Annotated in this window: 112 protein-coding genes and 3 pseudogenes (2 of these 115 only partly in view); 59 read left to right on the top strand and 56 right to left on the bottom strand. The window is 60.8% G+C overall.

The genetic code is table 11. The features are described from left to right. From AC1DUP_RS15845 to AC1DUP_RS15830, 4 genes and pseudogenes are all read left to right on the top strand, one after another. A protein-coding gene (locus AC1DUP_RS15845) for a glutathione S-transferase family protein (protein ID WP_477833121.1) crosses the window boundary here: on the top strand, positions 1 to 524 show its 3' portion. Its footprint begins 133 nt before the window's first position; the window shows 524 of its 657 coding nt (coding positions 134-657); the start codon falls outside the window, past its left edge; it ends in the stop codon at positions 522 to 524. Positions 525 to 648: 124 nt separating this feature from the next. Then, on the top strand, positions 649 to 1,383 hold the full coding sequence (locus AC1DUP_RS15840) for a phosphotransferase enzyme family protein (protein ID WP_477833120.1): 735 nt from the start codon (positions 649 to 651) through the stop codon (positions 1,381 to 1,383). A gap of 259 nt (positions 1,384 to 1,642) precedes the next feature. Then, positions 1,643 to 2,323 (top strand): LssY C-terminal domain-containing protein, encoded by a 681-nt coding sequence (locus tag AC1DUP_RS15835; protein ID WP_477833119.1) that lies wholly within the window; start codon positions 1,643 to 1,645, stop codon positions 2,321 to 2,323. Continuing rightward, positions 2,324 to 2,494: pseudogene (locus AC1DUP_RS15830) on the top strand (sodium/glutamate symporter); the annotation flags it as partial. It lies immediately after the preceding gene. A gap of 32 nt (positions 2,495 to 2,526) precedes the next feature. Here the strand turns inward: AC1DUP_RS15830 and AC1DUP_RS15825 are convergent. Then, positions 2,527 to 2,922, bottom strand: coding sequence for a nuclear transport factor 2 family protein (locus AC1DUP_RS15825; protein WP_477833118.1), 396 nt, complete (start codon positions 2,920 to 2,922; stop codon positions 2,527 to 2,529). 111 nt (positions 2,923 to 3,033) lie between these two features. Between AC1DUP_RS15825 and AC1DUP_RS15820 the strand changes: the two genes are divergently transcribed. Beyond that, positions 3,034 to 4,014, top strand: coding sequence for a LysR family transcriptional regulator (locus tag AC1DUP_RS15820; RefSeq protein ID WP_477833117.1), 981 nt, complete (start codon positions 3,034 to 3,036; stop codon positions 4,012 to 4,014). Positions 4,015 to 4,276: 262 nt separating this feature from the next. Here the strand turns inward: AC1DUP_RS15820 and AC1DUP_RS15815 are convergent, their stop codons facing one another. Beyond that, on the bottom strand, positions 4,277 to 5,230 hold the full coding sequence (locus AC1DUP_RS15815; RefSeq protein ID WP_477833116.1) for a LysR family transcriptional regulator: 954 nt from the start codon (positions 5,228 to 5,230) through the stop codon (positions 4,277 to 4,279). Between the two features lie 157 nt (positions 5,231 to 5,387). Here AC1DUP_RS15815 and AC1DUP_RS15810 point away from each other — a divergent pair, with 157 nt between their 5' ends. Beyond that, complete coding sequence (locus tag AC1DUP_RS15810; protein WP_477833115.1) at positions 5,388 to 6,041, top strand: hydrolase; 654 nt, start codon at positions 5,388 to 5,390, stop codon at positions 6,039 to 6,041. 145 nt (positions 6,042 to 6,186) lie between these two features. Here AC1DUP_RS15810 and AC1DUP_RS15805 read toward each other — a convergent pair whose 3' ends face one another. Next, positions 6,187 to 6,672, bottom strand: a complete 486-nt coding sequence (locus AC1DUP_RS15805) for a winged helix-turn-helix transcriptional regulator (protein WP_477833114.1) — start codon at positions 6,670 to 6,672, stop codon at positions 6,187 to 6,189. Positions 6,673 to 6,781: 109 nt separating this feature from the next. Between AC1DUP_RS15805 and AC1DUP_RS15800 the strand changes: the two genes are divergently transcribed. Next, on the top strand, positions 6,782 to 7,504 hold the full coding sequence (locus AC1DUP_RS15800) for a hypothetical protein (RefSeq protein ID WP_477833113.1): 723 nt from the start codon (positions 6,782 to 6,784) through the stop codon (positions 7,502 to 7,504). 30 nt (positions 7,505 to 7,534) lie between these two features. Here the strand turns inward: AC1DUP_RS15800 and AC1DUP_RS15795 are convergent, their stop codons facing one another. Beyond that, on the bottom strand, positions 7,535 to 8,035 hold the full coding sequence (locus AC1DUP_RS15795; protein WP_477833112.1) for a GFA family protein: 501 nt from the start codon (positions 8,033 to 8,035) through the stop codon (positions 7,535 to 7,537). Between the two features lie 167 nt (positions 8,036 to 8,202). Further along, on the bottom strand, positions 8,203 to 8,469 hold the full coding sequence (locus AC1DUP_RS15790; RefSeq protein WP_113311385.1) for a DUF2277 domain-containing protein: 267 nt from the start codon (positions 8,467 to 8,469) through the stop codon (positions 8,203 to 8,205). 91 nt (positions 8,470 to 8,560) lie between these two features. On the opposite strand from AC1DUP_RS15790, the gene AC1DUP_RS15785 reads away from it, so the two are divergent. The 3 genes from AC1DUP_RS15785 to AC1DUP_RS15775 all read left to right on the top strand — a co-directional run bounded on the left by AC1DUP_RS15785 (position 8,561) and on the right by AC1DUP_RS15775 (position 10,892). Further along, positions 8,561 to 8,692 (top strand): hypothetical protein, encoded by a 132-nt coding sequence (locus AC1DUP_RS15785; RefSeq protein ID WP_477833111.1) that lies wholly within the window; start codon positions 8,561 to 8,563, stop codon positions 8,690 to 8,692. A gap of 15 nt (positions 8,693 to 8,707) precedes the next feature. After that, the gene (locus tag AC1DUP_RS15780) at positions 8,708 to 8,947 is read left to right on the top strand and encodes a DUF2934 domain-containing protein (protein ID WP_477833110.1); all 240 of its coding nucleotides are present in this window, start codon (positions 8,708 to 8,710) and stop codon (positions 8,945 to 8,947) included. A gap of 184 nt (positions 8,948 to 9,131) precedes the next feature. Continuing rightward, positions 9,132 to 10,892: an adenylate/guanylate cyclase domain-containing protein gene (locus tag AC1DUP_RS15775; protein WP_113301955.1), complete on the top strand. Its 1,761-nt coding sequence runs from the start codon at positions 9,132 to 9,134 to the stop codon at positions 10,890 to 10,892. Between the two features lie 76 nt (positions 10,893 to 10,968). On the opposite strand, the gene AC1DUP_RS15770 is transcribed toward AC1DUP_RS15775, so the two are convergent. From AC1DUP_RS15770 to AC1DUP_RS15760, 3 genes are all read right to left on the bottom strand, one after another. Beyond that, positions 10,969 to 11,373 carry a PAS domain-containing protein gene (locus AC1DUP_RS15770; protein ID WP_113311388.1) on the bottom strand — a complete coding sequence of 135 codons (405 nt, stop codon included), beginning with the start codon at positions 11,371 to 11,373 and terminating at the stop codon, positions 10,969 to 10,971. A gap of 117 nt (positions 11,374 to 11,490) precedes the next feature. Next, positions 11,491 to 12,018 (bottom strand): DUF4142 domain-containing protein, encoded by a 528-nt coding sequence (locus AC1DUP_RS15765; protein WP_113301957.1) that lies wholly within the window; start codon positions 12,016 to 12,018, stop codon positions 11,491 to 11,493. 90 nt (positions 12,019 to 12,108) lie between these two features. Beyond that, complete coding sequence (locus tag AC1DUP_RS15760) at positions 12,109 to 12,693, bottom strand: glutathione binding-like protein (RefSeq protein ID WP_477833109.1); 585 nt, start codon at positions 12,691 to 12,693, stop codon at positions 12,109 to 12,111. Positions 12,694 to 12,807: 114 nt separating this feature from the next. On the opposite strand from AC1DUP_RS15760, the gene AC1DUP_RS15755 reads away from it, so the two are divergent. Both AC1DUP_RS15755 and AC1DUP_RS15750 read left to right on the top strand, forming a co-directional pair. Further along, the gene (locus AC1DUP_RS15755) at positions 12,808 to 13,176 is read left to right on the top strand and encodes a winged helix-turn-helix transcriptional regulator (protein ID WP_113311390.1); all 369 of its coding nucleotides are present in this window, start codon (positions 12,808 to 12,810) and stop codon (positions 13,174 to 13,176) included. A 97-nt stretch (positions 13,177 to 13,273) separates the two neighbouring features. Then, positions 13,274 to 14,158, top strand: coding sequence for an AraC family transcriptional regulator (locus tag AC1DUP_RS15750; RefSeq protein WP_477833108.1), 885 nt, complete (start codon positions 13,274 to 13,276; stop codon positions 14,156 to 14,158). 62 nt (positions 14,159 to 14,220) lie between these two features. Here the strand turns inward: AC1DUP_RS15750 and AC1DUP_RS15745 are convergent, their stop codons facing one another. Next, positions 14,221 to 15,423: an MFS transporter gene (locus tag AC1DUP_RS15745; RefSeq protein WP_477833107.1), complete on the bottom strand. Its 1,203-nt coding sequence runs from the start codon at positions 15,421 to 15,423 to the stop codon at positions 14,221 to 14,223. A 198-nt stretch (positions 15,424 to 15,621) separates the two neighbouring features. On the opposite strand from AC1DUP_RS15745, the gene AC1DUP_RS15740 reads away from it, so the two are divergent. Then, positions 15,622 to 15,813, top strand: coding sequence for a DUF6494 family protein (locus AC1DUP_RS15740; protein WP_477833106.1), 192 nt, complete (start codon positions 15,622 to 15,624; stop codon positions 15,811 to 15,813). A 158-nt stretch (positions 15,814 to 15,971) separates the two neighbouring features. Here the strand turns inward: AC1DUP_RS15740 and AC1DUP_RS15735 are convergent, their stop codons facing one another. Further along, entirely contained in the window at positions 15,972 to 16,472 is a 501-nt protein-coding gene (locus tag AC1DUP_RS15735; protein WP_477833105.1) for a BA14K family protein, read from the bottom strand. A 55-nt stretch (positions 16,473 to 16,527) separates the two neighbouring features. Between AC1DUP_RS15735 and AC1DUP_RS15730 the strand changes: the two genes are divergently transcribed. Next, positions 16,528 to 16,656, top strand: a complete 129-nt coding sequence (locus AC1DUP_RS15730; protein WP_477833104.1) for a hypothetical protein — start codon at positions 16,528 to 16,530, stop codon at positions 16,654 to 16,656. A gap of 136 nt (positions 16,657 to 16,792) precedes the next feature. Then, positions 16,793 to 17,854, top strand: coding sequence for a class I SAM-dependent methyltransferase (locus AC1DUP_RS15725; protein WP_477833240.1), 1,062 nt, complete (start codon positions 16,793 to 16,795; stop codon positions 17,852 to 17,854). A gap of 603 nt (positions 17,855 to 18,457) precedes the next feature. On the opposite strand, the gene AC1DUP_RS15720 is transcribed toward AC1DUP_RS15725, so the two are convergent. The 4 genes from AC1DUP_RS15720 to AC1DUP_RS15705 all read right to left on the bottom strand — a co-directional run bounded on the left by AC1DUP_RS15720 (position 18,458) and on the right by AC1DUP_RS15705 (position 19,609). After that, positions 18,458 to 18,664: a hypothetical protein gene (locus tag AC1DUP_RS15720; protein ID WP_113302128.1), complete on the bottom strand. Its 207-nt coding sequence runs from the start codon at positions 18,662 to 18,664 to the stop codon at positions 18,458 to 18,460. Positions 18,665 to 18,703: 39 nt separating this feature from the next. After that, positions 18,704 to 18,952 (bottom strand): 30S ribosomal protein S21, encoded by a 249-nt coding sequence (gene rpsU / locus AC1DUP_RS15715; protein WP_007819039.1) that lies wholly within the window; start codon positions 18,950 to 18,952, stop codon positions 18,704 to 18,706. A gap of 28 nt (positions 18,953 to 18,980) precedes the next feature. Continuing rightward, a complete protein-coding gene (locus AC1DUP_RS15710) occupies positions 18,981 to 19,271 on the bottom strand; it encodes a cold-shock protein (protein WP_113302127.1) in 291 nt (96 codons plus the stop codon). Positions 19,272 to 19,399: 128 nt separating this feature from the next. Next, a complete protein-coding gene (locus tag AC1DUP_RS15705; RefSeq protein ID WP_007819041.1) occupies positions 19,400 to 19,609 on the bottom strand; it encodes a cold-shock protein in 210 nt (69 codons plus the stop codon). Between the two features lie 528 nt (positions 19,610 to 20,137). Here AC1DUP_RS15705 and AC1DUP_RS15700 point away from each other — a divergent pair. Continuing rightward, on the top strand, positions 20,138 to 20,647 hold the full coding sequence (locus AC1DUP_RS15700; RefSeq protein ID WP_115034739.1) for a GNAT family N-acetyltransferase: 510 nt from the start codon (positions 20,138 to 20,140) through the stop codon (positions 20,645 to 20,647). 35 nt (positions 20,648 to 20,682) lie between these two features. Here the strand turns inward: AC1DUP_RS15700 and AC1DUP_RS15695 are convergent, their stop codons facing one another. Beyond that, a complete protein-coding gene (locus tag AC1DUP_RS15695) occupies positions 20,683 to 21,255 on the bottom strand; it encodes a PH domain-containing protein (RefSeq protein ID WP_115034738.1) in 573 nt (190 codons plus the stop codon). 361 nt (positions 21,256 to 21,616) lie between these two features. On the opposite strand from AC1DUP_RS15695, the gene AC1DUP_RS15690 reads away from it, so the two are divergent. Next, positions 21,617 to 22,075 (top strand): hypothetical protein, encoded by a 459-nt coding sequence (locus AC1DUP_RS15690; RefSeq protein ID WP_115036454.1) that lies wholly within the window; start codon positions 21,617 to 21,619, stop codon positions 22,073 to 22,075. Positions 22,076 to 22,269: 194 nt separating this feature from the next. Continuing rightward, positions 22,270 to 22,644, top strand: coding sequence for a hypothetical protein (locus AC1DUP_RS15685; RefSeq protein ID WP_477833103.1), 375 nt, complete (start codon positions 22,270 to 22,272; stop codon positions 22,642 to 22,644). Between the two features lie 14 nt (positions 22,645 to 22,658). On the opposite strand, the gene AC1DUP_RS15680 is transcribed toward AC1DUP_RS15685, so the two are convergent. Then, positions 22,659 to 23,198 carry a GrpB family protein gene (locus AC1DUP_RS15680; protein ID WP_477833102.1) on the bottom strand — a complete coding sequence of 180 codons (540 nt, stop codon included), beginning with the start codon at positions 23,196 to 23,198 and terminating at the stop codon, positions 22,659 to 22,661. Between the two features lie 841 nt (positions 23,199 to 24,039). Between AC1DUP_RS15680 and AC1DUP_RS15675 the strand changes: the two genes are divergently transcribed. Next, a complete protein-coding gene (locus AC1DUP_RS15675; protein WP_477833101.1) occupies positions 24,040 to 25,932 on the top strand; it encodes a TPR end-of-group domain-containing protein in 1,893 nt (630 codons plus the stop codon). 107 nt (positions 25,933 to 26,039) lie between these two features. Next, complete coding sequence (locus tag AC1DUP_RS15670; RefSeq protein WP_477833100.1) at positions 26,040 to 26,843, top strand: phosphodiester glycosidase family protein; 804 nt, start codon at positions 26,040 to 26,042, stop codon at positions 26,841 to 26,843. A 27-nt stretch (positions 26,844 to 26,870) separates the two neighbouring features. On the opposite strand, the gene AC1DUP_RS15665 is transcribed toward AC1DUP_RS15670, so the two are convergent. Continuing rightward, the gene (locus AC1DUP_RS15665) at positions 26,871 to 27,419 is read right to left on the bottom strand and encodes an isochorismatase family protein (RefSeq protein WP_113309131.1); all 549 of its coding nucleotides are present in this window, start codon (positions 27,417 to 27,419) and stop codon (positions 26,871 to 26,873) included. Positions 27,420 to 27,970: 551 nt separating this feature from the next. On the opposite strand from AC1DUP_RS15665, the gene AC1DUP_RS15660 reads away from it, so the two are divergent. Continuing rightward, positions 27,971 to 28,456 carry a RidA family protein gene (locus tag AC1DUP_RS15660; RefSeq protein WP_477833099.1) on the top strand — a complete coding sequence of 162 codons (486 nt, stop codon included), beginning with the start codon at positions 27,971 to 27,973 and terminating at the stop codon, positions 28,454 to 28,456. On the opposite strand, the gene AC1DUP_RS15655 is transcribed toward AC1DUP_RS15660, so the two are convergent. Further along, positions 28,443 to 29,444 carry a cupin domain-containing protein gene (locus tag AC1DUP_RS15655; protein ID WP_477833098.1) on the bottom strand — a complete coding sequence of 334 codons (1,002 nt, stop codon included), beginning with the start codon at positions 29,442 to 29,444 and terminating at the stop codon, positions 28,443 to 28,445. The genes AC1DUP_RS15660 and AC1DUP_RS15655 overlap by 14 nt on opposite strands. 215 nt (positions 29,445 to 29,659) lie before the next feature. Between AC1DUP_RS15655 and AC1DUP_RS15650 the strand changes: the two genes are divergently transcribed. Both AC1DUP_RS15650 and AC1DUP_RS15645 read left to right on the top strand, forming a co-directional pair. Then, on the top strand, positions 29,660 to 30,430 hold the full coding sequence (locus AC1DUP_RS15650; RefSeq protein WP_113510305.1) for an alpha/beta hydrolase: 771 nt from the start codon (positions 29,660 to 29,662) through the stop codon (positions 30,428 to 30,430). A 274-nt stretch (positions 30,431 to 30,704) separates the two neighbouring features. Beyond that, positions 30,705 to 32,303: a GMC oxidoreductase gene (locus AC1DUP_RS15645; RefSeq protein ID WP_477833097.1), complete on the top strand. Its 1,599-nt coding sequence runs from the start codon at positions 30,705 to 30,707 to the stop codon at positions 32,301 to 32,303. 46 nt (positions 32,304 to 32,349) lie between these two features. Here AC1DUP_RS15645 and AC1DUP_RS15640 read toward each other — a convergent pair whose 3' ends face one another. Together AC1DUP_RS15640 and AC1DUP_RS15635 are read right to left on the bottom strand one after the other, a co-directional pair. After that, entirely contained in the window at positions 32,350 to 32,874 is a 525-nt protein-coding gene (locus AC1DUP_RS15640; RefSeq protein ID WP_477833096.1) for a phosphotransferase-like protein, read from the bottom strand. A gap of 30 nt (positions 32,875 to 32,904) precedes the next feature. Then, a complete protein-coding gene (locus AC1DUP_RS15635; RefSeq protein WP_477833095.1) occupies positions 32,905 to 33,507 on the bottom strand; it encodes a TetR/AcrR family transcriptional regulator in 603 nt (200 codons plus the stop codon). Between the two features lie 122 nt (positions 33,508 to 33,629). On the opposite strand from AC1DUP_RS15635, the gene AC1DUP_RS15630 reads away from it, so the two are divergent. The 3 genes from AC1DUP_RS15630 (at position 33,630) to AC1DUP_RS15620 (ending at position 34,921) form a co-directional block, all read left to right on the top strand. Further along, complete coding sequence (locus AC1DUP_RS15630; RefSeq protein WP_477833094.1) at positions 33,630 to 34,010, top strand: DUF4267 domain-containing protein; 381 nt, start codon at positions 33,630 to 33,632, stop codon at positions 34,008 to 34,010. A 1-nt stretch (position 34,011) separates the two neighbouring features. Further along, entirely contained in the window at positions 34,012 to 34,332 is a 321-nt protein-coding gene (locus AC1DUP_RS15625) for a DoxX family protein (protein ID WP_477833093.1), read from the top strand. Positions 34,333 to 34,543: 211 nt separating this feature from the next. Next, positions 34,544 to 34,921, top strand: a complete 378-nt coding sequence (locus tag AC1DUP_RS15620) for a hypothetical protein (protein ID WP_477833092.1) — start codon at positions 34,544 to 34,546, stop codon at positions 34,919 to 34,921. Between the two features lie 21 nt (positions 34,922 to 34,942). On the opposite strand, the gene AC1DUP_RS15615 is transcribed toward AC1DUP_RS15620, so the two are convergent. Beyond that, positions 34,943 to 35,860, bottom strand: a complete 918-nt coding sequence (locus AC1DUP_RS15615; protein WP_113302111.1) for a DUF1003 domain-containing protein — start codon at positions 35,858 to 35,860, stop codon at positions 34,943 to 34,945. A 129-nt stretch (positions 35,861 to 35,989) separates the two neighbouring features. Between AC1DUP_RS15615 and AC1DUP_RS15610 the strand changes: the two genes are divergently transcribed. From AC1DUP_RS15610 to AC1DUP_RS15590, 5 genes are all read left to right on the top strand, one after another. Further along, the gene (locus tag AC1DUP_RS15610; RefSeq protein ID WP_477833091.1) at positions 35,990 to 36,229 is read left to right on the top strand and encodes a DUF4267 domain-containing protein; all 240 of its coding nucleotides are present in this window, start codon (positions 35,990 to 35,992) and stop codon (positions 36,227 to 36,229) included. A gap of 335 nt (positions 36,230 to 36,564) precedes the next feature. Continuing rightward, positions 36,565 to 38,271 carry an adenylate/guanylate cyclase domain-containing protein gene (locus AC1DUP_RS15605; protein ID WP_477833090.1) on the top strand — a complete coding sequence of 569 codons (1,707 nt, stop codon included), beginning with the start codon at positions 36,565 to 36,567 and terminating at the stop codon, positions 38,269 to 38,271. Next, positions 38,210 to 38,476 carry a hypothetical protein gene (locus tag AC1DUP_RS15600; RefSeq protein ID WP_477833089.1) on the top strand — a complete coding sequence of 89 codons (267 nt, stop codon included), beginning with the start codon at positions 38,210 to 38,212 and terminating at the stop codon, positions 38,474 to 38,476. Before AC1DUP_RS15605 ends, AC1DUP_RS15600 begins: the two co-directional genes overlap by 62 nt. 618 nt (positions 38,477 to 39,094) lie before the next feature. After that, positions 39,095 to 39,424 (top strand): hypothetical protein, encoded by a 330-nt coding sequence (locus AC1DUP_RS15595; RefSeq protein WP_477833088.1) that lies wholly within the window; start codon positions 39,095 to 39,097, stop codon positions 39,422 to 39,424. A gap of 13 nt (positions 39,425 to 39,437) precedes the next feature. Beyond that, positions 39,438 to 40,910: a caspase family protein gene (locus AC1DUP_RS15590; RefSeq protein WP_477833087.1), complete on the top strand. Its 1,473-nt coding sequence runs from the start codon at positions 39,438 to 39,440 to the stop codon at positions 40,908 to 40,910. Between the two features lie 36 nt (positions 40,911 to 40,946). Here the strand turns inward: AC1DUP_RS15590 and AC1DUP_RS15585 are convergent. After that, positions 40,947 to 41,260, bottom strand: a pseudogene (locus AC1DUP_RS15585) (beta-barrel domain-containing protein); the annotation flags it as partial. A 136-nt stretch (positions 41,261 to 41,396) separates the two neighbouring features. Between AC1DUP_RS15585 and AC1DUP_RS15580 the strand changes: the two are divergent. Both AC1DUP_RS15580 and AC1DUP_RS15575 read left to right on the top strand, forming a co-directional pair. After that, a complete protein-coding gene (locus tag AC1DUP_RS15580; protein ID WP_477833086.1) occupies positions 41,397 to 41,852 on the top strand; it encodes a GNAT family N-acetyltransferase in 456 nt (151 codons plus the stop codon). Between the two features lie 237 nt (positions 41,853 to 42,089). Continuing rightward, positions 42,090 to 43,199, top strand: a complete 1,110-nt coding sequence (locus AC1DUP_RS15575) for a sulfite oxidase (protein WP_477833085.1) — start codon at positions 42,090 to 42,092, stop codon at positions 43,197 to 43,199. A 167-nt stretch (positions 43,200 to 43,366) separates the two neighbouring features. Here the strand turns inward: AC1DUP_RS15575 and AC1DUP_RS15570 are convergent, their stop codons facing one another. The 3 genes and pseudogenes from AC1DUP_RS15570 to AC1DUP_RS15560 all read right to left on the bottom strand — a co-directional run bounded on the left by AC1DUP_RS15570 (position 43,367) and on the right by AC1DUP_RS15560 (position 46,450). Then, on the bottom strand, positions 43,367 to 44,803 hold the full coding sequence (locus tag AC1DUP_RS15570) for a DUF5939 domain-containing protein (RefSeq protein WP_477833084.1): 1,437 nt from the start codon (positions 44,801 to 44,803) through the stop codon (positions 43,367 to 43,369). 557 nt (positions 44,804 to 45,360) lie between these two features. After that, positions 45,361 to 46,193, bottom strand: a pseudogene (locus AC1DUP_RS15565) (3-oxoadipate:acetyl-CoA acetyltransferase). Between the two features lie 50 nt (positions 46,194 to 46,243). Next, positions 46,244 to 46,450, bottom strand: coding sequence for a hypothetical protein (locus AC1DUP_RS15560; protein ID WP_477833083.1), 207 nt, complete (start codon positions 46,448 to 46,450; stop codon positions 46,244 to 46,246). Positions 46,451 to 46,698: 248 nt separating this feature from the next. On the opposite strand from AC1DUP_RS15560, the gene AC1DUP_RS15555 reads away from it, so the two are divergent. From AC1DUP_RS15555 to AC1DUP_RS15535, 5 genes are read left to right on the top strand one after another with little or no spacing between them, the layout of a single operon-like run. Beyond that, on the top strand, positions 46,699 to 49,800 hold the full coding sequence (locus tag AC1DUP_RS15555) for an AAA family ATPase (protein ID WP_113302104.1): 3,102 nt from the start codon (positions 46,699 to 46,701) through the stop codon (positions 49,798 to 49,800). A gap of 13 nt (positions 49,801 to 49,813) precedes the next feature. Next, the gene (locus AC1DUP_RS15550) at positions 49,814 to 51,016 is read left to right on the top strand and encodes a YcaO-like family protein (protein ID WP_113309152.1); all 1,203 of its coding nucleotides are present in this window, start codon (positions 49,814 to 49,816) and stop codon (positions 51,014 to 51,016) included. Positions 51,017 to 51,026: 10 nt separating this feature from the next. After that, complete coding sequence (locus AC1DUP_RS15545) at positions 51,027 to 51,782, top strand: TfuA-like protein (RefSeq protein ID WP_477833082.1); 756 nt, start codon at positions 51,027 to 51,029, stop codon at positions 51,780 to 51,782. Positions 51,783 to 51,829: 47 nt separating this feature from the next. Further along, positions 51,830 to 53,011 (top strand): gluzincin family metallopeptidase, encoded by a 1,182-nt coding sequence (locus tag AC1DUP_RS15540; RefSeq protein ID WP_477833081.1) that lies wholly within the window; start codon positions 51,830 to 51,832, stop codon positions 53,009 to 53,011. 25 nt (positions 53,012 to 53,036) lie between these two features. Continuing rightward, positions 53,037 to 53,714, top strand: coding sequence for a hypothetical protein (locus AC1DUP_RS15535; protein WP_113309148.1), 678 nt, complete (start codon positions 53,037 to 53,039; stop codon positions 53,712 to 53,714). Positions 53,715 to 53,783: 69 nt separating this feature from the next. Here the strand turns inward: AC1DUP_RS15535 and AC1DUP_RS15530 are convergent, their stop codons facing one another. From AC1DUP_RS15530 to AC1DUP_RS15505, 6 genes are all read right to left on the bottom strand, one after another. After that, positions 53,784 to 54,083, bottom strand: coding sequence for a helix-turn-helix domain-containing protein (locus AC1DUP_RS15530; RefSeq protein WP_245503764.1), 300 nt, complete (start codon positions 54,081 to 54,083; stop codon positions 53,784 to 53,786). 524 nt (positions 54,084 to 54,607) lie between these two features. Then, positions 54,608 to 56,053, bottom strand: coding sequence for an HlyD family type I secretion periplasmic adaptor subunit (locus tag AC1DUP_RS15525; protein WP_113301935.1), 1,446 nt, complete (start codon positions 56,051 to 56,053; stop codon positions 54,608 to 54,610). After that, positions 56,050 to 58,194 carry a peptidase domain-containing ABC transporter gene (locus tag AC1DUP_RS15520; protein ID WP_113312261.1) on the bottom strand — a complete coding sequence of 715 codons (2,145 nt, stop codon included), beginning with the start codon at positions 58,192 to 58,194 and terminating at the stop codon, positions 56,050 to 56,052. Before AC1DUP_RS15520 ends, AC1DUP_RS15525 begins: the two co-directional genes overlap by 4 nt. A gap of 44 nt (positions 58,195 to 58,238) precedes the next feature. Next, positions 58,239 to 58,547: a hypothetical protein gene (locus AC1DUP_RS15515; RefSeq protein ID WP_113301933.1), complete on the bottom strand. Its 309-nt coding sequence runs from the start codon at positions 58,545 to 58,547 to the stop codon at positions 58,239 to 58,241. Positions 58,548 to 58,614: 67 nt separating this feature from the next. Further along, positions 58,615 to 59,847 carry a GTP-binding protein gene (locus AC1DUP_RS15510; protein WP_477833080.1) on the bottom strand — a complete coding sequence of 411 codons (1,233 nt, stop codon included), beginning with the start codon at positions 59,845 to 59,847 and terminating at the stop codon, positions 58,615 to 58,617. A gap of 22 nt (positions 59,848 to 59,869) precedes the next feature. Next, positions 59,870 to 65,143: a DUF4082 domain-containing protein gene (locus tag AC1DUP_RS15505; RefSeq protein WP_477833079.1), complete on the bottom strand. Its 5,274-nt coding sequence runs from the start codon at positions 65,141 to 65,143 to the stop codon at positions 59,870 to 59,872. A 1,115-nt stretch (positions 65,144 to 66,258) separates the two neighbouring features. Between AC1DUP_RS15505 and AC1DUP_RS15500 the strand changes: the two genes are divergently transcribed. Then, on the top strand, positions 66,259 to 66,480 hold the full coding sequence (locus AC1DUP_RS15500) for a hypothetical protein (RefSeq protein ID WP_477833078.1): 222 nt from the start codon (positions 66,259 to 66,261) through the stop codon (positions 66,478 to 66,480). Between the two features lie 164 nt (positions 66,481 to 66,644). Here AC1DUP_RS15500 and AC1DUP_RS15495 read toward each other — a convergent pair whose 3' ends face one another. Both AC1DUP_RS15495 and AC1DUP_RS15490 read right to left on the bottom strand, forming a co-directional pair. After that, positions 66,645 to 67,175: a dihydrofolate reductase family protein gene (locus AC1DUP_RS15495; protein ID WP_113510319.1), complete on the bottom strand. Its 531-nt coding sequence runs from the start codon at positions 67,173 to 67,175 to the stop codon at positions 66,645 to 66,647. A gap of 253 nt (positions 67,176 to 67,428) precedes the next feature. Continuing rightward, positions 67,429 to 67,659, bottom strand: a complete 231-nt coding sequence (locus AC1DUP_RS15490; protein WP_113301929.1) for a hypothetical protein — start codon at positions 67,657 to 67,659, stop codon at positions 67,429 to 67,431. A 328-nt stretch (positions 67,660 to 67,987) separates the two neighbouring features. Between AC1DUP_RS15490 and AC1DUP_RS15485 the strand changes: the two genes are divergently transcribed. Then, positions 67,988 to 68,461, top strand: a complete 474-nt coding sequence (locus AC1DUP_RS15485) for an NUDIX domain-containing protein (protein ID WP_477833077.1) — start codon at positions 67,988 to 67,990, stop codon at positions 68,459 to 68,461. Between the two features lie 62 nt (positions 68,462 to 68,523). Here AC1DUP_RS15485 and AC1DUP_RS15480 read toward each other — a convergent pair whose 3' ends face one another. Both AC1DUP_RS15480 and AC1DUP_RS15475 read right to left on the bottom strand, forming a co-directional pair. Next, complete coding sequence (locus AC1DUP_RS15480; RefSeq protein ID WP_113510321.1) at positions 68,524 to 69,492, bottom strand: MBL fold metallo-hydrolase; 969 nt, start codon at positions 69,490 to 69,492, stop codon at positions 68,524 to 68,526. Between the two features lie 395 nt (positions 69,493 to 69,887). Further along, complete coding sequence (locus AC1DUP_RS15475) at positions 69,888 to 70,268, bottom strand: winged helix-turn-helix transcriptional regulator (RefSeq protein WP_115034717.1); 381 nt, start codon at positions 70,266 to 70,268, stop codon at positions 69,888 to 69,890. 155 nt (positions 70,269 to 70,423) lie between these two features. Between AC1DUP_RS15475 and AC1DUP_RS15470 the strand changes: the two genes are divergently transcribed. Together AC1DUP_RS15470 and AC1DUP_RS15465 are read left to right on the top strand one after the other, a co-directional pair. Beyond that, complete coding sequence (locus AC1DUP_RS15470) at positions 70,424 to 70,816, top strand: DoxX family protein (RefSeq protein ID WP_115034716.1); 393 nt, start codon at positions 70,424 to 70,426, stop codon at positions 70,814 to 70,816. A 35-nt stretch (positions 70,817 to 70,851) separates the two neighbouring features. Further along, positions 70,852 to 71,598 (top strand): SDR family oxidoreductase, encoded by a 747-nt coding sequence (locus AC1DUP_RS15465; protein ID WP_115034715.1) that lies wholly within the window; start codon positions 70,852 to 70,854, stop codon positions 71,596 to 71,598. A 39-nt stretch (positions 71,599 to 71,637) separates the two neighbouring features. On the opposite strand, the gene AC1DUP_RS15460 is transcribed toward AC1DUP_RS15465, so the two are convergent. From AC1DUP_RS15460 to AC1DUP_RS15445, 4 genes are all read right to left on the bottom strand, one after another. Further along, positions 71,638 to 72,162 carry a hypothetical protein gene (locus AC1DUP_RS15460; protein ID WP_115034714.1) on the bottom strand — a complete coding sequence of 175 codons (525 nt, stop codon included), beginning with the start codon at positions 72,160 to 72,162 and terminating at the stop codon, positions 71,638 to 71,640. 100 nt (positions 72,163 to 72,262) lie between these two features. Further along, complete coding sequence (locus AC1DUP_RS15455; protein WP_115034713.1) at positions 72,263 to 73,366, bottom strand: FRG domain-containing protein; 1,104 nt, start codon at positions 73,364 to 73,366, stop codon at positions 72,263 to 72,265. Positions 73,367 to 73,553: 187 nt separating this feature from the next. Then, positions 73,554 to 74,135, bottom strand: coding sequence for a dienelactone hydrolase family protein (locus AC1DUP_RS15450; protein ID WP_113301922.1), 582 nt, complete (start codon positions 74,133 to 74,135; stop codon positions 73,554 to 73,556). Between the two features lie 138 nt (positions 74,136 to 74,273). After that, a complete protein-coding gene (locus AC1DUP_RS15445) occupies positions 74,274 to 75,407 on the bottom strand; it encodes an FAD-dependent oxidoreductase (RefSeq protein ID WP_115034712.1) in 1,134 nt (377 codons plus the stop codon). An 83-nt stretch (positions 75,408 to 75,490) separates the two neighbouring features. Between AC1DUP_RS15445 and AC1DUP_RS15440 the strand changes: the two genes are divergently transcribed. Further along, positions 75,491 to 76,195: a TetR/AcrR family transcriptional regulator gene (locus AC1DUP_RS15440; protein ID WP_115036451.1), complete on the top strand. Its 705-nt coding sequence runs from the start codon at positions 75,491 to 75,493 to the stop codon at positions 76,193 to 76,195. A 74-nt stretch (positions 76,196 to 76,269) separates the two neighbouring features. Here AC1DUP_RS15440 and AC1DUP_RS15435 read toward each other — a convergent pair whose 3' ends face one another. The 3 genes from AC1DUP_RS15435 to AC1DUP_RS15425 all read right to left on the bottom strand — a co-directional run bounded on the left by AC1DUP_RS15435 (position 76,270) and on the right by AC1DUP_RS15425 (position 81,362). Then, on the bottom strand, positions 76,270 to 79,824 hold the full coding sequence (locus AC1DUP_RS15435; protein ID WP_477833076.1) for a type 2 periplasmic-binding domain-containing protein: 3,555 nt from the start codon (positions 79,822 to 79,824) through the stop codon (positions 76,270 to 76,272). Positions 79,825 to 80,579: 755 nt separating this feature from the next. Next, positions 80,580 to 80,831, bottom strand: coding sequence for a KTSC domain-containing protein (locus AC1DUP_RS15430; RefSeq protein ID WP_113301916.1), 252 nt, complete (start codon positions 80,829 to 80,831; stop codon positions 80,580 to 80,582). A gap of 42 nt (positions 80,832 to 80,873) precedes the next feature. After that, positions 80,874 to 81,362, bottom strand: coding sequence for a hypothetical protein (locus tag AC1DUP_RS15425; RefSeq protein WP_477833075.1), 489 nt, complete (start codon positions 81,360 to 81,362; stop codon positions 80,874 to 80,876). Between the two features lie 306 nt (positions 81,363 to 81,668). On the opposite strand from AC1DUP_RS15425, the gene AC1DUP_RS15420 reads away from it, so the two are divergent. From AC1DUP_RS15420 to AC1DUP_RS15400, 5 genes are all read left to right on the top strand, one after another. Further along, positions 81,669 to 82,226, top strand: a complete 558-nt coding sequence (locus tag AC1DUP_RS15420) for a terminase small subunit (protein ID WP_477833074.1) — start codon at positions 81,669 to 81,671, stop codon at positions 82,224 to 82,226. Positions 82,227 to 82,232: 6 nt separating this feature from the next. After that, positions 82,233 to 83,717 (top strand): terminase, encoded by a 1,485-nt coding sequence (locus AC1DUP_RS15415; RefSeq protein WP_477833239.1) that lies wholly within the window; start codon positions 82,233 to 82,235, stop codon positions 83,715 to 83,717. Between the two features lie 312 nt (positions 83,718 to 84,029). Further along, the gene (locus tag AC1DUP_RS15410; RefSeq protein ID WP_477833073.1) at positions 84,030 to 85,424 is read left to right on the top strand and encodes an HD domain-containing protein; all 1,395 of its coding nucleotides are present in this window, start codon (positions 84,030 to 84,032) and stop codon (positions 85,422 to 85,424) included. Further along, positions 85,411 to 85,914, top strand: a complete 504-nt coding sequence (locus AC1DUP_RS15405; RefSeq protein WP_477833072.1) for a hypothetical protein — start codon at positions 85,411 to 85,413, stop codon at positions 85,912 to 85,914. The genes AC1DUP_RS15410 and AC1DUP_RS15405 overlap by 14 nt, the downstream gene beginning before the upstream one ends. A gap of 470 nt (positions 85,915 to 86,384) precedes the next feature. Next, a complete protein-coding gene (locus AC1DUP_RS15400) occupies positions 86,385 to 86,699 on the top strand; it encodes a hypothetical protein (protein WP_477833071.1) in 315 nt (104 codons plus the stop codon). A 112-nt stretch (positions 86,700 to 86,811) separates the two neighbouring features. On the opposite strand, the gene AC1DUP_RS15395 is transcribed toward AC1DUP_RS15400, so the two are convergent. Continuing rightward, complete coding sequence (locus tag AC1DUP_RS15395; RefSeq protein ID WP_477833070.1) at positions 86,812 to 87,339, bottom strand: RBBP9/YdeN family alpha/beta hydrolase; 528 nt, start codon at positions 87,337 to 87,339, stop codon at positions 86,812 to 86,814. Positions 87,340 to 87,444: 105 nt separating this feature from the next. On the opposite strand from AC1DUP_RS15395, the gene AC1DUP_RS15390 reads away from it, so the two are divergent. Further along, positions 87,445 to 87,921, top strand: a complete 477-nt coding sequence (locus AC1DUP_RS15390; protein ID WP_113311900.1) for an Lrp/AsnC family transcriptional regulator — start codon at positions 87,445 to 87,447, stop codon at positions 87,919 to 87,921. Between the two features lie 543 nt (positions 87,922 to 88,464). Here AC1DUP_RS15390 and AC1DUP_RS15385 read toward each other — a convergent pair. Continuing rightward, complete coding sequence (locus tag AC1DUP_RS15385) at positions 88,465 to 90,042, bottom strand: hypothetical protein (protein ID WP_477833069.1); 1,578 nt, start codon at positions 90,040 to 90,042, stop codon at positions 88,465 to 88,467. 190 nt (positions 90,043 to 90,232) lie between these two features. Here AC1DUP_RS15385 and AC1DUP_RS15380 point away from each other — a divergent pair, with 190 nt between their 5' ends. The 3 genes from AC1DUP_RS15380 (at position 90,233) to AC1DUP_RS15370 (ending at position 92,507) form a co-directional block, all read left to right on the top strand. After that, positions 90,233 to 90,808 (top strand): transglutaminase-like cysteine peptidase, encoded by a 576-nt coding sequence (locus AC1DUP_RS15380; RefSeq protein WP_113311942.1) that lies wholly within the window; start codon positions 90,233 to 90,235, stop codon positions 90,806 to 90,808. 297 nt (positions 90,809 to 91,105) lie between these two features. Next, complete coding sequence (locus AC1DUP_RS15375; protein ID WP_113302093.1) at positions 91,106 to 91,729, top strand: outer membrane protein; 624 nt, start codon at positions 91,106 to 91,108, stop codon at positions 91,727 to 91,729. 313 nt (positions 91,730 to 92,042) lie between these two features. Beyond that, positions 92,043 to 92,507: a DUF3597 domain-containing protein gene (locus tag AC1DUP_RS15370; protein ID WP_113311943.1), complete on the top strand. Its 465-nt coding sequence runs from the start codon at positions 92,043 to 92,045 to the stop codon at positions 92,505 to 92,507. 120 nt (positions 92,508 to 92,627) lie between these two features. On the opposite strand, the gene AC1DUP_RS15365 is transcribed toward AC1DUP_RS15370, so the two are convergent. The 4 genes from AC1DUP_RS15365 to AC1DUP_RS15350 form a co-directional block, all read right to left on the bottom strand. Then, the gene (locus AC1DUP_RS15365) at positions 92,628 to 92,924 is read right to left on the bottom strand and encodes a YkgJ family cysteine cluster protein (protein ID WP_113302091.1); all 297 of its coding nucleotides are present in this window, start codon (positions 92,922 to 92,924) and stop codon (positions 92,628 to 92,630) included. A 107-nt stretch (positions 92,925 to 93,031) separates the two neighbouring features. After that, positions 93,032 to 97,282: a P-loop NTPase fold protein gene (locus AC1DUP_RS15360; protein ID WP_477833068.1), complete on the bottom strand. Its 4,251-nt coding sequence runs from the start codon at positions 97,280 to 97,282 to the stop codon at positions 93,032 to 93,034. 83 nt (positions 97,283 to 97,365) lie between these two features. Then, a complete protein-coding gene (locus AC1DUP_RS15355; RefSeq protein ID WP_162748658.1) occupies positions 97,366 to 97,608 on the bottom strand; it encodes a hypothetical protein in 243 nt (80 codons plus the stop codon). 2 nt (positions 97,609 to 97,610) lie between these two features. Further along, the gene (locus AC1DUP_RS15350; RefSeq protein WP_113312179.1) at positions 97,611 to 98,054 is read right to left on the bottom strand and encodes a hypothetical protein; all 444 of its coding nucleotides are present in this window, start codon (positions 98,052 to 98,054) and stop codon (positions 97,611 to 97,613) included. 231 nt (positions 98,055 to 98,285) lie between these two features. On the opposite strand from AC1DUP_RS15350, the gene AC1DUP_RS15345 reads away from it, so the two are divergent. After that, on the top strand, positions 98,286 to 98,489 hold the full coding sequence (locus AC1DUP_RS15345; protein WP_113312180.1) for a hypothetical protein: 204 nt from the start codon (positions 98,286 to 98,288) through the stop codon (positions 98,487 to 98,489). A gap of 13 nt (positions 98,490 to 98,502) precedes the next feature. Here AC1DUP_RS15345 and AC1DUP_RS15340 read toward each other — a convergent pair whose 3' ends face one another. Both AC1DUP_RS15340 and AC1DUP_RS15335 read right to left on the bottom strand, forming a co-directional pair. After that, positions 98,503 to 98,802 carry a hypothetical protein gene (locus tag AC1DUP_RS15340; RefSeq protein WP_113312181.1) on the bottom strand — a complete coding sequence of 100 codons (300 nt, stop codon included), beginning with the start codon at positions 98,800 to 98,802 and terminating at the stop codon, positions 98,503 to 98,505. Positions 98,803 to 98,929: 127 nt separating this feature from the next. Further along, positions 98,930 to 99,070 carry a hypothetical protein gene (locus AC1DUP_RS15335; protein WP_162748659.1) on the bottom strand — a complete coding sequence of 47 codons (141 nt, stop codon included), beginning with the start codon at positions 99,068 to 99,070 and terminating at the stop codon, positions 98,930 to 98,932. Between the two features lie 588 nt (positions 99,071 to 99,658). Between AC1DUP_RS15335 and AC1DUP_RS15330 the strand changes: the two genes are divergently transcribed. Both AC1DUP_RS15330 and AC1DUP_RS15325 read left to right on the top strand, forming a co-directional pair. Next, on the top strand, positions 99,659 to 99,922 hold the full coding sequence (locus AC1DUP_RS15330) for a hypothetical protein (RefSeq protein ID WP_113302086.1): 264 nt from the start codon (positions 99,659 to 99,661) through the stop codon (positions 99,920 to 99,922). 130 nt (positions 99,923 to 100,052) lie between these two features. Next, entirely contained in the window at positions 100,053 to 100,571 is a 519-nt protein-coding gene (locus tag AC1DUP_RS15325; protein WP_477833067.1) for a hypothetical protein, read from the top strand. 61 nt (positions 100,572 to 100,632) lie between these two features. Here AC1DUP_RS15325 and AC1DUP_RS15320 read toward each other — a convergent pair whose 3' ends face one another. The 4 genes from AC1DUP_RS15320 to AC1DUP_RS15305 form a co-directional block, all read right to left on the bottom strand. Then, a complete protein-coding gene (locus AC1DUP_RS15320) occupies positions 100,633 to 100,851 on the bottom strand; it encodes a hypothetical protein (RefSeq protein WP_113302084.1) in 219 nt (72 codons plus the stop codon). After that, positions 100,848 to 101,600 (bottom strand): COG4280 domain-containing protein, encoded by a 753-nt coding sequence (locus tag AC1DUP_RS15315; RefSeq protein WP_113302083.1) that lies wholly within the window; start codon positions 101,598 to 101,600, stop codon positions 100,848 to 100,850. The genes AC1DUP_RS15320 and AC1DUP_RS15315 overlap by 4 nt, the downstream gene beginning before the upstream one ends. Positions 101,601 to 101,915: 315 nt before the next feature. After that, a complete protein-coding gene (locus AC1DUP_RS15310) occupies positions 101,916 to 102,722 on the bottom strand; it encodes a COG4705 family protein (protein WP_113302082.1) in 807 nt (268 codons plus the stop codon). A gap of 24 nt (positions 102,723 to 102,746) precedes the next feature. Further along, positions 102,747 to 103,025, bottom strand: a complete 279-nt coding sequence (locus AC1DUP_RS15305) for a hypothetical protein (RefSeq protein WP_113302081.1) — start codon at positions 103,023 to 103,025, stop codon at positions 102,747 to 102,749. 283 nt (positions 103,026 to 103,308) lie between these two features. Between AC1DUP_RS15305 and AC1DUP_RS15300 the strand changes: the two genes are divergently transcribed. The 3 genes from AC1DUP_RS15300 (at position 103,309) to AC1DUP_RS15290 (ending at position 106,114) form a co-directional block, all read left to right on the top strand. Beyond that, positions 103,309 to 103,986, top strand: a complete 678-nt coding sequence (locus tag AC1DUP_RS15300; RefSeq protein WP_113312185.1) for a response regulator transcription factor — start codon at positions 103,309 to 103,311, stop codon at positions 103,984 to 103,986. Positions 103,987 to 104,142: 156 nt separating this feature from the next. Beyond that, a complete protein-coding gene (locus tag AC1DUP_RS15295) occupies positions 104,143 to 105,534 on the top strand; it encodes a HAMP domain-containing sensor histidine kinase (protein WP_477833066.1) in 1,392 nt (463 codons plus the stop codon). 22 nt (positions 105,535 to 105,556) lie between these two features. Next, positions 105,557 to 106,114 carry a dual specificity protein phosphatase family protein gene (locus AC1DUP_RS15290; protein WP_113302079.1) on the top strand — a complete coding sequence of 186 codons (558 nt, stop codon included), beginning with the start codon at positions 105,557 to 105,559 and terminating at the stop codon, positions 106,112 to 106,114. Positions 106,115 to 106,311: 197 nt separating this feature from the next. Here AC1DUP_RS15290 and AC1DUP_RS15285 read toward each other — a convergent pair whose 3' ends face one another. Continuing rightward, the gene (locus tag AC1DUP_RS15285) at positions 106,312 to 106,692 is read right to left on the bottom strand and encodes a pentapeptide repeat-containing protein (RefSeq protein ID WP_113312186.1); all 381 of its coding nucleotides are present in this window, start codon (positions 106,690 to 106,692) and stop codon (positions 106,312 to 106,314) included. 612 nt (positions 106,693 to 107,304) lie between these two features. After that, positions 107,305 to 108,012 carry a phosphatase PAP2 family protein gene (locus AC1DUP_RS15280; RefSeq protein WP_113312187.1) on the bottom strand — a complete coding sequence of 236 codons (708 nt, stop codon included), beginning with the start codon at positions 108,010 to 108,012 and terminating at the stop codon, positions 107,305 to 107,307. Between the two features lie 311 nt (positions 108,013 to 108,323). Here AC1DUP_RS15280 and AC1DUP_RS15275 point away from each other — a divergent pair, with 311 nt between their 5' ends. Further along, positions 108,324 to 108,376 carry the 5' end (the start) of a hypothetical protein gene (locus AC1DUP_RS15275; protein WP_113312188.1) on the top strand. It continues 472 nt past the right edge of the window, so the window shows 53 of its 525 coding nt (coding positions 1-53); it begins with the start codon at positions 108,324 to 108,326; its stop codon lies off the right edge, out of view.

The raw sequence follows: 108,376 nt of genomic DNA, 5'->3' as shown, positions 1-108,376 counted from the left end.
TGAAAGAGCCCGCCCATCGTGCGCTTCAGCCTTTCGGGCAGATTCCGACCTATGAGGACGGCGATCTCACCCTCTTCGAATCCGGCGCGATCATTCTGCATATCGCCGAACGCCATCCGGGCCTGCTGCCTGATGATGCCAACGCCCGCGCCCGCGCCATCGCCTGGATCTTCGCCGCCGTCTCCACGATGGAACCTGTCATCGTCGACCGCGAAACCGCCAGATATGAAGAGGGCAAGGAGAGCTGGTACGACGAACGCCTGGCCTATGTCGAAAAACGCATCCGCAAACGGCTCGGCGAACTTTCCGCCCGGCTTGGCGATGCCGACTGGCTGGACGGGAAATTCAGCGCCGGCGACCTGCAGATGATCTCGGTGCTGCTGAGATTGCAAAGCTCGGCCCTGCTGGAGGAATATCCCGATCTCTGCGCCTACATCTCGCGCGGGCAAGCGCGCCCCGCATATAAGCGGGCGTTCGAGGCGCAGAAGGCGGTGTTCCTGGCCATATCCGCAGGCGGGCAATAGGTCTTGATAGGGCCAGTGGGCGACGAAAGCCTTGACCACTTTGCGCCACCATGGAACGTCGTGGCGTCGTAAACTTTCTCTATTTCTTCCGTCAATTCGATCATGGCCGCCAGGGATATCGCCAATGGGATGGGAAGCACTCAGGCAATGGAGTGAAGATGCTGTTCGCATCGAACCACTGACGGGTGGAGTTGCCAATGACGTGTGGAGCGTTCGCCTCCATGGGCAGATCGCAGTCGGTCGTCTCGGCTCCAGAACCGACGCTGATCTCGCATGGGAAACCGAGCTGCTTCAACACCTCGACCGTGAAGGCATGACCGTTCCAGTGCCGATCCCGACGGCTGACGGCCGGCTGTTCGTGGATGGTCTGGTGGTGATGAAATACATGGAGGGCGGACCGCCCGAGACGCAGTCCGACTGGCGTCGCGTGGCCGACACGCTCCGCGAGCTGCATCGGTTGACGCAGGGCTGGCCGCAGCGCCCGGGCTGGCGGTCGTCGACCGACCTCCTGCATGCCGAAACCGGAACGAGGATCAACCTTTCCGCGATGCCGCCCGAGGGCGTTATTCGATGTCGAGCAGCGTGGGCGCGGCTGATCGGGCGCCGGACATGCGTTGTCCACGGCAACCCGAACAGCCCTGGCAACGTCCGCATGACTGCGGATCGTGTCGCATTGATCGACTGGGACGAGTCACACGTCGACGTCCCCGACCTTGACCTGGTACTGCCCGGCAACGCCGCCGATCTCGATGACGGCGCGCATGACATAGCCGCGCAGGCATCGGCCGCATGGGAAGCCGCCGTCTGCTGGCAGGACGAGTACGCAGTCAGGCGGCTTGCCGAAGTTCGACCGGTCTGAGCAGTTTTGGCGGATCGATGGGTCGCAAGCGTGCTTTCGAGGCACGGAAGGCAGTGTTCCTGGCTGTGTCGGCTGGCGGGCAATCGTCTGATTGAGGCCGAAAGCCGGCGAAAGCCTTGGCCGCTTTGCGTCACAAGTGGTTGTGGCAATTGCTGCCGAAGCCAACTGCAAATTATGGATGTTGCCGCCGCATGTTCGGCGTATGATCCTCCCTGGCAATCTGGGGGGATTTCCAATGCGTCATCGCACGAAAATCCGCATGGCGACGAGCACCGTGGCTGCGCTGCTGTTTACATATTTGCTGCTTGCCTATTTCGTCATTCCCGAAATCTGGATTTTTCACGATGCTGACCGCGTTGCCAAAGTTGGCAACATGGTCACGACCACCGAGCAGGGTATTCCCGGCGACCCGATCAATGTCGGTCTTGTCGGTTCGAAGGAAGAGGTCATCCGGGCGTTTGCGGCTGCCGGATGGGATCCTGCCGATAAGATTACCTTGCGCACGTCGATCGATATCGGGCTGAGCGTGGTGCTTGATCGGCCTGATCTTGATGCGCCGGTCAGCCCACTGCTTTTTGAGGGCAGAAAACAGGATCTGGCATTCGAAAAGCCCGTGGGCAAAAGCGCCGACGAACGCAACCATGTTCGTTTTTGGCTGACCGAACAAACCGGCCCGAATGACCGCCCGCACTGGCTAGGCTCGGCAAGTTTTGATCGGGGCGTCGGCTTCAGCCACGATACCGGTCAAATCACGCATCATATCGGCCCTGATGTCGACGCAGAGCGAGACCTTGTCATCAGCGATCTTCTCAAGGCCGGACAACTTTTGTCGAGCTATGAGATCGATGGCATCGGAGCGACCAAAGACGGGCGCAACGGAGGCGGCGATCCCTATTTCACCGACGGAGAGGCTCTCGTCGGCGTGCTTCGAAACCAGTAGCACATCAGCCTGTTGCGCACATTGTTGGTAACAAATGTTGCCATTCTCATCGGCTACGCCCTGCACGAGATCATCCTTGAAGCCGGGATCAATCTTCCGCTGTTCGTCGTCTGCCTGCTGGTCGCCATCGTGATGACGAACAGCGTTCCGTTCCTGGCTCCGAGATTGCCGTGATGTGAGGAGATCGCAATGATCAGCCCCTTTCAGGCCAGGATCTCGGCTGCGAACACCTTCTGGACGATCTGCCAGCGCCCGTTGAGGTAAAAGCACGACAGCAGGTCGGTCACCTCGCGGGGCGGGATCCGCAGGCGGAGCTTGAGCAGCGCCATGTCACTGTTAATGGCGATTGAGAGGATCTGGTCGGCGCGCGCACTGCCGGCATCCTGCGGTGAGGTCAGGCTCCGGACCGCATCAAGCCAGGCGGCAACAGGCGTAACCACCACGCTGTTGCCATCGCCACGCCTGGTGACCAAGGCCGCGGGGTCGAAGATGGTCGCGAACGTGTCGGCGTCCATCGCGTAGGCGGCATCGAAGTAGGTTTTCGTTAAGGCGACCAATTCATCTATGTTTCCCGTCGGGGGCGTGTTCTGCAACGTCATGGTGGTTCCCTTCAACTCTAGTGTCCAGCTGAGTATAAGGATGGGGGCGGCAACGTTTAGTCCGCGCGCACTAATCAGCCTTATAAGCTGGGCTAAGCAATCGAGGCGATCATGAAACCTTCCCTTCCGTCTGCCGGAGACTTCAACCAGCTCCGCGCCTTCGTGGCCGTTGCCGGTTCGCTGAACTTCAGCCGGGCGGCCGAGAACCTCGGTGTGTCATCCTCTGCGCTCAGCCAGATGGTCCGAGGGCTTGAGGAGCGGGTCGGGGTCAGCTTATTCAACCGCACCACCCGCAGCGTCTCCCTGACCGAGGCGGGGGCCAAGCTGTTCGAACGGGTACAGCCCGCCGTGGAAGAACTGGCGGAGGCGCTGGGCGAGACCCGCGAGCGCCGCGCCCGTCCCGTCGGGACCGTGCGGTTGCACTGCTTCCGGGCGGCCGCGGACCTCTACCTGACGCCGATCCTCCGTGACTTCAGCGACGCCTATCCGCAGGTCGTGCTAGACATCACGCTCGACGACGCCGTCGTGAACATCGTGGCCGAAGGCTATGACGTTGCCATCCGCCTCGGGGAGGTGATCGACAAGGACCTCATTGCGGTGAAACTCGGCCCGGACCTACGACAGACCGTGGTCGCCTCGCCCGACTATCTCGCCCGGTACGGGAAGCCGGCTCATCCGCGCGACCTTCTCGCCCATCGCTGTATCGGCTGGCGATGGCCGGGGCAGAAGACGCCATACAAATGGGAGTTCATGGAAAACGGCAAGTGGTTCGAAGTCGCAATCGACGGCCCATTGATCTCCAACATGAAGGACTTCGGGGTGCAGGCGGCCGTCGACGGAGTCGGTGTTGCATTTGCCAGCCAGCAGCTGATCGCCCCCCACATCGCGGAGGGCCGCCTTGTCGCGCTGCTCGAGACCTGGTCCGCCCCCTTCCCCGGCTATTACCTCTGCTATCCGGCGCAACGGCAGATGGCGCCGCCGCTTCGCGCCGTGATCGACGCCATCCGCGGCGGCCCGCGCGAGAGTGACAGCGTCAAGGCAGCGGCGGCGATCGGCGCGGCTGTTCCTCGAGGTCTACGTCTGCAACAGTAACGCAGGGCATCAACAAGAGTTTTCCGAAACCTCACCGGGACAGACGACCTTCAGCACGAAGGTTGCAGGTATCCCTGTTGCAAGACGCAGAGCATGGCGCTTGGCCTACCCTCATGGCAGCCACGCTCCCGAATGCTCGCCCAGGCGGCTATTACGCCCCGAGCAAGATATTCGAGCTGCACGGCAATCCCAAGGAAACAACGACCGCGCCTCATGCCGATGATCCGCCTGCAGCGCGCGCTGTTTGACGACCTGGAACGTATTACCGGCGTCCACTACGATCTCTGACAGATCCCGCATGAAAAAGATCCTCTCCCCTCTGCGCACTGCCGACGCCCAAGGGCGGTGGAGCCTCCACGAAACAATCGATCAGCATGTCCGTGAGGACGCGTATCTTCCTTGCGGGATGCTGCCCCGCCGGGCGGATGAGGTAGATGCCCGCCGGCGGTGGCGGATAGCGTGTCATGACCGGAACCAGCGCGCCGGAAGCGATATACTCATCGGTTACGCCATCGGGGATCCAGGCTATGCCGACCCCCGCCAGTGCGGCGGCGGCAAGGGCGAGCGCGTTGTCGGCCTTGAAGCGTCCCCGCGGATGAACCGTGATGATCTCGTCTCCGTCGAGGAATTGCCAGGCCTCCGTTCCCTGCATGAGGGCCTCATGGCCGGCGAGTTCCTCCGGCGTCTCGGGGGCGCCATGCCTCCTGATATAATCAGGGCTGGCGACCAGCTTCCCGTAGAGCGGACCGATGCGTCTTGCGACCATGTTGGAATCCTGAAGAAAGCCGACCCGGATCGCGCAATCGAAGCCCTCCGCGATGAGATCGACGAAGCGATCGCTGTAGGACGTATGGATGTGCAGTTCGGGATGGCGTTGCGCCATCTGCGCAAGCACGTGCGCGAAGTGGCTGGGGCCGAAAGCATGCGGCACGGCAACACGCAGGCGGCCGCGCAGGTCACCGGAAGGCAGGATCGTTTCTTTCGCCACGTCGATCTCGGCACAGACCCTGGCTGCATGGTCTCGAAAGGTGATCCCCGCTTCCGTCAGAGCCGCGCCGCGGGTCGTTCTTGCAAGAAGCTGGACGCCGAGTTCCGCTTCGAGCCGAATGAGCCGCCGGCTGACCATCGATTTGGAAATGCCGAGCCGCCGTGCGGCGGGCGAAACTCCCCCGGCACCGGCAACTTCAACGAATGTCCTGAGATCTTCGATTTCCACGTCAGCGTTCCCCATTTTGCGACACAGCTTGGCATCAAAGCAGGCTACCGTAACAAAAACGGGAATGACAGTGTCCGCTTCGCAGGCGGCGCCGCTGTCAGCGCATGTCTGCCGGTAAACCGAACTCACACATAAAACGGCAGCAGAGGATATATTCATGACCTTTCGTAACGGCCTTGCCTCGCTTCTTCGCCCCGATGATTCCGTACTCGTTCTGATCGACCACCAGCCCTACCAGCTCGCCAACCTGAACAGCCACGATCCGCACATGGCGGTCAACAACTCTGCGGCACTGGCAAAGGCCGCCAGGGCTTTCGGCGTGCCGACCATCCTGACCAGCGTGGTGGCTGCGCGCGGCGGCCTCATCTTCCCGCAAATCACTGACGTGTTCCCCGGCCAGGAGGTGATCGACCGGACGTTCATCAACACCTGGGAAGACAGGAAGGTGGTGGATGCGGTCAAGGCAACGGGCCGCAAGCAGCTGATCATTGCCGGCCTGTGGACCGAGATCTGCGTCGCGATGCCGGTGATCCAGGCTCTCGGCGAAGGCTGGGACGTGACCGTCATCACCGATGCGTCGGGCGGCACTTCGGTCGAGGCGCATGAGGTCGCGATCCAGCGCATGATCGCAGCCGGTGCGAACATGATGACGTGGCTGGCGCTGGCAGCTGAATGGCAGCGTGACTGGGCCCGGCTGGAGACGGCCGGCGCCATCACCGAGGTGATCAAGGAGCACGCTGCCGGCAGCGGCATCGCATATCTCTGGGAACAGCAGCTCCTCAACACGCCGGTACCGGCCAACGCAGGCTGATGTCACCGGGGATGACGAGACGTTGGATGAAGCGATACGAAAACGTTCGTCGCTAATCTCGACTTGTCATCCCCCTTCAGTTGGACGGGGCGCCTCGCAATTCGGTCAGCCCCGGAGACCAAGGTTTAATCAACGATCCCGGGGATCAACGATCCCGGGGATCAACGATCCCGGGGGTCAGCGCCCCCCTGGCTTCAATGCGAAACTCTTCGGGGTCCAGGATTCGACCATCCCGGGCTGCAAGCTGGAGCTTCGGCAATGGCTGCCGGTTCAAACTGTCCACGACCGCGTAGTTCAGCTCCCCCTCCGCAAAGCAGTTCTCTTCCCCCCATTGCCAGAGCGCGACAAGGACCACGCTCAGCTGGCGCCCTTTCGGCGTCAGAAGGTAGAGATGGCTCAGTGCGGAGTCAGGGTCCGGCTCCACCGTGAAGATGCCCTCCTCCACGAGCTTTCGCAGGCGAGCCGACAAGATGTTCTTTGCCAGCCCGAGGCTCTTCTGAAACTCCGAAAATCGTCGACGCCCCTTGAAAGCCTCCCGGACGATGAGGAGCGACCACCAATCTCCGACGGCTTGCAGAGAACGAGCGATCCCGCACTGGGCGTCCCCCATGTCAGTTCGCTTGCCCTTCATTTTTCCGCTCCCATCCAAATTATGGTTGCAAAGTTAAACCATATGGAGGTAGATGTCGACAGGTTTCAAAGTTAAACCTTTATGATCACACGAACCGGAGGGCCTTGGAATGACAGACCTATTGGATCTCGCAATTGAAGCTCATGGAGGCTGGGAACGCTGGCAGCAGATCGAGCAACTGCATGCGCACATCAAGGTTGGTGGCGCGATCTGGCATGTGAAGGGCTGGCCGGATGTCTATGCCGATATCCACACCTCGGTTTCCACCCGGCGTCCGCACACCGAATTCACTCCCTTCCTGGAGGAAGGACAGCATTGCGTTTGGGAGCCGGAACGAACGGCGATCGTCGCCGACAGCGGCGAAGTCATTGAGCAGCGCGTCGCACCGCGTTCGTTTTTTGAAGGACACACGATCCCCACGCCCTGGGACCGACAGCACCTGATCTACTTCACCGGCTATGCGATGTGGACCTATCTGACCACACCCTTCCTCTTCAAGCTTCCCGGCTTCATGACGGAAGAGGTCGAGCCGTGGCAGGAAGAGGATGAAATCTGGCGCCGGCTGAAGGTAACATTCCCGCCGACCGTTCCAAGCCATTCCACCGTGCAGACCTTCTATTTCAATTCGGACGGTCTGTTGCGACGCCATGACTATAGCGCCGAGATCATGGGCGGCACCAGGAGCGCCAACTATGCAAGCGACCACCAGGATTTCGCTGGTTTGATAATCCCGACGAAGCGCAGGGTTTACGCAACTGATGCGGACAACCGGCCCCTCCTCGATCGGGTCGCCGTCTCGATTGATCTGCTCGACATCGGCATCAAGCCGTAGCCCACCCACTGGCCGCCGCCGGAACAGGACTCAGCCATCCCGCCCCCTCACCGGCCATGAGGCGGTGTCGTGATCGGGGTGCTGGTTGCTGCTCTCCTTGATCGCCGCGGCCCAGTCGGCGCCGTTGCTTTCAGTCGCGCCGGTATTTTCCATGTCCGTGATCGTATCGAACCATGCCACCATGTTCTCGGTGCAGGTATTGGCAAGCGGCGAGAAGGCTTTCGGATCGTCAAGCGAACCGATCATCAGGTTGGTGCGACCGTTTTCGAGGTGGTGGAAAAACAATGGCGTGCCGCAATTGGCGCAGAAGCCGCGCTCGACAAGCTCCGAACTCTTCCAGACATCAGGCTTGCCGCGTGTCCAGGTGAGTGCATCATCGGGCGCGGCGACAAGCGCGGCAAAGATGTTGCCCGAGGCTTTCTGGCACATGCGGCAATGGCAGAGATGCGAATTGTCGAGCATGGCGGTTGCGTGGTAGCGCACGGCACCGCACTGGCAGCCGCCGCTCACTTCCATCTCGATGCGTTTCATCTTTTCTCCTTCAAGAGGCAGGGTGGGCTTCATCTCTTCCAGGTTTTCGTCTTTTGATCGTCCAGCGCAGCCGGTTTCTCCAGCCACACCTGCCGGCCTGCCAGCGGCGCCTCGCGCCAGCAATTCCATTCCGAGGGAAGGATGCCTCGATAGTTGCTGGACGCTTCCTAGGCGAAGCGGGTCGCGGATCGTGCCCGCGCCTTTGCGGCGACTTCGTCGCGGTCGCGTGGCGGTTGGGAAGTCTCCAGTGAATCCAGCAATTCATGGGCGCATCGCGCAATCGACAGGACGGCGCTCTCGAACGCGGCCTCGTTGCGTTTCGATGGTTTGTTGGTTCCGCTCAGCTTGCGCACGAACTGAAGCGCCGCATCATGGATTTCTTCGTCCGTCGCTGGCGGATCGAAATTGAACAGGGGTTTGATATTTCGGCACATGCCTTGCTTCCCTTTATCGTCTCTGCACCAGCGCCGTGGCGTAGGCGTTAAGCTAGTCGCATAAGCGCCAATTGCAACGGACCGGGCGCGCGTGGCCCGCCTCGCGAATGACGGTAAAGGGTCGACACCCGTCATGACCGAGGGAACGCCGATTGCCGTCATCGTTCACGAGATCGACAACGACGGAACTGCCGTCACGATCGGCCGTTATGCTGCCTCGTAAACACGGAGGAATGCCATGGACGACCTGCAGCAGAGACGTGAGCGCGCCTATCGGATCTGGGTGGAAGAAGGCCGGCCGGAGGGCCGCCATCTCGATCATTGGCGGCGCGCCGGCGAAGAAACCGATGTCGGCGAGGAAGAGGCGGCTGAAACGACCGAGGCCAACGAGAAGGCCAATGACGATTTCAATCGCGACGGCGGCGAGCCCGGATCGGCAGCCGATATCCGCCCTCCGTCAATATCGAGCGCGGACTGACCGCGAAGGCGCTCAAGAGCATCGGCCCGAAAACCGGGATCAATCGGGGTCGGCCAGTCGTGCTTTAGAAAAGCCTCCCCAAGGCTTGCCATCGTATCGCCAGCGTTGCCAATCCCCGGACATCCGGGCCCGTGAATGTGCTACATTGGATCGTCGCGTGCTTCTGTTGCGGGAGGGATCGAGAATGCAGCGCAAGCTGGCCACGATCATGGTCGGGGATTTCGTCGGCTCCACCACCGCGATGGAATCGGATGAGGAAGGCGCGATTGCCCGGATCGACACTGTGCTCGAGACCGTTCGCATGGTCGTCCAGCGCCATGACGGCCGGGTCTTCGGCACGGCGGGTGACGCCCTGCTCGCCGAATTCGCCAGTCCCGTCAATGCGCTCAGGTCCGCCATCGAGGCGCGCGCCGAGATTGCCGCCCTTCCTGGAGCGAGCGGCGGCGACATGCGGTTCGGCCTCCATCTCGCCGATGTCGTCGTCGTCGGCTCGGACCTGCGCGGCGACGGGGTGAATATTGCCGCGCGCATCGAGGCGTCTGCGCCCCCCGGCGCAATCGAGGTTTCCGGGCTGCTTTACGACCAGGTCCGGCGGATCTCGCCCTGCGGATTCGAAGATATCGGCGAACGGCAACTGAAGGGAATCCTGGAGCCGATCCGGATCTACCGCGTCACCGAACTGGTGGACCGTCACGTCTTTCAGTTCGCTCCGACGCGATCCGCTCCCAATGCCAGCCAATCGCCCCGGACCAACTCGATCACTGTGGCGCGGTTCGACGTAGCGCCCGGCGCTGTTGCCGATCAATGTTTCCTGGCGGAGGGCATTACCGACGACCTGACGCTCGAACTCAGCCGCCTGAGGGGGTTGTTCGTCAGTTCGCGCTCGGCGGCAACCGCGCTGACGACGAAAGATCCCGTCGAGATCGGCCGCCTTCTCGGCGTCGGCTACGTCATCAGCGGCTCGATCCGGCAGGCGGGCGACGACCTCAGGGTCAACATCGCGCTGACCGAGACCGGAGAGGGTCTCGTCATCTGGTCGGATCGTATCAAGCGTCCGTTTCGCGAATTGCTCGATGTGCTGGACGAGATCATCGCTCGCGTTGCAGCAACCGTGTCCGGACGGATCGAGCAGTCGGAACTTGCAGCAGCGCGGCTGAAGCGCCCGGAGAACATGACGGCCTATGAGTATTACCTGCGCGGTGTGGACCATCACCGCCTGGTTGGCGTGTCGGATATTCACGTGCACGAAGCCATGGCCTGGTTCGAGCGGTCGATGGCCGCCGACCCCGGTTTCGGCCGTCCTTTCGCAATGCATGTCTGCTCATGGAGCAACCTGCCAAGCTTTGACATGCACAAGGCCGAACAGCAGGTGGCACATGCGCTCGCCCTCGACCCGTCCGACCCGGAAGCCCATCGCATCATGGGCGCGATCAAGATGAAATCGGGCGACTTCGTTTCGGCGCGTTACCATCACATTCGTGCCCACGAACTCGCGCCGAACGACGCCTATATTCTCGGCCGCAGCGCGGCGTTCTATGTCTATGCGGGAGAGCCTGAGCGCGCGCTGGAAATGCTTGACCGCGCCGAGACGCTCGATCCCTTCCTGCCGGTCTGGATCACCGAAGAGCGGGTGGCGGCCCTCTATGCGTTGAGCCGTTTCGAAGACATGATACGCGTCGCCCTGACGCTGCCCTTCCAGACGAGGCGCAAGTCGCTCTACCAGATTGCCGCGAACATGGCCTGCGGCGACGCCGGAAGGGCTGAATTCCTGGTCCGGCAGGCGCTTTCCCTCGATCCCACCCTGTCGGCGGTCTATATCCGCATGCAGGAAACCTATGAAGACGAGTCGGTCACGGAAACCCTGGTCATGCGCAATTGCGATGCCGGCCTGCCGCTGACGCCGCGCAAGCCCGCAGCCCGGAAGAAATCACTCTTGCTGAGATGATGATCGCGAGAAGCATCCGCACGTCGATTTGAAGAGTTGGAGCGTCCTTCATGCGTCCGAATGGACACACGGCGCTTCAATGCGTCCGCAATCCCTCCTCCTCGGGCTCGGCCATCGGCACGACGATGCCGGAATAGAGCACGGGCGATCCGCTGTGGTCACGAAAGGCCCGGCCGAATGCCGCAACCATCCGGTACCGCCCGTCCTTGCCCTGGACGCGATAGGTGTTCTGTTGCGCGATATCGGCAACGATGACATCAGAGATCTTCTTTGCCAGGTCCGGACGGTCATCGGGATGGACGCGTGCCAGATAGTCTTCCAGCGGCAGGCCATGCACCGTGGCGTCGGGGTCGAGGCCGAAAAGCACGGCCACCGCGCTGTCTGCGAAGACGAGGTTCCTGACGATATCCCAGGTATAGATCCCCGCATCGCAGGCTACTTCATCGAACATATCGAACGAGTGAACGTTTTGCCCAGTCATTGCCTGCATGTTCCCGTCATTTATTTTAGTTAAGACTAATGACTTGCAGGAGAACGTCAAGGCGGGAACTTCCGCCCGCTTATGCAGGCTTGCCATTCCCGCCTCCTCGGCCATTCTTTACTTGTTCAAATCCTTTGCCATCTGCAGGTGATGCTCAAGCGCCGGGCGCGTGTTGGCGGCCCAGGCCTTCAGGTCCGCATTGTCGCCTTCGTCGCCATAGCGCTTGAAGAGATCGACCGCATCCTCATGGGCATCTTCCTGGTCGGAATGATATTGCTTGGTGAAATCCTCGCCCTGCAGGCCTTTGAGCTTGTCGAGCATGGATTGCTGCCCCGATGTCATCGCCTGCGGGATCTTCGCGCTCACCTTGCCGCTGGAAACCAGCGCCTTCAGTTCCTGGGTCGTCTTCTGGTGATCCTTGACCATCTGTTCTGCGAAGGCCTTGGTCGATGCATCGGAGCGCGCGATCGCAAGCTTGCTGGATTCGATCTCGAACATGTCGGATGTCGCCGCTTCCGCCACGAAATCCTCCGTCTTCGGCGCAACGCCGAGCACGGAATTGACACCGGTTTTTTCCGCCGCCGTCTGAGCGAGGACGGGAGATGCGATCAGCACGGCAAGGCCGGCGATGAGGAAAGGCTTCATGATTGTTCTCCTGGTTTGGGGGCGCCGTCAGGCCAACAATTCAGGCGGGCAAAAGTTCCTCCCGTCCGCCGGTCCCGGTAATTTCCGCGATCAGCCGAGTCCCTCCTCGGCAAGCGCCCTGATCACGGAGGGCAGCGCCCGCATGTGGTCGAAAGATCTGGCGAGCGCCTCCGGCAGCTCGACGCCGCTCCTCGGTGCGACCATCAGGACCCAGAACAGGTAGCAGTCGGCAATCGTCATCTCGTCGCTGACAAGGAATGTCTTGTCGCCCATCTGGTCGGCAAGGATGGCGAAGGCCTGCGCCAGCTTTCCACGGGCGCGCTCCTTCTCTGGCTCCGGGAAATCCCTGAAGAAGGGCTGGTAGCGCGAATGGATCTCCGACGACATGAAGGCAAGCGCCTCGAGCACCCGCCATCGAAGAATGCCATCCCCAGGCAGAAGCTTGCCGCTCTTCTCGGCGATATAGTTCAGGATGACCTGGTTCTCAGTCAGGACCGTTCCGTCTTCCAGTTCGAGCGTCGGAATATAACCCTTAGGATTGATCGGCAGGAAATCGCGGCCATCCCCGGTCCTCTTGCCATGATCGATGCTGATCAGCCGGTAGGAAAGCCCGGTTTCGATGAGCGCGATGTGATCGGCAAGGCTGCAGGCGCCCGGATAATAGATGAGGTTCATGGTGGTCTCCTGGTGCTGACCCATCTCCGGGGAGACAAGGTCTCGATTGTTGACCACAGCCACTTATGGGACCTAAAATCGTCCGTCAAAAGCATATCTTTGGGAGCAGGTCAGATGGATGTGACTGCCAGGCCGACAGCGGCCGACTGCAAGGGTGTCAGCGAAATCCTGAGCCGCGTCGGCGACAAATGGACCATCCAGGTCGTCGTCGTGCTCCGGCGGGGAGCACTGCGGTTCAACGGGCTCAAACGGCAGGTGGGCGGGATTTCGCAGCAGATGCTGACGCGGACGCTCAAGACCCTGGAACGCGACGGCATGATTGCAAGAACCGTTCACCCCAGCACGCCGCCGCAGGTCGAATATACGCTGACGCCGCTCGGGCATTCGCTCTCGGAAACGGTGCGCCACCTCGCCGACTGGGCGGCTGAAAACAGGGGAAATATCGAGGACAACCGCCTGCGCTACGACACGGATCACGCATAAGACGATCCGCGTCGTCCGGGCGCTAAAACCGCAAGATCGGTCGAGCGCGTCATGTCTGCCTGCGTTTAGTTGGTGCTGCCACGGAGAATACGGAACGATGAAGGCAGCGCTTCGAAACTACCATGCCCGGATGCAGCGGGTGCTGGATCACATAGACCGGCATCTGGACGACGATCTGGACCTGGACGCGCTGAGCAGCATCGCGGCCTTCTCGAAGTTTCACTTTCACCGGCAGTTCTCGGCGACCTTCGGCTTGTCGGTGCATCGCTATGTCCAGCTTGCCCGGTTGAAGCGCGCTTCACACCGGCTGGCCGCCAAGGGCGACCAGAGCGTCACCGACATAGCAATGGATGCCGGCTACGGTGCACCGGATGCCTTCGCCCGCGCCTTCAGGCAACGGTTCGGGCAATCGCCTTCGTCGTTCCGGAAATCGCCCGACTGGGTTCCGTGGCTTGCGGCCTTCAGGCCTCTCGAAAACGCAAGGAGCAAGCTCATGCAGATAATCTATGAAGAAAACGACGTGACGATCCGCGATGTGCCCGCCACGCCGGTGGCGATCCTGGAGCATCGGGGCGACCGGGCAACACTTGGCACCACCATCGAGCGCTTCATCGCCTGGCGCAAGGCCGCCGGCCTCTCACCCGAGACCAGCCCGACCTTCAACATCTTCCGGTCTCCGAGGACACCTGCGGTTCCCTCCGATTACAGCATGGACCTTTGCGTCGGGACGGACAGGCCGATCGATGCCGATGATGGGGTGATGAAATCAGGCGTGATCCCGGGCGGACGCTGCGCGGTCATCCGCGTCGTCAATGATACCCACAATCTGGAGCCCGCAGCACTCTACCTCTACCGCGACTGGCTGCCGGCCAGCGGCGAGGAAGCGCGCGATTTCCCGATCTATTGCCAGCGGCATTTTTCCTTCTTCCCTGATGTGCCGGTCCATGAGGTCGTCGTGGATCTTTTTCTGCCGCTGAAATAGCGCTGCGACGGCGGCCTGTCCCTACCGTCGCCGGGAAAGGGACAGGCCGCCATCCACCGGCCTTATGGGTTCACGACGGCTTCGCTGACCGGACGACGGCCCCTGAGCAAAAGCAGGACGAGGATGGCGGTGCAGGAGCAGAGCAGGCAGAGGCTCAGCACCGCCCTGCTCCCGAGATTGGTCATCAGAGAAATCAGCACCGGCGGAGAGATTGCCGAGATCCAGTTCAATGGCAGGGCGATCCGCGAAAGCGCCTTTGCAAACTCGCCCTTGTCATAGAAGACAAGCGGAATGGTCGACCTTGCGACGGCAAGCGCCCCGCTGCTGATGCCATAGAGGAGCAGGAAAACGGCGATGGCCGCCGGCGAGCCCTGAGCGCCGAAGAGAATGACCAGCGATCCGCACAGGATTGCCGATGAGGCGACCCCTATCGTTACGCCGTCCCACCGTTTTTCCGTGACGATATTGAGCCCCCGGGCACAGATCTGCACGATGCCGAGCGCCGAGCCGTAGCCAAGTGCCTGCGCCGGGCTCAGGCCCTCGGCCTTCAGGAGTTCGATCAGAATGGAACTGAAACCGAAGGTGATGAAGGCATTGAGCGCGATGGCAGCGACGATCAGATAGAACGTCCGGTCATAGGATCGTCCCGAACCCCTGGATGTCGTCGCCTTGGTAACGGCTGCGGCTTTGCTCCTTGCCGGCAGGCCGAAGATGTAGAGCGGCAGGCAGACCGTGATCATGACGACGGCATAGACTTCGCACGCGCCGCGCCATCCGATTTCTCCCGACAGGAACGACGTGAGAGGCCAGAAAACCGTGCCGAACAGGCCGGAGACCAGCGCCAGGCTCGCAATCGCTCGCGCCGCATTGCGGCCGGCGATCTCGTTGAGAAGGATGTGTGCCGGCGTGGTGAGACTGGCGCTTCCAGCCGCGCCGAGTACCAGCCAGCCGAGGAAATAAGTGACGGGCGAATGCGACAATGACACGAGCGCCAGGCCGAAGGCCGACATGATCGTTCCGCCGATCATGACCGGACGCGCCCCGATGCTGGTAAAAAGGCGCGAGAGGAACGGCGCGCAGGCACCCATCGTCACATAGAAAACGGTGGTTCCCGCAAACACCGTCGATATGTCGATGTTGAGATCCGCTGCCATGTCCCGGCTGACGACCGCCGGGAAACTGACCGCGCCCCACCCTATCAACTGGGCAACCGAGAGCACGACCAAGGGCAACAATAGACGCGTCTCTGGTCCGGGCCTGTCCATGAATCTATTCCTGATTTGCAATTGCAAATCACTAGCAAGTATGCTGCATCAGTTTTATGACAGCGGGCTTCCCCTGCGGTAACGGGTATCGGGTCGATCTCCCGGCTCGGGTTGAATATCGGCGCCGTACGCCCCATTCAGCTTCCCTGACTGCTCGCCTTCCCTTACAATCCCCTTCCGGATGCAGGGGATTTCACCATGAGTGAAGACGCTTTCAACATGTCGATCCGCAAGTTCCTGAAGGAAGTCGGCGTGACCTCGCAGCGCAAGATCGAGGAGACGGTGCGCGACGGACATATCGGCGGCAAGAAGCTGAAGGTCCGCATGACGCTGACGGCCGAAGGCACCGGCCTCAACCACGTGGTGGACGGCGAAATCGATCTTCCTTAAGCAGGCCAAGTGATCAGGCGGCGCTTCCGACGCAACCAAAGCAGCGCGGCGGTGCCTGCGTCAACCGCTTTGCAGCGCCGCTTGTCCTGGCGGACGCACCAGGGTCGCCAGCGCACCGGCCTGGTTTCCCCTGGCGCAATGACCCCTCTTGCGGGCCATCAATAATAGGGCGAGACGCAAGCCTGTCGCGGACCGTAATAGGGCTGGAACGTGTCGTCGTAAGCCCTGTAGGACCGGTAACGCGCAAAGCACCAGCGCGTATGTGCATTGCCGCCATAATAGGCCCGGCGGTAAGTGCGTGGCGCATAATAGCGTGGCGCATAATATCGCGGAGCGTAATAAGTCGAGCCGTAGTAGCCCCGGTCGTAGTAGCCCTGATCGTAATAACCAGAACCATAATATCTGGGCTGCGCCAGCATTCCGCCGATGATTGCGCCTGCGGCCAGGCCGCCGAGCGCCAAACCCCAACCGTCACCACCATGGTGGCGATAGTATCCGCCGCGATAGCCGCCGTAATAACCGCCGTAACCACGGTAGCGCACGGGCTGGGCCTGAAGCGCCTCGACTTCGGGGGCGACAATGGTGGGAAATGCAACGGCCGGCGGCGCGCTCGTCAGCGCCGCGACCACCGACAGGGCAACGATTGCTAGCCTCTTCATGGCTTCACCTTTCCGTCTAAATGGCAGCCGATCATTATAGCGCGGAAAAGACGGCGTGGCACTTAATTTCCCGGCCGGCGATGGTGTTCCCGGAGGGGTCAACCTTGGCCGCCATTTCTCCCGCCGCGGTCGATCTGCCCTGCGCGGCTTGCCGCAACTCTTCCACCTGCGACCGCTGGCCTGACCCGTCTGCCCTCACCCGCTCCCCTAACCCGAATGCAGCATTGACTGTCTGCCGCTCCGGCATAGATTCATCGGCGGGTCGATCTATCGGGCTGGGGCTGGCGCATCTTGAGGAGGGTGTCATGCAGAAAACCGATATGCAGCAACCTGACATGCAGAAAGTCGATGCACTCGTCGGTCGCCTGGTGGGCGATCTCGGGGCCGGCGTATCAGGCGTTCTCGTCGTGCTCGGCGATCATCTCGGCCTGTTCAAGGCGATGATGGACGGGCGGGCGCGATCCTCGATGGAGCTTGCGGAAACGACGAGCCTCACCGAGCGCAATGTGCGCGAATGGCTGGCCGCCATGGCGGCTGCCGACTACATCACCTATCACGAAGCCTCGAACAAATTCGCCATGACGCCGGAGCAGGCGCTGGTTTTCGCCAATGAGGACAGCCCCGCCTTCTTCGGCGGCGCCTTCGAGATCGTGCAATCCATGTGGATGGACGAGCCGAAGGTGGAGGAAGCCTTCCGCACGGGGCGCGGTCTTGGCTGGCATGAACACAGCACCTGCCTTTTCCGCGGCACGGAGCGCTTCTTCCGGCCGGGCTATAACAGCCATCTCGTGACGGAATGGATCCCGGCGCTGAAGGGCATGAAGGAAAAGCTGGAACGCGGGGCGGAAGTCGCCGATGTCGGCTGCGGCCACGGCGCCTCGACGATCCTGATGGCCCAGGCCTTCCCGAAATCGCATTTCCACGGCTTCGATTATCACGGTCCGTCGATCGACCGGGCAAAGCGCGCCGCAAAGGAGGCGGGTGTCGCCGACCGGGTGACCTTCAGCAAGGCATCGGCCAAGGATTTTCCGGCCGGCGACTATGATCTGGTGGCCATGTTCGACTGCCTGCACGACATGGGCGACCCTGTCGGGGCTGGCCGCCATATCCGCGAGACGATGAAAAAGGACGGCACCTGGATGATCGTCGAACCCTTCGCCCATGACGGGCTGAAGGACAATCTCAACCCCGTCGGCCGCGTCTATTACGGCGCCTCGACGATGATCTGCACGCCCGCCTCCATGGCCCAGGAGGTCGGCCTCGGGCTTGGCGCGCAGGCAGGCGAGATGAAACTGCGCAAGGTGGCGCTCGATGCGGGATATCACCACTTCCGCCGCTCGAGTGAAACGCCGTTCAACATGATCTTCGAGGTGCGGGCCTGAGTCGGTTTGGGTGAGGTGTGGAGACGCAGCCGATTGCTGCGAAAAACCCCTCCCCAACCCCTCCCCACAAGGGGGAGGGACTAACCTAAGGCACTGCCTCGCCCTCCCCGAAACGTCGAAGATTTAGAAAGCGGGCGCGGCACGTTAAGCCCCTCCCCCTTGTGGGGAGGGGTTTGGGGCGGGGTCTTTTTGCAGCCCCTGACAGCGAGTATGTTGAGGCCTCGGCAGATCGGTCATTTGCAGTTTTGGCAAATCGGGATGGGCTTCGTGTGACAAATTTGTCCCGAGAAAGCCCTGCCGGACATCTCCCCTACAAGGGGGAGATCGACAAGTGGCGTGACCTTCAAGTCACTTTGTCGTCACGCCAAGTTGCAACGTTGATTGCTTGGGGAAGTCGGTACGCCCAGCCAATCTCCCTCCTTGTGGGGGAGATGTCCGGCAGGACAGAGGGGGTGGCCACACGGCACAACGCAAAAGTGGCGGAGCTCAGAGCGGCTTATACCGCGACAGGCCAACGGCCAAACACAAAAAGCGGCGCCCAAAGAGCACCGCTTCAAAATCATCAATCACACGAAGCCACAGCAAGGCGAGGCCAAAAGGCCTCTATCCCTTTTTCGGCGCCCTGGTCTTCTTTACCGGCGCCTCGGGGGCGGGCTGGGCGAGCCTCAGCGCGCGCAGCTTTTCCGTCTTCTTCTGTCGGGCGACAGCTTCGCTTTCGAGGATGTCCCTGGCGACAGACGTCGTCTGCTCGGCCTTCGCCTGCGGCGAAAGCTTTTCGGGCTTGAAGAACGTGTCTTTCGTCTCGGTCATGTTTCCTCCTTCTCGATGGATTCGGAAACCGGGAAAACGTCAGCGACCGCCGCGGGCGGGCATCACCTTCTTCTTCGGTGCCGGGAGCAGGCCTTCGCGCTGCGCCTGCTTGCGGGCGAGCTTGCGAGCGCGGCGGATGGCTTCGCCCTTTTCGCGGGCGCGCTTTTCCGACGGCTTTTCATAGGCGCTGCGTTCCTTCATTTCGCGGAACACACCTTCGCGCTGCAGCTTCTTCTTCAGAACGCGCAGTGCCTGATCGACATTGTTGTCTCGGACGAGTACCTGCAAGTTTTCTCCTTAATCAGCGTTGCTGCTGTTATTTCCTGATGCGGATCGAATTCGAATTGATCCAGCTCGATTTCGAACTCTCGGTAGCCGCTCGCGCTTCGGAAGGCAAGGGCGGTGAATGCGATGCGAGCACGTCTATATCATCCTGACGGATGCTGCGCTCGAAATTCTCGTTCTGGAACCGGACGCGATAATGGACGAAGCCTTGCGCGGCCGGCATGACGGACAGAATGTTGCCGGAGCCCGAGGGCTGGACACTGCCGAGAACGCCATGCTTGAGCATGATGGTATCACCAGGTCGATAACGACGGTTTACCATATCGTTCTCCACATGAAATCAAAATAAAAGGCCGGGACTGCTCCCGACCTTCCCCGGCCAGTTCCTGGCCTCAGTCATCGCCTTTGCGCGCCAGTACATCCGTGGTCGCGCAAAGTCGTGACAATTTCTTAGGCAGCGCGGAGGTTGTCGGCAGAGCTCTTGCCCGAACGACGGTCCTGCACGATGTCATAGGTGACCTTCTGTCCGTCTGCGAGCGAGCGCAAGCCTGCGCGTTCAACTGCAGAAATATGGACGAAAACGTCGGTGCCGCCGTTATCCGGCTGGATAAAACCGAAACCCTTGGTGGCGTTGAACCACTTGACTGTACCTGTATTCATAACGATCTCCTTTCAAAGCAACCGTTGAAGTTCCCCGCGATACCCTGCGGGATTGGGTCGATTATTTGGAAGGAAATCTGACGAGAGCGCAAGGCTCTTCAACGACGTCACAAGCAATGGTCGATTTGCGTAATATACGGTCAATTTTAAATTTGGCAACAGAAATCAACGGAAAGGCTTAAAATCGCCGACAAGTTCCGCCCGTAAACGGCTGATTTGGCGTCAGAATACCATTTGCGCGGGCGGCTGCCGGTAGCCTCGCTGAAAGGCTGAAAGCCGCGCCGCTGTGTGGTGGCTCACGCCCTCTGTCCTGCCCGACAACTCCCCCAAAGGGAGGCAGATTCGCAAGTCGCGGAAACCGGCCGCTCATATCCGGATAAACTGCGTGCTCAGCCCGCAGACTTCATCACCCGCTGAGGATATGGCCTTGGGGCCTGCCTGGATGTAATAGGAATCCCAGCCCCCGAGGCGCCGGTATCGATACGGCGCTTTCGATCGAGGCGAATCGAAAGCCCACTGGAACCACATATGGCGACGAAGCCGGTTGAACATGCAGTAAAGATCCGCCCTGCCACATCGGGCGACATGGAAATTCTCGGCGGCTTCGGCGCCCTGCTCGTCGCGCTGCATCACGAACTGGACGCCAGGCGCTTCATCGAGGCGGCAAAAAGCACGCCGGCGCGATACGGGCAGTTCCTCGAAAGCCAGCTCGCGCGACCGGAGGTGATCGTGATCGTCGCCGAAGAGGACGGCGCGCTGCTCGGCTATGCCTATGCGGTCTCGGAAGGCTTCGACTATATGTCCCTTCGCGGGCCGGCAGGCGTCATCCACGATCTCTTCGTCGATCCGGCGCGCCGCCGCGAAGGCGTCGGCAAAATGCTCCTGGAAGCGGCGATGGCCGGACTGCAATCCCTCGGCGCCGAACGCTTCGTGCTCTCCACCGCCTACCGCAACGACATCGCCCGCAGCCTGTTCGCCGCCATGGGATTCCGCCCGACGATGGTCGAGATGACGCGCGAAGCGGATGAGGCCGGCTAAAGGGGCCGCAGACAGGCAGTTTCACTGGTTGTCCGCTATGATGCGGAGGTTCGCCTCGCCGCAGCCGCCCCAAGCCGCAGCTTCTCGATCTCCGCAGCGGCCTCACCGACGTTGTGCACACCCAGAAATGCCAGCTTTACGACCTTGTCGTCATCGACAGTTTCCCGGCGGAACGTGATCGATCCGGCACCATCAGCTCCCTGCGTGAGCTCCACGGCATTGATGGCCGAGGGAGCGATCGTCGTCACCTGTTTGCGCCTGAGGTCTTTGACGATCAACAGCCTGTGGTCAGTGACCGCATAAACCGTGCGACGCGTCACCAGTACCGCCCGAATTCCATGTAGAACGCTCAGAAGACCAAATCCGAAGAACAAGAGGCCGAAAAACACACCCATAGGACCCTTGGGTGCATCCGACAGCATGTAATCATTGAGAGAGGGGAATAAAAATCCCGTGCCGACGCCGGCAGTCAATAGTCCCACCCAGAATTGCCCCTGCTCGATGGCTGCAGTTGCCCGCATATTGGGCCGCCCTTTCCAAAGGATGATCTCCCCTGGGCGAAGCTCTTTCCTGAGCGCGCCATCTGCATCCCAAAATCTGGAAGCCATTTGCCTGTGCCCTGCTCCTAGCGGCCGAGAGCTTCAATTTCGCGCTTCCTTAAAAGCCCGCTTCAGCAGAGGTCCGGAGTGGCAACAAATCCATTCGCGACATCCCTCTTGCGTGTCGCTATTGGTTATCCGACTCTGGCATAGAGTCAATTCTGAATTGAAGAATAGTGTCCGCCCGAACATCCGGAAATTCGCCGCAGCGAAGCAGGACAAGCGGTTGTTGCCGCTAGGGATAGCCCTGCTCCACAACGTCTTCAGAAGGATCAGGCGACGGCCTGTTCTGCCATCGACCCGCCACTTTCTGCAATCATGCCTAGAAGCGGCCGGGGTGGATGGTGCTGTCTTTCAAATGGGGATTTCGATGAAGTCATGTCATGTCGCAGCCGCAATTCTTGCATCGCTTTTCCTGGGGCTCACAGCCTCGCAGGCCGCCGCCTGCAGCTGCAAGGAAAGGTCCGAAAAGGAGAAATTTTCCAGCGCCGACCTCGTGGTGAAAGGCCGCATGAAGCTCGTGACCTACGGCGTCCCGATGCCGGTTTCGCAGGGCGATGAGCCGCCACCCCGGATGACGCGCGGCGATTTCGAGGTCGACAAGGTCCTGAAGGGCAAGCTCAAAGACAAGACCCTGCCTATCTATACCGGCACCGGCATGGGCGATTGCGGCCGGCTCGACGCTTTCCTGGGCGCCGCCGTCTATTACGAATCCGATAAATTCGCCGTCTGGGAATTTGGTCTGTCGAAGATCGAACATGGCGGGCAGACCGTCTATTTCACTTCGATCTGTGAGTACATCAAGGCCCCAAACCAGAAGGAAGAGTGAGCCCTCGGCTCTCGCCGGTATCCGGCTACCGGACCCCCTGTGCCCTATATGCGCCATCGCGAATAAAATTGTGCAGTGCGGCTCTCCTGGCTTGCCCTTGTCTTCGGTTGACGGTTTTTGGGAACTTCCGGCTGCAGGGAGGATTCATAGGATGAAGCACCCCTCGCCCCTTCCCCGCATGGCAGGAGTGGACCATGGCAAAGGCAACTGAGTTCAAGACCATCAGGGCGCTCGCCATCGCGCTTTGCGCCGCCCTGCTTTTCAGCGGCGCCGCCAAGTGGCCGACCTTGCCGAGCTCGGGCTTTCTGATCGGCCGGGGCGCAGCACCCGAAGATGTCGACAACGGAACCGCGATCTTTGCTGCCGGACAGGATGACCTCAGCTATGGAAAGCCGATCAATATCGAAATCCCGCAATACGGCTATTTCCGGCAGGATGATAAATACGTCATCATCCTGCAGGCCGAGAAATATGACGGGAAAAGCATCATCGGCGCTGAGACATTCGATGGCGAGAAGGTTGTCGGCCTGATCGACGAGTTCGAACTGCTGGGCGTTCACGCCCGGTAACCTCCTGCGCTTCCCTATGCATCCGGCTGCGGCGGCGTCCAGCCGGTCTCGGCCGCCCAGCGGTCCGCCCGGCGTATCACCGCCCAGAGATAATCGGCCTTCCCCAGCGTATAGGCCTGCCGATCGTCGCCATGGGCAGCGGCAAGCGTGAGCTTGAGCGCGATATAGGCCGGATGTTCCGCCGCGTGAGCGCGCATGTAATCGCGAAAAAGCAGCGCCCATTGCTCATGCCAGCTGCCGGAGCGCCTGATATGGATATGCGTACGCTCCTGACCGGGACTTTCGCGGAAATAGCGTTTGGCGAGATCCGGATTATCCTGCCGCCAGACATAGCCGATTGCATTGAGCGGCGTGAGCAGTCGCTCGAAGGGCTCGAAACCGGCGACCGAAATCTGCATGTCGATGATGGGCTTGGCGGCCATGCCTTCTATGGCGGTGGAGCCGATATGATCGATCCGCAGCGCAGCGTCTCCGAGCGCCCGGCGGATATCGGAAGCTTTCGACCGGAATTTTTCAGCAGAGAACGGCGACCAATCGACAATCTCGATCGTCATGGCTGATGTCTCGCCTGTTGCGGAAGCGGATATCCGGCTCGGGGCTTCCAGCCCGAACTGAGAGGCGCAGGATAGGCGATTTCGGCTTTTGCGCAATGACGGGTGCGCCGCCGGCATCGGCATTCAGACGGCGGCCGGGGTGGCGCGCAAAAAAAGAGGCTCGTCGGGAGAGACGGCCTCGAAGTTGCGTCAATTTGGCCCAGCTCCACAGGGCCGACCTCACCCTAGTCGTTAGCCTGATAACCGCCACCCCCAATCGGGTGATATTTGACGGGATTGAGAAGATTTTCGGGAAAAGTCAGGGGATTCAAGGAGGCTTCCGTAACGTGAGCCTCGGCGGTGGCGCCGTTCCGCCGCAACCGTCATTTCCTTGTCCTTGCGGCAGCTCGAGGGATACTCATTGGGTGAAGGTGATGAAGCATGCGCCGTGTGGCACCCCCCTCTGCCCTGCCGGGCATCTCCCCCACAAGGAGGGAGATCGGCCGGGGGCACTGGTTTCCCCAAACAATGGGCGTCCGGCACGGTAGACCGTCAGTGATGTGCGAAGGTCAAGCCATTTGCCGATCTCCACCCTTGTGGGGGAGATGTCCGGCAGGACAGAGGGGGGTGTCACACGGCAAGCCCTCACCCGTCATTTCCCTGTCCTCAGCCACGGCAGCAGACCGATCAGGGCCGGCAACTTCGCGGGCTCGCCCGGCAGGAAGCCCCGATTGCGCCCAAAGCGGGCGCCCGACGGCTCACCTGCGGCGTCTGTTTTCCCGACATGATTGCGCCGGATTCTAAGCGCTACGATCAAGCATTGCGGTCACAGCGAGCGGTCAACAGGATTTGGGGGCTTCCAATGCAACGCAGGTTGTCGGCTATCCTCTCGGCTGACATCGTCGGCTACTCACGTTTGATGGAGATCGATGATATCAGCACGCTGAGCCGCCTCAAGGCGCTGCAGCATGACCTGGTCGACCCCTGCATTGCCACTCACAACGGACGGATCGTCAAGCTGATGGGCGATGGGATGCTGGTGGAGTTCGCCAGCGCCGTCGATGCCGTAAGATGCGCAACCGAGGTTCAGCGCAGGATGGCCGGGGCCGAACCCCGGGAGGCCCAGGACCGTCGTCTCGTCTATCGCATCGGGATCAATCTCGGCTACATCATCGTCGATGGCGAGGACATTCATGGTGATGGGGTCAATGTCGCGGCGCGCCTGCAATCTCTTGCCGATCCCGGCGCAGTCGCGATCGCCGGCATCGTGCGCGAGCACATCGACAGCACGCTGGGGATCGACTTCGAGGATTTCGGCCAGCATTCCGTGAAGAACCTCGAGCGGCCGGTGCAAGTCCATATGGCGCGCTTCAGGCACCGGCAGGATTCATCGCCGACGCGGCCCGAAGCGGTGGCGACCGCCACTGAGCGCGAAGTGGCGTCGATCGCGGTGCTGCCGTTCACCAACATGAGCGGGGATCCGGAGCAGGAATATTTCAGTGACGGCATCACCGAAGACATCATCACCGATCTTGCGAAAGTGTCAGCGCTCAGCGTCGTCGCCCGCAATTCGAGCTTCATCTACAAAGGCCGCTCCGTGGACGTGAAGCAGGTGGGCCGCGAACTCGGCGTGCGCTACGTGCTGGAAGGCAGCGTGCGCAAGGCCGAAACCAGAGTGCGCATTGCCGCCCAGCTCATCAATGGAACGGATGGTCGGCACGTATGGGCGGAGCGGTACGACCGCGACCTTGAGGATATCTTCGCGCTGCAGGACGAGATCTCCAAACACATTGTTGACGCGCTCAAGGTGCGGATTCTCGCAAGGGAGCTCGAGATCATCACCAGGCGGGGAACCGACGATCCGCAGGCCTATCAAATTTATCTGATGGGACGATCATTCTTCAACCGCGGACACGAATGGAAGAACATACAGGCAGCCCGGTCTCTGTTCGCGAAGGCCATCGACATCGATCCGCTCTATGCGCGGGCCTATGCCGGATTGGCCGACTGCGATTCCTATCTCCTGCTCGCCAACGATCCGACTGCGACATACGACAACGTCATAGACAATGCCGACCGGGCCCTGCGGCTCGATCCCGATCTCGCCGACGCCCATGCATCGCGGGGCATCGCAATGTTTACCAAGGGCCTGCGCGCCGAGGCGGAAACCGAATTCGAGCGCGCTCTGGAACGAGATCCGACCTCCTACGAGGCAAACTTCTTCTATGCGCGCAATTGCCACGCGCAGGGCCAGTTCGAAAGGGCGCGCGGCCTGTACGAGCGCACCATCGCCCTGAAGCCGGATGACTACCGCGCCTGGGACCAGTTGCGAGCGGTCCATGTCTCCCTTGGACACCATCAGGAGGCGATACAGTCCGCGCAGGAATGCCTCCGGCTGATGGAAGGAGAGATCGCCGCACATCCCGACGAGCCGATCCTTCTGTGCTACGGCGGCTGTCTGCTGGCGGATCTGGGCGAGATGGAGCGTGGAGCGTCCTGGGCATCCCGCGCCGCCGCAATCGCCGGTGACGATCTCAGGGTGCTCTATAATCTCGCTTGCTGCTACGCGAAGCTCGGCATGCCCCTGGAGGCCATCGCCTGCCTTGAACGGCAGGCGTCGGGATCGCCGACCTATCTTGCGTCGGTCACAGCCTGGATGAAAACGGACAGCGACCTGGACCCCCTGCGAAACCACCCGCACTACCAGGCTCTCGCCGACCGGCTGGACGCTCAGCTCGCGGCAGGGAAGGCTTGATATCCAAGCAGTCAGAGCTGCCGCAAAACGTCAATCTGATCCTCGCCCTCGCCTTCTTGCGCCCTCATGGCTACAAGTCACCAGCAATGACGCCATCAGGAGATTCCATGCCTCGCGCCATGTTCGCCTTCATCCTGTTTCTTGCCGGCACCCTCACCGCTGGAGCACAGGCCCCGGATGCGGCCGGGTCATCCACTCCTGATCAGCCCTGTACGCGCGAGACCTTCGAAGGCACCGCCTATATCGTCTGCGGCGTCGATCCGGCAAAGGCCGATCTTCGCCTGTTCTGGAAGGATGCCGCGGGCAAGCCCTATCGCAGCTTTTCAGGTGTCGCCGACGCCGTCACCAGCCAGGGACATCGGCTCGTCTTTGCCATGAATGCCGGCATGTACCGCGAGGATTTTTCGCCGATGGGGCTTTATGTCGAGGATGGCATGGCGCTGGTGCCGGCCAACAGCGATGCGCCGCCGAAAACATCCGGCCCGGTGCCGAACTTCTACAAGAAGCCGAACGGCATCTTCTATCTAGATGAGACCGGCCCGCATATCCTGCCCACCGAGGACTTCCTGAAGCAGAAGCGCAAGGTGCGGCTCGCCACCCAATCCGGCCCGATGCTGGTCATCGACAACGGGATCAACCCGATCTTCATACCAGGCTCGACCGACCGTACGCGCCGCAATGGCGTGGGCATCTGCGCAGATGGCACGCTGCGCTTCGTCATCAGCGAGGACAGGGTGAATTTCCATGATTTCGCCCGGCTCTTCCGCGACGACCTCAAATGCCCCGATGCGCTCTTCCTCGATGGCGGTCGCGGCACCGGGCTTTACAATCCGGTCCTTGGCCGCAACGACACGTCCTGGCATGGCGGCTACGGGCCGATCCTCGGGCTGGTGGGGGAGAAAGAGGACTAGTCTCGCGACCCGGCATGCGCATCGCCGTCAGGCAGGCTGCATGGCCATCAACTGCCGCGTGTCGACGATCTCGGCGAAATCGGATTCCAGATGTGCCATCGTCACGTCGAAGATGGTGCGGGCCGACAGATCGGCGGATGGCAGGTCGAAGCCGAGCACGGCGTCGCTGACGACGCTCATCTTGAAGCCAAGGTCGCTGCCGGCGCGCACGGTGGTATTGACGCAGAAGCCGGCGACCGCGCCTGTCACCACCAGATCCGTTATGCCGACTTCGCGCAGATAACCTTCCAGCTCGGTGGAGGCAAAGGCCGACGACGTGGATTTGATGAAGACCGGTTCGTTCTCCCGCGCTTCCGCGCAGGACATAGGCCGGTATCCCGGCGCATTTTCATTCAGCGGCGAGTTCTCGTCGGCATCGCGATGGCGGATATGGATGACGGGCTTGCGGGCGGCGCGAAAGGCGGCGGCAAGGGCTGCGATCTTCTCTGCTGCCTCGCCATTCACACGCCCGCGCCCGGCATCGAGCCGCTCCTGCATGACCATCTGCATATCGATGATGAGGAGTGCAGTCGTCATGGTCCGGGTTCTTCTCCGCGCTTGAAGGGCTCTTGGCAAATCCTAGCATTTGCCGCTGGCCAAGTCGCTTGCAAAACAGGGCAACAGGCCCGACGGGTCATCACTTCTGCGCCAGTAGCATCACTTCTGCGCCAGCAGCATCATTTCTGCCCGCATTGCATGGGCTGGATGGTTGCGCGAACTGCGGGCGTTGACTGGTTCGTCAATGTCCGCGCTGGTCCGGCCATGAAATCCGCCAAGGGAAGTCGCCATGTACATGAGATATGCCACCGACCAGCGGGTCACCAAACCTCTTTTCGTTGCGGCGGCATTTTGGGCAGGGTCGGATGGGACCTCGAGTGTACGAATTCACGACGCAAACAACTGTGGAGGACCTCCAGTTTCCAGAGGGCGCGATCGTCTTCGGGGACCCTGTATTTCCTCGACTAGGGGCAGCCGAGTGCGCTGCTGCTGTCGGGCGACAGCATCTGACTTGCCTAGCATCAGCGGATGCGGCGCCACTGACCGCGTCTCGTTGGAACTTACAAAACAATGACAGGAGTCAATCACCAATGTCGCATATCGAAAGCCAGCTACAACGGTTTGGACTAGAACTTCCGGCGCCGATCCTGCTTCCGCCTGAGGTGAAACTTTCCTTCCCCTGGGTCCGCATTTCAGGGTCAAAGGCTTATATTTCCGGACACGGGCCGCTCAATTCAGACGGGTCGATAGCCCGACCGCTCGGAAAGGTGGGGAAAGATCTGTCGTTGGAAGAAGGCTACCATGCCGCTCGCCTGACCGCGCTGGCAATGTTAGCCAGCCTGAAAGTTGCGTTGGGTGATCTGGACCGGGTGGACAGCTGGCTTCGCGTCTTTGGCATGGTGAATACAGATTCCTCCTTCAACTCGTATCCACTCGTTATCAATGGCTTCAGCGACCTTATCGCAGAGGTTTACGGCAGCGAACGCGGATCCCACGCCCGCTCCGCGATAGGCGTGGCAGGCCTGCCGTTTGATCTTCCCGTCGAGATTGAAGCTGAGGTTCTTATACGGCCTTAGCGACGGCCTGGACGTCAGCCTGGTCAAGATCAGTCAGCGGCTTCTGATCAGGAAATTCCCCTGGCCTTGGGCGGCCGTCAGCGCGCCGGGTTGCTCGATAACGGCCGGGTGACAGGCCGTGGTGCCGATGGAACAACTTCGAGAACGCCGCGGCGGTTTCGTAGCCGACGCGGCTTGCGATCCGGGCAATCCCCTCATCGCTTGATTCCAGTAGAAACGCAGCCTCCGACATCCGGCGCGCGATCAGATAGCGCTGCATGGACTGGCCGACGAGCCTGGTGAAGCGAGCAGAAAACACCGAGCGGCCGAGCCCCACGCGGTGTGCGAGGTCGCGAAGTGTCCAGGGCAGATCCGGTCGGTCGTGGATCAACTCGAGCGCCCGTCCAATATACGGGTCCGCCATCGCCCCAAGCCATCCCCCTTCTCCTGGCCCGAGAGATTTGATCCAGCTTCGCAACACCTCGACGAAGAGCACCTCTGTCATTCGCGAGAGCGCGACGCGTTGGCCGGGACGTTCAAGCGCCGACTCGCTCACCATGCGTCGCAGGATAGCCTCGAGCCAATCACCGTCCATCGTCGGCTTCAGGAGGAGTACGGGCGGAAGCAGTTCCATCAAGCTACCGCGCGAGGGCCACGATAGAATGAAATTGCCACAGATCATCGTCGAGAGCGGCTGCGCGCTCCCTCCATGGCGCACGACGCCAAGACGTGCGGATCGATCGAGGTCGATAATCGGGAGCGGCTTCGTCCGGCTATCCGAGTAAATCAAATGGGGTTCGCCGCGTGTGATGACGACAAGATCGCCCTCCTCCATGCAGAGCTCTTCCCCGTGTTCGAGCGCGAGGGTGGCTGAGCCACGACTGAGATAATGGAACAGCGCGTAGGGGCGCTCCGGCAAGGCCAGGTTCCAGGGATGACCGAGCTCGAAGTGAAAGAGCAGGGTTCCGCTAAGGCGAACGCGATCGAGCACTTCGGCGAGCATGTCCATGCCCCTGATGGTAGTCCGCCGCACGGTCGGACACAATATCCGGACGATCGGGGCCTAACGTCCGAGAACCCTTCGTATTATTTCGTGTCGAGGTGAGCCAACAGGGTCACCCAGCAAGCAATCTGGCAAACTGCCGCAACACGAAGCGCGACTTTATCCAAGCGCCTGCCCTTTCCTTGGGGTCGGGGTTGTCGGCATCCCAACAGGAGCAAGCAATGCGAATTAAACTACTCTTAGCCGCCACCGTTCTCTTCGCCGGGGCAGCGTTTGCCGCACCCGCCCGATCGGCTGATCTACCCAAGGGGGCGGCGCACAACATCGTGCTCGTCCATGGCGCTTTCGTCGACCAGACAAGCTGGAAGCCCGTTGCCGATATCCTCACGAAGAAGGGCTATAACGTAACGCTGGTCGAAAATCCCCTCACCTCCCTCGCTGCGGATGTCGATGCCACCAGGCAGGCGCTGGCAAAGCAGGATGGCAAGACCGTCCTCGTTGGCCACTCCTGGGGCGGCGTGGTCATCACGCAAGCCGGTGACGATGCCAAGGTCTCCGCGCTCGTCTACGTCTCCGCCTTCGCGCCTGATGTTGGAGAATCTCTGGCGGCCCTGGCCAAGAACGGCCCGACAACCGAAGGCACCAATGCAATTCATCCCGACGACAAGGGCAACCTCTATATCGATCCCAAGGTGTTTCCCACGGCAGTCGCGGCGGACCTTCCGCTGAAGATCGCCGAATCCCTGGCAAACTCGCAGCTTCCGCTGAACCACACAGCCTACGAGGCTCCGGTCGATATCGCAGCCTGGCACGACAAGCCGACGTTCTATGTGATCAGCACGAAGGACAGGGTAATCGCGCCGGAGACCCAGAAATTGTTCGCGGCCAGGATCAAGGCCAAGACCACAGAGGTGGCTGGCAGCCATGCCTCCCTCGTCGTCCATGCGGAGGAAGTCGCCGCGGTCATTGAAAAGGCCGCGCTCACGAACTGACGATACTGCTCCCCGGTGCCACCGTGCCGGGAGTACCTTTCCCCCCGCTGAAAACACGCAGGGCAAGGTTGGAACATGGGTCAACTCTCGGCGCAAATGCCGGGTCGACGTGATGCGGTGCAGCGCAGCCGATGGCTCCGCACCGCATCAGGAAGGGCGCGCCCGCCCCCAGGCAGAGCCCACGACAACCAAAGGATGAGTCCCCGCAAGAATACATTATACCCGTTCGTGAAATCCGGCTATGATCCCGCCACCATAGCCGAGGGGTGGTGAAATGATTTCGTCGCTTCAAAACCTGCTTGCGGGGCGCGTCGACGTGTGCGTCGTCGGTTCCGGGCCTGTCGGCCTGGCGCTGGGCATCGCGCTTGCCCGATCCGGGCTTTCGGTCGCGCTTCTGGAATCCGGCGGCAGGAACATCTCGGCAAAGACGAACCGGCTGGCGGCGGCGGCCTCCATCAGCACCGACCACCATGCCGAAGCGAGCCTGACGATCCGCCGCGCGATCGGCGGCACCTCGAAAGCCTGGGGCGGCCGCTGCGTGGAGTTCGACGACAGCGATTTCGATGGCAGGCCGTCGCGCGGCGATGCGCGCTGGCCGATCGGGCACGACGCCTTCAGGGCCTATTATGACGATGCCCGCGCCTTTCTGGGCGCCGAGCTGCCAGCCGTCGAAATGCCTGACATGGACGGCGATTTCGAACCCTCGATCGAGAGCTGGGCCCGCGAGCCCGATATGGCCAAAGCGCATGGGGCGCTGATCGAAAGCCTGCCGAACCTGCACCTCGTCACCCGGGCAACGGTGATCGGCCTCGATGTCGATCGCGAAGGCGCCCGCACGAAACGGCTCATGGTGTGGCATCGCGGCAAGCTGCATTCCGTCGGGGCGACGGTCTTCGTGCTGGCCTGCGGCGGGCGCGAAAATGCCCGGCTGCTGCTGGCAGCGCAGGAAATCGCGCCGCGGCTTTTCGGCGGTGTCGATGGCCCACTCGGGCGCTATTACATGGGGCATCTGGCCGGCGAACTCGCCCGCATCCGCTTCACCGATCGCAGCTTCATGGAAAAGATGTTCTTCCGGCGAAACGGCACCGGCGCCTGGTTCCGCTCGCGGCTGATGCCCGGCGTCAGGCTGCAGCAGGAACATGACCTTCTGAACAGCGTCTTCTGGCTGCGCAGCCCGCCGCTGGAAGAGGTCTATGCGACGGCGGGCGCACGTGCGGCGCTGAACATGTTGAGGGCGATCACCGGCAGGCGCAAGATGCGCCGGCTGTCCTTCAAGGCGCGGGTATCCGATACCGCCTCGCTTTCCGATCTCGTCGCAAACCCCGTGCAGAGCTTCAACGCCGCCCTGCAGCTGACGACGGCAGCGCTGAAATCCGAGCGCCAGCCGAACTTCTTCGTCAAAAACGGCGAGCATCTCTACTGGCTCGCCTATCACGGCGAACAGCGGCCGGTCGCTTCCAACCGCGTGCGACTGAGCGCCCAGACGGACGAGACGGGCCTGAAGCGGCTGGCGATCGATTTCACCTTCGCCAGCGAAGACCTGACCTCCCTCATCAAAACCCATCACGTGCTCGCCGAATGGATCGGCGGCCGCGACATCGGCAGCTTCGAATGGCTCTGCCCGCCGGAAGACCTGGAAGAGGCCGTCCGCCGCCAGGCGCTCGACGGCTACCACCAGATCGGCCTCACCAGAATGGGCGCCTCGCCCCGATCAAGCGTGGTCGACGGCAACTGCCGCTGCCACGATCTCGAAAACCTCTATGTCGCCGGCAGCTCGGTCTTTCCGGTGTCCGGACAGGCCAACCCGACATTGCCGGCGGTGGCGCTGGCACTGCGACTGGCGGATCATCTGAAGGGGGAATTGCGGGGCTAGGCGAAAGGGGTGAGCGGTACACGACGCGGACAGCTCATGACCTATATTATGAGGCAGAGGCCGACCGCCTGCGCCACGCGTCCAATATTGCGGAAACAACCGCATCCTGAGGCTCGCTGGTGTCCACTTCGATATCATACTCGCAGTAGCCATGGGTTTTGAGGTGGTACGCCGCTTCCCCGATGGAGCGATTTCCGCGGTCCCGTTCGCGTCGCTCGATCTCCTCGATCGGGGCATGCACGCCAACCCAGAAAGTGTCCAGGTGCGCAAGGAGCTGTCGCAACTGCAGCCACCAGCTTGCTTCCTCGACGATGTGTTCGACGAGCAGATCATTGCCAGCTTCGGCAAAACCAACGATCGAGCGATGGAAGCCATTGAAGAACCTGGCTCGTTCATCGTGCGCGCCAAAATCCCGATTTCTACGCTTTATCGTCCGAAAACCCGCATCGGCAAGTTGATCCGAGGCATAGTAGCAAAAGGGCTCCGGAAGAGCCGTCCGCAAAGCTTTTGCCAAGGTGGATTTTCCAGCACTCGATGTGCCGTTCAAAAAGATGATGCGACCGTTCTGCATCGTTTAGGCTTCTCACACTCAAGGCAAAAATCAAGAGTTTGCACCACGGCTCGGCGGTTTCCTTCCTGCATCCACGATCGCCCGGACGACAAGCGCGATGCGTTCGTCACGCATGCCGGGCCGAATGCGGCCCGACCGTTCGAGCTCGGCAAGTCCGTGAAGGGCTGCCCAGAAGGTTTCGGTCACGATCTCCGCATCGGCGCAGAACGGAGATACCACTGCCGCCAGCACCTCGAAACCGGCCCGAAGTTCCGCTCGCGTGTCGGCTTGCGCGAACCGCAATTGGGTCGGGAGGATAAACATGGCCTCATAGAGCGACGGGCGGCTGTGCGCGAAGGCAAAATAGGCCACGGCAACATCCATGAGGGCATCTCGTTGGCTGCTCGCCCCGCCCGCGGCACTCAGAAGAACGGCCGTGAGCTCCCTGAAGCCCTCGACTGCGACTGCCGCTACGATCGCGTCCCTGTTCTCGAAATGTGAATAGAGGACTGGCTGGCTATATTCGATCTCCTTGGCCAGACGGCGGATCGTGACGGCATCCCATCCCTCGCTCTCTGCGATGGCGCGCGCTGCCGCGACGATACGATCTTCGCGATCGGCGCGTTCCCGGCTTTTTCGCTCTGCGATACCCATTCCCGACCTCCCCTGCACGGACACGTGAACATCAGGACCATATCACGGCTTGAAAATCTAGCAACGCTAGCATAAATAACTAGCATCGCTAGATTAACTTAACTCGCTAGAAGGATGGCATGATGGACTGGCTTCTGAATGGGATCGCACTGCTCGTGGCCCTCGCAATCATCGCGATCGGCACCGGTTATATCGCGAACCCGACGACAATGACGCGCAGCTTCGGCCTGCCGCATCCGGCAGACGACCCTAACACCGTCCCGTGGCTTCGCCTCAAGGGCGTCCGTGACATCGCGGCGGGTCTGCTCGTGCTCGCCTTCATGCTGTGGAGTACTGAGCGTGAGCTCGGCCTCGTCCTGCTGGTCGCGGCGATCATCCCTGTCGGCGACATGCTGGTTATTCTCGCCGCTAAAGGATCCGCGAAAAGCGCCTTCGGCATCCACGGCCTGACGGCAGCCATCATGGCGCTCGCCGCCATCCCGATGATGACAGGGGCGCACTGAGATGGTCCACACTCTCTCCCTCTGGCTCCTTGGGGCAGCATTCCTCGGCGCGGGCATCGTCAACGCGATCGGCGCGGCGGGAACGCGAGACGATTTCGTCAAATGGGGCTATCCGCGCTGGTGGGGCATCCTGACCGGCGCCCTCGAGATATCGACCGCCGCCCTGCTCGCGTTTCCCGTCAGCCGCATTCTTGGCCTGGCGCTTGCGGCGGTCGTCATCGCAGCCGCGATTTTGACCGTTCTGCGCCACCGCGACTATCAGCATCTTCCGCCGCTGAGCGTCTTCGTGACCCTGATTGCTCTTGCCACGATCTCATCCTGAGCACCGTGAGCATATACCCTGACGGGATTCACAAGGTTGCACAATTCAGGATAGCGCAACATCTGTTAGAACATTTTCCGGGCATCGATGTTCTTTCATACCATAATCAGCAATGGCTAATTGTTGTTATCGACACCTGGAGTGCATCATTTCCCCGGCAGGTTGGAAAGACGCAATCGAAGATCATCGACATCAAGGTGGAGGAAAGAACATGAAACGCATCGCAGCTTTCGCAGTGATCCTTGTTTTCGGCGCATTCCCCGCAATCGCCGCGACCGCGATGACAGGCAAGGAACTGACGGCCCTGTTGTCAAATGGCAAGGAACTCACCTTGGGCGGACCGAAGGAAGGGTATAGCGGCAGCCTGTCGATATCGAAGGACGGAACCGCCAAGGGTCAGGTTAAGCTCGAAAACGGCGACGTGATCCCGATCGAAGGCAAATGGCACATTGCCGGCAACAAGTTTTGCCGAACCTGGAAGGCCGGCCGAGACGCCGGAAAGCAGATCTGCGAGACCTGGAACAAGACCGGCCCGAACTCCGTGCGCGTCATGAGCGGCAAGCGCGATCTCGGCCTCAATTCATGGTGATCGCCGAACCGGTTGGATCGGCTATTCCCCCTTTTCGTCGGTCTCGTCTGCCCCGGGCTTGGTGCTGAAGAGGCTCTTGAGCGCGTTGGTCTTGGATTTCTGCGCCTTGCTCAACTTCAGCGCCCGATTGGCGGCCTTGGCCTGTTCCAGCATCATTTCGATCTGGATCTGCTGGATCTCGGTCAGCCGTTCCCACTGCCGGTTCAACAGGTGATCCACCTTCTCATGCAGGTGGCGGATTTCCAGCTCGGCCTTGAGATTGACCTTGTAGTCGTTGAGCGCCCGCAACCGGTCCTTTGCTTCCTGGCGGCGCTGGCTCATCATGATGATCGGCGCCTGCAGGGCGGCAATGGTCGAAAGGATAAGGTTCAGCAGGATGAAGGGATAGACGTCGAAGGCAGCCTTCTCGCCAAGCAACAGGTTGATCCCCATCCAGACGGCGAGGAAGAAGCAGAAGGATATGATGAAGGTCCAGCTTCCGCCGAAGGTCGCGACGACATCGGCGACACGATCGCCGAGCGAACGGTGCTCCTCGTAATCCTCTTCGATGTTTTCGGCGAGCGTGTCATGCGTCTTCAGGCTCTCGACGACCTCGTCCTCGAGGTTGGAGAGCTCGCCGCGTTCGTCGCGCAGCAATTCGGCAATGTACTGGCCGCGATAGTCATCGACCATCTTGCGGCTGATATAGTCGTCCGAGCGGATGCCGGGGTGTTTCTGCCGCACGAAATCTGCGAGCGCGGGACGCAAATCGTCAAAATGGAAGGCGTCCTTCTTCTTCAGTGTGTGGCCGGTGATCGCGTCCACCAGCTTGACGGACTTTGCCTTCGCCTGCGCCAGGCTCTTGGAATAGTCGTCCATCTCGACGGTGGCGGCCTCCCCGTGCCCGGCATCGAAGTCGACGATTTCTCCCGTTAAATCCAGGGGCTTCTCTTCTGCCATCTGCTGATCCTCGCTGCCGATTTTTCGCCCGTCTAGCCATCAATTCCAACAGGATTGTGACATGGATTTCATTGTAAATTGAGGGGGCTGACTGGTGCGGCGGAATGCCGCCTCGCGCCGCAAAAGGGCATGCTCCGCCTCAAGGGCGTCCGCGACATCGCGGCGGGATTGCTCGTGCTTGCCTTCACGCGTTGGTGCACGCAGCGCGAGACCGGCCTCGTCCTGCTGGTCGTGGCGATCATCCCCGTCGGCGACATGCTGGTCATTCTCGCAGGCAAAGGCTCCGCAAAAAGCGCCTTCGGTATGCACAGCCTGACGGCAGCCGTCATGGCGCTCGCCGCTATCGCCATGATGACAGGCGCGCGCTGAGATGGTCCGCACTCTCTCCGGCTGACCGATACCAGCGCAGACTGGGCACGGGAACAGGGGAGCCAGCTAATGGGCATGCTTTCAGGAGGAAGGGCTGGCACGAGGGATGTCAGAGGGATCCAGCGCACCCAAGTCCTTGAGAGCGGGAGGGGCCGCGAGTGGATGATCCGCATTGGATACTCATTTCCCTGTCGTCCACCTCGACGCCGTCGGTCACAAGGAACGATGACGGCTCGATGGAGGTGGAGATCGCCTGGACATTACCTCTTGCCACTTGTTGACTCACCGGCGGTTGAACAATAACTTGCTAATTCGGTCGTTAGGCTTGTCCTCACATGACGGATCAATCTCTTCAGCGTCGCCTTGCCGCCATCGTCGTTGCCGATGTGGTGGGATATTCACGCCTGATGGAGGCAGATGAAGTCGCAACGCTGGCGAACCTCAGGGAACTCCGTTCCGGCATTATCGAGCCGGCTGTGATGCGTCACAATGGTCGCATCTTCAAGGTCGTGGGCGACGGCTTCCTGATCGAATTCGGGAGCGCCGTGGACGCGGTCGCAGCAGCGTTGGAAATGCAACGGGCCACCACTGCTGTTAAGGCTTCCGGAGACCGGCGCCTGCTTTTGCGTGTCGGCGTCAATCTGGGAGATGTCATTGACGACGGTTCAGACGTCCTCGGCGACGGGGTCAATGTCGCGGCGCGCCTCGAGACGCAGGCCGCGCCGGGAGGTATCTGCATTTCAGCCAGCGTTCACGGCGAGATCCTCGGCAAGATCAAAGACCGGTTCTTCGATGCAGGCGAACGCTACCTGAAGAACCTGACCCGCCCGGTCCACGTGTGGCATTGGCCGGATGCGCTGCAGAGCATATTGCCGCTGCCGGAAAATCCCTCGATCGCTGTATTGCCGTTCACGAATATGAGTGGGGATGAAGCGGACGCGCCTTTCGTCGACGGCTTGACCGAAGACCTGATCACCGACCTTTCCCGTACGGCTGGCCTGTTCGTCATCGCGCGCAATTCCGTCAACGGCTACAAGGGCAAGGCGGTCAACGTAAAGCTGGTCGCCCAGGAACTCGGCGTCCGCTACGTCCTGGAGGGGAGCGCCAGACGCGCAATGGGCCGTGTCCGCATCAATGCCCAATTGGTCGACACGCTTGCCGGCCAGCACTTGTGGGCCGAGAGGTTTGACCGGACGGTGGAAGATGTTTTCGAATTACAGGATGAAGTTAACGCCAAGATTGTTGAAGCCCTCGTCGGCCGGCTGACCATCCCGACGCCGCGCAATCGGCCGAAGAACTTTGAAGCCTACGATCTGTGTGTGCGCGCCCGCCTCCTGACGGAAGAGTCGCCGCAAACCGAGCGTGAGGCCTATATGCTGCTCCAACGCGCGGTCAAGCTCGAGCCATCCTATGCCGAGGCGCTCGGTCTGCTCGCCTATAACCGTTGGCTTGCCTGGACTCATTTCGGCGAGCCCGAAGATCCCAACCGCCAGATGGCGGTGACATCAGCGCAGAAGGCGGTCGACCTGGATCCCAACGACGCCGGCTGCCGTTACGTTCTGGGGACCATTCTGGCTTATGAGCGGCGATGGGAGGAATCGGAGGCCGCCTTCGCCAGGGCCCTGGAGCTGGACCCCAACCACGCCGACACCTGGGCCGCCATGTCGGACTTGTCCGTGCTGGACGGCAGGGTTGCCGACGGACTGGCGCAGATCGAAAAAGCTCTGCGGCTCAATCCCTACCCAGCCTGTTGGTATCTTTGTCATCTTGGGCAGGCGCAATACGCCGCGCGCGACTATGAGGCGGCAACCGCTACGCTTCGCAGGAAAGAAACGTATCGCACCAACTCACGCAAATTCCTGGCTGCCACGCTTGCGCAATTGGGCCACCGTGAAGAGGCGCGGCGAGAAGCAGAATTGTTCCTGATCGCCCACCCCCATTTCACCATCGGCCATTGGCTCAGCTCCCAGCCACTGCGCGATGCATCTGTACGAGACCACTTTGTCGACGGTTTTAGAAAGGCAGGCCTGCCGGAAGTGTGACAGCGAAACAATCGCACTCGTCAGGGACGGCGACCAAATCACCATCGGTGCCCATCGGCAACTGCTGCAGGTCGACGTTTCGGATGAAGAGATCGCGAGACGCCGAAGCCTTTGGAGCGAGCCTCAGCCGCGCTACAGGCACGGCATCCCCGCCAAGTTCGCAGCCTTGGTCCGACCGGCGAACGAGGGAGCCGTGACGGGCTGAGGTCCGCTTCGACCGTAAAGTGGTCGCCGGGCACGAACCCCCGACCGGTGGCATGTGCTGATCCTCGTTCGCAATTTTTCGCCCGTCTAGCCGTCAATCGAACAGGATTGCGACATGGATTTCGCCGTAGTTTGAGGGGGCTGATGGTCGCTCCGGCCGAGTTCGAAAAGACCTAGCGCAGCCCACTTTCTAAAGACATTTAGAGGATGTTTTTTGCCATATTCGTTTTAGATTCCTCGGCACCCACCGGAATAGCGATGAGCGCCGCCAGCGTCTGGCCGGAATGTACCACCTCGCCGGCTCCATCTCAGCAAGTGAATCAGCCACCGTGCATACACACGGTGACCTTCGTGCCAGTGCGAAGATACGGTAACGACAGAGGTGAAGGCGCATCCCTCGCCAGCTTATCACAGTTTCCGGATAGTACGCCAGCTAGCTGAAAGTGCTTTCTCTATCTACGCCATGACTGCATTCGCGACTCGCGAGATAATCTATTACATAAATATATTTGGCGACATCACCTTCGACGCGCAATTTTATTGACAAATAACTGTTGCGGCGACAGCGTAGGTCCGCGGTAGCAAATCTTCAACGCACACCAGTAAAGTGAGGGAACTTATGTCCGTCGAGATTTCTTTCCCGAATGTGAACAATAAAAAAGCTCGCAGGCTCGCCGTAGATCTCCAAACACACTTAAAACACCAATTGTCACGTAACGACCAAACGGCGGAATTTGATTTCAAACGCTCTGATCCGTCGTCGATGGACCTAGGCACCATTCTGACCATTGTTCTTGGCGCTGAAGCGATCGTCGTTCTTGCAAATGCCGTTCGGGATTGGATTCAGCTAAACAATGGTGTCGAAATAAATGTGAATGGGGTCGTTATTAAGGATCTGAAGAGCGAGCATGTGGCCGAGGCGATAGAAGCCATCATGCGCGACTCCTGACTGGACCGGTGCTATGGGGGATGAAGTCAAAGGAAGCGAAATCCTCGCTATTCTTATGGGTGCCACTGCTTGGCCAAAGGCACAGAAACTCAATGTTGATGAAGCTAAATTTAATATCAACCCCTTCAATGCATCGAAGGCTTTCGTGCTCGAATATCTGTCATCCGAGCGCGGGCTCCGCCTACCATCAGAAAATATACGCGATCTTTTTGATTCCGAATCCTCGCCATATGAATTGAAAAAAAATGTCGAAGAATTTCTTCAGGAGCGAAAATCTAAACTGAAGACAATAACAGATGTCATATTTTATTATGTCGGTCACGGCGATTACTTCGAAAACTCAGGTTACTATATCGCAACGCGCCATCTCGACACAAACGACATCAATAACACCGGCTTCGATATCTCCAATATTACATCAGCATTATTGGACAAAGCAGGCTCAAGCCGGCACATCTTAATCATCGACGCCTGCTACGCCGCCGGCGCGCAAATCGCCTATCGTCAAGACATTACCAATACCGCCGAAGTTATCAACAAAATCACAAAAAAGCATAAGCCCCGGCTAGGGACAGCACTGTTTTGCGCTGCTGGACCACGCGCCTTTGCAAAAACACTGCCAGGTCAAGAATTTACGATGTTCACCGGAGCCTTTGCAAAAGCCATTCGGCAAAGAGACGACCAGACGGATAATCTCATTAGCCTTCGCGAACTCGGCGAGGAAATGCAGGCGATCATACGAGATGAATACGGGAGTGGCGGAGTCCTGCCGGAGATACACACACCGATTGCCGATGACGGCGACATCGCCACAGTTCAATTATTCCCTCGGTTTCGCGATCTCGCAGTTGGCGCGAGTATCGAACAGCTTGCTGCAACTGTGGACACAGTGCACAGCAAGGTTGAGGAGATATCGCAAACGCTCAACGATCAGGCGTCGGCGATATCAACTCTGAAGGAGCGGATTCGCCTGCTCGAGAGCAAAATCCAGTTACCGGACGCGTCCGCGCGCGCGCGCCTCCGCAAACGCCCAAAAGATGAGTGGACCCCTGTACGACGCGAAATGATCACGAGATATTTCGAAGCAAAACGAAACTCCACGATCGCAATATGTTCATCTTTATATTTATATTTTCCACAGATATTACTAAGTTTTAAATTCTTTCAGGAATATAAAATTATACATAATTTAAGTTTAATACAGTCAATGCTTTCAGTATTATTCAGTTTGGTAATTTTTATAAATTTTATTAATAATTACAGGCATGGATTATCATATTTCTATGGGGGAATTGATACGGATGAGGAAGAGCCAGATTATAATATCTACCATGTGGCAAAATATGAAAGATACACGCGAATATCAGGAATAATATTTATTTACAAAAAAATAATATTATCATTTGTGTTTATTATTACGTACGCCGCCGTCTTTGGAATTAAAGATATATTAATGAACGCTGCGTCTTTTTGGATTATACGTTAGGATCGCGGTTCAATTACTCAGATAAGGCGCTCAAAATATCATGCGCGCCTTGAAGAAGGGCGCGGTTGGTTGCTGGTGGCGTTCGGGTCCTGCTGCTGGCCGGGCAGGAACGTGTCCTGGCTGATCGTGCGCACTTCGCCCGAGGCCGTGCCGTATTTCTGGAAGGGATAGGCGTCGAGCTTGACGCGGGCTTCCTTGCCGACGGCGATGCGGCCGATGTCGCGGGTGTTGATCGAGACTTCGGCTTCGAGCGGCACGTTGATCGGCACCAGCGTCACGACCGGCTCGGCCTCGCGCACGACGGAGCCCACCGAGCGCTGGGCGTATTCGAACTTCGGTGCCCCGAGGGCCGTTGCCAGCCAGGACCTGAGTGCGGATCTGTCACTTTGGGGTCAGGTTACAACGCTGCTTACTCAAACCCAAAAGCGGACGAACAGCCGCAACGATCGACTAGACAACAGCCGTCCTTTCACGCATTCTCGCGCGATGATTGCAATCCTAGAGACCCTCTCGGCCGAGCCAACTGCAGATGAGCTTGACCACCTCCTTAAACCGCTGATGGAATTCAATAGCCACCACACCGCGACCATAGCGGAATGGCCTCATCTTGGTATAGTTTTGAGGCAACAGGAGACTGCAGAGATCGTCGGCGGCCTATATGCGTTCGATGAACTCAATTGGTTATTCGTCAAGTATTTAGTTGTGCCTGAGGCACTCCGAGGAAAGGGTCTTGGCCGTCAATTAATGGCAGAAGCGGAGCGCATTGCCCGCGAACGGGGATACCTGGGCATCTTCCTGGACACCTACGACTTTCAAGCAAAACCCTTCTACCTGAAGCTTGGTTATGAGCAGTTTGGGGAACTCGAAGGGGACGACCGAACGCCCCGACGGTTTTTCCTAAGAAAGGTGCTTTCTACGGAAAACCGGAGACTGGGGACCTAACGCTTTGCCAACAGTCGGAACATGGCCACTTCTGGCGTAAAGCGGTCAAGACCGCCGTCGGCCCCTTTGCTGCCGTTCGAGGTCGATCCGAGGAACGTGCGGTATGTGCTAGAATGCGGCCCGAAGGCGGCCCGAAGGCTGAATGGGACAGGCGCGCCGCGAGGGGCGGTGTGATCGTACCGGAATTCGCGCGACCGAGAGCCGACGTTGTGCTCTTCAAAGGGGAAGACGAGGAAGATGCCGACACCACAGCAACCCGGTCTGATAGTTCGACAGAAATCCCCTGAGAATATCGAGTTTCCGTTTGCGTCGCTCTCCGATTGGCTGATCCCAACCGAACTGTTCTTCGTGCGAAACCACTTCCCGTCGCCGGACCTCGATGCGCGAGACTGGAGATTGCGCGTTGGCGGGGCGGTGGAGCGGCCTATCGAACTTGACCTCGACAGCATCAAGGCGATGCGGAGCACGACTTTGACCGCGGTCGTCGAGTGCGCAGGCAACGGGCGCGTCTACTATGAGCCGCCGAGGGAAGGGTTGCAGTGGCAGAACGGAGCCGTCGGCAATGCCGCGTGGACAGGTGTTCTTCTGCGCGACATTTTGGAAATGGCAGGCGTCAAGCGAACCGCATGTGAGGTTCTGCTCACAGGCGCCGACAGCGGCGTCGTCGACTCGAACAAGAAAACGGCTTCTCCCGGCCCCATCGCGTTTGCGCGCAGTTTGCCACTTGAGAAGGCCATCGCCGACAGCACGATCCTTGCCTATTCGATGAATGACAAGCCGTTGACGCGCGATCACGGCTACCCGCTACGCGCGGTCGTGGGCGGCTGGTTCGGCATGGCCTGGGTCAAGTGGATCACGCATATCACGGTTGTGGAAAAACCGTTCCTTGGCTACTGGCAGGCGCGCGACTATTTCCGTTGGGAGCGCAGCCTCGGGGAACCCACGCTGGTCCCCCTTGCGCAGATGGAGGTCAAAGCGCAGATCGCGCGTCCCGTACAGGGGGCACGTCTCATCGCCGGCCAACCGTACCGGATTTTCGGAGCCGCCTGGAGCGGAGAGGCTCCTGTCCGGCAGGTGCAGGTCTGCACCGGAGATGGCAGGGGCTGGCGCGAGGCAAGGCTCCTCGAAACAGAACGTCCCTTTGCATGGCGCTTGTGGGAGTACATCTGGACCCCTGAAGAAGTGGGGCCATATACACTGCGATGTCGCGCGATCGATGGGGCGGGGTGCGTGCAGCCCGACCACCAGCGTTTCGACTGCGAGAGCTACGTGGCCAATTGGATCATTCCGGTGGAGGTTACCGTCGTTCCCGAGCCGAAGACGTACGAAGAGGAATTCGTGATCTAATCACCCGCCTGGGGCGGAATGGCGGCTTTTGGCGCAACTGCGACCCCACCAAGCCAGAACATCACCGGGCACCGCATCACCAATGGCGTTTGCTCGCCTCAAGTCGTCGCAACGGCGTTGATTGCGGTCGTGCAAACTTACTTTGTGAGCCAAGCAGTCATCTCGCCTTAGGCGGCTGCCCCCACCCGAAAAACCGGCAAATCATGTTGCACACCTCGAAGATGCGCAGTTCTCGGCTCGACCGCAAAAGCCGCCAGTCCGTCGCGAACCCCAATCGCTTCGTAAACATCCTGACTGACGAAAATCTCGTCAGCGTCGGCAAGGTCTTGGACGCGCGCAGCAATGTTCACAGTCTGGCCGAAATAGTCGAGGCGCTCGTTCAGCGTAACAGCAATTGCCGCGCCTTTGTGGACGCCGATTTTGAGGATCAGAGCGTTATCTGGCTGCCGCTTGTTGAACGAGGCGATTTCGCTGCGCATATCGAGCGCCGCCCGCACGGCATCGGCAGGCCGCAGGAACGCCGCCATCACCGCATCGCCGATTGTCTTGATGATCGCGCCGTTGTGGCGAACTGTTACGTCCTGCAGCCGGTCAAAATGCTGTTGCACAAGTGCAAAGGCATTCAGGTCTCCGATCCGGTCATAGAGCGCAGTCGAGCCCTTCAGGTCGGTGAATAGGAGAGCGATGTCCTTGACGCTGAGCCCTTCGTGGCTGCGGATCACCTCGGAGCGGAAAAGGTCGCGGAACGTCTGGGTCGTGAGCAGCCTCTTTCCTGAGAGGAACGGCGCGAAGTGGAGCGGCGGCGGCCTATCGACGCCGGGCGGCAATTGAAGGATTCCGAACTCGATGCGTTTGTCCGCGACATTGGACATCTCGAAAATCACCTTGCCGGCCGCGATTGTGCCTGCATCCGGCGTGCTGGACTCGAGGTCAAGACGGATTGCAACGCGCTGTTCGCCAGTCGGGAGTGTGGGATCGACAATGAATGTGATACCAGCGTCGCTGTCGGAGCTGCTGCCATGTAATACGCCAGCTTCTGCGATTATCTCAAAAACGGTCGTCTCGCCCGGCTCGATATAGGCTAATCCGCGGCTCAGCATCTCCCTCAGGTGGACAAAAGGCGTTCCGTCAGGGATCAAGCCCTCATTCGTCGAGCTATAGCGGAAAAGATAATCTTCCACCGTCAGCGTCTGCGGATCGTGATAGGCGATGCGGCGAATGGCGGGGTTCACGGTGAACGTTATCGCGATCATGTCGTCGAGAGCCGCCACGAAATCCAGATGGCAGTGGGTGCACCGGCAGCGACTGCCGAGATTCTTGAGAGCCCGGAAGCTATCGATGACACAGGAGCAGACCGGACAGATCAGAATCCACGTCATGTCGAAGAGACCCAGCGCGGTGGCGTGCAGGAAGAGAGCAATCGTTTCCTCCTCGTTGAGGCTCTTGTCGGTGGCAAATTTGATCGGATTGATGCGGAAGAGCTCGGCGTCGCTTGCCGAACGGATGTTGCCCTCGAGCTTGGATACGATCCGCGCACTCCAGCTCCGGGCAGATTCTAGCGCCGTTAGCTTCTCTTCGAGGTTCTTCTCGTCGATCGATGCCATGGCGGCCTCCTCCCCGGACTGCCGTATTGTCAACCGAACGAGTCAGATGATCGTCCAACATCAGCGGTTTCACAAGTTGGCAGCATTCTAGGTTTACCATAGTAAAAGGCTTCATTGTAGTGGCAAGCCCCCAGGGTCCCAAGACGTGAGGAGTTGGTGCCGACGAGCCTTTCCGCCGCATCCTCCTGGCGGAAGCGGTCCTGAACAAGATTAGCGTCCGATTTCGCGCTTTCGCCGAAGGGTCGGCCACCGCCACTATTTCTCGACTGTCAATTCCGTCCGATCTGGGGCCGATATCGGCGCATCGCCGACCGGCTTTATTGGGGCCGTCTTCGGACTGTCCGCTTCGGGAGCGTAGAAAATGAAAGCGGTCACGCAACCGTCATGCGCTGAATCGGTCCAAAACAGACTCTATGCCAGTCTGACCGAACGAACATTTTTTCAACCTTCGCGACCGACTGGCCATTGCGCGTGTTGGTGATCCGCTAGCATGGCACCGAAGATTTCCGGGATCGATGCTCAGTGCCGCAGATCTGTTTCCCCGATTTTTCCTGCTTTCAGCCGGGCGGCGGCAGGCCAAGCAACGCCCGCGCCTCCGCAGCGGTCGCCGCGCGGCGACCGTACTTTTCGATTGTTTCGACGCATTGCCTGACCAGCGCCGCGTTCGAGGGCGCCAACGCATCCCTGCCGATGCGGATGTTATCCTCAAGGCCTGTGCGGCAGTGTCCACCCAATTCGGCGCACCAATTGTTCAGCGTCACTTGGTGCCGGCCGATCCCAGCAGCGCACCAGGTCGCATCTGGCATGAGCCTCTTGGTAGTCTTTACCATGAACTCGAACGCCTCGCGGTCGACCGGCATGGCGTTCTTCACTCCCATCACGAACTGGACGTGAAGCGGCCCTTTGAGGCGCCCGTCCTTGACCATGCTCGCAGCTTGGAAGATGTGACTGAGATCGAACGCTTCGATTTCGGGTTTTACGCTGTGCTTACGCATCTCCGAAGCCAGCCAGTCGACGAGGTCGGGACTGTTCTCGTAGACGCGGGTTGGGAAGTTGTTTGAGCCGACTGCCAGCGAGGCCATGTCCGGCCGCAGCGGCAACATGCCGCCGCGCTCCGGGCCGGCGCCCGAGCGTCCGCCGGTCGAGAACTGAACAATCAGGCCGGGACAGTGCTTGTGCAATCCCTCAAGCAGCGAAGCGAACTTCTCGGGGTCGGAGGTCGCCGACCCGTCAGAATTACGGACGTGGCAATGGGCGATGCTCGCTCCTGCTTCAAAAGCCTCTTGGGTGGACTCGATCTGCTCAGGAACCGTGATCGGCACAGCCGGTTGTTGGTCTTTTGCGGCAGCGAACCGGTGATCGCAACGCAGACTACGCAAGGCTCTTTCATATCCATTTTCCTCGCCGGGCGAGGAGCGATGTCGCGCTACGCCGCTTCCCTCAGGGCTTGGGTTCCGCTCCCTCGCAGGCGCGGTCGAGGTCGGATTCCTTCACACCGAGGTCGCGCAGTGCTGTGGGGACGCCAAGTCTGACTGCCAACCGGTGCAGCCCGATCGGCGCGTCGTACGCACCGATCGCCGCCGCGATCCGTGCCATGGCCTCGGGTGCCGCTGGGCTGTTGTAGGCAAGCGCATGGTGAAGTCGCAAAGAGTCACTGCTTGTCTGCGTCAGAAACAGATTTTCATTCTGGGAAGAGGGGTTCGACTCCCCTAGGCCGTGCCACTCTCTTTGAAATCGTTGCGTAATTTCGACGTGCGGGTCTGCCCCGCCGCACGGCATTTCGAGCCGCGTACAATCCGATCTCCTTTCAACTTTTGGCTACCGACACATCGTGTCGGCCTGTGTTATAGTCGCTCTGTCAGGTGCAGGATTTGGCAGACACGCAAGGGGCGGCGATGGCGAGCGAAAGTCCTATCAACTCACCGAAGCACCCACGAAAATCGCCGGGCGGGGGCGCGCGGCCGGCGGAGCATGGCAGCGAGCGGCGCCTCATCACGGCGCTCTGCTACGATCTTGTCGGATCGACAAATCTTTTCCATCAACTCGATATCGAGGACTTCCAGGAGCTGATTTCCGCCTTTCAGCAGGCGGTGCGGTCGGCGATCGTCGCGCGTTCCGGCGTGATGCGGGTCGAGGCCGGTGACGGCGGTGTTGCCCTTTTCCCGACGGAACTTGGCTCGCGCGATGCCGCGTCACTGGCGATTCGCGCTGGCTTCGACGTTATCGAGGCCTGCCGGCGCGTCGGCCGCGAGGCGCGGCGCAGCGACATGCATGTCCGCGTCGGCATCGCCACCTCCATCGCGCTGGTCCAGGAACCGCGCGAGGAAGTCCCTTCGCAGGTGCCGGTGACGGGGGCGGCGCTCGCCATGGCGACGCGGCTGGAAGCGCTCGCGGCCCCTGACAGCATTCTCGTCTCGGAGGAAACGAAGACCCTCGCTGGACGCGCCTACGCCTTCATCTTCGAGGGCAGCCGGTCGCTAAAGGGATTTGCCGAGCCCGAAAGGGTTTGGCGCGCGCTCGAACATCGTACCGAAGTCACCCGCTTCTACGCCTTCGGACGGCTTGGCGGTTCCTTCATCGGCCGTGCCGCCGAGCTTGAGACAATTGGCCGTTGCTGGCGAGAGGTCTTGGCCGGGAAAGGCCAGATCCTGGCGATCGAAGGCGACGCCGGCATCGGCAAATCACGGCTTTTGCGGGAGATCCGCAAGCTTACCCGCAAGGAGCGATCGAGGACCTTCCTGTTTCAGTGCGCGCTCGGCGGCGCGCGCTCCACGCTTCACCCACTCATGCATGGCTTTCCCGGCACGGCGTCCAAGGCGGCTGGCCCCTCACGCCTGACGGCGACAACTGTCGCCGCCGCGTTCGCGCACCACGGCATAGAAGAGCCAGACGTCGCCGAACTGTTTTCGTATCTGCTCGGCGCTGCGGGCCGAAACGAGTCCCTCTCCGGCAGCGATCCCAAGGCAATCCGCGACAGGGCGCGGCGGGCGACCATCCATGCGCTGGAGACCGTCGGCGCCCGCGGTCCGCTGATCATGGCGGTCGAGGATATTCACTGGATCGATCCGACGTCGCAGGACCTCCTTGGGGAAATCGCCCGCACGGTTTCACGGCTTCCCATCCTTCTCGTCGTCACCTTGCGCCCCGGCGCCGCGATGGATTGGGCCGGCGGTGCCGACGTGGTGCACTTGTCGTTGAAACCCCTCAATCGCGACGAGACGAAGCAGGCGATCGAAGCGAGTTGGCCGGCACACAAGCGCACGGCGCTTCCGGAACTTCTGGAGGCGACGGAGCGGATTTCCGGCGGCGTTCCGCTGTTCATCGAGGAGATCTGCCAGTGGATCACGGAGATCGCGCCTGCGGATGCGGCGAATATTCCTGAGGCAATCGCGCATGACGGCGAGGCCAAGGTCTCTCACACGCACGCGCTTGCCTTCGAAGGGATTCTCGACGAACGGCTCGCGCGCCTCGGACCGGCGCGGGACGTGGCGCGAGCCGCGGCGATCGCCGGCGGCCGTACCACGCTGCCGCTGCTTCACGCGCTTTTGCCGGATCTCGCCAGGCGGTCGCTGGCGAGTGCGGCGGATGTGCTGTGCGAGACCGGCTTTCTGACGCGTGGCCGAACCGGCGGAACCGTGATCTACCGCTTCCGACACGCCCTGATCCAGGAAACGATCTACGAAGCACTGCTGCGCAAGCAACGGCAGGTTCTGCACCGGCGGCTGTTCGACGCCGTCAGCGACGACCGTGGGCTGGCGGAATGGATCGACACCGGCGGGCTCGCCGACCAGGCGGAACGCGCCGGGCTCACGGAGGAGGCAATTCGGCTGTTCATCGCCGCCGGCTCCGAGAGTGCCGGCCGCTCGGCGATGATCGAGGCGCGCCACCATCTGGAGCACGCGCTGGCCCTTTGCGCCGAGATGGACGAAAGCGAGGCGGTCGACGCCTTGCGGCTTTCCGCCTTCACCAGGCTCGGCCCGATCCTCACTGGCCTTGTCGGCGCCAATTCTCCGCCCGCCCGCAAGCTGTACGAAGACGGCGTCGCCATCGCCCGCCGCCAGCCGAAGGAAGACCAGCCAAAGTGGTTTCCGATCTATTGGGGCTGGTGGCTGACCGGGCCTGACTTTCTCGTCATGCACGACCGCGCACTCGAAGTGCAGATGATGATGCTTGGCACCGAAGATCGCGAAATCGCCCTGCAGGTCAAGCATTGCATCTGGGCGATCGACTTCAATCTCGGCTGGCACAGGGAGACGCAGGAGGCGATCACGGCGGGGCTTGCGCTCTACGACGAGCGATCGGCCGAAACCGCGCGAACGCTCTATGGCGGCCACGACGCCAAGGTCTGCGGCCTCGGACAACTCGCTCTGTCGCTCTGGCTGACGGGACAGGGCTCGGCCTCGGACACAGCACTTGCGGACATGGTCGGCCTGGTCGAGCGCATCGGCCATGTTCCGAGTACCGCCCATTCGCTCGACACCGAGGCGGTCTCGGCCTTCTACCGCGACGATTTCGAGCGGCTGGCGGATGTTTCGAGCCGGATGCAGCTCTTTGCCCAGCAAAATGAGATGCAGTCGCTCGCTGGCATGTCGCTGCTTTTCGGCGGCTGGGCCAAAGCCCACAGCGACGACCTCCTCGCCGGCCATGAGATGTTCGGCGAGGGATTGGCGCTGCTCAAGGATCTCGGCGCCGTCGCCGACCTGCCGATCTATCTCTACATGCACGCGACCCTGCTCGGCCTTGCCGGCAAGTACGAGCAGGCCATCGACGTCGTCACCGACGCCATCCGGCAGGCCAAGGAAACCGGCCATGCCTACTGGCTCGCCGAACTCTACCGCTGCCGGGCCGTGCTGCGCGCTCGGGGAAACGTGAAAACCAATCTTGTCGCCGCCGAACTGCTGACCGCCGTGACCATCGCCGAAAGCCAGGGTGCGATGGCTCTGCTGCAAAGGGCGAGCCGCTCAACCCGGGAGCTGGGCGTTGTTATCGGACGCTGACACGGCCGAAGGCCTGACCCCTGCCCCGCCGGCGATCGACGGACGGATTGCCGACTTTCGCGACGAGCTTGCCGCCGGCTTGAGGCAACCGCTCGATACGCCGGCCGACCCCGGCGCCGCCGAGGCATGTTTTCGCAGGCTACTCCCTTTCAGCCGCCGGGCCGGCATCACCCGTCTCGCCGACCTGACCGGGCTCGACCGTCTCGGTCTGCCGGTGGCGCAGGCCATCCAGCCGGCCGCGCTTTCCGAGGTGACCTCGCTTGGCCGCGGCCTCACCCTGATGGAGGCGGCGGTCGGGGCGATCATGGAGGGTCTCGAGCGTTTCTTCGCCGAGCGCATTCCCTCCTCGGACTGCTTTCTTGCGACCGCCGACGAGCTTCGGATCGACGCGGCCCTGCTCGAAAACCTGCTGCTTCCCCACGCCGGCACCGCATGGCGATCGCTGCCAATTCCCTGGACCTTGGCTGTCGATGTCGCGAGCGGAGCGCCGCAGCCGGTGCCGCTCGAACTTGTTCACACCTGCTATACCGATCCCGAGCCACAGGGCGACGGATTGTTCATCCGCACCACCACCGGCCTTGCCTGCCACAGCACGGCGCGCGATGCCTTCGCGCATGGACTGTTCGAATGCATCGAACGCGACGCGATCGCGCGGGCCTTCGCCACCCACGGCTTTTTCGATCGTTGCCGCATAGCGACATCGCACATCGGGCCGAAGGTCGAGCATATTCTTTCAGTCACCCGGACGCAGGGCATCGCTTTCGCGCTTTGGCACGCCCCCTCGCCCACCGACCTACCGGTGATCTGGTGCCAGGCGATCGAGGCCGGCGCGGCTGAGCCTACCCTGGCGTTGCCGACGGAGGGCCATTCGGCGGGCTTTACCGTCGAGACAGCGGCGGCGAGCGCGATGCTGGAGGCATTGTCGGCGCGCGCCGGGGCGATTTCCGGCGCGCGCGACGACCAGACGCGCGAACACTATCGGAAGAGCACCGATCCGCTCGTCGCGGACGCCCGCCGCCTGATCCTCGAAGCCACGGCTGCGGGCACGGCAGCGTCGCCCTTCGCCCCAACATGCCTGCGCGACGTCGTCGACCGGGTTGCCGCCTGCGGGCTTGGACCTGTTCTCGCCGTACCGGTCGGAGCGGACGCCGAAGCAGGCGTGGCCTGCGTGCGAACCATTCTTGCGGGTGCGCGGCCGTTTTCAATTTTGCGTTGAGGGGTTGCCGATGACGAATGCCGGCAAGGAAGGTCCAATTCTGGTATTTCTCGGCCCCACGCTGCGTCTCGAAGAGGCGCAGGCGGTGCTCGACGCGATCTATCTCCAGCCCGTATCCCAGGGAGACGTCATACTCGCCGCCCATGCCTTCCGCCCACGTGCGATGGTGCTGATCGACGGACAGTTCGAGGACCGCCCCGCCGTCCGCCACAAGGAAATTCTCTGGGCGATGGCAAAAGGCATCGTCATGATCGGCGCGGCCAGCATGGGAGCCTTGCGGGCGGCCGAGCTTGAGCGATACGGCATGATCGGCGTCGGCCTGATCTATAGGTGGTACCGGCGCTGGCCGTTGACGGCGGAGGATGCGGTCGCCGTGCAGTCAGGGCCCGCCGAACTCGGCTTTCTGCCGCTCACGGACGCACTTGTCGACCTTCAACGGACGTTCTCGACGCTTGCCCGCCGAAATATGATGACATCGGCTGAGCGCGACCAGCTCATCGCATTGGCGCGCGGGACGAACTTTCGCGATCGCTCGCTCGCAGCCCTATTGCGGGCTGGGGGATTTTCCAGTGACCGTATTTCGGCATTGCGGAAAGAAATGACCGGGCAAAAGCGCCAGGACGCCCTCCTTACGTTACGTAAGGCGCCTTCCCTAACAGTAGAGCGGCAGGGCCGCGATGTTGATCGCGCCTGGGTCGCGACCAATACTTTCATGAGAGATTTGGAAGCCTCGCATATTGACATCGACTTGATACGAAATTACTAATTAAACGTGTGGTTGCTCAATCCTTCTTCTTCGAAAGCGATTGTGCCATGGAATCGTATCCGAACAATGTGACGGAACGCGTGGACCCACGCATCGGAACACGATTCTGGATTTTCCCCCAGCCTCCCTTCATCCCCGGCTACGAAGAGCCCGATCGCGTCTGGCTCTCGATCCTGCCCGACGAGATTCGTGACGGACCGAGCGACCAGTGGGTGTACGTGGTCGATCCGTTGATCGAAAAACAGCCCTATGGTCCTGACGATCTGCCGCCGTTCGAAGGCGAGCGGCGACCGGCGGCACGATCTGGCCCGGATCGTAACTTCGACAATATGGACCCGAAATCGCGGGCCTACCTCGGCGTCCACGTCTATGCCTGCGTACATTTCGTGCTCGACATCTGGCACAGCTATCTCGGTCATCGCATCCGCTGGTTCTTCGACCCGGCCTTTCGCCGCCTGGAAATCATTCCCCTGGTCGACTGGGACAACGCCCATGCCGGCTACGGCTATCTGGAGCTGGGAGCCTCCGATGTCGGCGGCGTGCTGCGGCCCTATGCGCTGAACTTCGACACAGTCGCCCACGAGGTCGGCCATTTCATCAGCCTGTCGGAACTCGGCATCCCGATGATCACATCGCGCGAGGCCGATTTCTTCCCGTTTTCGGAAGCCTTTTCCGACTGTGTGTCGCTGATCTCGCTGCTGCATTTCGATTCCGCCGTCGACCGGCTGCTGCGTCGGACGCAAGGCAATCTTCTGCTCTCCAATGAGCTCAACCGTTTCGCCGAGACTAGTCCCGAGACGCAAATCCGGCTGGCTACCAATTTCCGCCGCATGTCGGAAACCACCCGCGAACCGCACGACCGCTCGCTCCCCTTCCTCGGCGCGATCTTCGACAGCATCGTAGACGTCTACCACCGCCAATTGGTTCGCGAAGGGTTCGCCGACCCGCGCCTGCTCGACGTCGATCTCAGTGAATTGACGCTCGACCAATTCGACGAGTTTCGCGGCTTGACCGAGCGATCGTTCCGCGACCGGCCGCTCTATTTCAAGCTGGCACTCGAAACCGCCCGCGACCAGGTCGGTCGCGCGCTCGCGGGGTCGCTGCGCTCGCTCGATCCAAACACTATGACGCTTGATCAAGTCGCAAGGGCGGTGGTTGCAGCAACGGTCGACGGGGTCGCGGCCGAACGGCTCGAGGCAAATTTTGTATGGCGTGAAATCATCAGGTGAAACCAGTCCTTGATAGGAGGGGAACATGAGTGACTGCTGCTGCCATCCCGGTGTAGGTCCAAACCCAACAGGCCTAACGCCTCCCAACTATAGCGCCTATAGACCAGGCGAAGTGCGATTATATGGGCGCTTGGCTGATCACGCGCCCATCTTTGTAAATTCCGAGAAAGAGGTACTAAAACGACTCGAAAATGACCTACACGTCAACAACATCGAGGGCGATACAAAGAAAATAGCAGAAATCGTAAGAAAAAGCCTAGCATACACCCTTGATCCCATCTTTGCGATTTTTAAGGAAAAAATCACACTCGCGGGCCTGCTGGGTTTCGATGTTTATTCTCTCCCGGTGGAGATATCCTCCAAGAAATGCTGCGACGATGACAAAGGCAGGTGTATCGGCGTCATATACGGCTACTCCTATGAAGGGCACTGCTATGATTTGCCAAAGCCGTTGATCATGTTCCTGCCATGTCTACCCCACCAGCTTACATCCGGCTATTGCGAATGCGATTGCGGATACGGCCCAGGCCTCGGCTATGCCGTATGGCAGATCGACAAGCTTGAGGATGTCATCGTGATCGATATTCGCATCGACGATGTAAAGACGCTCATCCTCGACGCCAATCTTCCGGGCAACCGTTCACCGCTCGCCTACTCACAGACCATGAGGCTTGCACCGTCGCGGCCGCCGATCAGCGGCTGACTCCGGTATCACGCGGCTAGTGTGGCCGAAGCTATCGGCCACACGCCGTTCACGCGTCTCAAACACACCTCAATTCATCTCGGTCGAGAACCAGGCCATCAGTTCCGCAGCGTTCCTGATCCCGGTGGAGCGCATCATTCTCGCGCGGTGCGCCTCCACCGTGCGCCGCGACAGGTTCAGCTCCTCGGCGATCTCGCCGCTCGTCTTGCCCTGCGCCATCATCGTCAATATCTGCCGCTGCCGGCCGGTCAGCGGATTTTCCGCGTCTGCCAGCGGCCGGTTCAGTGCTTCGAAACAGTAGAGCGCCTCGGCGAAAGGGCGGAAGAGGAATATCTCAGGCTGCCGCCAGTATTGTCTCCGTGCTGGCATTTGTCTGCCGGTGTTCTTCGTCGTTAGCACAGCAAGCCATAAAGCCATCTCGCCCCGGATCAGACTCGCCAATATGTCCTTTCGGAACTAGACTTTTTCGGATTGCAGCATAGCGCCACTACACTGCAGTGCCGAGCCCTCGTCACTGAAATGGCGAGATGACAGCTTATGGCTCCGCTGCGACCGGGTGTTTTCACCACGTAATGTCCGCTTTGCGGCGACGTCGACCGGTGGCTCGATGACCACTATGGAGGCGCGAAGCGGCCTTATCCTTGATCAACGAAAAAGCCCGATTCTGCCCTGAAAGCGGCCATGGCTGCAGATGAGTTCACCTTGGGCGCAGGTGCCTGCCTCAAACTTCCCGTCATGACTGCTTCCCACCGAGATGACGGGCCGAAGACGCCGCGCACCAGAAAACCGGACGCCCCCAAAACAGGTCTGGGGGCAGCGCCGTAAGCGGCGGCGCGCCCCCATCCCCTGGCTGGTGTAGGGCCCCTCGCCCTACACCTCGCCCTGCGGCCCCCTCAATTCGGCTCCCGGATCGCGCTATCCAGCCCGCGCAGCAGCGGATAGAGGAAATACGAGATCACTGTCCTGTTCCCCACCTTGATCTCCGTCGTCACGGTCATGCCGGGCAGCAGCCTTACCGGCACGTCCGACGCATTCAGCCGCGTGTCGGCGAGCAGGATCCTTGCCTTGAAGAAAGGCGCTGCCGGTTGGCTCGGCGTGGCGGTCTGTTCCGGTTGGCCGGTGAGGAACGTGTCCTGGCTGATCGTCCTCACCTCGCCCGAGGCGGTGCCGTATTTCTGGAAGGGATAGGCGTCGAGCTTGATGCGGGCGTCCTTGCCGACGGCCACACGGCCGATATCGCGGGTGTTGATCGAGACTTCGGCTTCGAGCGGCACGTTGATCGGCACCAGCGTCACCACCGGTTCGGCCTCGCGCACGACGGAGCCGATGGAGCGCTGGGCGAGATCGAGCACGACGGCATCGGCGGGTGCGGTCAGCGACACCATGTTGCGGCGCAGCTCCATCTTCTTCAGTTCCTCGTCGGCCATGTCGCGCTGGCCGCGCAGTTCCACCAGCTGCTCCATCGCGGCGCGGCGGAAATCCTCGATGAAGGCCTGGCGGTCGGCCCTGAGCTTGGCATAGGCGTGCGCCGCCTCGTCGGCCTTGCCGCGAACGGCGGACAGGCTGGACTCGACGTCGAGGCGGGCGTCGCGCGAGCCGAGCAGCGTGATCAGCGAGCCGCTCTGCTTGTTATAGAGCCGCTCCCGCGCTGCCTCGATCTGCGAGAGCCCGTCGCGCCTGTCGTTGAGCACGGCCTCCTGGTTCTTGCTCGCCGCAAGAGCGGCCGACTGGCCGGCGATCTGCTGCTCGAAATTCTGCAGCTGCGCCATGTAGAAGGCCCGTCGCTGGCCGAAAAGCTGCGCCTGCAGCGTCTGGTCGGGGGTGTTTCCCGCCAACTTCGTATAGTCGTCGCCGGCAAGCTCGGCCTCGATGCGCTTCACCTGGGCGTCGAGTGCGGCGAATTTTGCCTGCTGCTGGTCGACATCGGCCTGGCTGAAAGTGGCGTCGAGGGTGGCCAGCGTCTGCCCGGCATGCACCACCTCGCCGGCCTTCACCTCGATCGTGCGGATGATCGAGGTTTCGAGCGGCTGGACGACGATGGTCGGCTGCGTGGTGACGAGCTTGCCGGGCGCGATCACCACCTCGTCGATGGACGAGACCGAGGCCCAGATGATTGCCGCGGCAATCAGCGCCGTCACGCAATAGAGCGTCATGCGCGCCACCCGCGGCGGCGCGCGTTCCTCAAGCTCGACGGCATCGGACTGGAATTCCGCGATCGCCGGCGGCAGCGGCGGGCGGGCGATCAGTTCCCTGCCCTGACCCGATCGCCCTTTGTCTGAAGGACCTTTGTCTGATGGCACTGGCAGGTTCTCGCTGGGTTTTCTGGCGTGCGCGTTCATGCGACCTGCCTCATCTGCTGGGACCACAGGTGGCGATAGGTCATGCAGCGCGATACAAGCTGATCGTGCCGGCCGATATCGGCGACCTTGCCACGCTCGACGACGAGAATGGCATCGGCATCGACGAGCGTCGAAAGCCGGTGCGAGACGATGATGACGGTGCGCCCGGCAGCGATGCGGCTGAGGTTCTCGCGGATGATCGCCTCGCTGTCAGGGTCGAGCGCGCTGGTTGCCTCATCGAAGATCAACAACTTCGGATCGGTGATCAGCGCGCGCGCAATCGCCAGGCGCTGCTTCTGGCCGCCGGAGAGGTTGGAGGCGTTTTCCTCCAGCATCGTGTCGAAGCCGCGCGGCAGGCGCTCGATGAACTCCTCGGCGCCGGCGATGCGGGCAACTTCCATGATTTCCTCGATGCTGGCATCGGGCTTGGCGGCGGCGATATTTTCGCGAACCGAGCCGCGGAACAGGAAGTTATCCTGCAGCACGACGCCGATGCTGGTTCTCAGATGCACGAGGTCGATCTCGCGGCTGTCATAGCCGTCCATGCGCACAAGGCCTTCCTGGCTCTGATAGAGCCCCTGGATGAGCCTTGTGATCGTCGTCTTGCCCGAGCCGCTCTTGCCGACCACGCCGAAGACGCAGCCCGCCGGAATGGCGAAGGAGACATTATCGAGCGCCGGCGCGCTGTCCGGGCCGTAGCGGAAGGTCACCTTGTCGAATTCGATGCGACCCTGCAGATGCGGCCGGACACCGCGCCCGCGGCCCGCCTGCTCCGGCCGCTGGTTCATGATCTCGCCAAGCATGCGCACCGAGAGCGCCACTTCCTGATATTCGTGCACCATGGTGACGATCTGGACGAGCGGTCCCGAGACGCGGCCGGCGAGCATGTTGAAGGCGACGAGCGCGCCGATCGTCATCGTGCCGCTGAACACATCGAGCGCGCCGAGACCGATGATCGCCACACTCATCAGCTTCTCCAGCAATCCCGTCATCGCCTGGGCGATGGTCGAGATCTTGTCGACCCGGAAACGCACGGAGATCGATTGGGCCGAATAATCATCCCACACCTTGCGCTGGCGTGGCTCCAGAGCCAGCGATTTGACGGTGCGCATGCCGTGCACGGTTTCCACCAGCAAGGCCTGCCGGTCGCCTTCGGCCTGGTAGAGCGCCTGCAAGCGGCGCTGGAACGGCCCGACGAGCATCATCACCACCAGCCCGACAAGGGCAGCAAAACCGAGCACCACCAGCGTCAGCTTGACGCTGTAGAGAAGCAGGATCGGCACGAAGACGAGAAGCGACACGCCGTCCAGAAGGGTCAGGAACAGCCGGCCGGTCAGGAATTCACGGATGCGCCCCGTCTGCTGCATGTGCTTGACGAGAACGCCGGCCGAGGCCTGTTCGAAGAGCGCAATCGGCAGGTTCAGCAGATGGCCGAAGGTGCGTGTCGCGACGCGGATGTCGATCCTGTTCGTCGCGTAGAGCAGCAGGTAGCGGCGCAGGAAGGTGAAGGTCGCGTCGAAGATGAGCGCGATCGCAATGCCCGCCGTCAGAACCGTCAGCGTCGCATAGCTCTGGTGCACGAGCACCTTGTCGATGACGAGCTGGAAGAAGATCGGCGTCGTGAGCCCGAGGCCGTAAAGCACGAAGGCGGCGAGCGCGACATCGCGGAAGAAGCTGCGCTGCTTGATGATTTCGGGGACGAACCAGCGGAAGCCGAAGGGCCGGTCCTCGTCGGACATGCGATAGTTGCGCTTCAGCAGGATCACCGATCCGAGCCAGGCCTTGGCGAACTGCTCTTCGCTGAGCATCATCACCTCGGCGCGTGAGGCGAGCGGGTCGAGAACGCGGATCCTCTCATCCTCGCCCTCCCCGACAGCCCCGGCGATGACCACCCAGTTGCCGTTCGAAAGTTCCGCGAGCACCGGAAAGGCCTCGCCGAGCTGGAACAGGCTTCGCCAGTTGAGCTCAAGATGCCTTGCCCTCAGGCCGGCATCCTTGGCCATGCGCAGCAGCTGCCGCACGGCAACGGGATCGTTGCCGACGGCATAATCGTGCTGCAATCGCTCAGGAGCGAGATCGACGCCGTGATGACGCGCGACGAGAGCAAGACAGTGCAGATTGGTATGCAGAAAACCACTCATGGCCCACCCGAAACAATACAAGACCGAGGCGATATTTATTTTTATCAGTTGAAGTTCGGCGAAGCGTTCGAACCGCCGCCCTGCACCGACTGGATATCGGCAGCGGCCGCCGCCGACATGTCGCCGATGCGGCGAACCGCGCCCGCCTCGACCAACCCGCCAAGCGCCTTCTGCATGAGATCGACCGCATTGGCGAAGGCATCGACAGGCATGATAATGCGCTGGCGGAAGACCGGCTTCGGATTGTTGTTGGCGTCACGATCGGTGGCCGAGAGCGACATCAGGTCGATGCGCACGATCGTTCCCGTGATGGTGATTTCGCCGATACCGTCTGCATAAAGTTCGTTGCTCATTGTTCTCTCCTCTGGTTGATAATCAAAACGTCTTCACCTTAGGGCATCCTACGTCCATCAGGACGCTCTAACTGCTTGAATGTGCATGCATATGTGCGTGCGGCCAGGCCGGGAACGGGTCCCGAAGCCCGGCGGCAGCCTGCGGATCGAAGCCTGTCTCCCCACCGGTCAGGCAATCGTCGAGTGCGGCGCGGATTTCGTCCTCGTCGAAGCCGGCGCCGATGAAGACGAGCTCCTGGCGGCGGTCGCCCCAGGCATCATCCCAATGCCGGTCGATGAGCTGGCGGAACGGCTGAAAGCGCGGCCATTGCGCCTTCGGCACGCTAGCCCACCAGAAACCCTTGGTATCGATACGGCACTGGGTGCCGGCAATCGACAGCAGGCCGATCTCGTCGGGCCTTGTCGCCAGCCAGAAATGCCCCTTCGCGCGGATGAGGCCCGGCCATTTCCTGTCGAGGAATTGGTTCAGCCGCGTGGGATCGAACGGCCGGCGGCTGCGATAGACGAAGCTCGAAATGCCGTATTCCTCCGTCTCCGGCACATGGTCGCCCCAGCCGAAGAGTTCCTTGTGCCAGAGCGGATGGCGCGCCGCTTTCGCCTCGCTGAAGAGGCCGGTATTCAGGATGGCGTCGAGTTCCAGCCGGCCGAAGCCGGTCTCGATGACGCGGGCATCGGGGTTGAGCGCGGCAACGATGCGGCGAACCTCGCCAAGCGCTGCGGGCGCGACATCCTGTGCCTTGTTGATGACCACGACATCGGCGAATTCGATCTGCTCGACGAGCAGTTCGACGAGCCTGCGTTCGTCGTCTCCGTCCCGGCTCTCGCCTCGATCCCGCAGGAATTCCGCGCTCGCATAATCGGCCAGAAGATTGACGGCATCGACGACGGAAACCATCGTGTCGAGCCGCGCGACATCGCAGAGTGCGGCCCCGCTCTCGTCGCGGAAGGAGAAGGTTGCCGCAACCGGCAGCGGCTCGGCAATGCCGGTGCCCTCGATCAGCAGATAGTCGAAGCGGCCGGCGGCGGCGAGCCGGCGCACTTCGCTCAGGAGATCGTCGCGCAAGGTGCAGCAGATGCAGCCATTGGTGAGCTCCACCAGCGTCTCGTCCGTGCGCGACAGGTTGGCGCCTCCGTCGCGCACGAGATCGGCATCGATATTGATTTCGCTCATGTCGTTGACGATCACGGCGACCCGGCGCCCCTCGCGATTGCGCAGGACATGGTTGAGGATCGTCGTCTTGCCGGCGCCGAGAAAACCGGCAAGGACCGTCACCGGAAGTCTGTTGTCTGCACGCGTCATCGGTACTCCCCGCCCGCTTCCTTTACGCCGCGAGCTGCGGTCTGAATGCTACGTCCACGTAGTAGTTCGTGCTGTTATAGCTGGCGCTCGGGAACAGCCCGCTCGACCCATAGGCGTAGACGCCGTTGCTGCCGCCGAGCCCCCTCAGGTCGCCGTTCGTCACATCGGCGCTGAAGTAATTGCCGGTCGCCGAATAATTGCCGTTGGTGCTGTAGGAAACGACGTAGGTCGTATCCGCTGCGACCGCGACCTGATGGGTGAGCGTCGCGGTCTGCCAGCCGCTTGCCGTTTCGTTGTCGAAGCTGACGCTGCCGAGCAGCGTGCCCGAGGAGGTCCAGAGATAGCCGGAATGCGGGCCTGTATTGTCGGCCCCCTTGTAGAAGCGGATGCCCGTGACCCAGCCTGCGGTATCGGCCTGGAATTTCATGCCGAGATTGACCGGCTGGTTGTCGTTGGTCGAAACGATTGCAGGGGTCGCGCCGGCGCTGAAGAGGTTCTGCTCAGGGCCGGGATTGTTGATGGCAAGCGAGACATCGGCCGTTGCCGTGCCGCCATGGCCGTCGGCGATGGCATAGCTGAAGCTCGCAGGCCCGGTATATCCCGCAGTCGGCGTGAAGGTGATGGTCTGGGCCTGGCTGTCATAGGATACCGAGCCGTTGACCGCGCCGCTGACCCCGGTGATCGAGATCGCATCGCCATCGGCATCACTGTCATTGGCGGTGAGCGCCGAGGCCTGGATGGTGATCGGCGTGCCGGCATTGGTCGAGAAGCCGCTGTCGTTTGCGGCGACCGGACCCGCATTCTGCACCGGCTCCCGGTAGAGCACATCGACCCAGTAATTGGTCGCATTGTAGCTCGCCGTCGGGAACAGGCTGCCCGTGCCATAGGCATAGAGGCCGTTGCCGCCGCTTGCCGCGCTCGACGGCGCCGTCAGCGCGCCATTCGTATGGTCAGACGTGAAGTAGTTCGCGGTTGCCGAGTAGAAGCCGTTGGAATGGTAGCTCGCCACATAGGTGACGCCTGCCGAAACGGCGATCGGCTGCGCGAAGGTCACCGTCTGCCAGCCGCTTGCCGTCTCGCTGAAGAAGGTCGCCTGCCCCAGAAGCTGGCCGCTGCTGGTCCAGAGTGAGCCGACATGCGTGCCGGTGTCCTGCGCGCTCTTGTAGTAGCGCAGTCCGGTGATCTCGCCACGGGCCGACGCGATGAACTTGACGCCGAGTTCGACGGACGAATTGTCGTCGGTAGCGCTTGCCGGTGCGTCGGAGGCCGAAAACAGGCCCGTGCCGTCAGGCTGCTGTCCGACATTGAGGCTGACGGTGGCCGAGGCCGTGCCGCCATGCCCGTCCGAGATCGAATAGGAGAAGCTTGCCGAACCCGTATAGCCTGCTGTCGGCGTGAAAATGACGGTGTTGTTCTGGCTGTTGAAGGTCACCGTTCCGTTGACCGCGCCGTTTGCGCCGGTGATGCTGAGCGGATCGCCATCGGCATCGCTGTCATTGGCGAGCAAATTGGCAGCGGCAATCGACAGGGCCGTGTTGGCATAGGTCGTATAGCCGTTGTCATTGGCAGCGACCGGCACCATGTTGCCCGTCGACTGGTTGTAGACGACATCGACCCAGTAGTTCGTCGACTGGTAGCTCGATGTCGGGAAGGTCGAGCCCGATCCGACGGCGTAGACGCCGTTCGCACCTGCTAGCGCCGTCAGCGAGCCGTTGGTATGGGCCGTGTTGAAATAGCCTGCCGTCGCCACATAGCTGCCGGTCGTGTGGTAGGAGGCGACATAGGTCGCACCCGCCGTGATCTGCAGCGGCGTGGAGAAGATCGCGGTCTGCCAGCCGGAGTGCGACTCGTTGATAAAGGTAACAGTGGCAACGAGTGTGCCGTCTGCCTTCCAGATGGAGCCGGTATGCACACTGGTATCGCCGGCAGCCTTGTAATAGCGGATGCCCGAGATCGTGCCGCTTGAGGAAGCGACGAACTTCATGCCGAGTTCCATCGCCGTATTGTCGTTGAAGCCGCCGCCGGTCGGTCCTTCGCTCCCCGTAAACAGCGTCTCGCCGGCCGGACCCGGCTGAACGGTGAGGCTGACACTGCCCTGATCGGTGCCGCCGCGCCCGTCCGACAGCGTATAGGTGAAGCTTGCCGGGCCTGAATAATTGTTGGCCGGCGTGAAGATGATCGTTCCGGTCTGCGTGTTGAGAGCGACCGTGCCGTTCAGCGCATTGCCGACGGCGGTAATGGTCATCGCATCGCCGTTGGGATCGATATCGTTTGCCACAAGCGCGGCAATAGAGATCGTCAGGTTCCCGTTGTGGCCGATGATCAGCCCGCTGTCGTCGGTTGCGACCGGCACGCTGTTCGGCCCGGCATCGAAGACCACGTCCACCCAGTAGTTGGAGCCGCCGGGGTTTTGGCCGGGGAATGTGCTGGCATTGGTGCCGTAGGCGAAGACGCCGCCGCCATCGACGGCCTTCAGCGCGCCGCTGGCATAGGGCTCGTTGAAATAGTTCTCGGTGACGGAGAAGAACCCGTTGCTGTGATAGGAGGCCACATAGGTCGTGCCGGCAGCGATCTGGATCGGACTGGAGAACATCACCGTCTGCCAGCCGGAGAGCGGCTCGCCCACCGACACCCCGGTCGCCAGCAGCGTTCCGTCGGCTGTCCACAGGCTGACGACATGGTCGCCGGTATTGTAGAAGCCCTTGTAGAAGCGGATGCCCTGAACGGAGCCCGCCGTCGTCGCCTGGAAACGCAGGCCGAGCTCGACCGATTCGCGATCTATCGCGGTTTCGACCGCGGGCTTTTCGGCGAGCGTCCAGAGGCTCGTCGTCGTTGACGACAGGCTGACTGTGACCTGCTTGCCGGCCGATGGTGCCTCCAGATTGACGCTGTCGTCGACGGCGCGCGACATGATCGTATAGGTGCCGCTTGCCTGGACGACCCAGTTATAGGTCCAGCTCTCGCGCCCGGTAGCCTTGAACCAGTGCTGGCCGCCATCGGTGGAGACCTCGACGCCGGCAATGATGCCGCCGCCGAAATCCTGCGCCGTGCCCGTGATCGTCACGCGCTGCCCTTCGACGAAGCTTGCGCCCGTCATCGACGAACTGATCGACGAGGTCGGCTTCAGTGTGTCGGTCGACTGGGTCGCCAGGATCAGGCTCGCATCGAGCGTGGTCGGCTGGATGCCCATGTCGGCAAACATGTTGACCATCGCCTGCTGCACATTGCGATCGGTCGATGTCGTCGGGCCCTGATGGTTGTCGCTCAGGCCCCAGGACCAGAAGACGGTGCCGGCGCCGAAGACGAGCGCGCCGCTGGCGGCCCGGTACATGGTGAGGCTGTGGGTGGCGACAGCGGAACCGACCGTCGTGCCGTAATCGCGCAGATAGGTTTCCACCGAGATGGACGAGAGCGACAGGTTGACGAGCCCATCCGGCCGGAAGCCGTTCTCGACATCGGAATCCCACTCGTAGCCGAGCAGGTTCTGCACGAGATTATAGGTATCGCCTTCATTCAGCTGGGAGACTTCGGTATTGCGCCAGAAGCGCAGGTTCGAATAGTCGTAGGGGATGGAGATCGTATCCTGGCGGTAGCTGTCCACCTGGAACATCGTTCCCGTCAGCGAATTCTCCGGCTCCTGGCCCGCATCGGCATAGCGCGGATCGCGCCAGGTGCCGGTGCCGACATCGCTCGGGTCTGTGCTCGTGCCCCAGGTCTCCTTGTAGCAGACCATGGTGCGGTAGGCCTGGCCGCTGCCGTCGATGCTGCTTTCCCAGCGGACCTTCCAATAGCACTCGTTGCCGCTCCAGAAGGCGAGATTGACGCCGGAATCACGCGCGGCCTCGACATTTGCGCGCTGCTCTGCCGACCAGTATTCGTCATGGCCGACGGAGAGATAGGCATCGTGATTGAGCAGCAGCGCGCCGTTGCGCGAGGCATCGACGCCCGAAATATAGGACACGTCGTAGCCGTTCTGCTCCAGCCAGGAGATGGCGGAGGATTCGACGCCGAAGATAAAATCGTGCGAGCCGCCGATCGGGCTCGTATTGGTGATGATCGGCCTGTTGTAGCTGACCGCCGAGGCGCGGCCGATCGCGGTCAGGCCGCAGCTGCAGTTCGGCGGCAGGTAGCCGATCATGTCGGCCGGATCGACGGGGACTTCGCCGTAATAGAGGCTGGCGCCGCCCCAGGCATTATAGGCCTGCCATGTCGTATCGGACGTCTGGAAGACGATATCGCTGGTCGAGGCGTCGTCGCGCACGACGAAGGGGATGATGCTGGCATCCTCGACCCCGTCCTCGCGCACCAGCTTGGCGAAATAGACGCCCGAGACGAAATCGTCAGGGATCTGCCAGCTCGCCGACACGGACCAGTTGCCGCAATCGATGAGGCCGAGCGACATGTCGACGATCGGATGCGGCTGGATCTGCGCCGTGGTCAGCGATTTCTCGATCGAGTCGACCTTGCGCGCCCCGTCCCCGCCATAATAGCCCATGCGGTAGATATCGATGCGGTAATGGGTGGAATCCGTGGCGATCTTGAAATCGACCGTCCCGCCGATATTGGTGCTGATTTCAGTGGCGAAACCCTGGATCGTGCCGTTGCCGTCGCCTTCGATACCCCACTCGCTGATCGGGTTGCCCTGCTTCAGGTTTTCGAGCGCGATCTTGTTGGGGCCTGCCGCGGCCGCAGCCGTCGCCATCGGTGCCACCAGTGCTGTCGGGGCCGCCTCGGTCGTCTCGGCGGAAACGTCCTGGCTCGGCTCCACCGAGATGGAAGCTATCGAGGCCTGAAGGCGCACCGCAGCAATGTTGACACTGCTGGCGGAACCGACCGGTGCCGCCGTGCTGGTGCTGCCGGTACCGGCATCGCCGGTAACACCCGTCAGCGCCGGAGCGACAGGCAGTGTCGCAGCCTCCTCGAGCGGATCCGGGCCAAGCACGGTGCGTTGCGATGTCGAGGAAGGTGTCTGGAAGACCGTCGCAGCCGACGCCGTCTTCGTGGACGTGTCCTGCGTGCCGCCATCGGCCGCAGGCGCCGGCGTCACCGACGATGATGTCGGGGACGATTGCATGTCGCCTGATGGGATCAGGGAAGATGTGACCGTGCCGGTAAAGGAGGATTGGACTGTTGCGCTGCCCTGTTTGGCAAAGCTTGGGGAACCATCGGTACTCGTGGAAGATACGACCGTCGCGGATCCCAGAACTGCACTCCAGGCAGAGGGTGCACGACCGATACTCAACGCTCCACCAAATGTACTCAGGTACTCACGGTTACTAACATGAATTCTCCGCATCAGCGGCGTCCCCCTTCCGCATCGCCGGCCCTTCGACCGCTATTGCAAGACGCTCATTCTGGCACCTTTCCTAAGGGAACGTACGACAGCAATCCGGGGTATGAGGGTGGTGCCTCCCTACGTCCATGTGATGACCCTCCCGCCTGCCCGAGCTGGCATGGCGGCAAAGCGGGCTATGCCATTGAGGGGTAACGCAGGTTCGGGATGGCTCTTGCGAGCGTATGAGCGTTATTGAAAAGATCCGGGGCCGTCTGACGGCGCTTATATTTCGATAATAATGAGGAGTTTGTTCGCCAGTGTATCGACTGAATGGATTCCGACAAACTTATTTCAATTGCTGCTTGCGCGACATTGACAGTCACACCGAGTCCAACAATCATCGATTTCTGGCGGGCTCAAATACGCTGTCTCGTTATCTGAGCGGACATCACGCAATAATCTGGTTGATCTGGATCTGTCGAATATTTGATGTGTAGGCAATATGCTGTTTAAGCGGTTAGTTGGTGTTGAGCTCTTTGACGGGTTCAGGAACGAGAATTTTATCAGAAATTACGACAGATATATTTGCCAACCGCCACTGAGCCTGTTTGTCATTTCTGGCCTGATCGTCGTAATTTCATTGGCGAGCGCTGATTTCCTAGGAACAATCTCTCGATATTTAAAGCCTATATTATATTTTTCACCGAAATATCACTATGAATTGCGCTGGATGCCGGTGCACTACCCTAGTCAGGTTGATCTATATACGTGCCTGTCGTTTGCTGTTCTTGCATTTACATTTGTAAAAGTTACGGTATTTTCTTCATACATAATTTTTACACACACCGGAGAAAGAAGCATTTCTATAACAGATCATAAAAATATTTTTATGAAGATTATATTGGTGATATCGGGATTCTTTTCTGCTATATTTCTGATCCCCCTGCCGATTTTCCACGACGGAACTCAGAGTAGACTTGTTGGAAACGCCTTCGTTCTGACTTCTTTCAATATATTTTGGTCATATACACTATGCGGAGGAATTTGCATGACAGTTTTATTCTTAAAGAGGCTGAAAATCCGCGCATAGGAGAGCCTGACGGCCGGATCGAGCACGACCATTGCCGGTCAGCGCAATGGCGGTACAGGCAAGAGGCGTCATCCGGTTCATCGGCATCCGCTTGCGCCGTCATCATGTCATGGACGAAGCCAGGCTAGCGGCGGCGAAAGACAACGTATCGCAGAACCAGTTGCTGCCGGCATTCATTGCTGACGGCATTGGTCATCGGCGCGCCGTCATGAGCCTGAAAAAATCGGGCGACACAGGGCAATGTCGACGCAGCGCTCACCATCCCTGATCGTACGGCCGATGTCGATCGTGATCCCGATGACGTATTGATCAAGACGCAGGGAGTGCCGAGCCGACGCCGTTAACCCTATCCACGGCGGCGGCAACCCTGACTGCCATCCAATTCCGCAACATCAAGGCCCTCGCCCCTGCCACCACGGGCTCATCGCACGATCAGGCCGGAACGTAGGTCAGCCTGATCACGTCCTCGTCGAGACGATCGCTGGCGACAAGGCGAAGCGGCGGCCGGGGGCCGGCGAAGAAGGGCGTGCCGTGGCCGAGCACGACGGGGTGGAGGTACAGTTGATACTCATCGATAAGGCCAAGATCGGTCAGGCTTCGCGCCAGGTCCGATCCGCCAACGCCGATCTCCCCGGTAAGCCGCGCCTTCAGCCCGCGAACCGCCGCCTCCAGGTCATCATCGACAAGCGTGGCATTGGGTCCGACCGATGTCAGCGAGCGCGATACGACCCACTTCGGCTGGCCCCGCCACGCCGCCGCGAAGTCGCGGGCTGCCGCATCCCAGTCGGCATGGTCTTCGTCCCAGTAACGCATGATCTCGTACAGGCGGCGACCGTACACGCTGCCCGTCAGGTCGCGCACTTTTTCGATGAAGTGACGGAAGAGCGCGGGACCGGGCGCAAATCGCTGGTGGTCGATATAGCCGTCCAGCGACTGGTTCATTCCGAACACAAGCTTGGCCATGCCCTTTTCCTCCTCCCAGACGCCGCGCCACGGCGGCGGCTCTGATTGCACGATACAATCAGCTGCAGAATAGCTTGACTGATTTCAATCCGCAATCGGTTTTTGGGGTGCGCATGAACACTCACTTCTGGCGGTGCCCGATCAATCCACTAGAGCAATTCCAGCAAAAGCGGGAACCGGTTTTGCGTCCGGAATTGCAGAGAAAACAATAAGCTAGAGCATTGAAGGCGAATCCGTTTTCGCCGGAAAGGCTCTAGATATCGGCAAGCCTGAGTTCGATCAGCTCACGCGCCAGCTCGTAGGTTCCGTCCTCGTCGTCGCCGGAAGCCTCTTCGATCAACTCGGCGGCGGCGCGATAAACTTCCCGCTCTTCTTCGGGGGAAAGCAGGCCCTTATTGCCAAGAGCGGAGATGAGTGAGTTCAGAACGGCCGCGGCCGACAGTGTAATGGCCTCGGATGTGAGACGCGTGGATTCTGAAGACATCTTTATTCCTCGATCGGTAGAACAACGCCTAAACAATACGTTGGGCCTGCAACAAGTTCCAAGTGGAGGCCCGACGCGAGATCGGCTTGATCTTATCGCGACAATAACGGCTCCACCACCCCTGATGATTGCAAGAATTGCGCCGGACCTCACAGGTAGATTTTATCTTGCGGACGCCATCATTTAGGCCATCCTGCCGGGGAGTTTCCGTAGTGTGCAACTTGACCTGCGTGGGAATGGCACAGTCTTTGGTAGCGGATTTGTGTCATGGAGTTGATGGTGTGCGCTGCCAGTCGGAGGATGGGCTCTATCCATTTGGAGGGGAAACATGGAATCCAGTCAGGATCGCTTCTTTCAGGCCGTGGCATCGAGGCAGATCCCGAGGATCAGGGTTGCGGGCATCGTGGTGGAGGACGGAAAACTGCTGGTTCAGCAGCCCGCCGACGATCCATCCTCCTGCTATGCCTTCATCGGCGGCGAATATGAGATCGGCGATACGTTCGAGACGCGGCTGCGCAGGGAATTCGAGGAAGAGACGAATGCCAGGGTGAAAGAGGCGCGTTACCTCTTCTGCGTGGAGAACCATTTCCGCTATCGCGGCCGCATCATCCAGCAGGCCGAACACTATTTTCTCGTGTCGCTGGATCGCCATGACGTCGTCAGCCGCGAGACGCACCTGAAACAATATTGGCTGCCGTTATCGTCACTCGCCGAATTGGACCTGCGGCCTTTTGTGGTGAGAGATGCGGTGGCGCGCGGAAGCTACCTGACGGACAGGCACCTTATCCAGATGCCGGATTGATGCCGTACAGCCTCTTGCCGGGAGGCACCCGGCAAGAGGCATTGCGTCATAACCGGTAGCGGTCAGTAGTCCCAGAAGATCGGTACCCAACGAAAGGCTTCGCCGTCGACTGCCACATGGCCGATGGAGGGGAACGGCAGATGGGTGGCCACCAGCAATTCGCCGGTCGCCGCCAGCTCGCGCAGAAGCCGGATACGAACGCGGACCGCCTCCTCGGGGTCGTGTTCGAAACCGTTGAACCAGTCGGGATGTTCGAACCCGACTGCAAACACGGCGTCGCCGGCAAACATCAGCTTGTCGCCGCCGGATGCCACGCGCACCACGCTATGCCCGGGGGTGTGGCCGCCGGTGCGGGTGACGACCACGCCCGGCGCAACCTCATATTCCTCATCGAACAGCCGCAGCTGGCCTTTATACTCATCGGCAAAGCGCTTGGCGGCCGCCCGGAGCGCGTCCGGAAAGCCCGGCGGCATGGATACGTGGGAGAAATCGGGCGACTCCCAGAATTTGACCTCGGCGGCAGCCACGTGGATGCGCAAGTCAGGACGCAGCCGCTCCTTCACCCCTTCGACGAGCAGCCCGCCGACATGGTCCATGTGCATGTGGGTCAGTACCACGTCTGTCACCGATGCCAGATCGATGCCTGCGGCTTCCAGCCGCTTGATCAACTGGCCGGCCCGCGGCAAATTCAGGTCCGGGTCGATCCCGAGCCCGGCGTCGACGAGGATCGTCTGCTTGCCACTGCGCACCACGACCACGTTCAGCGACCAGTCGAAAGCGTCCGGCGGCAGGAACATGTCGCCGAGCCAGGCGGCGCGGACGGCCGGTTCGGCATTGTGTCCCAACATCGCGGTTGGCAGCGGCAGCACGCCATCGCTAACCACCAGCACCTCGATATCGCCGATATCAAGCGCGTAGCGCGACGGAACCAGCTCGCCGGACGCCGGTGCACCGGCCTGCGAGGTGTTCTGCGAGGGCATATTTGTCTGCTGTGAACCCGAGGGACGGGTTTTTGTTTCTGATTGCGACATGACGCGCTCCTGTGTTGTGTGGACACCAGCCTGTCACTCTCCATTCGGCAGCACGCTGATGTTGCATGCCGCCATGGATCCGGCGCTCGAACCTGTGCTTGCGGACGTTTCCGTTTTCGAGCGCTTCTCGGGTGGCGGCCCTCAACACCTACAGCCGCCCTCAAGCCTCCGTAATCCAAACTTACGTTTGGGGGAGTGGCGGCCGGCCGCAGATCACCTTCCCGGTAATCTCTCTCGATGAGCCGCATGCGGTTAAAACAGGCAATGAAACCAGTCTCTTGCGGCTGCGGCCAGGCCGGAGCAGCTTCCATCGAATGCTGAACCGTTCGAAGGGATCGACGGTGGGAGAAAGCGTTTTGCCGCTCGGCCCAAAGGCAATCCAGCTATCCCTCGTTTCAGCTGTCTCCGGTTTTGCGGCCGCGCGCGCTCGGTCTCGCCGGCACGCTTTTCCCATGCTCCGTCCACCAGGCCGTCAACGCCTCCATCGTGGGGCCGAGCCCGCGGGCCTTTTGCGTGATCTCATATTCGACGCGCGGAGGAACCTCGGCAAAGACGGTGCGGGACACCAGCCCGTCTGCTTCGAGCTCGCGCAGTTGCGCGGTCAGCATGTGCTGGGTGATGCCGGGAATAGCCTTGCGCAATTCGCCGAACCGGTAGACCCGCTGATTGAGCAGCCACATGATTTCCAGCTTCCATTTGCCGGAAAGCAGGGCGAATGCCCGCCGCATCTCCTCATGCATATTGACGTCGTCTTCGGCCATGGTCTGCTTTTCCATACTAACCGCAAGTAATTCATCCTACTTGCAAATATAGATCTCAGACGACATTTTCCCGGCATGCACAAGGGAGCGCGGTAAAAGCGCCTCTCAAGAAAAACCGACAAACTCGACGAGAGGAATGTTGCTGCGCGGGCAGCGACAGGGATGAACCTATGCCTGAATTTTACCTGTACTGGACCAGCACGGCCCTTCTATCCGTGCTCTACCTCGCTTCGGCCTGCATCTACGTCACCAGGGGCGACTGGGTTCGCGGGGTGCTGGCGGAGCTTGGATACAAGGCTCCCTATCTCGTTCCGTTCATGATCGTCATCAAGGTTCTCGGCCCGGTCGCGATCCTTTCACGCATCAGCGTGCCGCTCAGCGATCTCGCCTATGCCGGCATCTTCTTTCACCTGCTGCTGTCGGGCCTCGCCCATATCGGCGTCCGGAAACCCGCCGGCGCTCTGCCGGCGGCGATCGGCCTGGCGCTGCTGGCCACCTCCTTCATGACGCAGAACGACGCCCGCGACATACCCTCCCCCTACCTGCAGGCGGCAGCGCGCTGACGCCCGATAACCCAATCCAAATCAAGGAGATAGAAATGGGTCGACTCAATGGAAAAACTGCCATCGTCACCGGCGCAAGCCGCGGCATTGGCCGCGCCACCGCAAAGCTGCTTGGGGCCGAAGGCGCGAAGGTCGCGGTTCTTTCGCGCACGCCCGAAGGCGTCGAACGCGCTGTCGCCGAGATCGTCGAAGCCGGCGGCACGGCACTCGCCGTCGTCTGCGATGTCGGTAGGGCCGACCAGATCACGGCTGCGGTAGACAAGGTTGTCGCTGCCTACGGTCGCATCGACATTCTCGTGAACAATGCCTTCGATGGTTCTGCGGTCCTGTCTTCGATCATCGATCTCTCGCTCGAGCAGCTGCAACGCAACTTCGACACCGGGCCGATTGCCTATCTGCGCTTCATGCAGGCTTGCTATCCTCACCTGAAGGAAAGCGGCGAAGGCCGGATCATCAACTTCGCTTCAATGGCCGGTACCGTCGGATTGGCCGCTTATGGTCCCTACAACATGGCCAAGGAGGCCGTGCGCGCGCTGACCCGCACGGCGGCGCGCGAATGGGGTGCCGACAAGATCACCGTGAACAATGTCCTGCCGATCGCCGACACCTGGGGCGCTGCGCAAAAGGATGTCCCGCCGCCAGCCAATGCGCTTGCGCGTTTCGGCTCGCCGGAAGACGACATTGCCCCGGTGGTCCTCTTCCTTGCCAGCAGGGATTCGCAGTTCATCACGGGCTACAGCCTCACCCCTGATGGCGGCGCAATCATCGACAGCGCTCGCTGACCACACGAGCAGGGGGCGCAGCCGATTGCGCCCCTCGCGTCATGCTCCGCCCCGACCACCGGCCCGCTGCCCGCCATCCAGCCCCTTCGCAAAAGCCTCGAACCGCCGGTCATAGGCCCCGAACGCACCCTCGCCTTCAAAAATCCCCCAATATTTCCGAAATGACGGCTTCTCGATCTGCCGGCGCAGGAACGTCTCCCAGCCCGGCCAGAAATGCTCCGATATCTCCGGCGTCTTGTGCCGCTCCAGATAGGCGCGCTCGAAGATCGAGATCATCATCTCGTAGAAAATGTCGCGCCTGACGAGGTCGTCGGGTGAGAGGTCGGCGGGTTCTTCCTGCCAGGGAAAGATGCCGAGATGGGGATATTCGACGGAGAGTTCGAGCAGCCGGTGATAGGCATCGCTGATCGTCAGGTAGGAGCTGTTGAACTCCTGCTCCTTCTCCTTCACATGGTCGCGGCGCACCTTGATGAGCTCGACGACGCCGGCGACGATCGCGACGAAGGTGCCGACGGCCGTCAGCAGCGAAATGAGATCGGCATATTCGATCAGCGTGTCGTGCATGGACACAGGCTACATCTTCGCCCTGGCAGGTCAATTGCTGCCTCGGGCGGTGACCCAAACGCCATCGACTAGAAGATGTCCAAGTCAAGTAATCAAATACTCAGGAATCAAACATTCTCATTTTCATATCTTCACACGCACCATCGAGGCCGGGGAATAATGCACCAGAAGATATCCCCATAAGGCGAAGATCATCCAAGACGACTTTTCGCTCTGAATATGGCAGGTCAAAAGCTCGCAGATATTTCTTTTTTCGAAGCCGCTCAAGGCTCTCCACATAACCCTCAACGTCATCCACAGTCGCGATTCCCGAAAGCGCTTGCTGAGGAAGTGCACGTGGATTCTCGAGTGCTAATGGCTCCATCAAAGATAGGTGGGGCCTTATATTTTCCACCGATTGGAATTGCCTGAAGTCCGCTTTCCAGGCCCTTGCATCGAACACGAAAATACGGACCTTTCGCTTTGGTTCTGGATCAGCAACTTTTTGGCGGAAAGCAAAATAGGCAGCAACGTAAGGCGAATGCGACCAATCCAGCAACGGGGTTGGGTATCCATGGTGTTGCGCAATGTGCCAGAACGACCCATTCTCATTCGGGTTAGACAGATTGAAAAAATGCTTTGTATTCGCCGAAAGGACCCTGTGTAGTCTTGGAATGTCGTCGTTTACGTACCGCCACAAAATCTTTCTGTTCGTTCTATGAAACGCGCTTCTCAATCTCTTTTGCACAGGCTGGCCTCGGTAAATATATTGGTTACTTTCGGCCTTTGCTACGTATGCTTTAAATTTCTTCCAGGAGTTCACATTCCTATCTGCTAAAATATTACTCTTTTTACCAGAGTTCGACGGACTAAATACATGGGTGCGAGAAAAAATACCTGCTTGCAACTGGGTAGAAATTGTCGCCTTCAGCCCCTTTCGCGTAATTTGAAGTTTGAGACGGGCCTTTAATGGAAATTCGCCGTCTGGAAATGCTTTCTTCAAATCTTCGATAGGAATTGAAGAGCTTCCCTCTTCCCTCTCATATAGCAGATCGACACTAAGATCCTGGGTAGGTGATTTATCTAGTGTAACAAAGTTGCAGACCGCCAGCCAACTGTAGTGGCCAAAGAAATGGCCGCGCCCCCTATAAAATGAACCGCAATCATCAATCTCAATATTTACATAAGTTTCCTCGTCTACTTGGCCGTGCCATTGCCCGTGCATATGCGCCTACCCGTTAAAGTCCTAAATGTTGCATAGCTCAAGGAAGTGATTCAGGCGACGCAACTTTTACAATAACTATTTTGGTTAAGTGCAATTCCACAATTTCGACGTTGTCATAAGAGAAGCGCACATCTGACGCACGCCTTCCCCGTCCATACCTGTCGATCTTCCGGCACGCCGGAATGGATCAAACGCGATCCAGAAACGCGCGCACCCTGATCGTGAGCAGCGCGGTGGCATCCGCATCATAGGACGGGAGCGAGCTGTCGGCGAAATAGTGCTGATCGCCGGGATACAGGAAAAGCTCCGCGTCATCGACCGTCTCGACGATTTCGCGGGCGGCGTCGATATCGCCCTCGCCGACGAAGACCGGGTCCTTGTCCATGCCGTGAATCTGCACCGCAACGCCCTCCGGCCAGGGTCCGAAGGCCCACTCGCCGCTGATCGGCAGGCAGGAGTAGAAAAGCAGGGCTCCGCGGGCCCCTGCCCGTGTCTGCGCCAGCTTCTGCGCCGGCAGCACACCGAACGAGAACCCGGCATAGACGACACCCGCAGGCAATCCGTCGGCGAAGCGGACGCCGCGCTCCCGCATGGCGTCGAATCCTGTCTCGCCGATAAAGGCGAGACCCTGATCGATGCTCTGGAAGGTGCGTCCGTCGAAGAGGTCAGGCGTGTGCACGATATGACCGGCAGCCCTGATATCGTCGGCGAAGGCACGCACGCCCGGGGTCAGCCCCTGTGCGTGGTGGAACAACAAGACCTCGGCCATAGTGAGCCTCCGGGTGAGATGATCTGGCGCGCGTTCGGCCACTCTACCGAACCACCGCTTTGCCGGGAAGAGTGAGGCCGTTTGGTTCGGCTCGATTGCTGCCGCCATCAAGGCAGCCGGCGGTGCGGGCTCAGCGCCTCATCCCTGCCCGAGCTTGCCGGCCAGGAAATCGACCAGCCCATAGGGTGCGCGCTCGCCGACGCAGAGGTCCAGAATAAAGCGCGCGCCTTCCGCCTCGGTGGCGCTGTGGGCAAACATCGGCTCCTCATAGGCGGCAAGCGCCGCTTCGATATTGTCGGGCTGCGCGGCGATTGCCTTTGCGAGCTCCGCGCCGTCGAACATGGCGAGGTTTGCTCCCTCGCCTGATGGCGCCATCAGGTGGGCGGCGTCGCCGATGAGCGTCACGCCCGGCAGACGCGGCCACCGGTGCGCATCCGGCAGCGCATGGATCAGGCGCGGGGCGAGCGCCGTATCGCTTTCGGTGATCAGCGCGGTAAGCGCCGGCGCCCAGCCGGCGAATTCCCCGGCGATCCGCGCCTTTGCCGCGGCGGTGTCTGAAAAGTCGATGCCGGCGATCCATTCGGGCGAGCGGTTCATCTGGATATAGGCGTGCAGCACGCCGCCCGCTTCGCGATGGGCGACGATGCCCTTGCCCGGCGAAAGCGCAAACATCGCGCCGAGGCCGACAGCTTCCGCCGTGGCCGTGTGGCTGATATCGGCATCGTGGAGATAGGCCTCGACAAAGGCCGTGCCGACATAGGCGGGCGTTGCATCCGAAAGCAGCGGCCGCACCTTCGACCACGCGCCATCGGCCCCGACGAGCAGATCGCTGATGACGCCGGTGCCATCGGCAAAGCGCAGTTCGTGCCGGCCGCCGCCGAGCGCCGTAACGCCGGTGAGTTTCTTGCCCCACCGGATCGTGCCATCAGGCAGGGAGCTGATGAGGATGCGGCGCAGATCGCCGCGCAGCACTTCCGGCCGCGACAGCGTGCCGTCATCGGCCTTCTCCAGCAGCACCGCGCCATGCTGGTCAAGCGCGCGGGCCGCCTCTGCGCCGTGATGGATGATGGCGCGAAACGCTTCGGTGAGGCCGGCAGCCTCAAGCGCCCGCTGGCCGTTATGGGCGTGAATATCGAGCTGGCCGCCCTGTGTGCGGGCCTCGGCCGAAGGCTCCGCCTCGTAGATCGTCGCCTTTATACCGTTGACGGCGAGGACGCGGGCAAGCGTGAGGCCGCCGAGGCCTGCCCCGACGATCGTGACTGTTGCAGTCATTGTCTTCCTTTCCGAAGGTGATTGGAACAACGTTCCACAGCTAGTAGTTGGAACGTCGTTCCATTCATGTCAAGATGCGGCCCATGAAAATAAAGACTCAGCAGACACGGACCCCGCGCGGCGAACGGCGCACCGACGCGCTCTCCAAGGAGCGCATCGTCGAAGCGGCCATCATGATCCTCGATGCCGAGGGCGAAAACGCCCTGACTTTCCGCGCGCTTGCGGCGCGTCTGTCGACAGGCAGCGGAGCGATCTACTGGCATGTCGCCGACAAGAACGAATTGCTGACCGCCGCCACCGACGCCATTATCGGCCGTGTCCTGACCGATGTCGCTGTAGATGCCGAGCCGGGCCAGGCGATCCGCACCTTTGCCCTCGGTCTGTTTGACGCCATCGACGCCCACCCCTGGGTCGGCACACATCTTTTTCGCGAGCCGTGGCAGGCGGCGATGCTGGAGATCTTCGAAGCGATCGGCGGCAGGCTGCAGGCGCTTGGCGTTGCCGAAGATGCACTGTTCAATGCCGGCTCGGCGCTGGTCAATTACATCCTCGGCGTTGCCGGACAGAATGCCGCCAATGCCCGCCTGCTGCCGCAAGGCACGGACAGGACCGCCGCCCTCGGCACTATTGCCGCAAGCTGGACGGAGCTCGACCCGGCGCGATATCCCTTCATCCATCATCTGGCGACGAAGCTGCGCGACCATGACGACCGCGAACAATTCCTCGCCGGCATCGACCTGATCCTCGCTGGCATCGGCACGATCGGCCGGGCGGATCGAGGGAGCTGAGACTGCGGAACGGGCGGCTCTCGCCCTGTCGGGGTCTCGACGCAGCCTTGAACCGCATCAACACCGCGGCGAATTCACTCGACGATCCCCGAGGCGCGCAGCACCGAAGACAGCATCGACCGTGCCCGGTCACCGACAGCCGCCAGCCAGGCTCCCACGGCGACAGGACCGGGCTTCTGTTCGGCCTCGTCATCTGCGCAGGACCTGACGTCGTCAGCCAGGCCGGACGCCGCCGAGGGTGGGCCTGTTGCCGCGCTCTTCGCCTTGTCGTGCGTATTGCAAGGAACGAGATAGCCCTGCTCGGGATCGACCGCATTCAGCAGGTAAAGATAGGCGAGCGCAGAAGACATGCTGCGTTTGGGGAAATAGGAGGCGAAGCGCGCCGTTGCCGTCGAGCGGTGGGAAAAGATCTGGTAGACGCGCCTCTGCACGAATTGAACCAGCTCGGGATCGTCTCTGCTGACGAGCAGGGCATAGGGTTCGTAGGTCAGATATTCGGCGCCAATCAACTGCTCCACCGCGCAGGGCGTATTGCGGGCGTTCCAGCTGTCGAGCTTGCCGAGGATCAGCTCCCTATCGCCCATGAAGACCGGCCTCAGGCCCGGATTCGGGCTGCAGAACCACTGGATGAGATCCCCGTAATCCTTCATCGGACAGAAATGATATTCACGCCAGGATCTCTTCTTCCTGTCAGCCTCGCTGAGTTCCTTCTTCTCAGGAGGGTTGGCTGACGGGCAACGCGGATCGGTGACGGCGGCGGATATCAACTTGAGCGGATCGGACTTCAGCGCGTCGTCGCACAGGACGATCGATGGCGCGGTCTGATCGCCCGACGTATTCGGGCTCGACCCACAAATCTTCCCCACGGTGGTGATGAGATTGCTCGCCATCTCCTGCGACGGCAGCGGCAGAAAGGATGTCGTATCAGGCTGAATCGAAATGCCTGCGAGGATCTGCGCGCTTTGGAGCGCCTTTTCAAGCGATGCCTTGAAACCAGGTGGCAGCTCTTTTTCGGGCGATACGCTGGCATCACCAGGCATCGCCTTTACAGACGAAGCCGGGGCGGAAGCACGCGGGCCGGGATTGTCGGGGAGCAGCATCTCGATCCTGCGCCTGACCGCCGCCGCCGCATCGAGGAAACGGCAGCGCTCGTAGAGTGCCTTTCGCTGGGTCGGCGCCAGCCCCTTGAAGAAGTCGACCTGACAGCTCTTGAAGGCAACGTCTGCGGCCGTCGTTGCCGAGACATAACCGATCACGACATCGCCGGCGTAGGTCGTCGCATCTCGCGAGTACCGGACGAGATAGGAGACGCCGGAGGCAAAGACGATCGGCGAGTAGATGCTGTTCCAGTCCCGTTTGGACCGCCCATCGGCATCATCGCCTGAATCGCCATTGGCGCTGATCGACAATCCCGAAAAGCGCATGGTCACTGTATCGCAGAGAACCTCGACGGGCTTCTTGTCGCCGACCGTCTCCCCGTTGACCAGCTTGAAGCGTTCGGCCGTCGTGACCGACACTTCCTCGATCGTATATTCGCCGACCGAGAATATCTCGTGGCAGAGGTCCGCCAGGTAGCCGATATGATGCGCCTTTCCGTGCCCATCACCGACGAGATAGGAGAACGGCTCGATATTGTCGCGGAAGCCGACGCGCACGTCGCGAGCGAAAACGGGCGTGCTCAGCGCGAAGGTGGCGGCCATGAGGACCGCGCAGACAAACTCCGCCTGCTTTCGGTTGATCCGTCGCCGCGTTCTGCTGAAGCCGGGCTGGCCGAGGTTCCAGCTTGCAAGGAACGCCAGGACCGTCAGGATAAGCCGGCTCAGCGTATCCGACCGCCGGCTGCATGCTGCGGTCGCAATTGTCTCCGCCCTGAAACACTCGCCCGGCCAGCCGGGATCCCAGAACCAGCTATGAGCGATGGAGAGCACCAGCACCGAAGCGGCGCAGAGCACCGCATGGCCAAGGACCGGCCTTCCATGCGCCCGCGCATCGGCCGCCGCCAGGCATATCGGCACCATGGGGAGAAGGGTGACGGCAAGGGTCGGATAATAGAGGATGAAGGGGGCCGATCCGCCGAAGAGCAGCGAATTGAAATGGTTCGCATTCTGGGCGATGGCAAAGGCCCGCAGCATCGCAACCCCGGTCAGTCCGATGACCGAGGCGGCGAGCGCCAGCGCGAGGCAGCCCATCATCTGCGACAGGCGCGAGGAATTTCTATAGTCCCAATCCTGCTGGGCGCCGACCCAATCCTTCGTGTCCCACCGGTATTGACGCAGCGAAAAGGCCGCCAGAAGCGGCAGCCAGGTCAGCGAGGCGATCTTCAGGGTTTCGACCAGTGCCGTCAGCAGCACCCCGGCGAGGTTCGTCGTCTCCACATATTGGCTGACAAGCTCCTGCGCGCCCTGCCAAGCGCTGGCGGCAAACAGGATGAAGACGGGGATGAGTGAGAGCAGCAGCCCCGCCTCCGGCCCGCTGCCGACGGCGTCCGGCCGGTCGGTTTCGAGCAGCAGATCGGCAAGCGCATCGATCGGGTGCGCCTGGCCGGACTTCGGCGCCCTGGCCGGCCCGCGAAAATCCGGATCGCGCTCGAGGAAGATCGCAAGCAGCGTCACCAGTTCGAAACGGACCGAAGTCGCCTCCTTCATCACATCCGAGATATAGTCGTCGAACCGGGTTTCGCTCGCATGCAGATCGGGATTGGCGGTATTGGCCGGATCGGTTGCATTGGAATCGCCGGTTTCCTGCAGCCGGCGCTGAAAGCTGTTCAGCAGGGCATCGGCCTTATCGACGAATTTGGTCTCTGTCTCCCGCACGCGGGCTGAAACCTCGGCGCCCGGCCAGCTGCCGCGCGTGGTCTTTGCCCAGACGATCAGGAGCTCCAGTTCCGACAGCAGCGAGAGCAGCTCGCGGGTTCGCGACGTCCGCTTTCCGAGCAGCCGTTTGACGCGTGGATTGCCATCGATCTGGTCCCACCAGTTCCTGCGAAAGCGCTCCAGCATTTCGGCAAGCGAGCCCCTGCCCCTGTTGCGCAAATGCTCCCGGCGCTCGCCGTTGCGCGCCGGCGGTTCCTCCAGCGTGGCGATGAGGCTGCGGGTGGTCTGTTCGATGCGCACGGGGATGCCGGCTGCCCGGTAGGCGCGGTTGCGCAGCCACTCTTCGGCAATCCGCACCGGCGGCAGCAGATCCGCAAGCCCCGCGAAGGCGAACGCAAGGGTCAGCGGCCATTGCGGACTGTCGAATTTCAACTCGGCAATATCGACGGAAATGCCGGCAACGGGGATCATCTGCGTTGCCTGGAAGATCAGCTTGCCGAAAAAAGTCAGCGACACATAGAGGATCAGCATCGCGCCGGCATAGATGAAATAGGCCCTGTGGAGCGAATTCTGGCCGCCGAGGTCCGTCGGGTCGAAATCGCGCAGCGCTTCCGAAGTGGCAGTGATATTCCGCCCCTTCGCCTTGAACCGCGGCCAGGAAAAGAAGGCCACGAAAAAGCAGCCGAAAGCGAAAGCGTAGAGGAAAGCGGGCTCGAACCGGACGCCCATCATGGGCAGTTGCGGCATGTCGCTAATGGTCAGGCCCTGGTAGTTCCAGAGCGACCACGGGATATCCGCCGGCCAAGGATTATCCATCCGCCTCTCCAGAAATCGTGGCGTTCGCAGGTTCTCAAGCGGGACCGGTCAATGCCGGTGTATCCGGATTTTTCTGGCTAGCAGTTGCCGACATTCGGGTCGCATGGGCCTGCCACTGCGGCAGGTGGGACGACTGCGACGGTCGATACGCTGAGGCCAATGGCGATGAGTAGTACGAAGATACGCATGTTACCCTCCCTAACTCACTTTATAGTAGCATATTTGAAGTAACGGGGGAAGAGCGTAGGCCGCAACGGGTAATTCGGAAAAAAGAAAGACGCCGGGAAATAAAGTAGTTATCGGTCCGCAAGCTGAGTTTTCACTTAAGCTCACTGCTATCTTTCATTGAATTAGCAATTTCCAAAATATAGTTGATCCGTGTTTGGGTTAGCCGGAGGGCAGGCTCGGCGCAGTCCATAACCCAAAAAGCTGCGACATCACCTCGAATTCCCCCTCTTCCACCCCCACTAACCAATTGAAAATGAATAAGAAATCGGTAAAATGCGGCAAAAATGCCCGAAATTCCGGCTAAGTCATTGATTCTGAATAAGTGATCCACTTACCCCTGAAAATACGCGTAAAGAAATTCAATTCAGCAAACAGCTCTGGATGACGAGAAAAATATAAAAGTTTTTTGGCCTTCATGCGTCACTTATTCATTTTCAAGGACTTAGCCCATTGTTGCAGCCATGCCGGCAGCATTGCACCCTCATGGTGCGGGGCTGAAGGCGCGGCCATCGGAATTCCGCCTGCGATCAGTGATGGCGGCGGATGCTGAGCCAGGGAAAGGAAAAGCGCTTGCGGGATTTGTCGTCGGCGCGGGGGAAAGCATCGCGGATGTGCTGCGTGTAATACCAGCCGGGCGACGCCGCGGTGATCAGGTTATTGAAGACTGAGGAAGGCACGTTGAAAAAGCGGCGGCGGCCTTTCAGGCGGAGTTCGACCTCCAGGATCTGCGTCGCCGGATCATAGGTGATCTCCTTGATCAGTCGTGATGAGACTTCCATGGTCGCTACTCTGAAGCGGACGCAGGGACCTCAGGTGAGATCTCAGGACTGCGCCCTGCGCTTTTCGGAAACTGCCGCCGCTCTCGTTCCCATGCTCATAGCCCTCTTACTCGTGCGCCCAATACTCGGGGCTCCCATACTCGGGGCTCCCATACTCGGGGCTCCCATGCTCGGGGCCCCCATGCTCGTAGCCGCCAGACTCGTGGCCCCCAGGCTCATGAACCCCGCGCTCACATTTGGCCTGATATGGATGCTCGCTTTCGTGCTCGTATTTGCAATGGTCCTTGCGCCTGCGATTTCGAGCGCCAGATTGTCGGGCGCAATCTGGGATTCGTAATAGTCAAGCTTGTCGGCCGCCACCCGCAGGCCGACGATATGGCCCGGCAGGACATTGAGATGGGTGCGCGTGGTGCCATCGGTAAATTCGATAACGAGCCTGGATGGCTTTTCGGCATAGCCGATCCAGTTTATCTCTCTCTCACGGCGGTCTTTGGCGGACATACCAAGAGATCTTCTGAGTTTTTCAAGCATCGTAAAGCTCCCTCTCGTCTCTGTTGCGGTATTATCAAATCGATTTTCTCGGCAACGAAGAGGTTTTCTTTCAGTTAAGAGCGGTGGTTGGTCCCTGTGGCCGCGATCCCGATCCACGCCGGGGCGAGCATCGTCCGGACACGACATGCTCACGGGCTCATCCTTCCAGAAACGCAGGGAACGAGGTCTGGCTGGAGCGCACAACGCCGCTCATCCGAAAAAGTTCCCGCCCGGCTGTTCCGGTGCGCGCTTTCGCCTCGACAACCATTGCCCGGCTATCTCTCCGGCAAACCGGGGTATGATGGCATGATGGAACTGACGGCGCGGCAGCAGCGCTTTGTGGAAGAATATCCTGTCGATCTCGATGGAGAGCAGGCGGCAATCCGCGCCGGCTATTCCACGCGCAGGGCGAAAGCGACGGCGCGCGCGCTTTTGCAGGAGCCGGCCATCGCCGCCGCCATCGAGGCCGGCAAGGCGGAGCGCTCCGGACGGATGAAGGTCGATGCGGACTGGCTGCTGACGCGGCTCGCCGCCGAGGCCGAGGCCGATCTCGGCGATCTCTATGACGAGAATGGCGACCTGCTGCCGATCAGGGAATGGCCTGCCATCTGGCGCCAGGGGCTGGTGACGGATCTGGAGATTTCCGCGCTCTACGAGGGCACGGGCAAGGAGCGCCGGGAGATCGGCCATGTGAAGAAGGTGAAATTTGCCGAGCGGCTGCGCCGGCTGGAGCTGATCGGCAAGCATATCCGCATCAATGCCTTCAAGGAGATCGTCGAGCACAAGGGCCTGAGCGCGCTGGCCGAACGGCTGGAGCGGGCCCAGAAGCGGAATGACGAGCGCAATGACGGCGAGGCTGAGTAGGTGACCATGGCCCTGCCCGCTTCAGGCGAAAGCCGCGATCCCAACGACGATATCATCGAGCTCGCCGCTTCCTGCCGTTTCAGCCCGAAGCGCTGGAGCCGGCTTGCCTGGGACTGGGGCATGGGTGAGCTCGCCGGCTACGACGGCCCCCGCCCCTGGCAGGACGAGATCAACGAACTGATCGGCGCTCATCTGGCCGACCCCGCCACGCGCTACCAGCCGCTGCAGATATCGGTCGCCTCCGGCCACGGCATCGGCAAATCGGCCGAGATGGGCATGCTGTCCAACTGGGCGATGTCCTGTTTTGCCGATTGCAAGGTGGTCACGACAGCCAATACCGAGGGCCAGCTGCGCACCAAGACCGCACCCGAGATCGGCAAATGGTTTCGCCTGTCGATCACCGCCCATTGGTTCGATGTGCAGGCCATGTCCATCAAGTCACGTGACCCCGAGCGCAGCGAAAGCTGGCGGCAGGATTTCATCTCCTGGAGCGAACACAATACCGAAGCCTTCGCCGGCTTGCACAACAAGGGCAAGATCATCCTGCTGCTCTTCGACGAAGCCTCGAAGATCCATGACAAGGTGTGGGAAGTGGCCGAGGGCGCGCTTACCGATGAGGATACCATCATCATCTGGATCGTCTTCGGTAACCCGACGAGAAACAGCGGCCGCTTCCGCGAATGTTTCCGCCGCTTCCGCCACCGCTGGGTAGGACGGCAGATCGACAGCCGCTCGGTGCCCGGCACCAACAAGCAGTTCCTTCAACGTCTCGTGGACGATCACGGCGAGGATAGCGATATCGTCAAGGTGCGCGTGCGCGGCCAGTTTCCGAGCCAGTCCGCCATGCAGTTCATCTCGTCAGACGATGCCGACCGGGCGCGCGCCGTGCATCTGCGCTCCGAGCAATATGGCTTCGCGCCGGTCATATTGGGCGTCGATCCCGCCTGGACCGGCGACGACCCGACGGTGATCATGCTGCGCCAGGGACTCTATTCGAAGCGGCTGGCGACCATTGCCCGCAACGACAATGATATCGAGGTCGCAAACCTCATCGCCCGGCTGGAGGATGAATATCAGGCCGACGCGGTCTTCATCGATGCCGGCTACGGAACCGGCATCGTCAGCGCCGGCACGGTCATGGGTCGCTCCTGGCAGCTCGTCTGGTTCGGCTCCACCAAGGTTCTGGACGCCGGCTACTACAATATGCGCGCCTATATCTGGGGCCAGATGAAACGCTGGCTGAAGGCCGGCGGCGCGATCGATCCCGCCAATGAACTGCTCTATCAGGATCTGGTCGGGCCCGAGACAGTGGCGCGGCTGGATGGCAAGATCCAGCTCGAGAGCAAGGACGACATGAAGGAGCGCGGCCTGCCCTCGCCCAACGAGGGCGATGCGCTGGCGCTGACCTTCACGCAGCCGGTGGTGAAGAAGGCGCGTCACCGAGCGGGTGATGGGGTGAAGGCGGCGGTGGAGTATGATGTCTATGGGTAGGCGCGTAGCGGATTTGCGGAATTCGGCAGCAGGTGCGACAGGATATCATGGCCGCTTGGCGCCGACAGCAGGCATTTCGTGCTGGCCAACTCAACAGTTTGAGCGCGTCATACAACCGCCGGATGTTATCATCCAGAATTGGCCGGAGCGGAATTCGAAGCCCCATGATCGTCCGTTGCATGAGGCGGCGGGGAACCCCGACCACCTTTTTGGTGAAGATGGGTGATAGCTACAAATTTTAATGCATCTTTAGAGAGAATCATAAACGATTTGACTTGAAATGACGCACAGAACAAAGTAGGAACAAAGCTAATGGGGAGACAGCGAATTCGTGATCCGCTGCATGATCTCATCGAATTCGATACCGAGCGAGACGAGTTCGAAGGGGTCCTCTGGAAGGCCATTCAAACGAGGCCTTTTCAACGACTTCGACGTGTGAAGCAGCTTGGATTTTCCGATCTGGTCTACCCAGGAGCAACGCACTCTCGGCTCGCCCATAGTATCGGAGTGTTCCACACTGCGCGTATGTTGATGGACGTCATCGGCAGGCACGTGTCTAAGGTAGAGGTTTCTAAGATGCGACAGGCGCTTGCTGCTGCTTTGGTGCATGATCTCGGTCACGGACCCTTTAGCCATGCTTTCGAGAGCGTAGGCAAGCGGCTAGACCTGAAGATGGCCGACCACGAGCATGTTAGCGACGTCCTTATCCGCGACAGTGAGGTCACACCGGTTCTAAATGAGCTCGGAAGCGGTTTCGCAAATGATGTGGCTGATATCATTCGCGGTCGTGGCAAGAAGAACGTCTATAGGGCGGTGGTTTCGAGCCAGTTCGATGCCGATCGTCTCGATTACATGCGCCGTGACCGTCTGATGACAGGAACGCAGCACGCAGGAATCGATTTCAAGTGGTTGATCGCGAACTTACAGATTGCCAGCGTACCTTTTGGCGTTGATGAATCCTCGATTGGCGAGATCGAAACCTTCGTCTTGGGTCCCAAGGCAATTTTTGGCGCTGAAGCTTACGTTCTTGGACTGTTTCAACTCTACCCAACAGTCTATTTCCACAAGGCAACCCGTGGCGCTGAAAAGATTTTCGGCGAACTACTCTACCGCACAATCATGCTTATTCAAAATGATAGCTTAGGTGCAACGGGGCTGCCGAGCAACCATCCCATAGTTCGGTTTGCCTGGAACCCGAACGATGTAGAGTCCGCGCTCGGCCTCGACGATACTTCTGTGTGGGGAGCTTTGCCCCTCATGTGCGAAGCTACGGATGGTGCCATCGCCAGCCTCGCTCAATCGCTGAGGTATAGAGAATTGGGGAAATGCATAGATGTTCGAGAGAAGGTCGCGCATGCTGTTGAAGACTCGGGTAAGGCCGATGACGAGATCGATGCATGCTGCGCGAAAATCAAGGAAAAGCTAACCGATTGGCTGGGAAGTCAGGACGCGGATATGCCACCAATTCACTTAGATGAAGCGCAACGGTCGCCTTACAAAGTGGTCGAGGAGACGCAGGGGCCACTCGATCGGATCAATATCTATACTAACGGCGGAAAGCTCGTGGATCTGAAGCAACGCTCGGCCGTCGTTGCGGCCGTGAAACCGTTCAAACTGTTCAGAGTTTATTGCAAGCGGAGTGACATGGAAACGCAGAGGATCGTCAACGCAATTATCGATGGGGAGATCAGTAATGCGAGACAATGAAAAGGTCAAAAGTATCATTAGAGATGCTGGAGGCCGTATAGTTGGACGCACAAAGCTTCAGAAGGTGTCCTTCTTTCTGGAGATGGCGAACCTCGGCGAGGGCTTTCATTTCAAGTACAAGCATTACGGTCCATTTAGCGAGGAGCTCGCGACTGCGACCGAAGACGCAGTTGCGTTGAGAAATGTTTCCGAGAAAGTTTATCCTGCCTCATGGGGTGGCTTCTATTCAGATTTTACGTTGGCCGCTCCGGAGGCACCGAACGGTCCTCCGGAGCGTCTGAAACTCGCGAAGGCGGCAGCTGAGGCAGACTCGGTAGAGTTGGAACTCGCTGCAACAGCACTTTTCCTGCATGCCGAATTCAACGACCCATGGGCGGAGACAGCGAGGCGTAAGCCGGAAAAGGCAGATGGAGATCGTCTTTCCAAAGCGAAAGAACTCTATCGCAAGCTTTACGCCGTAGTTCCCAACAGGCTCCCTGCCATCGCGTGAAGAATAACGGCCGGTAAAGTCAAAATTACCGGCCTGTCTCTTAAAACGATGTCACCGTCGATTTACGGCAACATTAGATAACATGACCATGATCATCCGGCAGGTTATTCTGTCGTCTGCGGATCCCTATGGGTAGACGGGCTGCATCGGTGCCCAAGGATTAGGCCGGTGCTCGCAGCAGGCTAATCACAATGAACCGGTCCGATTTTATCCACAGGTATATTCCCGGCTCCAGGCGTAAAAAATCCCGCAGAAGCTGGATTCCCTGCCGCCAACTGCCGAGCTAATCCCACTGGTCGAATTGCTGCGCTTCAGGCGCGGGGGTCTACTCGTGATGTCGCGGTGGAGGGCTTAGATGACAAAAACACCGGGGCTGGGGCTCGTCTTTGTGCTGGGTGGCGAGCCCCACAGTTTCGCCGGCCATCTGACGAAACTACGTTGGGGAACACTGCCTCGGGAGGGACTTAAGGATGAACTCCATCTTAAAAGGTCCGCCAATGCCGCCCTTGCCCTATGCCGACGACCCGAACAGCCTCGATATTGTATGCGATGTCATCCTGTTTGACTGGTTCAACGCAGGCGTGGACAGCTTCGATATCAGAGACTTCAGGGAAGAAATGGAGTCACATTACAGAGAGATGGGCAGGCCCATCCCCGCGGGGATTGCGGACCCTCGAAAGCTCGTTCCGACGCTGCGGCTGTTGCAGGCTCGCATGCACCTCGTCAAGCCGACGCGGATTACCGGGATCGAGTGGCAATTCCTCAGAAATGGTGACCGGGATTGAAGGCGCCCGTCGTCAAAATATCGAGCCGCCGGTCCATCGCTCCCTGGAAGAGTAGAGAATGTCGCGGCGAAATTCCCGGCTTTCGGACGCGGCCAAAGCCGGGAGATCTGCGTCAGGCCGCGAACACTCTCAGCAATCCCCGCCCCTCGGGCCAGTTCTCCAGGCCGCTCTGCCCGTTGATATGGCCGAAGGCGCCGATGATTTCGAGGTCGCTTCCCCATTGAGCCGCCCGCATCTCGGCATAGGGGAGCGAGCCGTAGGGATCGTCGGTGCTTGCCACGATCAGGGATGGAAAACGAAACCGTTCCTGCGGCACGGCTGCAAAGCCCGCCGCCTTTGCGGGGAATGCCGCCGAGGAAGGATCGGGCACGGCCACCAGAAACGCACCCCTGGCCGGCGCGTCCGATACCTTTTGCCAATGCGCGACAAGCAGGCATGCAAGACTGTGGGCGACCAGAACGGGCGGGGTTGCGGCAGACCGCACGACCCGTTCCAGCGCCGCGATCCAATCGGGAAGATCAGGCGCATCCCAGCTTGCCGGCGAGAAGCGACGGATGGACGTGTCGGCCTCCTCCCAGCGGCTTTGCCAATGGGTATTTCCGGAATTGCCAATGCCAGGCAGATGAATGAATTCGCTCACCGCTTAACCTCTTCGTTGCGTTCGGCTCATTCTGGCCGTTTACAGGCGCAAACAGAATTGGCATTCATCGGAAAAGAGAAGCACAAACCGATGGATTCAAGGCAGATGGCGAAGGTTACTGATAATCGTACCGCACTTGATCCGACAGATATCGCCATGATCGAAATTCTTCAGGATGACGGACGTATCAGCGTTTCGGAGCTGGGCAGAAAGGTCGGCCTCTCCCAGCCCGCAGCCTCGGAACGGCTCAAGCGGCTTGAGGAACGCGGCATCGTCACAGGCTACAGGGCGGTCGTCGACCCTGCCTCCCTCGGGTTCGGAATGATGGCGGTGATCCGCCTGCGCACGACGCACGAACATATCAAACCGTGTTTGAAGCAGTTTTCCGAAATGCCGGAGATCATCGAGGTGTTGCGGCTTACGGGCGAGGACTGTTTCCACCTTAAAGTCATCGTGCCCTCGCCGGCCGACCTTGAAGGCATCGTCGATTCGATTGCCCGCTACGGCCCCGTTACGACGGCGATCGTCCTGCGCAGCGAACGCCCCAAACCTATCGGCCGCGATCTGATCGCGGAACGCTAGCCTTGCACGATTCTCACGTTCCACGACGAAACCGGGATCACGATTTTCAAGGGAAATCCGCCTTGCGAACCTCTCGCACAAGTCAGCACGTCCAGGCCTGATTTTGCGGCGGCCATGTGCCCGGCCTGGGCCGAAAGCGGCCATGGTGGCGCTGCCCACACGGCATGAAAAAGGGCTTCATCGCTGAAGCCCCGTTTCGGTTACGTATGTCGGCTCGAACCGATTCTGGTATGCCTCCCTTTCCTCCCTCGTCTCCGTGTTCCCGGCCCAGCCCGGGTTATCTCACGCAGACCCAGCGCGCCCGCTCCCCTCGGGCGCAGATGACTCCGACGCAATACATTTGAGCCATCACCGCGCCGAGGCGCGATGCCTGGATTCCCGTGACTTCCTTCGCGCCAGCACGCGGGCACAGGAATGAGGAAGGAAAGGGAATGCGTCCTTTGGATGATGGCAAGAAGTCACCGTCACCGGGCCGCATTTCCGATACCGCCATTGAAGAAGGGCTTCACTTCTGAAGCCCTTCCTCCGGTTCAGGATGCCGGATCAGCCGGGCTTGTGTCCGCCCTTGTCGGAGCCGCCGTTATCAGAGCCACCCTTGTCTGAGCCACCCTTGTCTGAGCCGCCCCTGTCCGAGCCGCCCTTGTCCGAGCCGCCCTTGTCCGAGCCGCCCTTGTCCGAGCCGCCCTTGTCAGACCCGCCCTTGTCGGAGCCGCTGTTGCCACCGCCGTTGTCCGAGCCGCCGCTATTGCCGCCGCCGTTGTCGGAGCCGCCGCTGCTGCCACCGCTGTTACCGCCGCTGTTGCCGGAACCGCCACCACTGTTGCCGCTGCTGCCACCGTTATTGCCGGAGCCGCCACCACTATTGCCGCTGCTGCCACCGTTGTTGCCGGAGCCGCCGCCACTGCTGCTGCTGCCACCGCTATTGTCGGAACGGCCACCGCTATTGCCGCTGCTGCCGCCCTTGTCGGAGCCGCTATTACCGCTATTGCCGCTCTTGTCAGAGCCGCCCTTATCGTTGCGGTCGTTGCCACCCTTGTCGTTGCGGTCGTTTCCGCCCTTATCGTTGCGGTCGCTACCGCCCTTATCGTTGCGGTCGTTTCCGCCCTTGTCGTTACGGTCGTTGCCGCCCTTGTCGTTGCGGTCGTTTCCGCCCTTATCGTTGCGGTCGTTGCCGCCCTTATCATTGCGGTCGTTGCCGCCCTTGTCGTTGCGATCGTTGCCGCCCTTGTCGTTGCGGTCGTTTCCGCTCTTGTCGTTGCGGTCGTTTCCGCCCTTGTCGTTGCGATCGTTTCCGCCCTTGTCGTTGCGATCGTTTCCGCCCTTGTCGTTGCGATCGTTTCCGCCCTTGTCGTTGCGGTCGTTGCCGCCCTTATCATTGCGGTCGTTGCCGCCCTTATCATTGCGGTCGTTGCCGCCCTTATCGTTGCGATCCTTGCCACCCTCGTGGTCACGGTCCTTGCCACCCTGATGGTCGCGATCCTTGCCACCATCGTGGTCACGGTCCTTGCCACCCTGATGGTCGCGGTCCTTGCCACCATCGTGGTCACGGTCCTTGCCACCCTGATGGTCGCGGTCCTTGCCACCATCGTGGTCACGGTCCTTGCCATCGTGGTCACGGTCCTTGCCATCGTGATGGTCGCGATCCTTGCCACCATGATGATCGCGGTCCTTGCCACCATGATGGTCACGATCCTTGCCACCATGATGATCGCGGTCCTTGCCGCCGTGATGATCATGGTCCTTGCCGCCGTGGTGACCGTGGTCCTTGCCGCCAGGATGGCCGCCATGATCGCCGTCGCCGTCGCCAGGGCCGGAGCCGCCGGTGTTGCCGTCGCCGTCATCGCCGCCATTGCCCTGATCGCCGGAAGAATTCTGGTTCGACGCCTGTTTGCCGGAGCCGGAGCCGTTGCGGTTGCCGGAGCGGTTGCCGCTGCTGTCATCATTGACAGTGCGGCTGTCATCGTCGGTGCGGATGGATTTCGTCGGCAGGCACAGTCTTGCCTCAATCGAACCCGGCGCTGCCGTGGCGCAGTTGACAACTGCCGGCGCGGCCATTGTGAGGCTGCTGCTTGCCAGAAGGTAAGCAACGGCGACGCTATACTTCGCTGCTTTGCGGATCATCTATTTTCTCCCAAAGTTAACAGACCGTTAACGAGGAGAATTCCTATATTAGCAAACTGTTAATTCCAAGAATAAACTGTGGATAATGGCACAGGTTCTTAATCTATAGTTAATTACGTAAGTAATAATTTTTATTAAAGTTTTAGTATAAACTATGTTACCTTCTCCGCGAACAATAGAGGGGTGATTCATGCGATGGCTGGTTTGTCTTGTTTCCCTTGTGTTCTTTCCCACGCAATTTCAGGCATTTGCCGGACAGGTCCTGCCCGTCGGCAGGAGCATCGGCGCGCCGGTGGGATTCGCGTCGGCCTGTGCGAGCTACCGCTGGCTTTGCCGTGCGACTTCGGCGCGACCGGCAGCGGATGAGGCGGGCATGCCGCTTCTGCGCAAGGTCACGCGCGCCGTGAACCTCCGCGTCCGCTCGACGGAGGACCGCTCCGCCTCCGGAAACGACGATGTCTGGACCCTGCCTTCAAGCGGCCGGGGCGACTGCGAGGATTACGCTCTTCAGAAGATGAAGGACCTGATCGACGCCGGCTTTCCGGCAAACCGCCTGGCGCTTTCGGTGGTGATCGGCCCGCATGACGAAAACCATGTCGTGCTGATCGCCCGCATGGACGACGGCGACTATGTGCTCGACAATCTCGACAACGGGGTAAAACCCTGGAGAGCCACGCCCTATACTTTTCTGGCAACCCAGGATTTCCTGAAACGATCGACCTGGCGGGTAACGCTTGCGGGGCCAAGGGCGAACGAGTTTTCGTGAGATTGGGATGGGGGCCTGACAGGCTCCCCATCCGCCGACCCGGCATCCGCCTCGCGTACAAGCTGCAAAATGGAAATCCGGCCGCTGCGTCTCTGCGCAGTGGAGTGCCGACTTGCCGTCAGGAAAAATTCTTCTTGCTCAAAGCCTTGGCAGACAGGGCGTCTCGCGGTTCAACACGCAATGCGGGTCCGTACGCTAGCGTACAGTTCTGCTGGTGTGTCTTTGCCGCTACAGCCTTTTGGTGCAGGGCTGCTACCTGTTGGTTTGTCAAAACTGAGCATATTCCGGGGTACACACATGAAGACGACTATCGCCACTCTCCTTTTCGCCCTTGCTGCCGGCACGTCTTTCGCCGCCGATCTGGTGGAAGACGTTCCATCCGCACCCGTTGCGATGGCACCTGTTTTCACCTGGTCGGGGCCTTACTTCGGCATCGATGGCGGCGCCGGCTTCCTTGACGGCGATTTCAGCATCGGCGGCGTGAGCGCTTCCGAAGATTTCGACGGCGGCGTCTTCGGGGCATTTGGGGGCTATAACTTCCAGTTCGACAATATCGTCGTCGGCATCGAAGGCAACATCGAGCACAACTGGAATGATGAGGACCTGCTGGGCGCAAGCATCGGAACCGATTGGTCCGGCGCCGTCCGCGGCCGGGTCGGATACGCCTTCGACAAGGCGCTGTTCTATGGTGCGGCAGGCTGGACCGCGACGCGCGGCTTCATCGACGTGCCGGGCGGCGACAAGGAAACCGAGACGTTCAACGGCTATACCGTCGGCGCCGGCATCGACTACGCCTTCACCAACAACGTCTTCGTTCGCGGCGAATATCGCTTCAACGACTATGGCGACAAGGACATTCTCGGCGTGAATGTCGATCTCGACCAGCAGGAAATCAAGCTGGGCATCGGCGTCAAGTTCTAGGAACCGGCGACCGTATCCGTCGAAAGCCCCGCCATGTTGCGGGGCTTTTGCATTTCTGGCCGATCTTCCAAATCCTGTTCCGGGCTCGCCCCTCTCGCCCGAAGGTGGCACACGCGCTGCCGACCGTCACCCGGCCGATGACGAAGACGCGGCATCACCGAACGGGAACAACAGCGCGGTGCAGCTGAACCATGTTTCCTGCCGGCGGGCTTTGCGGATCGCGTTACCACCCTAGTTCTCTCCCGGTCAGCATTTGGGAAGCCGGCTCCGTACGGCGTTTGCCCATCGCAACCACAAGAGGAGGGTTTCCCCCGTGAGCGTCTTCGACCGCATCAAGAACGCGATTTTCGGCAAAGCGCAGGCGGCACCCGTGCCGGAGCCTGCGGCCGCCGCCCCGCAAGCCTCCAGTACGCCCGCAGCTTCCCCTTCCGCTCAGCCCACCGCGGCCAAGCCCGCACCGGTGACCGAGCCCGCAACCGGCGCGCCGCCGCCGGCTCAAGCGAGCCCCGCCCAATCCAGCAGCGCCGATATCGAGCAGATCCTCAACGCGGCCGTCAAGAAATCCGGCCAGAAGCTCGATTGGCGCCATTCGATCGTCGATCTCATGAAGGCGCTCGGAATGGATGCCAGCCTTGCGGAGCGCAAGGAGCTCGCAGCCGAACTCGGCTATTCCGGCGATACCAATGACAGCGCGAAGATGAACATCTTCCTGCACAAGGCGCTCATGAAGAAACTGTCGGAAAACGGCGGCAAGGTGCCGGCCGATCTTCTGGATTGATTTGCGGGCTGGATTGAATGGCGGGCGGCAGCAAAGACTGCCGCCTCCTGCAACGCAAATCCTGGGCTGGCGGCAAGGATATCATTATCGACAGGCACACCGGCAGAGCCAGGATCAGCGCTACGCCAGCCCGAAGGCCTTACGCGCCGTCGTACAGGCGTCGTCTCCGGGAAGGCATGTGCGGCAGACGTCCGGCCTGAGGCCGTAGATCACGCATGATACTTGCTTACCGATGGTGCCTGAGAGCGCAGAGCAACGCTCACCATCACAGCGCATGCCTGATTGATCCGCCGAGACGAACTGAGCCGGCAGCAAATCGAGGTCCTCGTCGCTCTCGGTCGAGAATCTCGGCCATTCGTGCGAATAGGAACAGCACGCGCCGCAGGCCTGACAGTCTAGCTCGGTTGATAGGGTCATGGCCTGCTCTTAACACTGTATCCGCCACAGATGCAAAACCATTGGCGCCCCCACCTCCCGATGCCGGCGGGTCGACCATCTCCCGGACCTGTGAAACGTAAGGCATATCAAGGCATGTCCGGCAACGCCGGGCTGACGATCGAGGTGTAGGTGCGGCGGTCATCCGCGGTGACGGCGGCAAGGAGGTCGCCTGGCATCTTGTCGCCGCAGATCTCGTTTGCGCCGAGGATGAGCAGCTTTGTCTCGTCGAGCGCCGGCGGCTTGCGGTCGAACCAGCCGGCCGGAAGGAAGCGGCGGACGATCCTGTCGAGAATATCCGGCCGGTGCGGATTTGCGTCCGCATCGAGGCGCGCGGCCAGATAGCGCATCCGGTTTTCAAACAGCTTGACCGCCCGTGGCGTCGGGTTCACCGCATGGACTGACGGAGTGACCTTTCTAAGCGTGTCGGCGAAGGCGGAGCTGTCCTTCTCGATATCCATCCGCCGCCGCGCCAGGTCGACGAGCAGGAACAGCAGGAGGAAGATCACGAGCAGCACGTCGCCCGCCCACCATGCCCAGCGCGGCATCAGCTCCCGCTCGGTCTGCCACTCAGCCGGCTGGAAGCGGAAGGGCTTTTCGGCAGGCGCGGGTGCCAGATCCGGCTGGCCGGTCCCGCCATTTGTCGGCGTCGGGGCGGCAACAGTCGCGCTCCCGGGCCGGCTGATAGTGGATGGGACGGCCGCCCCGCCAAGCTCTGGTGTTGCAAATGGCTGCAGCAGCAATGCGGCGCCACCGCCGATCAGGGCTGCAAACGCCGCCGTACGGCAAAAATCCAGAAAGAAGGAGGCCGTCGTCTTGAAGGGAGCGAGCCAGCGCGGATCGGCATCCGGCTCCGGCCCCTCCTCCACCAGCATGCTGACGGCAGCATCGGGCTGCAGCGGCGGCACAGCGGTCTCGATATTGATCAGCTTTTCGAGGTAACGCCGGGCGAAGGCCCGCCGCCGGGCCACCGTGCGAACGGCGGGATCGGTAGCATCTGCGGCCGGCAGCATCGCGCCCCCGAGCTCGCGATCGGGCAGCCCGTCGACGATATCCTTGAAACCCAGACCGACGGCATGTTCGATCTGCTTGCGGTCGATGCCGAGCACGACGAAACAGGAACCGGCGGACACGAGATAGTTCACCGCTTCAAGCACGGCGAGCACGGCATCGGGCGGACAGCGGTCGAGATCATCGATGATGATGATGATCCCCGGATTTCTCGATGTTCGCGCCGTGCGGCAGACATCGCTGAAGGCGCTTGCAAACTGGCTTCGGAAGCTGAGCTTGTCGCGGTAGTCGGTGACGGATGCGCGGTTGCGCAGCTGGCTCAGCAGTTTGGCCGGCTCCACCGGGAATGCGATGAGCTTGCTGCGCACGAACAGCAGGGCGGCGAAGGCGAGAATCGCGCCGATCCCCGTCTTCGGGTCGAGGCCCAGCCAGGCAAGCGGCTTTTCCAGCCAATGCGCCACATCGTCGGTCGCCTTCTCCGCCGTCTCCTGAGCGGCGCCAGCAGTATCAGCAGCACCGGCAGTCTTCTCACCCGCCTGAGGGCTTGCGGCCTTCTCCGCCGGGGCCGGGCCGGCAGCGCCGCCTGCCGATTGCGTCTGCGAAACATTGAAGACGAGATCGGTCAAGGCCGAACCGAGCCTGCCCTGCAGGCCCATATTGGCGACGGCGAGCGCGATCAACAGCAGCACGCCGGCCGCAAGCGCGCTCTGCAACGGCCCGCGCAGCCTGAGTGCCAGCAGGCGCATCCGAAACACCATGCCGCTCCAGGTGTACCAGTGCGGCACCACCGTGCTGCGAACCGCCTCGAGCAGCGCCGCCAGCAGCGAGACCTCCTCGCGGTGATGCCAGGCATTGAACCAGACCGGGCGCGCGCCATAGCGGCGCAGATCCTCGCGTAGCAGGTTCATCAGCGAACTCTTGCCGGTGCCCCACCCTCCGGTCACCGCGATCGTCAGCGGCGGCTTGGTATCGACGTTGCGGATGAAGCGCGACATGGCGAGCGCGATCGGCTTGAGCCGCAGGACGTCGCGGTCCCGCCAGCCGATCGGGCTATCCGAACTCGGCGCATCCTCGATGCCGCGCCGCTCGACGGCAACGCCGCGCGCGAAGGCAACGCCGGCATAACCCAGCATCAGAAAGACGACCGGTGCGGCCGCAAAGGTCCAGGGCGCCGGAAAGCTCTTCAGTTCCCGCCAGGTCTCGACAAGCGGATGCTGCGCATAGAGCACGAAGGTCTCCGTAACAGGCGTATTGCCGGTCAGACCGGAGAATGGCCAGATGGCGAAGGGCTGCCGCTGCCGCTCGCCCGCCACCCAGGCTGCCTTGTCGCCGTCGAAGCGGATCGCCGTCAATGTCTCGCCGGGTACCAGGCGCAGCTGCCGGAACGTGGCCGCGCCTGACGTGAGCTGTTCGGATACCAGGATGAGGCCATCGCCGCCGACCACGAACAGCGTCGTGGCATCGAGAAACCCCAGCGCCCGGAAGGTGGCGCTCGCCGGCAGGCCGGCAGGCAAACCCAGTTGGGCGGGAGGCGGAGGATTCAGCTCCTGCTGCTGGATCTGCTGTTGTTGCTGCTGCTGCTGTTGCTGCTGTTGTTGCTGCTGCTGTTGCTGCTGTTGCTGCTGCGTCTGTGTCTGCTGTTGCTGCTGATTTTGGACCTCCTGTTTCTGCTGCTGTTGCGGCTGAGCCTGCTGCAATTGTTGCTGCTGCTGATTTTGAACCTGCTGTTCTGTCTGCTGGACCTGCTGCTGCTGGATCTGCTGGCCCTTCTCGTCGAACACGACAGCCGGTCTGCCGGGATCGGCGGAGGGAGCAAGCGGTCCGCCTCTGGCGTGTTCGTCCATTCGCAGGCTGAGCAGGACCGAACGGAGCGGTGCATCGTAAGAACAATCCCAGGACGCTGCATCCGCGGTCCAGCAGACAACGTCATCTGGCAGCCGGACACCCGCCGAAGGCGCCAAACCCTGCAAAACGCTATAGACCCTGATGGTGCCGTCGGCCGAAGCGGTGACGATGCGGCTGCCGTCAGGAGAGAACGCGGCACTGGTCGCACCTGTCCTTGGCATTTCCACGACGTCGCGCCGTTTTCCGGCGACGGTCACCCAGATCCGCGCCGCACCATCCGCGGAGGCGGTGACGATGTTTCGGCCGTCAGGAGAGAAAGCCGCCGTGTAGACTGTATCGGTATAGCCGCTCAGGACGTCGGTATTCTCCGCGGCGCCACTGTTCCAGATCCGTATGGTGCGATCCATAGAGGCGGTGACGATGTTCCTGCCGTCGGGAGAGAACATGGCGCTGGTCACCGGCCCTTCGTGGCCGCGCAACACCTTGAGTTCGCTGCCGGTGGCCACGTCCCAGATCCGCGCGGTTGCCTCTGACGGAGAGCCGGAAACACCCGCGCTGCCTCCCAGAGCCGTGACGATCTGCGCGCCGTCAGGCGAGAAAGCGGCGCTCATGACCGGCCCATCGTGACCACGCAGCACCCTGAGTTCGCTGCCGGTCGCAGCGTCCCAGATCCACGCGGTGCCGTCGAGCGCAGCCGTAACGATGCGGCTGCCGTCAGGAGAGTACGCGGCGCTCATGACCGGCCCATCATGACCACGCAGCACCCTGACCTCGCTGCCGGTCGCCGCGTCCCAAATCCGCACGGTACCATCGGCCGCGGCCGTAACGATGCGGCTGCCGTCAGGAGAGAACGCGGCGCCCGCCACGCTCCCCGTATGACCGCTGAGCTCGTCGAGCCTGTCCCCGGTGGCGGCGTTCCAGATCCGCGCGGTGCCGTCGGCCGAAGCCGTCAAGATGCGCGCGCCATCGGGCGAGAAGACGGCGCTGGCCACTGGCCCTGCATGAGCCTTGAATTCCAGGATCTGGATCGGGCGGATGTCGATCCTGGCCGTCTCGAGCGGCGGCTGATCGCGACGATAGATGCGCCCGTCCGCTCCGATGAGCGCGCCGGTCTCGTCACTCCACAGGGCCAGAGTGGGATAACGGCCCTCCGGCCGCAGCTGCAGGGCGCCCTCGCCGATCCAGGCCGCCTGCGCCTCGCCAAGCGCCCTTGGCGCCCAGCCGGTGCCTGGGGTGCCGAGCGGGCGCTGTCCGAGTCCGTTGATCTCTGTTGCCGGCAGCGGGTGGAGGAACCAGTCGATCCAGTTCGCCGGTTTTGCAAACGGATCCGGCCGCGCCGGCTGCCAAAGGAAACCGTAGAGGACCAAAACCAGTCCGGCGAGCGCAAGCGCAAGAACCCAATAGGAATTGACTGCCGACGCCACCAGCGAACGCCGCGTGCGCACCGTCCCCGATGCTTCCGTTGCCGGGTCCCTGCTGTCCATGCGATGCCCCCACATGCCGCCGACACGCCCTCAGGTTGCCATCCTATCACGAATGCTAGCCGCATAAAATTGCCGCAGCAGCCTCACTTCGCTTTCTGTGGCACCGGAAAATCGTTCATCAGGTCGAGCATGCAGAGGGAAAAATCGAGCTCCGTTTCCTTCGAGCGCACCCGTTCCCCGTTTGGCTTGACATTCGTCACGTCGAGCTCGATCGGAACGGTAATCATCCTGTCCCCGTAAAACTGGTTGAAGGCGACACTGATCGCATGAGAGGAGGTCGTCGCCTCCTTGAGGATTTTCAGCGCCGGATCGGCATCGAGGACCATCATCACGCTCCCGGGCGTTTCGGTGCCTCTCCGTTCCGAGCGCATGTCCGGATGGCTTTCCGTAGCCGCCCCGAGGAGATAGACCTTCGACGGCGCCGATGGCGTGAAATGGATATCGCCATCTTCCCCCTCCAAGCCTCTTCAACGGTGAGATACAAGGTGGTGCTCCACGGGGGAAGTATGTCCGTCTCGCCCACGAAGGAACGGGTCTTGAGCAGATTGAGGTGCCCGGTCACCCGAAGATATTGTCCCGGCCGATAGACATGATCCCGCTTTATCGCGACGAACGAATAGGTACAGCCTCCAGTCTTGCCATCCTCCATCACCAATGGCTGAGCCTGCGCTTTCAACGTGCCGTGCAGGATATCGAGCACGTCTCTTGCCTTTGCCGGCGCCACGGCGAGGCAGGCCGCAAGCAATGCCCCGGCCAGCGAAATCCACTTCATGCCAATTCCTCAACCCCTTGATATGGGCGCACCATAAAGTGGTAGAAATGACTTGAACAGGGTCATAGCACGATCCGGGATGAAGAGAATCCGGGGGCTTCGGCGCCTGCCGGCAACCGCGTCATCAGGTGCATCCGGAACGCTTGCCTGCCACCTCTTCCCTCGTTCGCATCCGATGCATCCTTTTCCCGCTCGAAAGTTTCAAGACCGAACGCGAATGAGGAGACCGAAATGCCGAGCACTGCAGGCAGCGACGCCATCGAAGGCAAGGACGAGGTGAAGGATGTGGGCGAGCAGCCGCCGAACGACCGTGTCGCGCCGCCTGTCATGAGGGCTTCGGGAGCGAGGCGGAATATCGGGCCTATCCGGATGACATCATCAATTTTCGGGAATGCCGCGCCGAACGTGAAGAAGCTGTCGGAAAACGGCGGCTAAGTACCGGCCGACCTTATCGATCGGGCTTGCCTGTTCGGGCGTCGGCGGCGCGGACAGCGCCTCCTTCGTTTTCCCATGATGCCAGGGCTTTCGCATCGGCATTCAGCTTGCGACGCCTCGACGCCGGATAGCCGGGCGGAGACATCGTCGCCTCCTTGATGCGTCGTATCATCACCACGTTTTCGTGATGTTCACCACTCTCGGACGTCACGAGATCGGATGTCGCATAGTCCGCGCGCCTGAGCACGCCCAGGAGCCGCCAGCGCGCCAAGCTCGCCGCAGCGGATCCATCGGGGAGGAAGATCGTTACCATGGCCAACCGTTCTCGCAATCGCGATGAAAATGTTTGAAGGGGGAAGACATGTCGTCCTCCTTTGATTGAAGCGAAGGCAATGACCCCCGCTTCGTTGACTGCCGATCAGGAAGGCTGCATCACGATGTCACGCTGATTGCGACGTCGCATCGAGGAAGTCTTCGATCCGCTTCAGGCGGTAGAGAACCCGCCTCTTGCTGTCATAGAGCCTGCCCAGCAGCGCATGCTCCAGATCCAGCGGCCCGCCGATCATGCGCAGCCGTCTCACGATGACTTCCTGCCTGCTGATGCGCTGCTCCGCCCTCACGACATGGAGCCTTGCAAACTTCAGGTCTTTTTTTCTGTATCGCGCCAATTGCATCWGCCTCGCCAATCATTGTCGTTAAGCGCCTGGCCGAGACGCTGTTCTCGCGGCCATGACCCCTGGGGGTTTCGACGGCACGAACGTTATGATCCGCGCTTCTGCAGCAGGTTCCCGCCCGTTTGGGGTACCGCTGCGAGTCAAATTGGTTGTCTGCAAAACAAAGGATAGCACGCCCTCTCAACATTTTCAGAAAAATAAATATTAATATTCGGAGCGTCGAATTTCATGAATACATGAAATGAAATAACCGAAAAAATCCTGTCAAATAATTGAGACAACTTCGCATTTTATTCTAAAAATATAGGTCGATTTACAGAAATTATACACTGCTATGCCCGTTATATCAGGAGATATTCTGCTCCACAGCCCATAGTATAACCCCTCGTGAGGAGAGCAGAGAAGCGCCTACCCATGCGGGTGATATCCATGCGATTACCCGAGGCGTAAACTTTTCTCCGGCTCTGATATCAGGAGCAGCAAGAGGAGGACGCAATGCCGACCATCCTGGCTCATCACGACGTCAAGGACGTCAAGCACTGGCTCGCCTCGCCCCGTCGCAAGGAAATTTTCGAACCGATCGGCTGCACGAACATTCGCACCTTCGTCGATCCGCAATCGTCCAACAAGGTTGGCCTCGTCATGGACGTTGCCGACATGGGCCGGCTGGCGGAATTCATGAAGAGCAGGCAAGCGGCCGATGCGATGGAATATGACGGCGTATTGCCCGAGACCCTGGTGATCCTCGTTCAGTCCTAGAGTATCCGTGTTGGTCAAGTGAGGGATCAACCGTCTGTCGGCGTAACGCGCCGGCAATCAATCCCCGCCGCCCATGCATCCTTTTTCCGCCTCGAACGTTTGAATTCCGTCAGCGAAAGAGGAGACCGAAATGGCGAGCACGACAGGCAGGGACGCCATCGAAGGCATGGACGAGATCAGAGACGCGAGCGAGCCCACGCCAGCCCCCGAACGTGAAGAAAAAACCGAACAGGAAAAAGCCGATCAGCACGCGAAGGCCGAGGGTTTTGCAAGCGAAGCGGCCTACGAAGACTATCTGGATGCGGTGGCCGAGGATGCGCCGGTCGAGGAGATCGTCGTCGATATCGAACGCGCCGCCGCCCGAGAGGAACTCGAGCGGCAGATCGAGGATGTGCGCTACGAGATCGACAATCTGCGCGCGCGGCTGCACATCATCCGCCATCAGGCGGGCAATGTGGTGGAAGAAAATATTCGCTGGGTGGATGCGAGCGCCCATGCGCAGCTTGGCGTTTACCCCTGGCTGAAGCTTTCGGGCGCCATGGCCGCAGCCTTCTTCGTGGGCAAGGCCTTGCAGCAGTTGCCCTTCGGCTCTCTCGCCACCACTGTCACGCCACTGGTGCTGGCAGCGGCGCGCGAAAGACGCCGGTAAGATCGCCCTGCCCCATACCGCACGCTTGCCGCCGCCGACCTCGATCGAGGCGGCGGTTCGGTCAGCGCCTGAACTTGCGCCGTGCTGCCCGCGCGACACTTTCGGCAAGCACCGAAAGACAGCCGGCGACGAGAAGCACGGCACCCGCCGTCGGACCGATGAGGCCAAATTTTGCCGCGAGGCCGACCCCGAGAACGAGCAGCAGGCAGAACAGCGCCAGCGCCCCGTCATCGATGAACATGCCGATCAATTCCTTGAAGGCGATCCTGAGAATGCTCATCGGGCGGGCTCCGCATGCGTATGATGATACTGCCGCAGCCACCGGACCGCGATGAAGGAGAAGGCGGCAAGCAAGCCGAAGATTGCGACCAGCGAGAGGTCTTCGCCCGGCCATTCCGTGCCGATGCCCTCGCCCACCCAGAAGATGCCGAAAGCCGTCAGCAGCAGGCCGACGATGAATTTCAGCGTGTTTTCCGGCACCGATGACAGCGGCTTGTGGACGAAGAAGCCGATGACGAGCACGGCGATACAGGCGATCAGCGCTCCGATACTGGCATAGGGCAGCATGCCTGGCCGCGCGCCTGTCGCGATGACGATGAACACCACTTCGATGCCTTCGAGCAGCACCGCCTTGAATGCGGCCGTGCCGGCCAGGAAGTCGGCCCGCCGGTCCGCGGACTGGCGGGCAAGCGCATCGGTCTCCGCCGCAAAGGCCCTCTCCTCGTCGTGCAGCGCAATGAAGCCCGCAGCCCTGAGGATCGCCTTTCTCAGCCACCGCATGCCGAACAGGATCAGCAGCGTGCCGATGGTGAATTGCAGGATGTCGATCGGGATAAGGCCGAGCAAGGGGCCGAAGACCAGCACCAGCACCGCCAGCACGAACAGCGCCAGCCCCGTGCCGATAAAGGCCGGCCGCCAGCTCCGTGTGACGCCGACGGCCAGAATGATGGTGAAGGCCTCCACGACTTCCACGAAGGAGCCGAGGAAGGAGGCGGTCATCGTCGAGGTTATGCTTGTGATCGTCGTCATCGTCTACTCGGTTTTCTTGGCTTCGATCCGGACAGGCAGGCGAGAAGGACCGGGCATCGCTCCCGCGGCAGGGAGAATGCCAGCAGCGAACCCGGCATGTCCATCACTCTCATAGCTCGGCCGGCAGACACCGTCTCTGTCGGGTGGGAGGATTGCCATAATGGAAGGATAGGCATGTGGCGGGCAGAAGTCGTGTCACCGGCTGTAGGTCAAAAACCTGTCGCGCGCTTTTCCGCGATCTTACAAATCCGTAAGCGCTCGCCTCGCCCCCATGGCTGAGCCATGACAGGGCGAGGCGAGCACATCGGGCAACCCTTAACGCAACGGCTCTTCCGGGCTGCCTTCGATCTCGGGTTCGTAGTTGAAGCTCATGTAGATGACGATGAAGGCGATGATCGCGAGGAACATCAGGCTCGTATAGATCGTGCCGAGCCCGAGCCCGCCATAGTCCGAAGGCTGCGAGAGATAGTCGCCAAGCGAGGCGCCGAGCGGCCGGGTGAAGATATAGGCGAGCCAGAAGGACAGGATGCCATCGAGCCTCAGCGCGAAATGGGCAAAGGCGATGACGGCAATGATGGCGCCGAAGATGAGGCCTGTGGTGATGTAGCCGAAACCGAACACCTCGGAGATCAGGTCGCCGACAGCAGTGCCGAGCGCGAAGGTGAAGAGCACTACCAGCCAGTAGAAGGCCTCGCGCCGTGCCGTGAAGATCGAGTGGATCGACAGCGTCCCCTCCTTGGCCTTCCAGAGGGTGAAGGTGAGGATCAGCGCGATCGAGAAGGCGATGGTCGAGGTCAAGAGCGGTACGCCGAAATTATCGGTGAGATTATCGGTCACCAGCGTGCCGACGACGCTGATCAGCACCACCGCCAGCCAGTAGACCCAAGGGACGTAACGCCTCTGGGTAAACTGCAGCACGATCGCGCCGATGAGGATCGCCGTCATGATGATGGAGGTCATCGTCAGGCCGAGGCCCATATTGACCGCCAGGTAATCGGCCGCCGTCTCGCCCATCGTCACCGCCATCAGCTTGATCAGCCAGAAATCGACGGTGACGCGCGGCACGCGGTTGATGTCATCAGCCGGCATGTTCGCCGGCCTGTCAGATGGTCTTTCTGCCATTGGATCTCTCCTCGCTTGCTGCAATCACTTGCCGATCAGCGCCATGGCTTCGGTCAGGAACTTGTCCGAACGGGTGTCGTCATCGGCATTGCAGCGCTCGACGGCCTTGGCTTCGAGATCGTTGACCTTGGCCATGTCGGCATCGCTGAGCCTGGCCTTCGCCTTGGCGGCGCGCATATCCTTCAGCATGTCTTCGCAGGGCACGGTGGCGGCATGGGCGGGCATGGCAACGGCGATGAAACCGGCCATGACGAGGGCATTGAGCAGGCCTGCGCCAACACGTGTCGTGGGGAGTGTCTTCATGGGATATCTCCTTGAATGCGGCGCCCGGCGCCGGCAATTTGAAAAGCGATGGCGTTCGCGTTTTCCGCCACCGTGTCCCAGCTTCTAGCCGCCGGTCCATACACAGCCTTTGCCGGGAAGATACGCTTTCGTAAGAAAGGTCAGGTTGCAGCAAGAGCCGGGATCGGATCGGTTCCGCCGACTTACGAATCCGTAAGAATTCGATAAGGTGCAGGACACAATTATGCGCGAATTGTGCGGCGTGAGAGTAATCTTCCGATCAGGTGAAGGGTTTGGACCGGCCATGCGCATTCTCGTCGTCGAGGACGATAAAAAGACGGCCGATTTTGTCGCTCGCGGCATGATCGAGGCGGGCCACGTCTGCGACGTCATCGACGACGGGCGCGATGCGCTTTTCCAGGCGACACGTGAGCAATATGACGTGCTGGTCGTCGACAGGATGGTGCCCGGCCTCGACGGGCTGTCGCTGATCAAGGCGGTACGCGCCGCAAAGATCGGCACGCCGGCGATTTTCCTCACCTCGGTCAGCGGCGTCGACGACCGCGTCGAAGGGCTGGAGGCCGGCGGCGACGATTACCTCACCAAACCCTTCGCCTTTTCCGAGCTGCTCGCCCGCGTCAATGCGCTGGCGCGCCGCCCGCCCGTGCAGGACCAGAAGACGGTGCTGCGTGTGGCCGATCTCGAGCTCGACCTGGTGCGCCGGCAGGTGACGCGACAGGGCCAGACGATCGAGCTGCAGCCGCGCGAATTCACCCTGCTCGAAGTGCTGATGCGCGGCGAAGGCCGGGTGCTGACCCGCACCATGCTGCTCGAACGCGTCTGGGATTTCCATTTCGACCCGAAGACCAGCGTCGTCGAAACCCATGTCAGCCGCCTGCGCGCCAAGATCGACAGGCCTTTCGACATCCCGCTGCTTCATACCGTGCGCAATACCGGATACAGCCTGCATGCGCCGCGCTAGAGCATCGGACCGAAAAGTGTGTAGCGGTTTTCGGATAATCCGATGCTTGAGCAGACAGGCATCGGACCGAAAAGTGTACAGCGGTTTTCGGGTCATCCGATGCTTGAACAAAAGAGCATCGGACCGAAAAGTGTATAGCGGTTTTCGGATAATCCGATGCTGAAGGAAAAAGCCGTTTCCAGGAAAAGATCCAGGCTGCTGCGCAGCACGCCTTTCCGGCTGGCGCTGGCCTTCGGCCTGCTCTTCATCCTGGCCTTTCTGGTGGCGGGCATCATCACCTACCAGCTCCTGAAACGCGATCTGGCTGCGGCGCTCGACGATTCCGTGCGCGAGACCTATTCGGTCGTCGCCTCCACCTATTCGCCGGCCGACATCGAAGACCTCGTTGCCGCTGTCACAGCCTATGCTCGCCTCAACAATGCCGAGGACAGCATTTTCCTGCTTTCGGGCGAAAAGGGTAAGCGGCTTGCCGGCAATGTCTTGCCGTTTGCGGCAGAAGATGGCCTTTCGACCATCGAGGCCGGCGACATCGGGCAGAAGGGCGACGACCGCATCCGCATCCTGGCAGGCACCGTCGGCGGCAACCGGCTGATCGTCGGCGAAAGCTTTGCCGAAACCGAGGATCTGGAACATATCGCGCTGATGAGCTTCGGCTGGGCCACCGGCGGCATCGTCATTCTCGCCTGCGGCGGCGGCGCTTTTCTAGCCGCCCGCGCCCAGCGGCGGCTTGACGGCATCGAGCGGGCGATGAGCGATGTTTCGGCCGGCGATCTGGCGCGGCGCATTCCGCTCGAAGGCAATGGCGATGATATCGATGTCGTCGCAACCCATATGAACCAGGCGCTGGACCGGCTGTCGGCCCTCGTCGAAGGCATGCGGCAGGTGAGCGCCGATATCGCCCACGACCTGAAGACGCCGCTCAATCGCATGAAGATGACCGTCGAGCAGGCAATCGAACAGGGCGGGCGCGGCGAGGATGTCCAGACCCTGCTGATCGACGCCCGCGAGGAAAGCGACCGCATCAACGCCACGTTCGAGGCGCTGTTGCGCATCTCGCAGATCGAGGCCGGCGCCCGCAAGGCGCGCTTCCAGCCGGTCGATATCAGCGACATCATGAGTTCGGTTGCGGAAATCTACGGCAGCGTTGCCGAGGATAACGGCCAGTCTCTCGACTTTACCACCAGACCAGCCTCCCCCTGCATGGTCAATGGTGACCGGGAACTGCTGACCCAGCTCTTCGTCAACCTCGTGGAAAATGCCATCAACCATTGCCCGCCGATGACCAGGATCACGCTTGCGCTCCGGGCCGACGATGACGGCTTTTCGGCTGGTGTTTCCGATGACGGCCCCGGCATTCCCGAAGCGGAGCGCGAACTGGTCTTCCGCCGCCTCTATCGCCTCGACAAGAGCCGCACGACCTCAGGCAGCGGCCTGGGCCTCAGCCTCGTCAAGGCGATCGCCGATCTGCATTCCGCCCACATCACGCTCGCCGACCGGCATCCCGGCCTCGGCATCACGCTCGATTTTCCCGCCCAATCTCAGGCATAAAGCCCAATACCAAGGATCAGGAATGAAACGACGTTGGAGAATCCCCGCCGCTTTCGGCATCGCCGCGCTGTTGTTTGGAGCCTATCTCGGCGCGCTGCAACTATCGGGCAATTTCCATGAAGTGCTGCCGGGCGAACTCTACCGCTCGGCCCAACCCTCCGGCGCCGATATCGACACCTATGCCGCCCGCTACGGCATCAAGACCGTCTTGAACCTGCGCGGCGAAAACACCGCCAACTGGTACATGCAGGAAACCGAGGCAGCGAAGAAAGCCGGCATCACCCACATAAACTACCCGCTGTCAGCCTCCCGGGACGTGACGCCGGAACAGGCGCACGAACTGCTGGCGCTGATGCGCGATGCGCCAAAACCGATCCTTATCCACTGCCAGGCGGGTGCGGACCGCACGGGCCTCGTCTCGGTGCTCTATCTGCAGCAGATAGCCGGCATAGACGAGGAAACCGCCGAAGAGCAGCTTTCCGTCCGCTTCGGCCATATCGGCATTCCGTATCTGTCGTCGACCTTTGCCATGGACCGCAGCTGGGAGAATCTCGAGAAGGTGTTTGGGCTGGATAGCTAGGCTTGGCCGGCACGTGCAAGAGCGTTGCGGGAAGCGTCTGTTCACGCCATGATCGGGGGGTGAGGAGATCATTGCGGAATTATGTAGCAATTGCCACCGATATCCGCTTCCGGCCCATTGCGGGAGCCGATCATGTTTCAGATTGCTCCGAAATGTCACTTTCGAGCTTTGTCTATCGTCGACCCAACAACTGACCCTCAGCTTTTCGCCTGGTCATAAGCCTTGAATAGATCGGTGACGAGAACTCCGTTGATCCGCATCCCGGTCAAATCGGCATCTGCGATTTCCGCGTCCGCCAATGTGACACCGCTTATGGTCAATCGCGACAGGTTCGCATTCGTGACGGTGGCTCCAGACAGATTGACGATGTTAAAGCGCGCACCCTCAAGGTTGACATCGTCAAAATTCGCTTCGGACAAATTGGTGTCGATGAATTTTGCCTTCGTCAAAACAGCGTAAAATCGTGCGTCCGCGAGATGGACGCCATCGAAATTAGCGCCTGACATATCTGCCCGCTCATAATGCACGCCTTGCATTTGAGGGCCATCAAACGGGTTGCATCCTTGCTGATCAGTCATTGTCGTTTCCTCCAGCCGATTATGATCGATTCAAAGAATACCTAACCTGTGGTAGTGTTGCAAAATTCCTGAATAAAGCAAAACTTGTTTTCCTGGCTTGCGCAAAGTCGCAGAATTGGCAGTTTCGCGATACCCGCAAATTGCTGACATGACCGATGGGTGCTCTCGGGCTTACAGCAGCCACCGCCGAAGCGCTTTCGGTTGGTGGCATCTGCTACATAATTCCGGATCATTGTGCCGAGCCGCGTTGCCCGCACGCCACTTCAGAGCTTTCGTGGGGTCGGCGGAGCACAATCTCCCCTCCGTCATCAAGACAGAAATTAGGAAGCGTTGTGCGTGTGGACCCCTCACCCTAACCCTCCCCCCGCTGGGGCGAGGGGACGTGGCATGCGATGCCTTTCGGGACGCGGGAACGGCGCGGCATATGTCTTCTCCCCATCGGGGAGAAAGTGCCGGCAGGCGGATGAGGGGGCCATGCGCGTAAACAGAAACCTCCCATCACCAGATCATCACCCTGCCCTGCTAAACGCTCGCCACAGCGCCTCGAACTGATCAGCTCAAAGGCCTTCCCGCGGGGCTCGGTGGTGCATATCTATCGGCCGGCACGAACCATCACTGCCGCTCGCTCTGCACTTCATCAGCCGTCCGCGCGATGAAGCGTTTCGAGACCAGCCAGCATAAGAGCGCCCAGAGCGAACCGGCGACCCAGCCGGCGAGAACATCGGTCGGATAATGGACGCCGAGATAGACGCGGCTGAGGCCGATGATGACGGCGAGGAAGATGCCCGCCGCCATGACGAAGACGCGTGTTGCGCGGTAATGCTGGGTGCGGGCCAGCAGCGCGCCGAGCGTGAGATAGGTGACGGCCGAGACCATCGCATGGCCGCTCGGAAAGCTGAGATCGTTGACATCGACGAGGTGCGGCACGATGTCCGGCCTGGCGCGGGCGATGATGATCTTGAGGCCGGTGCTCGCCAGCCAGCCCGTGAGAACCGAGAGGAACAGGAAGACGGCAATCGTGGTCTTGCGGTTGAGCAGCAGATAGGCGGTCGCAAGCAGCGTCAGCAGCGTGAGAACGGTGATGCCGCCGAGGCTGGTGATATCGCCCATCGCATGAACGAGCCATTGCGGGCCGATCGGCCGGCCAAGATCGCCGGGCTGGCGCAGCCAGAGCAGGATCGTCTGGTCGAAGCCCAGCGTTTCTCCCTCCAGCACCTCGCTCGTCAGCCGCTGCAGCAGGAAGAACCCGCCGGCAAGGCAGGCGAAGGTGATGAGCGTCATCGGCTCATACTGGTTCAGCCAGGTCCTGATACGCTGCATTCTGCTCCCTTCGAACGGTGTCACGCGCCGGGAAAGCTCCGGTCGCCGGAACTCATCAACTGTGTGCAGTGGCTTGATTTTGCAAGGGGGCGACGCACCTCGAATCCACTCGCAAGCCGCGGCCGCGCTGCCGGCGCCGATGAATATGACGGAAGCCGTCACGACGGCAGACCGACACGATCACATAGGGCTCACCGAACTTTGTACCCACGCCTTCATCTACGGCTCTCTCGACCTTCGTATAGTTACAAATCCCGGCTAACCGGATGATCCTGATGCGGCTGAAGGACGGTCGCTCACGGAGTAACGACATGCACAGGACATTATCAGTTGCGGCCATCGTCCTGGCCGTTTCCGCCGCGCC

It is taken from the genome of Rhizobium sp. 01L419 (assembly GCF_056400025.1).
The sequence above is the reverse complement of the archived record's forward strand: the minus strand, read 5'-3'. Positions and strand labels throughout refer to the sequence as shown.

Excerpts from the sequence above, each read along its gene's own strand:
- AC1DUP_RS15740 (WP_477833106.1), top strand. The coding sequence starts at position 15,622 with ATGAGTGAAGACGCTTTCAACATGTCGATCCGCAAGTTCCTGAAGGAA.
- AC1DUP_RS15735 (WP_477833105.1), bottom strand. The coding sequence starts at position 16,472 with ATGAAGAGGCTAGCAATCGTTGCCCTGTCGGTGGTCGCGGCGCTGACG.
- AC1DUP_RS15380 (WP_113311942.1), top strand. The coding sequence starts at position 90,233 with ATGCGATGGCTGGTTTGTCTTGTTTCCCTTGTGTTCTTTCCCACGCAA.
- AC1DUP_RS15640 (WP_477833096.1), bottom strand. The coding sequence starts at position 32,874 with ATGCAGAACGGTCGCATCATCTTTTTGAACGGCACATCGAGTGCTGGA.
- AC1DUP_RS15390 (WP_113311900.1), top strand. The coding sequence starts at position 87,445 with ATGGCGAAGGTTACTGATAATCGTACCGCACTTGATCCGACAGATATC.
- AC1DUP_RS15515 (WP_113301933.1), bottom strand. The coding sequence starts at position 58,547 with ATGAGCAACGAACTTTATGCAGACGGTATCGGCGAAATCACCATCACG.
- AC1DUP_RS15535 (WP_113309148.1), top strand. The coding sequence starts at position 53,037 with ATGAGTGACTGCTGCTGCCATCCCGGTGTAGGTCCAAACCCAACAGGC.
- AC1DUP_RS15325 (WP_477833067.1), top strand. The coding sequence starts at position 100,053 with ATGGCGAGCACGACAGGCAGGGACGCCATCGAAGGCATGGACGAGATC.
- AC1DUP_RS15520 (WP_113312261.1), bottom strand. The coding sequence starts at position 58,194 with ATGAGTGGTTTTCTGCATACCAATCTGCACTGTCTTGCTCTCGTCGCG.
- AC1DUP_RS15755 (WP_113311390.1), top strand. The coding sequence starts at position 12,808 with ATGGATGTGACTGCCAGGCCGACAGCGGCCGACTGCAAGGGTGTCAGC.
- AC1DUP_RS15705 (WP_007819041.1), bottom strand. The coding sequence starts at position 19,609 with ATGAATACAGGTACAGTCAAGTGGTTCAACGCCACCAAGGGTTTCGGT.
- AC1DUP_RS15375 (WP_113302093.1), top strand. The coding sequence starts at position 91,106 with ATGAAGACGACTATCGCCACTCTCCTTTTCGCCCTTGCTGCCGGCACG.
- AC1DUP_RS15780 (WP_477833110.1), top strand. The coding sequence starts at position 8,708 with ATGGACGACCTGCAGCAGAGACGTGAGCGCGCCTATCGGATCTGGGTG.
- AC1DUP_RS15725 (WP_477833240.1), top strand. The coding sequence starts at position 16,793 with ATGCAGCAACCTGACATGCAGAAAGTCGATGCACTCGTCGGTCGCCTG.
- AC1DUP_RS15745 (WP_477833107.1), bottom strand. The coding sequence starts at position 15,423 with ATGGACAGGCCCGGACCAGAGACGCGTCTATTGTTGCCCTTGGTCGTG.
- AC1DUP_RS15365 (WP_113302091.1), bottom strand. The coding sequence starts at position 92,924 with ATGACCCTATCAACCGAGCTAGACTGTCAGGCCTGCGGCGCGTGCTGT.
- AC1DUP_RS15315 (WP_113302083.1), bottom strand. The coding sequence starts at position 101,600 with ATGACGACGATCACAAGCATAACCTCGACGATGACCGCCTCCTTCCTC.
- AC1DUP_RS15540 (WP_477833081.1), top strand. The coding sequence starts at position 51,830 with ATGGAATCGTATCCGAACAATGTGACGGAACGCGTGGACCCACGCATC.
- AC1DUP_RS15760 (WP_477833109.1), bottom strand. The coding sequence starts at position 12,693 with ATGAACCTCATCTATTATCCGGGCGCCTGCAGCCTTGCCGATCACATC.
- AC1DUP_RS15305 (WP_113302081.1), bottom strand. The coding sequence starts at position 103,025 with ATGAAGACACTCCCCACGACACGTGTTGGCGCAGGCCTGCTCAATGCC.
- AC1DUP_RS15825 (WP_477833118.1), bottom strand. The coding sequence starts at position 2,922 with ATGACGTTGCAGAACACGCCCCCGACGGGAAACATAGATGAATTGGTC.
- AC1DUP_RS15280 (WP_113312187.1), bottom strand. The coding sequence starts at position 108,012 with ATGCAGCGTATCAGGACCTGGCTGAACCAGTATGAGCCGATGACGCTC.
- AC1DUP_RS15285 (WP_113312186.1), bottom strand. The coding sequence starts at position 106,692 with ATGACTGATCAGCAAGGATGCAACCCGTTTGATGGCCCTCAAATGCAA.
- AC1DUP_RS15405 (WP_477833072.1), top strand. The coding sequence starts at position 85,411 with ATGCGAGACAATGAAAAGGTCAAAAGTATCATTAGAGATGCTGGAGGC.
- AC1DUP_RS15430 (WP_113301916.1), bottom strand. The coding sequence starts at position 80,831 with ATGGAAGTCTCATCACGACTGATCAAGGAGATCACCTATGATCCGGCG.
- AC1DUP_RS15555 (WP_113302104.1), top strand. The coding sequence starts at position 46,699 with ATGGCGAGCGAAAGTCCTATCAACTCACCGAAGCACCCACGAAAATCG.
- AC1DUP_RS15645 (WP_477833097.1), top strand. The coding sequence starts at position 30,705 with ATGATTTCGTCGCTTCAAAACCTGCTTGCGGGGCGCGTCGACGTGTGC.
- AC1DUP_RS15630 (WP_477833094.1), top strand. The coding sequence starts at position 33,630 with ATGGACTGGCTTCTGAATGGGATCGCACTGCTCGTGGCCCTCGCAATC.
- AC1DUP_RS15420 (WP_477833074.1), top strand. The coding sequence starts at position 81,669 with ATGATGGAACTGACGGCGCGGCAGCAGCGCTTTGTGGAAGAATATCCT.
- AC1DUP_RS15470 (WP_115034716.1), top strand. The coding sequence starts at position 70,424 with ATGCCTGAATTTTACCTGTACTGGACCAGCACGGCCCTTCTATCCGTG.
- AC1DUP_RS15445 (WP_115034712.1), bottom strand. The coding sequence starts at position 75,407 with ATGACTGCAACAGTCACGATCGTCGGGGCAGGCCTCGGCGGCCTCACG.
- AC1DUP_RS15345 (WP_113312180.1), top strand. The coding sequence starts at position 98,286 with ATGCCGAGCACTGCAGGCAGCGACGCCATCGAAGGCAAGGACGAGGTG.
- AC1DUP_RS15790 (WP_113311385.1), bottom strand. The coding sequence starts at position 8,469 with ATGTGCCGAAATATCAAACCCCTGTTCAATTTCGATCCGCCAGCGACG.
- AC1DUP_RS15385 (WP_477833069.1), bottom strand. The coding sequence starts at position 90,042 with ATGATCCGCAAAGCAGCGAAGTATAGCGTCGCCGTTGCTTACCTTCTG.
- AC1DUP_RS15810 (WP_477833115.1), top strand. The coding sequence starts at position 5,388 with ATGACCTTTCGTAACGGCCTTGCCTCGCTTCTTCGCCCCGATGATTCC.
- AC1DUP_RS15595 (WP_477833088.1), top strand. The coding sequence starts at position 39,095 with ATGTCCGTCGAGATTTCTTTCCCGAATGTGAACAATAAAAAAGCTCGC.
- AC1DUP_RS15465 (WP_115034715.1), top strand. The coding sequence starts at position 70,852 with ATGGGTCGACTCAATGGAAAAACTGCCATCGTCACCGGCGCAAGCCGC.
- AC1DUP_RS15635 (WP_477833095.1), bottom strand. The coding sequence starts at position 33,507 with ATGGGTATCGCAGAGCGAAAAAGCCGGGAACGCGCCGATCGCGAAGAT.
- AC1DUP_RS15615 (WP_113302111.1), bottom strand. The coding sequence starts at position 35,860 with ATGGCAGAAGAGAAGCCCCTGGATTTAACGGGAGAAATCGTCGACTTC.
- AC1DUP_RS15685 (WP_477833103.1), top strand. The coding sequence starts at position 22,270 with ATGGCAAAGGCAACTGAGTTCAAGACCATCAGGGCGCTCGCCATCGCG.
- AC1DUP_RS15660 (WP_477833099.1), top strand. The coding sequence starts at position 27,971 with ATGTCGCATATCGAAAGCCAGCTACAACGGTTTGGACTAGAACTTCCG.
- AC1DUP_RS15655 (WP_477833098.1), bottom strand. The coding sequence starts at position 29,444 with ATGGACATGCTCGCCGAAGTGCTCGATCGCGTTCGCCTTAGCGGAACC.
- AC1DUP_RS15665 (WP_113309131.1), bottom strand. The coding sequence starts at position 27,419 with ATGACGACTGCACTCCTCATCATCGATATGCAGATGGTCATGCAGGAG.
- AC1DUP_RS15530 (WP_245503764.1), bottom strand. The coding sequence starts at position 54,083 with ATGCCAGCACGGAGACAATACTGGCGGCAGCCTGAGATATTCCTCTTC.
- AC1DUP_RS15750 (WP_477833108.1), top strand. The coding sequence starts at position 13,274 with ATGAAGGCAGCGCTTCGAAACTACCATGCCCGGATGCAGCGGGTGCTG.
- AC1DUP_RS15720 (WP_113302128.1), bottom strand. The coding sequence starts at position 18,664 with ATGACCGAGACGAAAGACACGTTCTTCAAGCCCGAAAAGCTTTCGCCG.
- AC1DUP_RS15580 (WP_477833086.1), top strand. The coding sequence starts at position 41,397 with ATGATTGCAATCCTAGAGACCCTCTCGGCCGAGCCAACTGCAGATGAG.
- AC1DUP_RS15650 (WP_113510305.1), top strand. The coding sequence starts at position 29,660 with ATGCGAATTAAACTACTCTTAGCCGCCACCGTTCTCTTCGCCGGGGCA.
- AC1DUP_RS15295 (WP_477833066.1), top strand. The coding sequence starts at position 104,143 with ATGCTGAAGGAAAAAGCCGTTTCCAGGAAAAGATCCAGGCTGCTGCGC.
- AC1DUP_RS15435 (WP_477833076.1), bottom strand. The coding sequence starts at position 79,824 with ATGGATAATCCTTGGCCGGCGGATATCCCGTGGTCGCTCTGGAACTAC.
- AC1DUP_RS15330 (WP_113302086.1), top strand. The coding sequence starts at position 99,659 with ATGCCGACCATCCTGGCTCATCACGACGTCAAGGACGTCAAGCACTGG.
- AC1DUP_RS15795 (WP_477833112.1), bottom strand. The coding sequence starts at position 8,035 with ATGAAACGCATCGAGATGGAAGTGAGCGGCGGCTGCCAGTGCGGTGCC.
- AC1DUP_RS15450 (WP_113301922.1), bottom strand. The coding sequence starts at position 74,135 with ATGGCCGAGGTCTTGTTGTTCCACCACGCACAGGGGCTGACCCCGGGC.
- AC1DUP_RS15440 (WP_115036451.1), top strand. The coding sequence starts at position 75,491 with ATGAAAATAAAGACTCAGCAGACACGGACCCCGCGCGGCGAACGGCGC.
- AC1DUP_RS15475 (WP_115034717.1), bottom strand. The coding sequence starts at position 70,268 with ATGGAAAAGCAGACCATGGCCGAAGACGACGTCAATATGCATGAGGAG.
- AC1DUP_RS15425 (WP_477833075.1), bottom strand. The coding sequence starts at position 81,362 with ATGCTTGAAAAACTCAGAAGATCTCTTGGTATGTCCGCCAAAGACCGC.
- AC1DUP_RS15500 (WP_477833078.1), top strand. The coding sequence starts at position 66,259 with ATGGCGGTACAGGCAAGAGGCGTCATCCGGTTCATCGGCATCCGCTTG.
- AC1DUP_RS15505 (WP_477833079.1), bottom strand. The coding sequence starts at position 65,143 with ATGCGGAGAATTCATGTTAGTAACCGTGAGTACCTGAGTACATTTGGT.
- AC1DUP_RS15765 (WP_113301957.1), bottom strand. The coding sequence starts at position 12,018 with ATGAAGCCTTTCCTCATCGCCGGCCTTGCCGTGCTGATCGCATCTCCC.
- AC1DUP_RS15610 (WP_477833091.1), top strand. The coding sequence starts at position 35,990 with ATGCTCCGCCTCAAGGGCGTCCGCGACATCGCGGCGGGATTGCTCGTG.
- AC1DUP_RS15290 (WP_113302079.1), top strand. The coding sequence starts at position 105,557 with ATGAAACGACGTTGGAGAATCCCCGCCGCTTTCGGCATCGCCGCGCTG.
- AC1DUP_RS15840 (WP_477833120.1), top strand. The coding sequence starts at position 649 with ATGGGATGGGAAGCACTCAGGCAATGGAGTGAAGATGCTGTTCGCATC.
- AC1DUP_RS15455 (WP_115034713.1), bottom strand. The coding sequence starts at position 73,366 with ATGCACGGGCAATGGCACGGCCAAGTAGACGAGGAAACTTATGTAAAT.
- AC1DUP_RS15775 (WP_113301955.1), top strand. The coding sequence starts at position 9,132 with ATGCAGCGCAAGCTGGCCACGATCATGGTCGGGGATTTCGTCGGCTCC.
- AC1DUP_RS15460 (WP_115034714.1), bottom strand. The coding sequence starts at position 72,162 with ATGCACGACACGCTGATCGAATATGCCGATCTCATTTCGCTGCTGACG.
- AC1DUP_RS15675 (WP_477833101.1), top strand. The coding sequence starts at position 24,040 with ATGCAACGCAGGTTGTCGGCTATCCTCTCGGCTGACATCGTCGGCTAC.
- AC1DUP_RS15360 (WP_477833068.1), bottom strand. The coding sequence starts at position 97,282 with ATGGACAGCAGGGACCCGGCAACGGAAGCATCGGGGACGGTGCGCACG.
- AC1DUP_RS15800 (WP_477833113.1), top strand. The coding sequence starts at position 6,782 with ATGACAGACCTATTGGATCTCGCAATTGAAGCTCATGGAGGCTGGGAA.
- AC1DUP_RS15510 (WP_477833080.1), bottom strand. The coding sequence starts at position 59,847 with ATGACGCGTGCAGACAACAGACTTCCGGTGACGGTCCTTGCCGGTTTT.
- AC1DUP_RS15590 (WP_477833087.1), top strand. The coding sequence starts at position 39,438 with ATGGGGGATGAAGTCAAAGGAAGCGAAATCCTCGCTATTCTTATGGGT.
- AC1DUP_RS15480 (WP_113510321.1), bottom strand. The coding sequence starts at position 69,492 with ATGTCGCAATCAGAAACAAAAACCCGTCCCTCGGGTTCACAGCAGACA.
- AC1DUP_RS15835 (WP_477833119.1), top strand. The coding sequence starts at position 1,643 with ATGGCGACGAGCACCGTGGCTGCGCTGCTGTTTACATATTTGCTGCTT.
- AC1DUP_RS15700 (WP_115034739.1), top strand. The coding sequence starts at position 20,138 with ATGGCGACGAAGCCGGTTGAACATGCAGTAAAGATCCGCCCTGCCACA.
- AC1DUP_RS15625 (WP_477833093.1), top strand. The coding sequence starts at position 34,012 with ATGGTCCACACTCTCTCCCTCTGGCTCCTTGGGGCAGCATTCCTCGGC.
- AC1DUP_RS15350 (WP_113312179.1), bottom strand. The coding sequence starts at position 98,054 with ATGAAGTGGATTTCGCTGGCCGGGGCATTGCTTGCGGCCTGCCTCGCC.
- AC1DUP_RS15495 (WP_113510319.1), bottom strand. The coding sequence starts at position 67,175 with ATGGCCAAGCTTGTGTTCGGAATGAACCAGTCGCTGGACGGCTATATC.
- AC1DUP_RS15690 (WP_115036454.1), top strand. The coding sequence starts at position 21,617 with ATGAAGTCATGTCATGTCGCAGCCGCAATTCTTGCATCGCTTTTCCTG.
- AC1DUP_RS15820 (WP_477833117.1), top strand. The coding sequence starts at position 3,034 with ATGAAACCTTCCCTTCCGTCTGCCGGAGACTTCAACCAGCTCCGCGCC.
- AC1DUP_RS15605 (WP_477833090.1), top strand. The coding sequence starts at position 36,565 with ATGACGGATCAATCTCTTCAGCGTCGCCTTGCCGCCATCGTCGTTGCC.
- AC1DUP_RS15680 (WP_477833102.1), bottom strand. The coding sequence starts at position 23,198 with ATGACGATCGAGATTGTCGATTGGTCGCCGTTCTCTGCTGAAAAATTC.
- AC1DUP_RS15525 (WP_113301935.1), bottom strand. The coding sequence starts at position 56,053 with ATGAACGCGCACGCCAGAAAACCCAGCGAGAACCTGCCAGTGCCATCA.
- AC1DUP_RS15415 (WP_477833239.1), top strand. The coding sequence starts at position 82,233 with ATGGCCCTGCCCGCTTCAGGCGAAAGCCGCGATCCCAACGACGATATC.
- AC1DUP_RS15400 (WP_477833071.1), top strand. The coding sequence starts at position 86,385 with ATGAACTCCATCTTAAAAGGTCCGCCAATGCCGCCCTTGCCCTATGCC.
- AC1DUP_RS15355 (WP_162748658.1), bottom strand. The coding sequence starts at position 97,608 with ATGGTCCTCGATGCCGATCCGGCGCTGAAAATCCTCAAGGAGGCGACG.
- AC1DUP_RS15575 (WP_477833085.1), top strand. The coding sequence starts at position 42,090 with ATGCCGACACCACAGCAACCCGGTCTGATAGTTCGACAGAAATCCCCT.
- AC1DUP_RS15410 (WP_477833073.1), top strand. The coding sequence starts at position 84,030 with ATGGGGAGACAGCGAATTCGTGATCCGCTGCATGATCTCATCGAATTC.
- AC1DUP_RS15805 (WP_477833114.1), bottom strand. The coding sequence starts at position 6,672 with ATGAAGGGCAAGCGAACTGACATGGGGGACGCCCAGTGCGGGATCGCT.
- AC1DUP_RS15490 (WP_113301929.1), bottom strand. The coding sequence starts at position 67,659 with ATGTCTTCAGAATCCACGCGTCTCACATCCGAGGCCATTACACTGTCG.
- AC1DUP_RS15620 (WP_477833092.1), top strand. The coding sequence starts at position 34,544 with ATGAAACGCATCGCAGCTTTCGCAGTGATCCTTGTTTTCGGCGCATTC.
- AC1DUP_RS15485 (WP_477833077.1), top strand. The coding sequence starts at position 67,988 with ATGGAATCCAGTCAGGATCGCTTCTTTCAGGCCGTGGCATCGAGGCAG.
- AC1DUP_RS15695 (WP_115034738.1), bottom strand. The coding sequence starts at position 21,255 with ATGGCTTCCAGATTTTGGGATGCAGATGGCGCGCTCAGGAAAGAGCTT.
- AC1DUP_RS15340 (WP_113312181.1), bottom strand. The coding sequence starts at position 98,802 with ATGGTAACGATCTTCCTCCCCGATGGATCCGCTGCGGCGAGCTTGGCG.
- AC1DUP_RS15670 (WP_477833100.1), top strand. The coding sequence starts at position 26,040 with ATGCCTCGCGCCATGTTCGCCTTCATCCTGTTTCTTGCCGGCACCCTC.
- AC1DUP_RS15710 (WP_113302127.1), bottom strand. The coding sequence starts at position 19,271 with ATGGTAAACCGTCGTTATCGACCTGGTGATACCATCATGCTCAAGCAT.
- AC1DUP_RS15310 (WP_113302082.1), bottom strand. The coding sequence starts at position 102,722 with ATGGCAGAAAGACCATCTGACAGGCCGGCGAACATGCCGGCTGATGAC.
- AC1DUP_RS15545 (WP_477833082.1), top strand. The coding sequence starts at position 51,027 with ATGACGAATGCCGGCAAGGAAGGTCCAATTCTGGTATTTCTCGGCCCC.
- AC1DUP_RS15320 (WP_113302084.1), bottom strand. The coding sequence starts at position 100,851 with ATGAGCATTCTCAGGATCGCCTTCAAGGAATTGATCGGCATGTTCATC.
- AC1DUP_RS15570 (WP_477833084.1), bottom strand. The coding sequence starts at position 44,803 with ATGGCATCGATCGACGAGAAGAACCTCGAAGAGAAGCTAACGGCGCTA.
- AC1DUP_RS15300 (WP_113312185.1), top strand. The coding sequence starts at position 103,309 with ATGCGCATTCTCGTCGTCGAGGACGATAAAAAGACGGCCGATTTTGTC.
- AC1DUP_RS15600 (WP_477833089.1), top strand. The coding sequence starts at position 38,210 with ATGCATCTGTACGAGACCACTTTGTCGACGGTTTTAGAAAGGCAGGCC.
- AC1DUP_RS15770 (WP_113311388.1), bottom strand. The coding sequence starts at position 11,373 with ATGACTGGGCAAAACGTTCACTCGTTCGATATGTTCGATGAAGTAGCC.